Below are 115,343 nucleotides of genomic sequence, written 5' to 3'. Positions count from 1 at the left end.
GGATGAAAAAAGTTGAGAGGTTTCAATCGAAAGAGATCTACTAGGAGTTGAATTAATGCTCGTAAAAATGATAAGGAAACTGTTAAGCATTAAATAATTTCTAATCTATGAAGCTACTCAAGCAAATTTTCAAACTTTCCGGCGTGAGAAAAATGCTTGAAACAGTGGCGTTTCAAGCATTCGGGAGTTTTGAAACCTTAGGTTCAAAACTAAGTCATGGAACTTCGTAGAAGTTCGCTGACGTCCGTACTCACCTAAGGAAAGTTTTAAAACGTTTTTTTCTATGATCTATAAAGTATAAAAAGAAATATTAGAGATCAAATAATCAACTAATAATTGACACATATCATAAAAAAACTCTCTGATTGATCAGAGAGTTTTTGAATACAAATTATTTTGCGATTGGGTAAACAGAAACTTGTTTCTTATCGCGACCTTTGCGTTCGAAGCGTACTACGCCTTCAACTTTAGCGAACAAAGTATCGTCTCCACCACGTCCAACGTTCACACCTGGGTAGATGTGAGTACCGCGTTGACGGTAAAGGATAGATCCACCTGTTACAGTTTGTCCATCAGCTGCTTTAGCTCCAAGACGTTTTGCTTGTGAATCACGTCCGTTTGATGTAGAACCTCCACCTTTTTTGTGGGCGAAAAGTTGCAAGTTAGCAAGATTCAATTTCAACATAATTGTTTTCCTCCAGTTAGTTTTCTGTGATAACTCTTGTTTGGACGAACTCGGATGAGTTCTCCGATAAGTTTGCCATCCCTAAGAAAAATGATTCAAAGAATAGTTGGGTCATTTCTCTTTGGTGAGGTGGAATGTCTGTCGGGATTGTTACCCGCATGAAGCCACCCTCTTCTTCGTTTAATTCTAGTTCCGGTTCATAGCCTGCAAATTTCTCAACAGAGTTGACAAAGTTAATGGCAAGCGTAGAAACCGATGCACACACGACATCAAAGCCGTATTCGCCACTTCCAGCGTGCCCAGTGATTTCTGCACTCCTCAGCTCGCCATCTTCGGCTCGTTCAAAGACTGCTTGTATCATGTGTTCTCCTAAAAATTAAGCGTTGATTGCGTTGATGACAACTTTAGTGTAAGGTTGACGGTGACCTTGTTTACGGTGGCTACCTTTTTTAGGTTTGTACTTGTAAGTAACAACTTTCTTTTGTTTTCCTTGTTTTTCAACAGTTCCAACAACAGTAGCTCCTGAAACAAGTGGAGTTCCGACAACAGTGTTTTCACCACCAACAAGAACAACTTCGTTAAATGTAACTTCTTGACCAGCTTCAACGTTCAATTTTTCAACGTAGACTGCTTGACCAACTTCAACTTTAACTTGTTTTCCGCCAGTTTTAATGATTGCGTATGTGCTCATTATGCACCTCCTATGTATTTTTGGGTTTCCCCGTATTTTGTGAAGACTCGCCTAGCATCGTGGGACGAACCACTTAAGCTCAAAGGATGAGCGACGATGATCGAGCGGTTGCACAGGCATGTGCATAGTCAACTCTCTAAGTATATCACTTCTATCAGACAAAGACAAGCATTTTTGTCTCTTGAAAACGGATTTTCATCATTTAATGATAAAAATTGAGGAAAACAAGCGTTTTCCCCATTTTCATCGATTGGTCTCGCTGACTCTTCAAGCAATTTTACTAGATCTTACAACAAATCCTCAATCAGCTCATCGACTTCATCTGCTTCTGCTTGAGGCGTGATCTCTGTTACGATAATACCTGCGACAGCCCGCTCCACCAAGGCTTCCACGTCCATACGTTGCTCATACTGCTCTGCATTTTTGAGTTTTGGATTAGTCTTTGGACGATCCGGAGCAAAGATGGTACAGCAATCTTCGAAAGGCTGGATAGAGATTTCAAAGGTATCGATGGCCTGGGCGATGTCAATAATCTCCAACTTGTCCATGGTCACCACTGGACGGATGACGGGCGTATTGGTCACGGCATTGATAGCCTGCATGCTCTCTAGCGTTTGGCTGGCAACCTGACCAAGACTTTCCCCATTGATGATGACTAGGCCACCACGAATTTGACGGATGCGATCTGTGATCCGCATCATAAAGCGACGAGTCAAGGTCATGAGGTAGGCTTCTGGTGCCTTTGCCTTGATCTCTTCTTGAATCTCAGTAAATGGTACTTCGATAAACTGGATATTGCCCCCAAACTTGGTCAATTTTCGAGTTAAATCGTGGGCTTTTTTCAGCGCGCCAGGACTGGTATAAGGTGGGCTAGCAAAATGGACCGCTTCGATATCCACACCCCGCTTCAAGGCTAGGTAACCCGCTACCGGAGAGTCAATCCCACCAGATAGCATGAGCATGCCTTTACCAGATGTCCCAACTGGCAGACCACCTGCTCCCTTAATGGTTTCATAAGAAATATAGGCTGCTTCTTCCCGGATTTCGACTTGCAGGTTGATATCCGGTTTTTTCATTTGGGCCTTAATGGTTGGAATGGCTTCAAAGACAGCACCACCCAAGGTTTGGTTGAGTTCTCGGCTATCCAGTTCAAAAGAATGGTCACTCCGCTTGCTGGAAATCTTGAAGGTCATCCCTTCCTGGTAAATCTCCTGCATGATTTCTTGAACGGCTGAAACCAAGGCTGGGACTGATTTTTCAATCTTGTAGACTGGTGAAAAGTTTTGAATCCCGAAGACCTGTTTAAGAGATTCCGCCACTGGTTCGTAATCCGTTCCATTTAGATAAGCATGAGCACGGTCCCGATCGGCTGTCACTTTGACAGCTGGGTAAATGGACAAAACATCTGAGATATTATTGCGCAATTTATTGATGAAGCGCATCCGGTTCTTTCCTTTAGTAGAAAGCTCCCCGTAGCGGATCATAATTTCTGAATAAGTTAATGGCATAGTTACTTCCTTTTCTTTTCCTTAACGCACCTTTCGCGTCTTTTCATAGATCAGTTTGAACTTGGTCAAAAATTGCTCGACTTGACTCATATCATTTTCGAGATCTAGACTGAGACGGACAGCTGTTTGCGCCAGAGCCTTGTCTACTCCCATGGCGATCAAGGTTCCAGCTGGTTTGCCAGCCTTGGAAGAGCAGGCAGAGGTTGTCGATATATAAATCTCATACTCTTCAAAAGCATGGACGATGACTTCTCCTCGCACTCCCTTGATACCGAAGGTCAAGATATGAGGCGCAAAGCCCTCATCTCCAGAGAAGACCGTCACATCTGGATAGTGAGCCAATTCCTCACGAATGACTTCTTTTAACTGATGGCACTTGTGCTCAAAGTCCTCTTGACGCTCCATCGCCAAGCGCAAGGCCTTGGCAGTCGCAGCAATTCCAGCTAAGTTCTCCGTCGTCGAACGAAAGTCCTTTTCTTGTCCGCCGCCTGTTAAGAGGGGACTGATCTTTTTACCTTCTTTGAGGTAGAGAAAGCCAACCCCACGAAGTCCATGGAACTTGTGACTGGAGAAGGTCGCTAAATCCACCCGATCTGGTAAGTAGAGAGCAGTTGAAATCTTAGCAAGAGCCTGAACCCCATCGACGTGGAAGGTGATGGTCGGACGATCCGCCAATAGATCCGCAATGGCTTGAATAGGCTGGATAGAACCTACTTCGTTATTCACTGCCATGATCGAAACGAGGGTTGTATCCGGACGCAAGAGTTTTTCCAACTCTTCCACTTGGACGAAGCCACGCGCATCAACTGGCGCAATATCCACCTCAAATCCTTGACCTTGTAGCCAGAGGGCTGATTCCTTCACAGCCGGGTGCTCAATAGCTGAGACAATCATGTGCTTCCCGTAAGGAGCTTTTTCAAAAGCAACTCCCTTGATCGCCCAGTTGTCCCCTTCTGTCCCACCCGAGGTGAAAAAGATTTCTTCTGCTTTCTTGCCTAGGAGGGAAGCAATCTGCTTGCGAGATGCCTCCAAGATCCGAGTCGCTTGACTTCCCAAGTTGTGCAAGCTAGATGGATTTCCCCATATTTTGCTTGCGACTTCCGTGTAGGTAGCCAAGGCCTCTGGATAAGGTTTGGTTGTTGCTGAATTATCAAAGTAAATCATCTTCCACTCTCTCCTAGTCAATTTTCAATCATCTTATTGTAACATTTATAGGTTGGAGGGACAAGGATTTGGCAGGCTTCATTTTGTTCCTAGTTTCAGACAGAAAACTTGTAAATTTCTCAAAATAGCTTATGATGAAGATGGAGTGTTTTGTAAAACGCTTACAAAACCAAGTTCTGGCTTTTAAAACAGTTGTCCAACCACTGAACTGGTCTCGAAAGATGATAAAAGGAGACAAGCATGAAACGACCGATCTATTTTTCCATTGCCCTAGCTGGAAGTCTTGCTCTTGGAGGACTGCTCTCTGTCCTACCACCACTTCCATTTGCCCTCCCTTCTGCCCAACTAGCCTGTCACGGTAAAGGACAGTGTGACCTACAACAGCCCTTGGAGAAGCCACCTTACTTTAGGGAAGATGAAGGCAGTCTCCGCGAAATGAGCCTTATCCAACCAATCCCTGGTGAATCCGATAGCCACATCGAATTCAAATGCTTGGTCGAATACAATGGCTGGTTCCGTCGTATCATCCGTGTCAAAGATGTAAAAGTGATTTCAAAAACCAAGGAATTCAAGGGTAAGATTGACTACTCTATCCCGGATCCAAACAAGATAGAGATTCAGGCGAATGGCCAGTTTATCTCTCCTAATGACTCCTCTAGTTTTAGTAACCATGAAATCATCAGCCAGCCTAGTCAAACAAACCAACCAATTTCCGTCTCTGAAAAAGGACAGGCAAACTTTGAAACGTCCTCTGAGGCAAGCGAGACTCAAAGCGTCCAGTTTGGAAGCAATTTGAAATTTTAAAAACCTCTTTCATTTCTTCTTAGACATTTTCATAAAAATAACGTATAATGACTAAAGTGTTCACATAAAAGAACCAAATATGAAATGAAGAGGAAACAGATTATGTCACAATACTCACGAAAAGAAAAACACCAAGACAGCAACAAACCATCTAGAAGCGAAAAAGTGAAACAGAGCCTTTCTTTATTCCAGATGATTGTCGCAACGATTGCTAGTCTTCTCGGGATTATCGTTACTTCCTTTACCATTTACAGTATCATGAAACCAACGACTAAGACAGAGGAGAAAAAAGATAGCTCTACTAGCGTTGTTGTTGTCCATGAAAAGGATGGATCTGCTACTGATTCAAGTGCTACAGGGACGGATATCAGTGCTACCAGTAGCCAAGCATCCGATGCAAGCTCTGAACAAACTGATTCATCACAGGTAGAAACCAGTGCCAGTGAAGCTCCTGCAGAAACAACACCTTCTGCTACTGATACCGAATCATCTGCTAATTGAGAGTGGGACAGAAATCGGTCATTCGTTAGAATTCGATTTCGTCGTCCCACCTCCGCACGGTTGAGTAAGGCTATAAAAGCTGATGAAATCAGCGTAGTAGAGCCCACTCAACCACTGCGCCTTGCTCGACAATCCAAAGACAATTGAGAGGCTAGGACTTTTGTCCCAGCCTCGTTTCTATAATAGAAAAGCCTCAGTTAACCAGAAATCCTGATCAACAGAGGCTTATTTTTATTTGATGACTTCTTGTGTTTTTGCGTAGTTGGCTTCGACAGCTTCTTTTTCAGCCTTCCACCAGTCTTGGTTGTCTGTATACCACTTGATGGTTTCTTCCAAACCGGCTTCGAAGTTTGTGAATTGTGGTTCCCAACCCAATTCTTCACGCAATTTTGTTGAATCAATAGCATAGCGCAAATCGTGACCAGCACGGTCTGTCACACGGTCGTAAGCATCTTTTGGTTGACCCATTTTTTCAAGGATGAGCTCAAGTACTTCCTTGTTGTTCTTTTCACCGTCAGCACCGATCAAGTAAGTTTCACCGATACGGCCCTTGGTAAGAATAGCCCAAACACCTGTTGAGTGATCGTTGGTGTGGATCCAGTCACGGACGTTTTTCCCTTCACCATAAAGTTTTGGTTTGATTCCTGACAAGATATTGGTGATTTGACGTGGGATGAATTTCTCGATGTGTTGGTATGGCCCGTAGTTGTTTGAACAGTTGGAAATCGTTGCCTTGACACCAAAGGAACGTACCCAAGCCTTAACGATCAAGTCTGAAGCAGCCTTGGTTGATGAATAAGGGGATGATGGGTTGTATTTGGTTTCAGCAGTAAATTTTTCACCAGGACCTTCACCATGTCCAGGAAGATCTTCACGCAATGGAAGGTCCCCATACACTTCGTCTGTTGACACGTGGTGGAAACGAATATCGTACTTGCGAGCCGCTTCCAAAAGTGTGTATGTACCAATGAAGTTGGTGTGGATAAATGGTGATGGGTCATTCAATGAATTGTCATTGTGGCTTTCAGCTGCATAGTGAACAATGGCATCAGCCTTAGCAGCCAATTGGTCCACCAATGCTGCATCAGCAATATCCCCCACAACCAATTCAACACGATCCCCAAGGATTTCTTCGATGTTGGCACGGTTACCTGCGTAAGTGAGTTTGTCAAGGACAGTCACATGCACGTCTGGATGGTTGTTGTAGACATAGTGTACGAAGTTTGAACCGATGAAACCAGCGCCACCGGTTACAATGATGTTTTTGTATTCAGTCATTTTTTCTCCAAATAGTTTTTAGTTTTGATTGTTCCTTTCGCTAGTGAGGGACGCCAGCAACCCTTTGGTTTCATGGCTAAATCCGGAGCCGAAGTCTTCGGATTTCCCTACAAGATTCCCTACGGCAATCTTGTTTCCACTAGGGCAGGAACGATCCCACCAGGCTACTTGCAGTCGCGATACTGCTCTGCAAGGTTCATTTTTACAAATCTTCTGCTTTTAGGGGTTTGACGTCTTTGAGCAATGGGTGGTTCTTGTCTGCTTCTGAGACTTCTGCTTCTTCCAAGTTTTCCCATTGGATGTCTAGGCTTGGGTCTGCATAGTTGACAAAAGCATATTTTGGCTTGAGCTCCAATGCCCAGTAGTCATTGACCAAATAGCTGTAGGCTACTTTGTCAGACAAAACTTGGAAACCATTGGCTACGCCACGAGGAACAAAAATCCCTTTAGAGGCATCGATCACAGTTTGATAGGTGTTCCCAAATGTTTCACCTTCACGAAGGTCTACCCAAGTGCCAAGAACCTTTCCTTCATCTGCCACAGAAATGTACTTGTCCCAAGGTTCTGCATGCAGACCACGTAAAACATGCTTGCGTGAGAAAGAAACGTTGTTTTGCAACTTGCCTTCCGCAAAGAAGCTTTCAGGAAATCCAAGAGGAAGCATTTTTTCTTTTTGGAAGTTTTCCTTGAACCAGCCACGGTTGTCCCCATGGACTGGAATATCAAACTCCAACAAGCCTGGGATGGCTTCAATCTTGCGGGCTGCTAATTCTTTTCCGAAAAATTGTTCTGTCATTAAGCTTCTCCAATCAAACGGAGCAAGTATTGTCCGTATTCATTTTTCTTCAGCGGTTGCGCCAATTCATGAACTTGTTCTTTGGTGATATAACCCATGCGATAGGCGATTTCTTCAAGGTTGGCAACTTGGACGTTTTGCAAGCGTTGAACAGTCTCAATATATTGAGAAGCCTGCAAGAGACTTTCATGAGTTCCTGTATCCAACCAAGCAAAACCACGGCCCATGAGCTCAACAGAGAGATCTCCACGCTCCAAATAAGCCTTGTTGACATCTGTGATTTCAAGCTCGCCACGAGGACTTGGTTTGATGTTTTTAGCAATCTCTACGACATCATTGTCATAGAAGTAAAGTCCTGTCACCGCAAAGTTTGATTTTGGATGTTCTGGTTTTTCTTCGATAGAGATGGCATTCATATCATCATCAAACTCTACCACACCGAAGCGTTCTGGATCTTTAACTTGGTAACCAAAGACAGTTGCCCCTTTTTCTTTTGCTTCAGCCCTTTGCAACATCTTGGTTAAGCCATTTCCGTGGAAGATATTATCTCCAAGAACAAGGGCAACATGATCATCCCCGATAAAGTCTTCTCCAATGATAAAGGCTTGTGCCAAGCCATCTGGGCTTGGTTGCTCTGCATAAGAGAGGGAAATCCCAAGTTCAGAACCATCTCCAAGAAGCTCTTCAAAACGAGGAAGGTCTTGAGGAGTTGAGATAATCAAGATGTCTTTGATCCCTGCCAACATAAGGGTTGACAATGGGTAGTAAATCATTGGCTTGTCATAAATGGGCATCAACTGTTTGGAAGCGGCACGAGTCAAAGGATACAAACGAGTACCCGAACCACCGGCTAAAATAATACCTTTCATAATGTTAGGCCTTTCTACGTATTCATTACTCCTATTTTATCATGTTTATATAAAAAAGTCACCTTGCATTTGTGTTGCAAGGTGATGACAGGTTATCCCAAAGCGACGTCTAGGATCATCATAATGACAAAGCCAACCATGAGGCCGAGGGTCGCAACATCTGTATTGCCGTTGGTCTGCGAGTCTGGTATCAACTCTTCGACCACCACAAAGATCATAGCCCCTGCCGCAAAAGAAAGAGCATACGGCAAGATGGCCGTCATAGATAGGACCGCTACTGCCCCTAGCAGGGCTCCTACTGGTTCCACGATGGCGGACATGGAGCCCCAATAAAAGGCATTGAGACGGGATTTGCCATCCGTCCGGATCGGGATCGAAAGAGCAGCACCTTCAGGGATATTTTGTAAGCCAATCCCGATAGCCAAACCAACCGCCCCGATAAAGGCTTCTGGACTTGGATTGCTGGCGAGAGCCCCAAAGGCCACTCCGACCGCCAAGCCTTCTGGGAAATTGTGGATGGTAATAGCGAGAAAGAGTAGGGTTGTTTTAGACAACTTCTTTTCCCTCGGCGTATGGATGCTCTCAGCCTCCTCAATCTCCTTACTCATATGAAGGTGAGGGACGATGGCGTCGATCAAGCGGAGGAAAAAACCTCCAGCTAGAAAACCGATCGCAGCCGGAAACCAAGCCAAACTTCCATAGGAGTTTTCCGCATACTCAATAGACGGTTGCAAGAGGGACCAAAAAGAAGCCGCAATCATAACGCCCGCCGCGAAGCCCATCATGATGTCCAATAGTTTTCGACTAATATGCTTGAAGAAAAAGACGATGGCTGACCCTACGATGGTACAGCCCCATGTAAACAATCCTGCGAGAAAGGCCTGCAAGACCACGGATTGTGATTGAAACCAATTCATAACAACTCCCATTTTTTTGTTGATTCACTTGTTCTATTCTACTATTTTTATCCGAATGAAGGAAGGTCTTTCGAAAAAAAGAGAGTGGGACAGAAATCGGTCATTCGTTAGAATTCGATTTCGTCGTCCCACCTCCGCACAGTTGAGTAGGGCTGTAAAAGCTGATGAAATCAGCGTAGTAGAGCCCACTCAACCACTGCGTTTTGCTCGACAATGCAAAGAAAATTGAGAGGCTAGGACTTTTGTCCCAGCCTACTTCTTCACATATTGTTCAACTGGATAATCTGCTGGATCTAAGCGTAGGTTTCCTCCTGCCACTAGTTGGGCTAGATGCCAACCAATGAGGGGACCTGTTGTGAGGCCGGACGAACCTAGGCCACTGGCGACATAAATACCAGCTTGATTGGGAAGAGCCCCCCAAAATGGTGAAAAGTCACTGGTGTAGGCCCGTGTACCAACGCGCTCGCCGACAACTGTCGCTTGAGCTAGTTCTGGGTAGTAGGCCAAGGCTTCTGTTTCCATCTGATTGAGCAGAGCTTGATCCACCATCAGGTCAAAGCCCATCTCATTCTCATGAGTGGCTCCCATACTGATCTTGCCCTTTTGGAAGGGAATGATATCCAGCTCTCCTTCTGGCATGACCACAGGATAGTCATCAGTATCTCGGTCTAGCTGATAATCCCGCAACTGTCCTTTTTGGGGACGGACATCGACTTGGTAGCCAAGTGGTTCGAGCATTTGTCCCAGCCAGGCTCCTGTTGCTAGGATGACTTGGTCATAGTTTTCTCCTGCAATCTGATAGCCATGATCCGAGACTGAGAGAGCAACCTCTTCCTTAATCACTCTTGCCCCACTGGCTTTAAGGAGAGTTTCCGTGAGAAGCGCTCCTTCAACATGAGCTCCACCTGATGCATAAAGGAGCTGTTCAAAACCATTTAGACCTGGGAATTGCTGGGCCACCTCTTCTTTGGTTAAAATCGCCAAGTCTCCAATCAAGGGTGATTCTTCCCGGCGGCTCAGTGCCAACTGATAGAGTTCATCTAATTTCTCCTCTTTTTTCTTAAGGAGATAGACCCCGGTCTGCTGGTAAAAGTCTGTTTCAATTCCATCCTTGGCCAGGTCCTCTACCAACTCTTGGTAGAAGTCAGCTCCTAAGCGAGCGAGGCGATACCAGGCCTTGTTCCGTCGTTTAGAAAACCAAGGGCTAATGATACCGGCCGCAGCTTTAGTCGCTTGGCCCACACCATGGTCATAGACGGTTACATCCACTTGTGCTTCTTTGGATAAATAATAGGCTGCAGTGGATCCCACGATCCCTGCACCAATAATCGCAACTTTCATAATAACCTCTTAGATGTGGTAAAAAGGATTGGTGCTAGCTTGACTAACCAGCACTTCGATCCCCCAATCTTCTTCAGACTTCCACTGATTGAGTTTTTCTACTAGTTTCGAGACAAAGAGAACTTCGATATGGTGACCTGGATCCAAGGCTAGGAGCCCGTCACTTAGCATGTCCTGAGCCGTGTGGTAGTAGATATCTCCTGTGATATAGACCTCTGCTCCCTTAGCAAGAGCATCCTTGTAAAAGGACTGACCGCTTCCACCACAGATAGCGACGCGCTCAATGACCCGATCCAGATCCGCCTGGTCATAACCAACCAAGCGCAAAGCATCTAAGCCAAAGGTTTCTTTTACTTTTTCAGCCAACTGCCTAAAGGTTTGGGGGCGCACCTGACCGATACGGCCGATACCTAGACCTTCTCCTGTCAGGCTGAGGGGCTCTGTATTTTCAATTTCTAAAAGCTGGCAGAACCAATCGTTCAATCCATCTGGGACAATATCAATATTGGTATGGCTGACATAGACCGCAATATCGTGTTTGATCAAGTCAATATAGATCTGATTTTGAGCCCGATCGGCAACCAGATCCTTAATCGGACGGAAAATGGGCGCGTGCTTGACGATGATTAAGTCCACTCCATGGGCGATGGCTTCCGCCACCGTCTGCTCCCGGATATCCAAGGCTACCATGACCTTCTTGATGTCTTTTTGCAGGGTGCCGACCTGTAGCCCACGGACATCTCCCTCCATGGAAAGTTCTTGAGGACAGTAAGCTTCATAGCGTTTGATGACTTCACTTGCTTTCATTTAGGACCTCCTTGATTTGGGCGATACGGTCTTCTAACGATGCTCTGGCAGATTGATTCTCAACTGGGACCTGCTCCAAGGCAAAGGCTAATTTTTCCACTTCCTTGGACCACTTTTGGACAAAGGCTGGAGCTTGTTCCCGCATCAAATAGGGACCAAAACGCAGTTCCTTAGCTGACAACTCTTGAGAACCCTGTTCGACCACGAGGATCTCATAAAACTTCTCATTTTCTTCTAAGATAGCTTCATCAACTATGCGAAAATCATGGTCTACTAACCAAGTCCGCAATTCATCCTCCCGATTATTGGGTTGCAAGACCAAGCGGGAGACACCGGCTAATTTCTCAAGTCCAGCTGCTAAGATATCTGCAATCAAGCGCCCGCCCATTCCTGCAATAGTGATGCAGGAAATACTATCTGTTGGTTCAAATGCAGCCAAGCCATTAGCTAGGCGGACTTCAATCTTGTCCTCTAAACCATTATCGGCGACATTTTGCAGGGCAGACTGATAAGGTCCCTCAACCACTTCCCCTGCAATAGCAGCCTCAATCTTGCCTTCCTGTAAAAGAGCGATTGGGAGATAAGCGTGGTCACTTCCCACATCTAACAGACGCGCTCCTTCTGGGACGAAGCTAGCCACCAAGTCCAATCGATTTGATAATTTTGTAAATTCCATGTGCTACTTTCTAAACTTTTATTCCATCCTTAAGTATACCATGTTTGCACCATTAAAAAAAGGCGCAACGGCGCCTTAGCAAATTGCTTCTAAATTTTTCAAGCTAGATAGATAAGTTGAGAAATCTCTTATTTTTGGAGCCAATACAATTGAATTATCTATGCTTAGACTTTAGTCAATTTCCTTATATTCCACTTCCAAGCCACGTTGCACTGCTGGGCGATTAGCAATTTTTTCTGTCCAGGCTTGCAAATGCTTGTATTCCTTCACATCTAAGAATATTCCCGCTCGGTCCCAGACCTTGTCTTGGGCGAGACGGCCATACCAAGACCAGATGGCAATATCCGCAATGGTATAGTCATCTCCTGCGATATAAGGTTTGGTCTCCAATTCTTTATCCAGTAGGTCCAATTGGCGTTTGGCTTCCATGGCAAAGCGGTTGATGGCATACTCGATTTTTTCAGGAGCGTAGTGGAAGAAATGGCCAAAGCCCCCACCTAAAAATGGCGCAGCCCCTGTCTGCCAGAAGAGCCAATTAAGCACTTCGGTCCGTTTAGCAGGATCTGCTGGAATCAATTGACCAAATTTCTCTGCTAAATACAAGAGAATATTGGCTGATTCAAAGACCCGAATCGCTTCCTCTCCTGATTGATCCAACATAGCTGGAATTTTCGAGTTTGGATTGATAGCCACAAAGTCACTGCCGAATTGATCTCCCTCACCAATCTTGATCCGATAAGCGTCATAGCTTGCATCCACTCCCAGCTCTTTCAATTCCTCTAGCATAATGGTCACCTTGATTCCATTAGGGGTTGGAAGGGTATAGAGTTGGAAAGGCTGATCGCCTTTTGGAAGAGTCTGTTCAAAACGGGCACCTGCTGTTGGTTGGTTCAAGCTGCCCCAGGCTCCTCCCATTTGACTTGGTGCTTCCCATACTTCCGGTAATTGATAGTCTGACATCTCTGTTCTCCTTTTTCTAAGCTAGTACTAGCATATCAAATCCAGGCGTTACTTTCAAAAATCTGCTACGCTAGCTTTACTTGACTTTTCTTAGCAAAATGATAGTATAGAAAAAATACATTTTAAGGAGAAAAATATGTCCACAATTGACTTTCATAGTTTGGCAAAGACAGAACTCCACTGCCACTTAGACGGTTCCTTGTCTCTTCCGACTATTCGCCAATTGGCAGCCCTGGCCAATATTGACCTTCCTGCTAGCGATGAAGAGCTCAAACACCATGTCACTGCCCCTGCCCACTGTGAGAATCTCTTGGACTATTTGGAGGCCTTTGACTACATTCGCCCTCTCCTTCAAACCAAGGAAGCCCTGACCCTTGCTGCTTACGATGTCGCTAAGCAAGCGGCTCTGGAGAATGTCCTCTATATCGAGGTTCGTTTTGCCCCAGAATTGTCCATGGATCAAGGACTCACTGTCCCAGAAACTATCGATGCTGTCTGTGAAGGATTGCGCCAAGCCCAGGATGAATTTGGCATTACAGCCAAAGCCCTCGTTTGTGGCATGCGCCAGTCCGATCCAGAACTCACTTCTCGCATCCTGGTAGAAGCCAACCAAGTTAGGGATCAGGATTTTGTCGGCTTCGACTTCGCTGGGGATGAACATCACTACCCTCCACAAGCCATTGAGGCCCTCATCCAGCAGGTCAACAGTTACAACCGTCCCATGACCCTGCATGCAGGAGAATGCCACTGTCCAGCCAATGTCGCTCAATCCATGGCCTATGGCATCAAACGAAATGGCCATGTGACCTTATTAGCTTACGAACCAGAACTTCTAAAAGAGTTTGTGAAAAATGGGGTCACCGGTGAGCTCTGCTTGACCAGTAACCTTCAAACCAAGGCAGCGGCCACTGTGGCAGACTTCCCTTACCTCAAGATGAAAGAAGCTCAAGCCCATATCAGTATCAACACCGATAACCGGACCGTATCTGATACGGATTTAACCAAGGAATACGAGCTCTACCATCGCCACTTCCAAACGACGCCAGCTGACTTTTACCAGCACAATGTCGATGCCATCCAAGCTTCCTTTGCTAGCGACGAAGAAAAGCAAGAACTCTTGACCAAACTAGAAAAAGCTTACGCGGACTATTTATAAATGAAAAAACTAGCACTTTCTAAGTGCTAGTTTAAGATTAAAGGCAGGGACTTCTTAGAACTTTCCTTAGGTGAGTGCGGACATCAGCGAACTTCGTAGAAGTTCCAAGTCTTCTTTGTACGACTTTAACAGTCCTCAATCATTATTGCAGAATCTTTTAAATGATTAAATACAATAAATACTTCGTCAATATAAAAAGAGGCTGGGACAAAAGTCCTAGCCTCTCAATTATCTTTGGATTGTCGAGCAAGACGCAGTGGTTGAGTGGGCTCTACTACGCTGATTTCATCAGCTTTTACAGCCCTACTCAACTGTGCGGAGGTGGGACGACGAAATCGAATTCTAACGAATTACCGATTTCTGTCCCACTCTCTTTTAATCTTTCCATAAATCCATAGCCTGTAAGAAATCTTCTGAAACGGTGACATTTTCAGGCTGAAGGGCCTCCCGCTCTTGTTGCTTGATTTTTAATTGTGTCAAACTGGTAATGCCCTCCCGTCGCCAATTGCGCAGGATGGCCTGGATGTATTTCCAGTGAGGCTTGCCGTTAAAGACTGCTTCTCTCAAGGCAGCCTTCACAATATCAGGGTCTGTTTGGTCCTGTTTGACTGTCTGCGTCAAGTCTTCGATTTCAAAGGGAGTCAATAAACGGCCTAACTCCTGCTCAAAGGTTTTGACCAAATCAGCCAGTTCATTTTTTGCCTGCTTGTCTTGCCCACGCTGTGCTTCTTCCGTCTTACTTTGAAGCAAGTCATCCAGGCGTTCGAGCGCAACAGTCGCATCAAAAAGAACTTCAATCTCCCCATCTAGCTCAATGGTTCGATACTGGAGCAAACCTTGATTGGTCAGGCGAGACATGGACTGGTTGACTTCTGCGACCGACTTGCCAATCGCATCTGCAATTTGGTTCGGCGTGAGGCTGGATTGGTTGGTCGTATTCTGCAAATAAAAGAACTGCCAAACCAGAAAATCCTCTGCGTCTTTAAATAAGTGGTGATAATGGAAAAGTAAGGCACTTGGTAAGACCAAATTGCCTGACTTAAATGCTTGTGAATATGTCATACTACCCCTTTATAGGTAACCATAAAATGAAATATCTTTTTCTAACTCCTCCAAACGATAAGGAGTTTCTTGGTAAACTGCATAATTGATCCAATTACTAAAGAAGTTGGCTGCCGCTAAGTTCCACCGCATCCGAGGATCGCGACTGCTGTCATCCTGATCATAATAGTTCTTGGGAAGATCTGGATTCAAGCCCGCTTTCACATCCCGCTGGTATTCCTTGGCCAAGGTATCACGGTCATACTCCAGATGACCAAAACTATAGACCTCTCGAAGGTCTGGACTGGCCAGAATAGATAGCCCTACTTCACCGCCTTGAGCTAAGACTTGCAAGTTGCTCTTGTCTAGCACTTCTTTGAGGGGGACATCCGTATAACGTGAGTGAGGAGCCAAAAAAGCATCGTCAAAACCACGCATCAATCGGTTCTGTGGATTCATGACTGTTTGCTCATAGATCCCTGATAGCTTGTCACAGAGAGCCACTTTTTCAATCCCATAGCGGTAATAGAGACCAGCTTGCGCACCCCAACAAAGATGCAAGGTTGAAAAAACATGGCGCTTCGACCAAGCAAAGACCTTTGTTAACTCCTCCCAGTAATCCACTTCCTCAAAAGCCAATTTCTCTACTGGAGCTCCCGTAATGATCAGGCCATCATAATAATTCTCTTTAATATCCTCGAAGGATTTATAGAAGACTTCCATATGCTCTGCTGCTGTTGTCTTGGACTCATGGCTTGTCATATAGAGGAAATCCACATTGATCTGCAAGGGAGTATTGGCCAGGAGGCGTAACAGTTGAGTCTCAGTTGCTACCTTAGTCGGCATGAGATTCAAAATCAGAACATTCATCGGACGAATATCTTGGTGCGTTGCCCGAATATCATCCATGACAAAAATATTTTCTGAGCGAAGAATATCAACTGCTGGTAATTTCTTATCTAAGGTAATTGGCATAAAAAGCTCCCATCTTACAAGTTGTTACCTCTTATTATAAGACAGGAGCATATAGTTTTCAATTATGGTTTTTCTCTATCTAGATATAGCTCTAAACTATATTAGTAATGCATCAAGACTTTGTAATCGTAGTCTCCGATTGCTTCGCGACCTTTGAGATCATCGAGCTCGATCAAGAAGGCACAACCTGCAACCACTCCACCGAGTTTTTCAATCATTTCGATGGTTGCTTTAACGGTACCACCTGTTGCCAAGAGGTCATCGACGATGAGGACGCGTTGGCCTGGTTTGATAGCATCGGCGTGCATGGTCAAGGTATCCACACCATATTCTTTTTCGTAGTCCGCTGAGATGACTTCACGTGGCAACTTACCAGGTTTCCGAACAGGTGCAAAACCAATTCCCAATTCAAAAGCGACTGGACATCCTACGATGAAGCCACGCGCTTCAGGTCCGACGATCATATCGATCTTCTTATCCGTCGCGTATTGAACGATTTCACGAATCGCATAACTATAAGCATTGCCATCTGCCATCAAAGGGCTGATATCACGGAAGGTAATCCCTTCTTGTGGATAGTTTTCAATGCTTGCAATGTAATCTTTTAAGTTCATTTTTAACTTCTTTCAAAATTTTATGTTTACATTTCATTATACCATGAATATTCACGGGATGCACTAGAAAGTCTTAAAAAAGCAGACTTTAGTATGATTCATGAGCAATCGTTACTTTTCATCAGAAAGCAAATAATCATAGATTTCTTGCACAGACCCTAGGGCCATGAGTTCCTGGTCTTTGACCGTCTGCACCAAGTCCTGATAGATGGAACTAGAGGCAATTTCCTTCTTCTCCGCATCCTTGTTAACCGTCATGATGCCATTTTTAATCTGGACAAAGCCCAATTCTTGGAAAATCTGGATCATCTTGATCAACAAAACCTGTGGAATCTTGAGGTAGTCAGATAGTTGGCTGAGCTTATGGCGGACATCAAACTCTGGGAATTGATAAAGCGTTTTGTAGAGTTTAGCATACTGATCACGGCTACCGTAGCCGGTCAAATAATAGGCCTTGTCTAAGTGATTTTTAAAATAAACCGCTTGGAAGTTCTGTTCTTGGAAGAGGGCTTTCAAGTCAGCCAGGTCATCCGGTATGCGATCAATGACAATGGCTGGGGAATCAACCGCTCCTTCTAACTGACTAAAGAGTGGGATAGCTTGTGGGAGAGGAGCATTCTTTCCTCGGATATTGTAGAGCTGTACTCCTTCTACACGGGCATCCACCACCATCAGTTGCAGGGTTGTCTGTCCATTCCACTGATTGATGGACAAGGATACCACCAGCTCCAAGTTTTTCGCTTGGGAGTACTCCAATTCCAAATGGCCCTGACCAAAAGCCACCACATCAAAGCGGGCATTGCCTTTTTGAATCTTCAACTTCAGATGGCTATTACCAGCCCCCATGGTCCGACTAGACTCCACTTGGAAATCACGAATGTAAAAGACCGGCTTCTTATGGTCCATCCCAAAAGGTGCTAGACGATCAAAACTCTTCAAGGTATCCAAGGTCAGCTCTTCTAGGTCCAATTCCTCATCCACAAAGAGGGTAGATTTGGCCGTCAGGTCAATCCCTTTTTCACGAATATAATCGGAAAAAATATCAGTCAGATGAGGGAGTTTGTCCACTTCCAAAGTCATACCAGCTGCACCCGCATGACCTCCAAAGGCGATAAAGAGATCCCGATGGGGATCTAGGGCTTCAAAAATATGGACACTTTCGGGACTTCGCGCGCTTCCCTTGGCCTTGCCTTGGTCTATGGTGAGGACGATGATGGGCTGATGGAGCTCTTCTAGTAGACGCCCGGCCACGATTCCTAAGACACCAGGATTCCAGCCTTCTTTTGCCAAGATTTGAACAGGAAGACTTGGGTCGACCATGGCTTTGGCTTCATCATAGATGGCTTGGACGATCTCCTTGCGCTCTTCATTCTTGGCTTGAATCATCATCGCAATTTCTAGCGCTTCTTCGTCGTCAAAACCTGTCAAGAGTTCGACCGCTGGATTTGGGTCAGCCAAGCGACCCAGGGCATTGAGACGAGGAGCAATCTGAAAACCAACTGTTTCTTCATTTACATCTTGAGGGGCGATGGAGGCCAGCTTGAGCATTTCCTGGAGGCCGATCCGTTGGGTTTGCCGAAGGACAGCTAGGCCGTACTTGACCAGGATACGGTTTTCGTCTATCAGACTGACCATATCCGCAATAGTCCCAATCGCTACCAGATCAAGGAAATCTAGGGGCACCTCTTCTAGGAGGGCACAGGCCAATTTAAAAGCAACCCCACAGCCCGCTAGGTGCTTGAAAGGATAATCAGCATCTGGATGCTCGGGGTGAATGACAGCATAGGCATCGGGCAAGACTTCGGGCATGGCATGGTGGTCGGTCACAATGACATCTACCCCCATGCTTTGGGCCAAGTCAATGGCTTCGTGTCCAGCTACTCCATTGTCCACCGTGATGATGAGGGAAATCCCCTGCTGTTCGATAAAGTACTTGTAGACACTGGCATTGGGACCGTAGCCATCCGTAAAGCGGTTGGGGAGATAGACGGCTACTTCCGCCCCCATCTGCTCCAGGGTTTCCTTCATAATAGAAGCGGCTGTCATCCCGTCCGCATCATAGTCCCCATAAACTAGGATTTGTTCATAGTCTTCAATGGCTTGGCGAATGCGATCCACTGCCTTGTCCATATCGTGAAGCAGGTAGGGATCATGCAGATCTTCTAGCCGCGGTTCAAGAAAACGATCCAGCGCCTCTTCCGTCTGGATCCCTCGTTCTCCCAGTAACTTGGCTGCAGATGCTTCTAATCCTCTCTTCTTTGCTTGCGCCAAAAAAGTATCATCTGAAAAGGGCGCAGCAAACTGCCATTCATATTTTGACGTGATCATCTGTTTTTCTTTTCTCCCTGTCATCTAGTCTTCTTATTATAACATGAATTATTTTTTCAAATGCGAAAAAATGATTTTACAGAAGAAATGAAGAAAGGATTCCCTATCTGGAAATCCTCTCCGTCAATTACTATAAATCATCCCTGTACAGGCTTGCTCAGAAAGTTCGACAAAGCCCAGGGATTGGTAAAAGGCTAGATTTTTCTCGCTCCGTTCAGTGACAAGAAGCCGTTGATAGACATGGGGGAACCTTGCTAAAGCCTCTTCTAAGAGTTTCTTTCCGATGCCTTGGCGCTGGTGATCTGGTCGCACCAAGAGGTCTTGCACCAACAGGACAGAGTGCCCATCACCTACCAAGCGAATGTAGGCGACGAGCTCTTTCTCATCATAGACTGCTAACTGCCAGAGACTGGCTTTGACAGCTTCTTCTAGCATGGGTGGATTGTTGGTATAATTGGTCCAGCCGACTGAGCTGTAGAGTGCGACTAGGTCTGTCATCGCTGGAATCTCTTGTTTATACTCTAACATCTTAACTCCTTTTTAACCGAAAGTGCTGGAAGAAAGTGATATCCTTGTAAGGGGACTCTTGGCAGACTGCTAGCTCCATCTGAAGCATAGACTCTCCCCAGCCTTCTTGGCCTTTGTAGCGGTTGTCCTGCAAGGCATAGAAAACTCGAATTCCTTGGTAGTCCTGGACTTCAAGAGCTAGGTCTTCGACTGTTCTATCTAGATCATAGGCCTGGGCCAAGCCCATGGAGTGGGTTTCCAGATCTTGGCCTGCTAGCAAATCGAGGGCCTTCTGAGTATCATTTTCAAAGACCACCGTCTGCAGGACGCGGCCAACCTCATTGTGCTTGACGATAGAGAGCAGGCCTCCTGGTTTCAAGAGACGGGTAAATTCTTCAAGAACCAGCTTGCGATCCTCTACATACTCCAAGACATTGTGGCAAAGGATGACATCAAAGCTGGCATCTTCAAGGATTGCCAACTGGTCCAGACTTCCGACGAGTTGTTGATAGGGATAATCCTGGACCCGCAAGGCTACCATTTCCTCATTGGGTTCCACAGCAAGGACTTCATTGTCTTGCGCCAAGTGGTTGGCTACAAGGCCGAAGCCACTGCCGAAGTCAAGCACCCGCTTTCCTTTGATGTCTTTTAATTGCTCAAAAAGGATATCATAATAGATCTGTCCCCAGGGTTGCTTGAGGTTTTCTAAATAGGCTTGAATATTAGCTGCCATCTATCTCCTCCTATTTGTAATTGAACATCTTGCTAGCTAGCTTGTCCGAGATGCGTGGGAAAAGGGTATAGAGCTTATAGGTCAGGTTCAAGAGCCAAGGAAGATTGAGCTCGCGTTTTGGTTTTCCAAAATTCTTCACAATCTTCTTAGCCACAAAGCCTGGCTCCAAAATATAACGGTCCACAGCTTTGACATAGCTTCCGTCTGGATCTGCCTGGTCAAAGAAACTAGTCCGGATTGGACCTGGATTGACCGTCGTTACATAGACACTAAAGGGCATGAGCTCTAAACGCAGAGCATTAGAGAAGCCAATGGCCGCAAACTTGGTCGCCGAATAGAGGCTAGATTTAGCAGTTGCAACTAAGCCCGCCATGCTGACGATGTTGACAATGTGCCCCTTTCCTGCTTCCTTCATGTGCGCACCAATCAAGCGTGAAAGGTTCATCAATGCAAAGGTATTGACTTCAAACATGGCATGAATTTGCTCATTGGTGATCTGGTCAAACTCTTCAAAGATTCCATAGCCAGCATTGTTGACCAAGACATCGATCTTTCCATAGCGCTGAATCAGTTCTTCGACAAGCTTTTGGACAGCTGAAGAATCCGTGATATCAAGTCCAATGCATTCAGCCTGAGGATGGCCGGCATAGAGCTCTTCCAGTTTTTCTTGATTTCTCCCTAAAAGAATCAACCGGTCTTCAGGGAGGAGTTTGATCATTTCCTGAGCTAGGCCTCCACTCGCTCCTGTGATGATGATGGTTCGCATCTTAGATCTCCACTTCTTCTAGGTCCTTGACCACATGGACCTTGTCAAAAATAGTTGCGGCATCCTTGCGCAATTGGCTGACGTCCTTGGAAAGGAAGCGGGCGCTGATATGGTTGAGAAGAAGGCGTTTGGCCCCTGCTTCACGCGCCACTTCTGCCGCCTGCATGTTAGTCGAGTGTCCGTGCTTCCGAGCAATCTTCTCATCGCCCTTGCCATAGGTGGACTCGTGAACGAGGACATCGGCATTGACCGCGAGTCTGACACTGGCATTGGTCTTACGTGTGTCGCCTAGGATCGTGATGACCTTACCAGGTCGAGGAGCTGAAATGTAGTCCGCAGCAATGATCTGGGTGCCATCCTCTAATGTAACGTCCTGTCCATTTTTAACCTGGCCAAAGAGCGGTCCAAATGGAACCCCTGCCGCTTTGAGCTTATCTGCGTCGAGCGTTCCTTCCAGGTCTTTCTGCATGATGCGGTAGCCCACACAGAAGATGGTATGGTCCAAGGTCTCGGCATAGACTGTGAATTTGTCTGTCTCCATGATTTTCCCAAGTGAACCTTCATCAAACTCATGAAAATGGATCTGGTATGGGAGACGAGAGCCAGAAACCCGAAGACTAGTCAAGACAAAAGACTTGATCCCAACTGGGCCATAAATCTCTAGATCGGTCTGCTCTTCATTGGCCTGAAAAGCTCGGCTAGAGAGGAAACCTGGCAAGCCAAAAATATGATCCCCGTGAAGATGGGTAATAAAAATCTTGCTAACCTTTCGAGGACGGATGCTGGTTTCTAAGATTCGGTTCTGCGTCCCTTCCCCACAGTCAAAGAGCCAAACTTCATTGATTTCATCCAGGAGTTTGAGAGCTAGACTAGAGACATTACGAGATTTGGACGGTTGTCCCGCACCCGTTCCTAAAAATTGAATTTCCATTGTATACTTTCTAACTAATATAGATCATAGCGGTCCGATTCTTAGATCGAACAGCGATTTTTCCAGGGTAGGCAGTGGCTAATTGAACCAATTCGTCCTGGTTGTAGCCAGATAGACGGATGCTACCATCTGCCAGCTCTTCGAGATTCGACAAAGCTGACAATTCCTTGGTCTCGACTACCTCTTGTTCCCTAACAAGGCGCATAAAAATCAAGCCTTCCTCTTCATAGACGAGGTAGTGAGGAAAGATTTGCGCGATCTCAAACAAGAGGTCCATGCTGACGGCTTCTGCTTGCTGGGCAAATACTTGAGCCAGTCCCTTCTCTCGGTAGCAAAAACCATAGGCCTTACCTGAAAGATTGAGACGGACAAAGGGTTTCTCCTCCTCAAAGCTGGGATGTGTCTGATAGAGATCAAAGGCCTCAGTGACTTGTTCATAGTAGTCAGTTGCAGCTTCTGGGCTCTTTTTTTGGTAGAGCTCAGCGAAGTAGGCATTGATCACACTCGGTGGTGGTGTAATAAACTGGAGCTTCTGCTCCTCTGTCAATCCCGCCAAGATCCGATCTAAATAGACCTTGTCTAGACTGGTATAGCCTCCATAGCTGAGGGCGAGGTTAAGATAATCCATGATGATAAAACTCCTCTAGTCTCCATGCATTTTTAGGGGCGATGTAGCCTGTTAAGACCTCGCCAGTCTCCTCATAGGAACGCTCGGTCAAAATGGCCATAGTCTCCAACTCATGGATCCGATAGGCTTGCTCAAAAGGTACTTGAATCGTAAAAGGCTGGAAGAGCTCTTGCATCTTTTCAAGTAGAATGTCCTGAAGTTTAGTTCGACTATCGGGATCCTTGGCCGAAACCAGGCGGTAAGGTGTCTGTGTCGGGGTAAAGTCCTCGACCTTGTCTGCCTTGTTGTAGAGGGTCAAGCGTGGAATATCCAGCATCTCCAAATCTTTCATAATCTGAAGGACTGTCTTTTCATGCTCCTCATGGTTGGGATCAGAGGCATCAATAACATGGACCAAGAGATCCACATTTTTACTTTCTTCTAGGGTTGACTTAAAGCTGGTCACCAGCTCTGTCGGCAAGTCCTGAATAAAGCCAACCGTATCTGTCAGGGTTACTTGTAAATTGCCTGTTAGATGAATACTCTTGGTTGTGGCATCCAAGGTCGCAAAGAGTTCATCTGCTTCGTACTGGGTCTTACTGGTCAAAGCATTCATAATGGTTGACTTCCCTGCATTGGTGTAGCCAATCAAGCCAATCTTAAAAACAGAAGATTCTAGGCGTTTTTCTCGAACCACTTCTCGGTTCTTCTCGACTACCTTGAGTTGACGCTCAATATCGGTGATTTGATTGCGGACACTCCGGCGGTTTAACTCCAGCTGACTTTCCCCTGGACCACGTGAACCAATCCCTCCAGCCTGACGGCTGAGCATAATCCCTTGACCCACCAAACGAGGCAAAAGATACTTGAGTTGGGCTAGATGAACCTGGAGCTTGCCTTCGTGGCTCCGTGCCCGCATGGCAAAGATATCCAAGATGAGTTGCATCCGATCGATGACCTTTACACCCAAAATTTCTTCTAAATTCACATTTTGTCGTGGGGTCAAACGGTTGTTAACGACAACTGTCGAAACCTCATCAGCATCAACCATTTGAGCAATTTCTTCTAGCTTTCCAGAGCCAACGAAGGTCTTACTGTCGTACTTCTCTCTCTTCTGAGTGTAGACACCGACTACTTCAGCTCCGGCTGTCTTGGCTAGACTGGCCAACTCCTCCATGGACATGTCAAAGTTTTCCATGTCTTGGAGTTCGACCCCGACAATGAGGACCCGCTCCTGTTTTTTCTCAGTTTCTATCATCTAAAAATCTTTCTATATCTTGAAGAACCCGCTCCTTGAAGCCTTCTTCTCCTATCTGGTAAAAATGGACCGTCATCCGATTGCGAAACCAGGTCAACTGGCGCTTGGCAAAGCGGCGCGTGTTTTGCTTGAGCTGCTCTAGAGCCTCTTCTAAACTTTGCTCTCCCTTAAAATAAGGAAAGAGCTCCTTGTAGCCAATCCCCTTAGCCGCCTGAACCTCAGGATGGTTATCATAGAGCCATTTAGCTTCTTCTAATAAGCCCTGCTCAACCATGAGGTCCACCCGTCGGTTAATGCGGTCATACAAGGCTGGGCGATCATCGTCTAGACAGATAATATAAGGCTCATAGGCTGGAGCTTGATTTTCCAAGTCCTGACCGAAATGGGCGATTTCCAAAGCCCGCATGGCCCGTCTACGATTGATCTGCGGGATTTCAATCCCCTCTTTCGCTACTTGTTCAAACAGTTCTTCGTCCGTAAGAGGAGACAATGACTCCCGATAGGCTAGGATATCCTCATGGGCAACATTCCCTCCTAGATGATAACCTTCGAGCAGACTTTGGACATAGAGACCTGTCCCTCCAGCAACAATGGGAAGATGGCCCCGTTCTTGAATCTCTTCGATGGCTTGGCTAGCTTCTTTGACAAAATCATAAGCCGAGTAGGTCTCTGTCACCTCACGGACATCGATCAGATGGTGGGGAGCCATCGCCTGCTCTTCTGGACTAGCCTTGGCAGTTCCAATATCTAGTGTGCGGTAGACTTGCTGACTGTCCCCACTGATGACCTCGCCCTGAAAGCGCTGGGCCACCTCGATAGCGAGGGCTGTTTTTCCAACAGCGGTCGGTCCCACTATCACAATTATCTTGTTTTTCATCGTTTTTCCTTGCAAAAATCGCATTTTTTCGTTACCATATATTATAACATAAAAATTTAAAGTTCTAAAAAGGAGAAATTCTCATGGCTAAAGGATTTGGTAAAGGTTTTGTTACTGGTGTTGCTGGTACTGTCGCTGCAGTTGCAGGAGCAGTTTACACTTTCAAGAAGAAAGTCATCGAGCCAGAAGAACAAAAAGCAGCTTTCATCGAAGAAAATCGTAAAAAAGCAGCACGCCGTCGTGTATCACACTAATCATAAAAAAACTCGAAAGCCATCGCCTGCTCTTCTGGACTAGCCTTGGCAGTTCCAATATCTAGTGTGCGGTAGACTTGCTGACTGTCCCCACTGATGACCTCGCCCTGAAAGCGCTGGGCCACCTCGATAGCGAGGGCTGTTTTTCCAACAGCGGTCGGTCCCACTATCACAATTATCTTGTTTTTCATCGTTTTTCCTTGCAAAAATCGCATTTTTTCGTTACCATATATTATAACATAAAAATTTAAAGTTCTAAAAAGGAGAAATTCTCATGGCTAAAGGATTTGGTAAAGGTTTTGTTACTGGTGTTGCTGGTACTGTCGCTGCAGTTGCAGGAGCAGTTTACACTTTCAAGAAGAAAGTCATCGAGCCAGAAGAACAAAAAGCAGCTTTCATCGAAGAAAATCGTAAAAAAGCAGCACGCCGTCGTGTATCACACTAATCAATAAAAAAACTCCGGGAAACCGGAGTTTTTTTGTGTTCTTATCGTTCTTTTAACATCTTGGTCGCAAGGTCTAGCATCTCCACTGCCTTTTGGTAATGCTCGTCCAACAAATCGTAGACGGCATCTTCCGATAAGACGCCACAGTAGACCTCTTCAGGAAAGTCTGGCTGATTAGACAGTTCGACATCGTCCATATAGACCTGGCTAGTGTAGTAATCGCGAAGAGCGATATAGCTAGACTGGCCAGCTTCCACTCGTTGCAAACAGGCTTCAAGCTCTTCGATTAAACCTTGGTAGGCGTTGAGATGGCCTTCCATCTCTTGGATTCGTTCGATAGGAGTCATGATCAATCCTTTCTATCTGCTAGAGAAACGACTTGCAATTGCTCGCCTCCTAGTAAGATTAAATACGATTCGATGCAGTCTATACCATACGAGCGACGGAGGGCTTCTGCGTAGAGTTCCAGTTGGGCCTGGTAACGATCTAGCAAGTCCTGAGGGTTGCGGTAACGGTCTGTCTTGTAGTCAAAGAGAAGAATCCGATCTTCTAGAAGCAGGTAGCCGTCCAAGATCCCCCGGACTACAAAGTCCTGACCACTAGCTGGATCCGTCTTGAGCATGGCAAATGGGGCTTCACGATGGACTTTGCCTGACTCCTTGAGCAAGAGTTGGCCCAAGTCAGTCTGGAAGAAGGCTAAGACCTTCTTGAGGTCGATTCGCTTCTTGACAGCTGGGCTGGTATTGACCTCTTGGAGAATCATTACTAGGCTCTCTATCGTTGGCATCATCGTCAATGGAATACGTTGCATCAGTTCATGCAGGGCACTACCGACTGCTGCCCCTGTCACAACTTCTTCCTTGCCAAAGTTTGGAAACTCAAAGCTTGGTAAGGGAACGTCCGCTTTTTCCATGAGATCCACTCCTTCGAAATCTTGGATGGGTTCATAGAATTTTTTGATTTGACTTGGGGTCCTCACACTAGGCAGTTGGATAGCTGCTTGGTACTGGGTGTTGAGCCGGTCCACAGATTCTAAGACATCCAGGGCACGGCGAATCTCTTCTGATTGGCGGTTGTCCTTCAGGTCATCGACTGGGAGGGACGTCTTCAACTCCAAGTGACCGATTTGCTCCGGCGTCAAGTCTTGGTCGGTCACAAAGCGGGTCTGATAGGCTAAGTGTTGCTGGGCAAAGACTGCCTGAATGGCATAGAGCCAGTCTTGGAAACAATTGATCTCCTTGCGAAGAGCTGGGCTCAAGCGTCCATTGACACTGGCTCCCCATTTTCTCTCTTCCAGCTTATCCTGGCGGCCCTTACCAACAAGATAGAGCTTACGCTCTGCCCGAGTCATAGCGACATAGAGAAGGCGCATCTGCTCCGACAAGGCTGCCAGACGAATTTCCTCGACATTTCGCTGGTAAGGTAGGGTCTCAATGACCAATCGAACCGCCTCAGGAAATCCCTCTTGATCAGATTCGACAGGAAGATTCGCAATATACTTGATGCCCACCCCATTTTTCCGACTGATAACGGCATTGGTAGACAGTTCTTTTCCGACAAACTTTTTATCGGTGTTGAGGATAAAGACGTAGGGGAACTCAAGTCCCTTGCTCTTATGGATGGTCATGAGTTGGACAGCATCCTTAGGAACTGCCTGGGCAACATTGGCCAAGTCGTGCTGGTTTTCCAAGATCTTATCAATCATGGAGATAAAGCGAGGCAACCCCTTGAAGCTAGAGCTTTCGAAATCATTGGCCCGAAGGGTCAAGGCATAGAGATTGGCCTGCCGTTGGGCTCCATTCGGCAAGGCACCCACATAATCATAGTAGTGGCGATCCTGGTAAATCTTCCAAAGCAGGTCATAGAGAGAATGCGTCTGGGCATAGTCACGCCAGGCATCCAGTGTCTCCATAAAGCGAGTGAGTTTCTCTCTTAAGCTTGAATCGATCAACTGAGGAGCACTTCCAGTCTGGTATAAGGCATGTTGCAATTTCTCATAGAGATTTTCTGCTTTCTTGCCTTCAACTCCCTGTAAAGCTAAGCGAGCTAACTGGTCCTCGTCAAATTCAAACATGGCTGATTTCATGAGGGCCACCAAGGGATAGTCCTGTAAGGGATTGTTAATGGTCCGGAGGGTATCCAAGAGGACCATGACCTCAACAGACTGGAGGTAGTTTTCCTCTCCCCCGTCCGCAACGATAGGAATCTGATAGGCTTCAAAGGCTGAAAGCACCTTGTCGTTACGGGTCCGTGAAGCCGTCAAAAGCGTGATATCTTTGAAGTTTACTCCTTCTTCATTGTGGAGGCGGATGATCTCCTTGATGACCAAAAGGACTTCACCTGAGGATAGGTTATCCCCTTCTTGCTCCTCTTCTTCACCTGTTTCAGTTGCGTCCTGACTGCCATCATAGAGCAGGAACTCCGTCTCATAAGCTGGCGTCGGCTCTTTCTTCTCCGGATTGCCCGCAATTAAGCGGTGACTCTGGTCATAGAGGATCTCTCCAACTTCCTCATCCATGAGACGTTCAAAGACATGGTTGGTCGCTTCTAAGACCTCTACATGGCTCCGGAAATTCTCCTTGAGTAGGATCAATTTGCCATCTGCCCCTTCTTCTTGGTAGGCCTTAAACTTGTCATTAAAAATCTGAGGATCAGCCTGACGGAAGCGGTAGATAGACTGCTTGATATCTCCCACCATGAAGCGGTTGTGGCCATTAGACAGGAGCTCCAACATCCGCTCTTGAGTGTGGTTGGTATCCTGATACTCATCGACCATGACCTCGTGGTAGCGCTCCTGATAGAGACTGCGGATATGAGGAAATTCTTCAAGAATCTGGATGGCAAAATGGCTGATATCGCCAAATTCAAAGGCATTTTCCTGCTTCTTGCGCTCCAAATAGGCAATCGAGAAAGCTTGGACAAAATCCCTGAGCAAGACTAGCAAAGGCAAGGGTTCATCCTTGAAGCGAATCTGATAGGTTAGTTGGTAGTGCTGGGAAGCTGCTGCCCGCAAGGCTTCGATGCGTTCTTTGCGTTCGTCATTAAAGGCAGTCGCTAGCTCTTTCAGGTCTTCTTTTCGTGTCGTGATGGTCAGACTTCGTCCGCCGCTGGCACGGGAGATCAAGACCACCCGCTCCAAGACCTCAAAAATTGCTTCCTGGCTGGATTTCTCATTAAGACGAGCAATCCAGTCTTGAATAGCGGTGACATTTTCTTGGTACTTGGCCCCTGAAAATGCTTGTCCTTCATTAGCCAGATGGAAAGTAAAGAAAGATTCCAATTCAAAGAGTTGCTCTTTTACCTCTTGGGCTAACTGATCCAATGCTTCGTCATAGTCCAGATCCTGATAACCCTTGAGGAAGGACTCCTCCAACCAGGCGAGAGGATCCGCAGTAGATTGCAAGAAGTCTACTAGGGCGTAGACCTGATCCTTAAAACCTGCTAGCGACTTGCCCTTTCCTGTAAAGTTCTTAACCAAGCGACTAAAGAGGCGTTCTGGCCCTTGCTCCTCATAAAACTGCTCAAAGACTTGCTCGAAGCAGTCATTCTTGAGTAAGGACTGCTCACTTGCACTTTGGAGGATACGGAAGGTCGGCGAGAGGCCTAATAAATAGCCATATTTGGAGACCAGCCGCTGCGTGAAGGCATCCATGGTCCCGATATCACTAGTTGGTAATTCTGCAATTTGCTGGGCCAGGTGGCGCTTGAGCTCCTCATCCTTGGTAGCCTTGAGGCTTTTCTCCAATTCCTTTTCCAAGCGTTCCTTGAGCTCGGTCGCTGCCTTGACCGTAAAGGTTGAGATAAACAATTGCTGGATGGAAATCCCTCGGTGCAATTGATCCAGGATCCGTTGGACCATGACAAAAGTCTTCCCAGAACCGGCCGAAGCTGAGACTAGGATATTGGTTCCTGACGAATAGATAGCTTCTATCTGCTCAGGTGTCCGCTTTGGTTCCTTATCAGACTGGGCCTCCTGGACTTGGAGGTCTTGAATCTGACTGGGACTTAGAAATTCAATTGGTTTCATTGATTCAATTCCTCCTTCATTTTTTCTATCCAGGCCTGACGGAGCTTGTCACCGACTGGGCGTTTATCATAGTGACTTGGGTCCAATTTCTCCAAGAAGCGAGCTTGTCCTAGGTGGAGATTGGCTTCAAATCCCGTAATCGATTTATATTGTTCTACATACGGAGCAATGCTTCGACCGTTTTCAGTATAAGGGTTGATAGCAAAGTCACCCGACAAGATGCCCTCGGCTGCCTGTTGATAGAGATGGGCATTGTAGAGTAAGAGCAGGTCTAGCTCCTCTTGACTCAGCAACATGGCCTTGTTTTTCTCATAGCTCTCCCCTAGTTGGTTAGCTTGGTCTGCCAAGAAAAGCCCCTTGTATTGTTGGGATTTTAGAACAGCTTGGACAGCATCATCGACCGCCTTGGTATCCTTGAGAGGCACCAAAGGATCTGTCAACTGCAAGTACATGGCTCCAAAAATCCCCTTGTCAGGATCAAAAACCTTAAAGTCTTGGATAGCAGACAGATAGGTTGGCAACTGAGAGTTGAGTCCATTAAAGAACTTCTCAAAATTAAACTTAGTCTCGCTAGACTTGTAGTCTACCACTCCCAAGGCTCCTGTATTAGAGAGACGGTCAATCCGATCGACCTTGCCCTTGACCAAGAGCGGACGACCATCCTCAAGGGTTAAGAAGGGACGATCTTCTCGGCCAAAGAGAGCTTCTTCTCCAATGGTTTCGATGCTGTCATTGTGAGCTAGGACACGACCAGTCGCCCGAGCTGTATCCAGGAGCAATTCTTTTGAAAAAGCAGCCATGGCATTCTCCTGATATAGGAGGGCAAACTCTGTCTCCTGGCTGGTTTCGCGAATGGCCTTGTTCAAGCGCTCATCAAAATCCCCTTCTGAAGGATCTTTCAGCACACGTTCAAAAATTCGGTGCAAGAAATTCCCATGGCTTCTAGCATCTGGACGCAAGTGCCACTCCTCCTGTAAGCCTAGGACATAGTGAAGATAATAGCTGTATTGGTTTTGGTAGTAGGTGTTGAGAGCTGAAGCAGATAAAGACAGGGCCTGCCCTTTTGGATAAAGGACTTCCAGCGTCTCATCCTCTAAGACCTTGGTCGTCAAGCTTTGGCTAATTTGCGGAATGTGCAAGCCTTCTGACGCTAATTTTTTCCGAAGGACGCGAATAGCAACTGCCCAGAAAGTCGCTTCTTCCTTGCTCAACTCCTGGTCTATTTCTCCCTGGTGCAATTCAATCAGTCGAGCTAAGAGAGCCTGGTAAGACCCCATATCTTCACTAGAGGCCCTTGCCTTCTTCTGAATGACGGGTAGAGCAAGCGGTTCCTTGGTCAGCTCAAGCAAGTAAGGCGACATCTTGTCATCCACTTCATTGACTAAGATAGGACTGGACAAGACTAACTGTTTGGTGGCCGCATTGAAGAGAGACAGGGCGACGAAACGATTCTTCCGTAAGTTGTCCTGACTGGCAATTTGGAGATTAGCCTGTTCCCCAGAAGCTTGGTTCAAGACCTGACGCTCCTCATCTGTCAGTAAGGATTGGTCCTTGGCAATCTTAGGGAAGTGCTCCTGGGTCAAGCCAATGGCATAGACATAAGGAGCTGATAGAGGTTCAATCAAATCATAGGACTGAACAGTCACCACATCTACAGTCGCTGGGACCGTCCGATAGCTTGCCAACAAAAGCCCTGACAAGAGGATGCTAAGGAAATCATCCAAGGTCACCTTGAGTTGATCAAAGACCTGGGCAAATTGTTCTAGCACATGGCTAAAGGACTTCCAGACCTGGTCATAGCGTTCCATCTCCTGCTCAGAGCCACGACTGGCTAAGGTTTGCATGTTTTGCATCAACTGGGCATCTTGACAAAACTGGGCAAACTTCTTCAGTAGCCCCTGGCTGGTCTGGCTCTTGGTCTTGTAAAGGTCCTGCAGAGGACCGATAACTTGCTGGCGAATCTGATTAAGACGCTCTAGGTCAAATTTTTCCTGGTGGTTGGCTGTAAAGTCACGAGAAAAAGCAGCCAGACCCTTGATCTCTGCAAAGCGAACATATTGTTCGAAATGGTCAATATCCTCTCGTGTCAACATCCCATAAAGCCCTGTCTTCAAGAGGTTGACCACATCTTCGGCCAAAAACCGATAACGACGAAGGCGATCCAAGGATTCTACCCATTGGACCAAGGGATTCTGGGCCATGGATTCGCTTTTTCCAAGATAGAAAGGAATCTGGTACTGGTCAAAGATGGTCTTGAGCTGGAGCTGATAAGCTTCCACATCCCCCAAAAGGACGCGAATGTCTTTGTAACGCGCTCCCTCATACAGGCGTTGGCGAATGGAGCGGGCTACAGCCTCTAGTTCTTCCTTTTGATGGTTGCAGGTCCAAATCTCCACCGCTTCTCGGTCTTGGTCAGACAGCTTATCCTCTACCTCCGTAAAGTCATAGCGCGCTTCCAAGATCCGCGTCATACGGCTAAAGGCATCTTCTTTTCCTTGACCGACGTAGCTTGGCGTGACCTGGTAAGTCCTGGCCAAGTCTAGCAGGAAGTCCACACTGGCCTGGTAGAGGTTTCCCTCACGAAAGGTCGAGCGATAGGCTTTTTCACTGGCGTAAGCCCCAATAATGATCTCGACTCCCTTGTCATGTAGTAAATGAACCAGATAGTCCTCCTCGGCTGAGAAACGGGTAAAGCCGTCAATCACTAGAGCCACATCTTTTAACTCCTCATCCAAATCTCCTTTGATCAGGTGAGAGGCAAAACGAGCCAACTTAGACTCAGACTCAAAGGAACCTACCACTAACTGGTCTTGAACAGACTTCAAGATATGGACCAGATCTTCTCTCTTCTCCTGATCTGGCAAGGCATCCAAGTCTGACGGAGTCATCTGGGCCGTCTGCAACTCATGAAAGAGCTGGATCAATTGTTGGATAAACTGGGGATCCTTTTTGAGACGGGCATAGACCTTGAGCTCTTCATCTGGCATCTGAGAAAGCACCTTAAAAAAGAGCATACCGAGACCGATATCATCGAGTCCTTGTTTCTGATAGATTTCATTGAGTGTGAAATAGCGTGCCATCTGGGCAAAGCGCGTAATGGTGATGGCAAAAGAAGCCTTCTGGTCTAGGAGTTGTAAGACTTTGCGCTCCTTCTCAAAAGACAGTGAGTTAGGCGCGATATAAAAGACCCGCTTCCCTTCTTCAACTAAGCGATTTGCTTCGTCCACCAAGATCTGGGTTAAAGGCGTTCGAATATCTGTATAGACTAATTTCATAATGTACTGATTCCTGTAAAATGATAGTTCTATTATACCATCTTTGCGCCTTTTCTACAGGGATTTTCCCATCATTCAAGAGATTCAAAGCAGATAAAAAAACCGGACAAAATGTCCGATTTTTCAACTATTTTATTAACTTCCCCAGTTGATTAAAAGATAGAGTATGCTAGAGCCAAACATATCGGCCAAGGCATGTATGAGGAAGAATGGCAAGAGGTTTTTGATCACCTTCTTGTAGAGAACATAGTAGAAGAGTCCATAGATTACTCCGATAACCACTGCCCAAAGCAAACCTTGGTAGGTATGGAAGGAGATCCGAATCAAGGTCGAATAAGCCAGTGCCCACCACTTGTACTTCTGATTAACAGATGTCATGACTCCTAAGAAGAAGAACTCTTCATAGAAGCCATTGAGAAAGGCATAAGCAATTGCCATGGGACTAAGCGCTAAGAACTTGTGGATAATCTGCATGGGATCGATATAAGCGAGGAGATTGATATTGAAGTAATCATACTCTCCACTCACCGTTGTCACGATATCCCCAAACAGACCAACGATGGCAAAAATAAAGGGTACCCAAAAGAAGACGGACCATTTAAAACGGATAGGAAGCTGTTTAAAATCAAAATTACGTAGAAGCAAGTAGGTCAAAGCAAGGGCTAATAAGATGATTTGCAAGGTGAAGTTGCTAGAGTATGCTGCGCCATCCGTAGCTGTATTGGCTGTCGTTTCAGTAGCTGCAGTAACGGTTTGAGCAACTGGTTGAAGACTGGCAAGGAAGAGTTCTGTAGACCAGACAATAAACTGCCCAAACATGATCGCAGTTACAATGGCGATATCATACCACTTGAGCTCTTTTAAAGGCTTTTCTGGTCGTATAAACTTAAGAATGTTCATCATTCATCCTTCTATTCCCACTATGGAAGTATTTCTGATAGTTCTACTATATAAGAAATAGCTTAAAAAAACTTTAATTTTTAGATAGTAATAAAATGGTATCGATAAAGAGGCTGGGACAAAAGTCCTAGCCTCTCAATTATCTTTGGATTGTCGAGCAAGACGCAGTGGTTGAGTGGGCTCTACTAGGCTGATTTCATCAGCTTTTACAGCCCTACTCAACTGTGCGGAGGTGGGACGACGAAATCGAATTCTAACGAATGACCGATTTCTGTCCCACTCTCTCTTAGTTCGATTCCTCTAAGAGGTCTTGGATTCTGTCCAAATATTGGTTGTCTGTCACTGCCATCACGCGCACGCCTTCTGGCCAGATAAAATCGGGACTAATCTGAATCTGAAGTGGTTGGTCTTCCGCATTTCGATAACCAATAATATTGAGATGGTAATCCTCTCTGACTGCCAAGTCTTGAAGGCTTTTGCCTACCCAGCTAGCTGGGACTGTAAACTCAGCTACCACCACTTCTTCATCCAACTGGAAAACTTCAATCCCATGTTGGAAGAGAATCATCTTAGCTAGGGACATCCCTGCTTCTACCTCTGGTAGGATGACCAAATCAGCCCCAATTTTCTCAAGGACTTCCTTGGTCACTTCATTCTTGATCTTGGCAATGACGTGCTCGACGCCAAGGGCCTTACAGTGCATGACAGCCAGTACACTGGACTCTAGGTTTTCACCCGTCGCGATGACGACTGTGTCACAATTCCCAATATCTGCCGCATCCAGGAGGTCCAACTCCGTAATATCCCCGACAATTCCAGTTGTAATCATGGATTCATACTGGTTGATCACATCTGCGTGATCGTCAATGGCAATAATATCCACATCCTGGTCCTGCAGCGTTTTTAGGACACTCTGTCCAAAAATCCCTAATCCTAAAATTCCAATGGTTCGATTCGCCATAAGTTTCTCCTATCCGATAATGATGTCTGCCTTGGCATACTGCAAGGTATCTGCTTTCTTGGCTTGGTAATTGTTCAAGCTGACCATGAGGGTCAAGGGACCGATCCGTCCAATAAACATGAGGACCATGATAATGCCTAGTCCCGCTCCATTTAAGGTCGAGGTTACATTGGCGGTCACTCCCACTGTCGCTAGAGCGGATACCACCTCAAAGACCAAATAAATAAAGCGTTGGCCATCCGGCGTCACCAAACAGATTCCTAATAGTCCCACTAAGAAGGTCAACTGGAAAATCACCGCCGTCCCAAAGGAACGTTGAACAAGGTCCGGTGAAATTGTTCGTTTTCCTAAGTTAGTATGTGGTAGCCCCAACAGTTCCTTCCGAGCCAGGAGCAAGAGGACCAGGAAGGTGGTGATCTTCATGCCCCCTGCTGTCCCGCCTGGTGCCCCACCTAGAAACATCTGCAAGAGATAGATGAGGAGTGTCACTGGCCGGACTGCTGTATAATCTAAGGAGGCAAAACCAGCTGTCCGCATGCTGACAGTTTGGAAAAAGCTGACTAAAATTTTCTCTCCCAATGGGAGGGCCCCAATGGTTGCCGGATTATCAAACTCGGTCAAGAGACTGGTGACAGTCCCAAAGAGGAGGATCGCAGCTGTTAACCAGAGAACCACCTTGGTATGGAAGCGTAAGGTTCGCCGTCCTGATTGATTGCGAGCCTTGGTGGCCAGGTCAAACCAGACCATAAAGCCTAAGCCCCCCGTAATAATAAGGGCCGACAAGGTCAGGTTCACCAGCCAATCGGTCTGGAAACTCATCATACTATCGCCCCCAAAATTATCAAAGCCCGCATTACAAAAAGCCGAAACCGCGACAAAGATGGAGTTAAAGATCCCATGGCCCCAGCCAAAGCGAGGAATGAAGCGAATCATGAGGAGCAAGGCTCCCAGTCCTTCGATGGTGAAGGTGGTAATGAAAATAGAACGGACAAAACGAGCCAAGCTCTGGTTATTACTAAAGCCAAAGCTATCCCGAATGGTCTGCCGGTCCTTGTAGCTGAGCTTTTGACGGCTTTCCATAAAGAAGAGACCGATAAAGGTCAAGATCCCCAGGCCACCAATCTGAATCAATAGCATACAGATCAACTGCCCCCAGGCATTATAGGTCGAAGCCACTGACTGGGTAAAGAGCCCCGTTACACAGACCATAGAGACTGCTGTAAACAGGTGGTCGATATAACCTGCTTTTGAGCTTGCTTGCTGGACAAAAGGCAGACTCAATAAGAAAGAGCCGATCAAGATAACCAAGGCAAAGCTGAGAAAGATTCGCCTTGCCGGAGACAGGCTTTTAATCTTAGACTGCCATTGTTTAAAAAATAATTTGACTAACATAGCTTCATTGTATCATAAAAAGTGAATAGACCTACAAGTGATGAACCATTTCTAGGCATAATTCTAAGGCTTTCTCAAATGCTTCAGACCCCCAGTCACGCTGGTCATAATTTTCCAGGTCTGCAAGAGAATCTGCGGTAAATAGGAGCAAGCCCCAAACCGCATCACGAAGCTGGGCTACTGCTGCCAGTGAGGCGCACTCCATCTCCACCACACTACACCCTTCTTCAATGCGATAGGCTACCTTGTCGGGCGTTTCTCTATAAAAGCCGTCCGTCGACCAAGTCATGACCTCTTGATAGGGAATGGACGCTTGTTTTAGAACCGTTTCAATGGCAGTCAGTGCTCGACGATCCACTTCTATATACCGAGAAGGCGCCACATAATGGTAACTAGTTCCCTCATCTCGCAAGGCCTTGGTCGGAATCAAAAAGGCATTTTCTTCCATGTCCACCAAGACGCCACAGCTACCTGCTGAAATAATCTTCTTCACCCCATAGCCAATCAACCAATCCATGAATTGGGCAGCAGGGGCAGATCCAACTGGCGCTTGGGCCAAGCAGATTTCCTCTCCTTGGTGCTCCATGATATAAACCGGATAGGTCTTGGTAGCTGAGACAAAGCTAGCTACTTGTTTGGCTCCGACAACTTTCGCGAAGCGATCAATCTCATCCTCTAAAAAAGCATAAACGCATTTTTCAGGTAGGTGCAGGTCTAACCCCTCATGGGTCGGCATAATGACTGCTTGTGGGTTGTCGTCAAACTCTAAAATAGGAATTTCATGTTTATGGATCATCTGTTGCCTCCAAACTTGTTTGTAACATTATATAAGTCCATCTAGTCTGTGTCAAGAAGAGATAGCAAAAAGGACTATTTTTCTTCCATTGCAACTCCCTTTCTAATGAATACCTTCAACTATGATATAATGGGGACAGTACAAGGGAGGAAACCAATGTTACAAGAACTAGCTTTTACAGGTCAATGGAGACACTATCAAACACGCGTTCTCGATAAGAGTGAGGCTTTTATGGCGGATGGTCACCTGCATTTGGTAGCAGCTCCTGGCTCTGGAAAAACAACCTTGGGTATCGAATTTATCCGGCGCTTTGGCCAGCCAACTCTGATTCTGGCACCTACGGTCACGATTCGTCAACAATGGGTCGACCGGATTGTCCAAGCATTCTTAAAAGATGAAAGCCAAGCGGAGCAATTGATCTCTCAGGACCTCAAACATCCTAAGCTGATTACAGTGGCTACTTATCAGGCCCTCCACAGTGCCATGAATCAAGTCGTCGGCCAATCACAAATCGAGGATACCGATGACCAGGCAGAGATTGAAACATTTGATTTCAAAGGCTTTGACATCTTTTCTACTTTCAAAGAAATCTCACTGGGAACCCTCTGTTTAGATGAATGTCACCACCTACGCAATGAATGGTGGAAGAGCTTGGAAGCCTTTCGTCAAGCCTTCCCTGACTTAAAGATGATTTCCCTCACCGCTACCCCTCCTTATGAAGGGGACCCCGCCCTTTGGGAACGCTATATCCGCATGTGTGGTGAGATTGATGAGGAAATTACGGTTCCCGAATTGGTCAAGGAAGAGACCCTTTGTCCCCACCAAGACTATGTCTACTTTGCCTTTCCAACCAAGGAAGAGCAGGCTCAGTTGGATGCCTTTAGCCAACAAAAGAATGCCCTTTTGCAACAACTGACTTCAGACCTCCTCTTTTGCCAATACCTACAATCCTGTCAGGCCTTATCAGGTCAGATTAGTGATGATGAGTTGCTCAATGAACCCAAGTATCTCTCTGCTACCCTGATCTTTCTTCGGAGCAACGGAATCGACTTTCCCCAACGTTTCCAGGACCTTCTTGGAGCAAAAAAACTTCCTGCTTTCACCCTAGACTGGCTTGAAATTCTCCTGCAAGGTCTGCTCTTTCAGGTGCCTCACTGGTACAATCTACCAGAAGAATACGAAAAGCAACTCCTCCATGAATTAAAAGCAGCCAGCTTGATCGATCGAAAACAAGTCAAACTGGTCCGCAATAAAAAACAAGACCTCCTGCTGAACCAATCCCTGGGAAAACTCAATGCGGTTCGAGAGATTTTCAAGGCAGAATATCAGGCTCTTGGAAGCCAACTGCGCCAACTGGTCTTAACAGACTACATTCGTCAAGACTTTGAAGTTCATCTAGGGGACAAGGACGCCCAATTTACTCAATTGGGAGTTCTCTCGTATTTTGAATCCATTCGCAGGGAAAGCATAGAGCAAGCTAGTCCACCTGCTATCGCTGTCCTAACAGGTAGTATCGTCATCATCCCGACAGTTGCTAAGGCAAGACTAGAAGAGCTTCTAGGAGCGAACCGACTGACTTACCAAAGTGTCGGCCAATTATCCCCTGGTGATTTTCTCAAGGTTCGCTTGGTTGGCTCTCAGCATGACTTGGTGACAGCTGTAACCCAACTCTTCCAAGAGGGGCTCATCCAAGTCGTGATTGGAACCAAGTCTCTTCTAGGAGAAGGCTGGGATGCTCCTTGTGTCAACTCCCTGATTCTAGCTAGCTTTGTCGGGAGTTTTATGCTTAGTAACCAAATGCGAGGTCGTGCCATCCGAGTGTGGCCCGAAGAGCCAAATAAGACCAGTAATATCTGGCATTTAGTCTCTATCAACCTTTCCCTAAAGAAATGGTATGAAAAGTCAGATCTTGAAAAGGAAGAAATCGAAGCCATCACAGATCAGCTGAAACAATACAGTCCTGACCTGGAGCTTTTAGAGAGACGGATGAAACAATTTTTAGGTCTCCACTACAAGGAACCCTTCATCGAATCCGGCATCGAGCGTCTGGCCTTTGATCAGATTCGCTATACTAAAAAACACTTAGAAAAACTGAATGCAGAGACCTTAGAGCGCTCCACCCATCGTCAAGAACTCAGAGATGGCTGGCAAAAAGCCCTCCCTATTTTAGAGAATATGGAGATTGCAAACGAGGTCCAAGTGGACAAACACTTCCTACCTCTGGCTCTATTTTTCGATGCTAGAAAGCTGGCACGGTGGCTTACGGCCGGCGCTTTGACCGATGCTTTCGCCAACCTTATTTACTATTCACATAGAGGAGGAAGGAATTCAGCTTCTCTGATTCTTCTCTTCTTCTTAGCTGTTCTCTCACTCCTTGCTTGGCTTCGCTACTATCTCTATAAGAGTCCTTACAAACGCTTAGAAGTCTTTGGCCAAGCTATTCACAAAGTCCTGCTTCTTTCGGGACAGATTCAAACACAGGAAACCCGCATCCAAGTAGTACGAGACAGAAAGGATGCTATCAACACGCTGATTTATTTGAAGGGCGGAACCATGCGGGAGAAGGAACTCTTTTCGCAAACCATGATCGAATTTTTCGCACCAATTGAAAATCAACGTTACATCCTGAAAGCACAGGAAAAAGTGTCCGATCAGACAGAATATTTCGCTGTCCCAAGCCTCTTTGACAAACGGAAAGAGGATGCGCAAGCCTTTCTTGAGCAGATCCGAAAGAGCCTGGGTAAGTATGACCTCGTCTATACCCGGAGCGCTGAAGGCCGTGCTATTCTTTTAGATGCACGCATCAAGGCACTCGCCAACAAACAAGAGCGCACCTTCACCAAGAAGCAAGTGATGTCAGATTTGAAATAATCGTTTATGTAACTAAAAAGAGGCTGGGACAAAAGTCCTAGCCTCTCAATTGTCTTTGGATTGTCGAGCAAGACGCAGTGGTTGAGTGGGCTCTACTACGCTGATTTCATCAGCTTTTACAGCCCTACTCAACTGTGCGGAGGTGGGACGACGAAATCGAATTCTAACGAATTACCGATTTCTGTCCCACTCTCTTTTCGTTATTCAATCACAATCATAGCCTTAATTGTCTTGCGCTCATCCATATCTTTATAGGCTTGATCAATTTCGTCCAAGCTATAGCTATGGGTGAAGACGCGTCCTGGATTGATGTCGCCATCAAGGACAGCCTTGAGCAAGAACTGCTTGTCATAGGTAGTGACAGAGGCTGCTCCACCTGCCACGGAAATGTTTTGGGCAAAGGTCGAGCCAAGCGCACGATTATTGTAGTGAGGCACACCGACAAAACCTAAGCGTCCCCCATTGTGAAGGACCCCAAGGGCTTGGTCGACAGCTGCAGCAGTACCAACACATTCAAGAGCCGCATCTGCTCCTCCTCCAAGGATTTCACGGACCTTGGCAATCCCTTCCTCTCCCCGCTCAGCTACGACTGCTGTTGCACCAAATTGCAAAGCCATTTGTTGGCGGTCTTCGTGACGGCTCATGAGGACAATTTGCGATGCTCCTCGCATCTTAGCAGCAATCACAGCGCATTGCCCCACAGCTCCATCCCCGATGACCACGACTTTGTCACCCGGTTTCACATCTGCGACACGCGCCGCATGGTAACCCGTCGGCATAACATCTGCTAGCGTCAAGAAGGATTTGAGCATGGCTTCAGTATAATCAGACGGTTGCCCCGGGATTTTGACGAGAGCCCAGTTGGCATAGTCGAAGCGCATGTACTCCGCTTGCACCCCGTCAGACCAGTTGGTCCCAATATGGCGGTCACAAGTCCCGTCATAGCCCGCACGACAAGCATCACACTCCCCACAGCCATGGGTGAAAGGGGCGATCACAAAGTCACCCGGTTTGACCGTTGTAATGGCCTCACCAATTTCTTCGACGATTCCGATGGCTTCGTGACCACTATTTTGGTGGCCTGCTTCAATATCTGGATTGCGGTAGCTCCAGAGATCAGAGCCACAGACACAGGTACGCACAATACGGAGAATGACATCATCTGGTGCTTCGATCTGCGGACGCTCCACTTCTACTAGACCAACTTGTCCAGCTTTTGTATAGACTGTTTTCTTCATAGGCACAACCTACTTTCTATTGCTTACTTAACTGTAGTATACACTTTTTAACAAGAAATCGCTCACATCAAACACTCCCAATTACGGTCATATTTAGTTACTTAATCATATTTTTTTCCATACTTCTTTTCAAGCATTTTCTTAACTAGATATGGCATCTTGACATTCTCTCGACCTTTTTTAGCAATCAATTTTTTGACGAAATCAGGCATCTGAATATCTTCTGACTCTTCTAAAATCTTTCCTGTGGTTGAAGGGGCTTCCAACTCATCAAAAGTCTCTAGTTGAGGTTGATAGTAACGATAGTCACCGTCTATATGTGACTGAATGGTTGAAAGAAGGGCTTTAATCAATCGAGAATCACTATTTGGCATAGGAGGACGGTGATAGGTCACACCAAGCTCATGACAAAGCTCCTTACACTCCACATCATTATCAAAAAGAACCTCAATATGCTCACTAATAAAAGCTATCGGGACAAAAATATAGTGGTCAGGGTGTTCCTTCTCATCACGAAGGTATTCTAAGACATCCGGCTTAATCCAAGGAATACCAATATCACTTTCACTCTGCCATGTATTGGTATACTGGTCTTCTTCAAGGCCTAAAATTTCCACAATCAAGCGAGTATTGTCATAAATCTGATCGATATAAGGATCGCCAAAATCAAGTGCCAAAACTGGGACACTATGAGCTGAAAAAATCACCTTATATCTGTCATCTCTAATTTGATCTAAAATATTTCGAATCTCATCAGCCCAATAGTGGAGAAGTGAAGGTTCTTGGTACCACTCCTTGATAATTTGGAACCTAATCTGCTCACTTTCTAAAAATTTCTCATATCCCATGACAGAATAGTAAGAATAATGGGGCTCTAAAATCAAGCACAAACATTCTTCAATTCCGTCATTCTCCATCTCTTTGATTACATCAGTAATAAAAGGGCGGGAAAATTTATTAGCAAAGTATACGGATGCGTGTTCTCCAAGAGCAGAAGCAACCAAATCCACTTCTTCTCTAGTTATCCTTTGGAGTGGAGTTCCGCCAATTCGTACGTAATTGTCATATAAAGTCTGAATTTCATGTGGTTCAGGACGAACCCCACGGCGTATGTTTGTGAAAAATTCCGCTACTCCTTCATAGGTAATCTCTTCTGGTGAACCAAAGGTCATCATCAACACAGCTCTTTTACTCATAATTACTCCTTGTTCCACGTTTGTTCTATTTTAGCACGAAAAGGCATACTTTAGAGAGTTTAGTGTAAAAAAACTCCTAGAGAAGCCTCTAAGAGTTTAAAAACAAACCTTAATGCTGGTGATGATCATGTCCGCTCTGACTCTCTATGGCATGGATATCCCGTTTATGGCAGGCATGACTATCTTGATCGCTATCCACTTCAATGGTAATATTATGAAAGCCAATGTCCTTTAGATGATGACGGATAGCTGTTTTACTCTCTTCCATGTCTTCTATCTGCTTGAGACAAACATGAACAATGGCATTTTTTTCCAAACCATCCATGGTCCATAGATTAAGCTGATTGATACTAGCGACATTGTCCAACTGCTCTAAGTCATTCTTAACTTGCTTGATATCTACCCCTTCTGGCACAGCATCCAAGAAAATCTTAAGGGTGCTCCAAAAACGTGGAAGAGCTTTTGACAAGATAAAGAAGGAAATGACAAGCGACAAGAGAGGATCAAGGAAATACCAGTCCGTATAACGCAAAATAATGGCGACGACAATCACAGCTAGCCACCCTAGTGTATCCTCAAGGAAATGGAGACTCAGGATGGATTCATTCTTGGTCTGCCCCTTCCGGACAATGAGGCTAGCCATTAAATTGATAGCAATGGCGATGACGCCCAACCAGAGCATGCCCTCATGATCCACTACTTGGGGCTCAATGAATTTGCTGATATTTTCTAAAATAACGAGAGTGGAACCGGTAATGAGGATGACTGCCGTCAGGATGGCACCTAAGAGACTAAAACGCTTGTAGCCCAAGGTATAGCGACTGTCCTCCTCTCGGTTAGAGATACTTTCTAGAAAAGCAGAAATGCCAATAGCCAAGGCATCTCCCAAGTCATGGACGGCATCCGCTAAGATCGCACTGGAGGCAAAGAGACCACCAAAGATAAATTCGATAATGGCAAAGCTAAAATTTAAGAGAAAGGCTAGCCAAACGGCAAATTTTGAACTCAATTTTTGACCTCCTTTGGTATATGGTATAATGGGAATAGATGATTCTCTCACTAGTATTATCCCCCACTCTATTTAGAAAGGATAGAAGCAAACCGTTCTCTGTGTACGTTATTGAACAGTTTGTTCAAATTGTCTATATGAGCCAAACTGATCGACGAATTGCTAAAACAAAAAAAGCGATCTATACAGCCTTCTTACAACTGTTAAATAGCAAAGGCTACCAAGCGACGACTGTTCAAGATATTATTGATCTGGCAGATGTGGGACGCTCTACCTTCTACAGTCACTATGAGAGCAAGGAGCTCTTGCTAGACGAACTCTGCCACTACCTCTTCCATCATTTATTTGAACGAGAAGCTCATGTCTCGGCAGAAGATTACTTGGCTCACATCTTTCTTCATTTCCGAGAAAACCAAGATCACGTGACCAGCCTCCTTCTCTCCAAAAATGACTATTTTCTCCGTCAACTCCATAAGGAATTAGAAGCCCATGTCTTTCCGATGGTGGCGGATGATTTAAAAACAGCCCATCCTAGGATTCCCACTTCTTACCTCAAGCACTTTGTCGTTACTAACTTCATCGAAACTCTGACTTGGTGGTTGAAAAAAGGGAAATCTTATAACGAGCAAGAAGTTGTTAGCTTTTATTTAGACGTCATGGAAATGACAACTAAATAAAAATATATTATTATTCTAGTTAGAAAGGGAATCTTATGCTCCTCCCCATTCTTCTCGGCTTTTTTACAGCCTTCTTAGCCCTTGCTTTTGCTCTTCTTCACTTATTGGCTTCTCTTACTGAAGTTAAAAAAGGGAATCACACTCTAGGAAATACATTTCTCCTCATCGGAAGTGGCCTTGCGACCTTCTCTCTCATCCTCTACTTCCTTTTGCCAATTGTCGCACTATCTCTTTGGGTGATTGGTTGCGGGTTGATTTGCTACGGAGCCTATTGGAATGGCAAGCACAAAGAAAGCTTCCATCCCGTCCACCATGTTATTCGGATTGGAATCGCTCTGGTGATTACGATTTTGTTAACCTTTCTCTAACAAAAAAAGGATCAAATGATCCTTTTTTTATATACACCTAACCTAAGATAATCATTCTTTAAAAATTATTTCTTGATAATACCTTCCTGAATCAAAAATTCACGCGCTACTTGATTAGCTGACTTTCCTTCCACACCAACTTGGTAGTTGAGCTGGCTCATTTGGTCTGCTGAAATTTTTCCAGCTAGTTTATTAAGAACAGCTTCCAATTCTGGATGCTTTTCGAGTAATTCAGATTTCATGAGTGGGGCCCCTTGATATGGAGGGAAGAGTTGCTTGTCATCTTCGAGGACCACGAGGTCATAGCGAGCAAGCTCGGCATCCGTTGAGTAGGCATCTGTTATCTGGATATCACCGGACTGGATAGCCTGGTAGCGAAGGGCTGGCTCCATGGTGGAGACTTGTAGATTAAGACCATAGACCTTTTTCAAGCCCTTGTTCCCATCCTCTCGATCATTAAACTCTAGCGTAAATCCTGCCTTGAGTTGTCCTTCCACCTTTTTCAAATCGGAAATGGTCTTGAGGCCATACTCTTGGGCAATTTTCTTAGGCACTGCGACAGCATAGGTATTCTGATAAGCCATGGGTTTGAGCAAGACCAGATCGTCTTGTTTCTTGATCCCATCTCGGGCCGCTTGATAGACTGCTTCTGGATCATGACTGACTTGCGGCGCCTGCTTGAGGAGACTTTCGGTCACGGTCCCTGTAAACTCTGGATAGATCGCGATATCCCCTTTTTTCAGAGCTTCATATAGGAAGGTGGTCTTGCCAAAATTTGGCTTGACGGTCACTGTCATGTCCGTGTTTTCTTCGATCAAAATCTTGTACATATTGGCTAGAATTTCAGGTTCTGGACCTAATTTACCAGCTATGACCAGGTTTTCTTTTTTCGGTTTGGGAAGAAGACTTGGTGTATAAGAAGCTCCTAATCCAATAACTAGCACAGCAAAGGCCGCAAAGATGGTCCGCAATTTGGCATTTTCCATCCATTTGAGAAGCAGGTTAAAGGCGATGGCTAAGAAGGCAGAAGACAAGGCCCCAATCAAAATCAGACTGGCATTATTGCGGTCAATCCCCAGAAGGATAAAGGAACCAAGTCCCCCTGCTCCAATCAAGGCAGCAAGGGTAGCCGTCCCGATAATCATCACAGCTGCTGTCCGAATGCCAGACATGATGACAGGCATGGCCAAGGGAATCTCAAACTTCTTGAGTCGTTCCCACTTGGTCATTCCAAAGGCGACCCCTGCTTCTTCAAGGCTTGGGTCAATCCCTTGCAAACCGGTAATGGTATTTTGAAGGATGGGGAAAATGGCGTAGATGACCAGAGCTGTCAAGGCCGGAAGCGTCCCAATCCCCATGATGGGAATGAAGAGCCCTAAAAGGGCCATAGAAGGAATCGTCTGGAAGATTCCAGCTAACTGTAGGACCCAGTTGCTCGCTCTCTTGCGAGTACTTAAATAAATAGCCAGTGGAACAGCTAGAAAGATAGCAAGGAGCAAGGTCAGTAATGACAGTTGCAAATGTTGCCCCAGTGCAGTGACCCAGTCTCCAAAGCGTTCTTGGAAGGTTGCAAGTAGTTTAGACATGGTGAGCACCTCCAAATAAATCCGCAACAAAGTCGTTGACTGGCTGGGCTAGAATGGTCTCAGCATTCGCCACCTGTACAATCTCTCCTTCTTGTAGAACCGCAATCCGATCGCCTAATTTCAAGGCCTCGTCCGTATCATGAGTAACGAAAATAGTCGTCATACCAAATTCTTTGTGCAAGTCTTTAGTGAGAGACTGTAGCTGCTTACGAGAAATAGCATCCAAGGCTGAAAAAGGCTCGTCCATCAATAGAATCTTTGGCTCTGCAATGATGGCCCGCACAATGCCGATTCGCTGTTGCTCCCCACCCGATAACTCGCTTGGTAACCGATGAGCATAATCTGTAGCGGGCAGACCCACCTTGTCCAAGAGTCCTTCTGTTTTAGAGGCAATTTGTTCCTTGCTCCAGCCCTTCATCTCAGGAATGAGAGCAATATTCTCAGCGACAGTTAAATTTGGAAAGAGGGCAATGGCCTGCAAAACATAACCAGTAGAAAGACGCAACTCTCGTTCATCATAGTCCTTGATGCGTTTTTCATCCATATAGATATTGCCATCTGTCGGCTCCAAAAGACGATTTATCATTTTGAGCATGGTGGTTTTCCCAGATCCTGAAGGTCCCACCAAGACCATAAATTCTCCTTGCTCAATACGGAGATTGACATCTTTTAAAATGTCAGTATCCGTGTAGCGCAGGACTACATTTTTGTATTCAATCATGTTCTTCCTCACCATCTTCTTAAAAGCTAAGATTCTTATCCCACTTTTTATAAGAGTGTAATCATTATCATAACATTGTAATACTAGATATTACATCTGTCAACGATTTTGATTTGAAATTATATATAAGAAAAAGAGGCTGGGACAAAAGTCCCAGCCTCTCAATTGTCTTTGGATTGTCGAGCAAGACGCAGTTGTTGAGTGGGCTCTACTACGCTGATTTCATCAGCTTTTACAGCCCTACTCAACTGTGCGGAGGTGGGACGACGAAATCGAATTCTAACGAATGACCGATTTCTGTCCCACTCTCTTTTCTTACCTTCATTAGGCCAACTTGACACAGAAGGCATCCCAAGGGGCTAATTTTCCGGATTCAAGTACTTGCTCTACCTTGGTATTGGAAATGATGACCTTCTCAACTCCATTAACCAGCGGTAACTCTTGCTCTTGGCTTGAAAGATTGACCACAACCAAATAGGCTTGCTCTCCTTCTACCCGCTTATAGGCAAAGACCTTGTCTGCTGCGTCCACCAATTCATAATGAGCCGTTACAAGCCAAGGCTGCTCTTTTCGTAAGGCAATGAGAGCTTGGTAGGTATAGAATATAGAGTCTGGATCTGCCAGGGCAGCCTCTACATTGATCTCTTTATAGTTTGGGTTGACTGCAAGCCATGGACGGCCTGTCGTAAAGCCAGCTTCTGCTTCATCATTCCACTGCATCGGTGTCCGCGCATTGTCCCGACCAATATGGCGGATCTGATCCATGATCACTTCAAGTGGCACTCCTTTTTCTAAGGCTTCATGGGCATAGTTGATTGACTCGATATCTTCTACGTCCTCAAGGGTCTCAAATGGATAATTGGTCATTCCAATTTCTTCGCCTTGATAGATATAAGGAGTTCCCTTCATCAAGTGAAGCAGAATAGCCAAAGCCTTGGCGGATTTGACCCGATAGTCGCCATCATCCCCCCAAGTGGACACAATCCGTGGGAGATCATGGTTGTTCCAAAAGAGCGAATTCCAGCCTTCTTCTGTCCCCAATTCTGTCTGCCACTTAGTGAAAATTTCCTTTAATTTAGGCACATCCAATTCCTTGGCGTAGTGCCATTTTGGTTGCCCTGGTTGGTATTGAAGACCGATGTGTTCAAATTGGAAGACCATGGACAATTCTTGATTTTTTGGATTGGAATATTGCTTGGCAATCTCAGGTGTCGCCCCCCACGTTTCCCCTACCGTAAGCAAATCCTTGTCTCCAAAGGTAGCGCGATTCATCTCTTTCAAGTAAGGATGGAGCATGGGACCATTGCTGATGATTTCCTGATCTGGGATCTTGCCGATCATATCGATGACATCCATACGGAAGCCACCAATGCCCTTGTCAATCCAGAAATTCATCATGTCATAAATCTGATGACGAAGCTCCTCGTTTTCCCAGTTGAGGTCTGGTTGCTTCTTGCTAAAGTTATGCAGATAATATTGACCAGAGGCCTCATCAAATTCCCAAGCAGAGCCACTAAAAGCAGATATTATGCCATTGGGTTCATCGCGCCAAATATAGAAATCCCGCTTTGGACTATCTGGATTTTCACGTGCTTCGATAAACCAAGCATGCTCATCAGAGGTATGGTTGACCACCAAGTCCATAATGATTTTGATCTTGCGTTTATGGCCTTCTGCGATCAATTCTTCCATATCTTCCATCGTCCCAAAGATGGAGGCAATACCCTCATAATCTGAAATGTCATAGCCGTTATCATCCATGGGACTCTTGTAGACCGGCGAAAGCCAGATGGCTGTAATCCCTAATTTTTCTAAGTAGTCTAACTTGCTTGTGATCCCTTTGAGATCTCCGATCCCATCGCCATTACTATCCTTGAAACTTTTGGGATATACTTGGTAAATTACGGCATTATGCCACCATTTTTGTTCCATTTTTTCTTCTCCTTCATGCTTATGAAATCACTTTCATCTTATAAAAATAAGGTTGAAATTGCAAGAATTTACAAGTCTTCATTCTCTTCACTGGAATAAACAACTTCAAAGAGACGTTGACGCAAACCTTCCTCTAAAGGTGTGATGATCTTCATCAACTGTTTCAAGTTCTTGGCTGTTGAACAGGCCACAAACAATTCATTCTTCCTATCGTAGGCCAGATTGGCTGATTTCAAGAGCTCAAACATCCGATCTTCTTTGGCAATAGGATGTGATCGCAGCTCACTCATCGCAATTTCCTGACTGTGATTGTCCACTAAGATAGGGGCTGTCTCAAAGGTATGGAGGAAGAACTGGTGCTGTCTCTTTTCAGGAAGGAAGGCTATATCACCTGTTAAATCCAGCCTAATCTTTCTTTCATCCCAATTGACAGTTAGGCGGGTTTCAACCTTGCTAGCTCCTTCTCCTTCAACGAGTACGAAGGAACGATTGTCACCTGGGAAGAGATGCCAGTCCAGCATTTCTGGAAGCTCTACCCCTGTCTGCGGTTGTGCATCCATAGGGATGATGGCTCCTGCACGCGCAAAGACCGGAATATCCTGGCTAGCTCTAAAGACTGTGAGTTTGCCTTTTCCTTCGTACTTCCAATCATGGAAGAAATCATACCATACTCCGTCTGGGAACCAAACACTCACAGAAGCACTATGAAAGACAGGATCCAGAGCCTCTGTAATTGGGGCCACCATGAGTTCACTACCAAAGAAATATTGATTTTTAGCCTCATAAGCATCTTCTTGGTTTGGATAATGGTAATAAAGGGGTTGAACCAAAGGCAGTCCTTCTTCATGCGTCGCCACATTCATGGTGTAAAGATAAGGTAGTAAGCTGTGGCGCAGGCGCAAATACCGCTTCATCAAGCGACAGGTCTCAGGCGAGTAAAACCACGGTTCCTTGCTGTTAAAGGCATTAAAAGAACTATGGAGACGATTGATCGGGCTGAAGACCCCAAACTGCAACCAGCGAAGAGCCAAGTCTTCATCATAGTAACCCCGCATATGGCCACCAATATCGTGACTCCACCACGTGTAGCCGATATTTGAAGCTGTGCTGGTAAAATAGGGTTGAAAGGCTAGGGATTCCCAAGTCACAATGGTATCCCCTGAAAAACCGATTGGATACCGGTGGCTTCCAGGTCCCCCATAACGTGATAAGATGAGACCAGCTTGACCTGTTCGACAATTGTCTAGATAATGATAGTGATTTAACAACCAAAGTGGATCCATCTTGCCATGACTTCCCTGTTGCCAATCAATCCACCAAAAGTCCACTCCTTGATCTTCTAAGGGATGGTGGACATCTTCGAAATAGGCTTCACGAAAGGCTGGACTATAAAAGTCAAAGCTGGCTACTTCTTCCTTTTCAGTATCGAGTCCCAAGCGATTTGCGACCATGGGATAAGCATCCTCAAAGGCTCGAATTCCGTCTGCCGGATGAACATTCAAGGTCACCTTTAAACCACGCTTATGCAAACCATGTAAGAAGGCAGCTGGATCAGGAATCAAGTCCCGGTTCCAACTATAGCCCGTCCAACCACTTCCAAAGCGAGCAGGAATATCCGTCTTGTGCCAGTCCATATCGATCACGCTGACAGCTAGAGGTACCCCTTCAGCCTTGAAACAATCCATCAAATCTGTGTATTCCTGACTGGTATAAGGCCAATACCGGCTCCACCAGTTTCCCAGAGCATATCGTGGCAAGAGGGGTGGTTGTCCCGTCAGATGGTAAAAATCTTTCAAGGCCCCTAGATAATCGCGCCCATAACCGAAGAAATACAAATCCACTTCTGGACATGACCGTGCTCTAAATCCGCTTTCGACATCATACAAATAAGAAGCAGAATCGTCCAAAAGAGCATAGCCTGCTTTGCTTAAAATCCCATCTTCCAACTCCATAGCTCCATCGACCTCATCGAGCGTCCGACTGGTCCCCTTTAAGGTCTCAGGCCGATCCCCATAGTGCCATCGGCTACCATAGACTGCATACTGGCCCTTGAGTTCGATAAAAAGCCGATCCGGTGCAAAAGGTCCCTTTTCAAAATGAAGGTGGAGATGCTCCGTATGCAGATCGAGGACCTCTTCGGTCTCTGTGATCTCACAAGAAACTGGTCCAAAATCTCTATCTTGCACAACTTGCGTCTGTCCATCCTCAAAAACACCATTCTCTGAATATTCCAAGCGCACCAAAGATTCCGTTAACACGGAGATTCGGTAGTGCTCTCCAACTATCACTGGTCCTGCCATTTGTTTTTTCTCCTCTTTTTATAAGGCATCTAACTTGCCCCTCTTTTCATCTACTTCGTTCTACTGTGTAAGCGTTTACGATTTTACTATAGCACTCAAAAAAAGGCCTGTCAACACTTGACAAAGCCTTTCCTAAAATTTTATAAGATCAACTTCCCCAATTGATCAAGAGATTCTTGACGACCTTGAGGACGGACGTTAGGTGAAATTATCCAGTGGATGATTTCAGCAATCCAGGAAGTTCCATGACTAAATCAAGATACAAAGGGCGTCTGCGGATAAAGTCAAAATAGGGAGCTGGACAGAAGCACTGTTGTATAGGATTGCTTCGTTGTCCTGCCCCCACAAGGCTAATTAGGATTCTTCCGAGCTAAAAGGTGAGAGAAGAATTCAATCAGCTACTGTGTCTTGGATTTAGTACTAATGTATTTTGCGCTTTTGACACGGTCCGCAGCCCGTGTTCAATTAGTTTTAAGCCACTTCGCTTTTTAATTTATAGTCTTAAAACTCCCGAGTGTTTGAAACAATCATGTTTCAAACACTTTTCTCACAGCGGATTGTCGAGCAAGACGCAGTGGTTGAGTGGGCTCTACTACGCTGATTTCATCAGCTTTTACAGCCCTACTCAACTGTGCGGAGGTGGGACGACGAAATCGAATTCTAACGAATGACCGATTTCTGTCCCACTCTCTCTATTATGATTGACTATTCTTCTTCCACCAAACGTTTAAACTCCGTTTGAATTTCTGTATTTTCTGTTGGTTTTAAGTACATGACTCCACCATTAGTCGTCGGTGAATGAAAGACAATCGTTTCTCCTGTATTGGTTATCGCAAAGAAGTAACTATGAACATCCGGGTATTTATCCCAATTGCTATAACGCTCTACAATTCGGTACTGGGCATTACCGAGACCTGTATCCGTATACTCGGCATTCATTTTCTCACTTGGTCCATCATCCCTAAGTGTATAGAGATGGTCAGCCCCCACATCTCCTCCTGCGATCCCCTTTTGGTAATTGGGTTGACCAAGTCTTTCCCCCCAGTTCCATTAAATTTCTCCGATATCCTCCTGCTCTAACAAACAAAGAGACCTTCATAACAAAACACCCCAAAAGTTAGTTTTTCTGTCTAACTTTTTGGGGTGCAGAACCGCTTAGAATATTAAAACATTATTTTTCGACCATACCACTGTTAATGAGACTTTCTTTCGTCACAGAATAACTAACTGTACTGTCATTTAGAGGATTAAAGCCTGGAACGATTTCTTTTAGCTTTTGCAAATCGATTTTCGTGTAATCAATTGTATTGTAGATATAGAAGATACCGTCTTTGTATTCGGAAGTTAGTTCAAATCCATGCCCCATCAGATCTTTGAATTTTTCTTGGCTTATGGCAACGGCTTCTTTCATTTCTTCAAGAGGATTATCTCCATCCATTTTTGAAATATTATAATCATCAACCTTTTCTTGTACTAATAAAGTATCTCCCTTGTAATACAAGGTTACGGTTGACTTACCTGCTTCATCACTCGTTTCAAGGACTGTTTTTTGAGCACCTGCTCTTGAGTCCTCTTCTTTAACCTCATCAGTTGATGAATCTTTGGTCTTTGTTTTAGTTGATGAATCTTTGGTCTTTGCTTTAGTTGATGATTCAGTTGTCGCTTTCGTCGTCGCTTTAGTGGACGTTTGAGCGGTAGATTTTGGGTTCTCTTTTGGCGCACAAGCAACTAAGAGAAGACCAGCTGACAATAAGATGGCTACTGTTTTTACAGTTTTATTCATTTTGAATCCCTCACTATTTTATGATGTTTAAGGAAATGACTGACGTCTGAAACAAGTCATTTGGCAAGAACAACTCTAGATATAGATGTTATAAGAAAACCCTCAAAAATGATATTCGCAGTCCCCTCCTTATCGATCATTGTAACCATCTGGGTGGCTGGAATGCCATGCCCAGGCTGTTTGGATGATGGTTTCGATATTGTCAAATTTTGGTTGCCATCCGAGGATCGCACGCGCCTTCTCAGAAGATGCGATCAGGGTATCTGGATCTCCTGGTCTGCGGTCTGCAATCTCAAGTGGAATCGGATGTCCCGTCACCTTGCGGGCTACTTCAACGATTTGAAGATTAGAAAATCCTGTCGATGAGCCCAGATTAAAGGCGGTAGATGGATTGCCATTACGCAGATACTCCACAGCTAGTAGATGGGCATCAGCTAAATCAAATGGATGGACGTAGTCCCGAACATTGGTGCCATCTGGTGTATTGTAGTCATCTCCAAAAATGGCGATCTTTTCACGTTTGCCTTGGGCCACTTGTAAGACGATTGGCAGGAGATGGGTCTCTGGTCCATGGTCTTCGCCAATGGATCCATCTGGTTTGGCACCAGCCACATTAAAGTAACGAAGGGGGACATACTTGATACCATAGGCTTGATCGGCCCAGCGCATAATGGTTTCCATCATGAGCTTGCTTTCGCCATAGGGATTAATCGGTTTTTGCGGAGTGGTTTCAAGGATCGGAATTTCTTCTGGAATGCCGTAGGTGGCTGCGGTTGAAGAAAAGACGATGTAGTGAACCCCACATTCCTGCATGACTTCCAAGAGTTTGACCATGCCCGCCGTATTGTTGTCAAAATATTTCAATGGATCTGCCATGGATTCAGCGACTAGGGAATAGGCCGCAAAGTGGATGACGGCGTCAATATCTGCATGTTCCTTAAAAACAGTGCGCATGAAGTCTTGATCCGCCAGGTCTCCTTGGTAAAAGACGGCATCTGGATGCACCGCTGCGCGGTGGCCTGTGACCAGGCTATCCACCACCACGACTTTTTCCTGTCCTTCATTGACCAAGCGGTCTACCATGTGGGAACCGATATAGCCAGCTCCTCCGAGTACGAGTATTGCCATTTGTTTTCCTTTCGCTTCTTTGTCTTCTATCTTATTGTACCAAATTTCCCCGTCTTCTCCATACTTAAAGTGTCGCGACAAAGCGTCTAAAGGCTGCTTGCCCTTCTGCTGTCCGCTTGTAGACACCCGCATCTTCTAGCACCCGCGCAAAGATTTGGCCGACCGATTCACGGACAATGGCCTCAGCCTCTGCTTCTTCTGTAATGGGTGGGTGAGTGGCTTTCAAGTCAGCTGCCCAGTCCTGGTGGTAATTGACTACAGTGCTCTCTTGTTCAAGCAGATAGTCTTGGACCTGCTTGAGCTCTTTCTTAAGCCGAGGAGGCAAGATAGCCAAGCCCATGACTTCGATCAGACCGATATTTTCTTTTTTGATGTGTTGCACATCCGCATGTGGGTGGTAAATGCCATCTGGATGCTCTGGTGAGGTTTGGTTGTCACGGAGCACCAAGTCCAGTTCATAATGCCCATCACGGATTCGTGCAATGGGGGTAATGGTATGATGGGGTTGACCGTCGGATGTGGCTAAGACTTGAACGGCTGGATCCGAGTAACCTCTCCAGGTCTTTAGGATATGGTCCGCCAGGTCAATCAATTGCGCCTTATCATCTGATTGCAAACGAAGCACGGACATGGGCCAGTTGACAATCCCTACCGATACAGCCTCAAAGCCCTCAATGCTAAAGCTAGCCTCAACAGAAGCCAGCTCCATAGGGAAGGTATGTCGTCCCCCTTGGTAATGGTCATGAGTCAGGATGGATCCCCCTACAATGGGTAGATCTGCATTGGACCCTGCAAAATAGCCTGGAAAAGTCTCTACAATGGTCAAAAGTCGCTCAAAGGTTTTGCGGCTAATGGCCATAGGAACGTGTTGGCTATCGAGGAAAATGCAGTGTTCATTGAAGTAGGCATAAGGGGAATACTGGAAGCCCCAGTCATGACCGTCCATATCAAAACGAATGATCCGATGATTGGCACGGGCAGGATGATCTAGGCGACCTTGATAACCTTCATTTTCAAAACACAATTGGCAGGCTGGATAATGACTGGCTTTCGCAAGTTTAGCCGCTGCAATGTCTTTAGGATCTTTTTCAGGTTTTGACAGATTGATGGTGATTTCAAGAGAACCGTAGGGAGTTTCTGCCTCAAAGGCGATATTTTGCGCAATGGCCTTTACTTTGATGTAGTCGTTGCGCTTCGAAAGGGCATAGAAATCAGCAATCGCGTCCTCCTTGGAATGACGGTAAGTCTCCCAGAAATGATGGTTGACCTGACTAGGACTGGGGGTGATCCAATCCATCAACTCCGCACCCAAGCTGTCCTTTGCGGCCATGCTATCTTGGATCTTGCTATTGGCAACAGCGATCTCCACCAGCTGCTCTTTGAGTGCGATCACATCTGAGTTATGAACTGGTGCGTCTAGCCCTTCTTCTCCGATGCGACTCATGACACGATTTTTTAGATAGATCCGATCCATCTCTTGGTAGTCACTTACCGCAATAACAGCTGTGACAAATGCATCTAATACCTGTTCTGTCATCCTATCTCCTTTTTAATCGAGCACCCGTGTTCCTGCCGCAACCTCTGCAATATAGAAGCTTGGCGCATAGCCAACGACTTCCTCATAACGTTTGCCGACAGCTTCTTCAAAAGCTTCAACCTTGTCTTTGTTGACGAGGGCGATGGCGCAACCACCAAAGCCTGCTCCGGTCATACGAGCTCCTAAGACGCCGTCTTGTTCCCAGGCTGTATGCACCAAGGTATCCAATTCTAAACCAGTCACTTCGTAATCATGCTCCAAAGATACGTGAGAAGCATTCATAAGACGGCCAAAGCCTTCCAAATCACCTGCCTCAAGCGCCTTACGAGCTTGGAGGGTCCGTTGGTTTTCAAGTACTGCATGGCGAGCTCGTTTGATGCGATTGTCATCTTTGATCAGGTAGCTGTAAGCATCAAATGACCAGAGATCTAATTCCCCTAAGGTTTGGATATCTAATTTTTCTTGGAGTTCAGAGACGGCTGTTTCACATTCTGCACGGCGTTCATTATATTTTGAATCCGCTAATTCCCGGCGTTTGTTGGTATTCATGATGACCACGACATTGTCTTTGAGATCAAGTGGTACCAGATCATATTCTAGGCTATTGGTATCTAGATAAATAGCCCGTTGATCTGCTCCCATACCGATGGCAAATTGGTCCATGATCCCAGAGTTGACTCCGATGAAGTGATTTTCGGTTTGTTTCCCGATCTTGACCAGATCGAGACGATCTAACTGAAGATCAAATAGTTTCTCAGCGATGACGCCAATTAAGAGCTCAAGGGAAGCTGAAGAGGAAAGGCCTGATCCATTTGGAATATTTCCGTAAACATAGACATCCATTCCGCTATCAATGACATGACCAGCTTCTTGTAAGAAATGAAGCACGCCTTTTGGATAGTTGGTCCAGTTGTGCTCTTTTTCAAAATGAAGATTCTCCAGTGGGACTTCAATAATCCCCTTGTCTTCAAAATTGCCTGAGAAGAAACGCAAGACCTTGTCTTCGCGCTTTCTTGCAGCCCCGTAAGTACCAAGCGTAATGGCTGCCGGGAAGACATGTCCTCCATTATAGTCCGTATGTTCACCGATCAGATTGATCCGTCCTGGTGAAAAGAAGGTATGATCAGCCTTCTCGCCAAAGACAGCCTGAAACTTTTCTTGTAGAGATTGAGACGTGATTGATGTAGTCATGAGAAACTCCTTTAGTTCTTTGTAAACGTTTTTATACCTGTATTATATACGAATAGAAGTAAAAATTCAAGTATTTTTAGTAAAATTTTATTTAATTTTTATTTTGACTTTAAAAAGCATACAATAGAGGTTTTTGTCCTGTTTCAATTCCTATTTATTTCTCCCTATTTCAAGTTAATCTTAGTGAATTTTTACTAAAAAATCTCAATTGGGAGATCACCCAATTGAGATACTAAATCCCTTAATTTTTCTTTCTCGGATAGACAAAAGATCCAAGGAAGGTTAAAAGGCTGACACCCATGAGGGATAGAAGTTTTTCTGTTTGACCCGTCTTTGGCAATACCGATGATGCAGGGCTTGCTGAAATGGTGGCAGGAGCCTGATCCGTGTCATGTGACACAGAAATCGGAGTGACTTGTGGACCATCAAGAGGGCTTGTTTTTTCTTGCTTGCTAACAAGGACCTGTGTTCCCGTCTTTCCAACCTCTACTGGTTTTGTTTGATGAGCTGGATCTAGAGCTGGTGGAGTTGGATCTTGGGCTTCTGGTGTCGGTAATGGAGCAGGTGCTGGATAAAAGAGACCATGACCAATGCGGTAGGCGTACTCTGTTTCCGACAGTTTTCCATCTACAATTTTTGGAATATCAACTGGTAAGGTACCTACGTGTTCCTTGCCATTGAAGATGACTTCCACTCCTGCAGGAATATTTGGACCAAAGGCATTGTCTGGTCTGAGGGATTCCGTTGGATCCATTCCCTTATTTCCATAGACTGCTAAAATGGCTTTCGCCGCTGGATAGTTGGCTACATCATAAGGTTTGGAGATCGAAAGGATAGCTGCCTTCTTCTGCTTGGTATTGGCATATTGGATGATCTCTGTTGGGATCTTAGTCCGCCAGAAATCTTTATCCAGTTGCCCCTCATAACCGATCTCTGAAATAACCACGATATGGGTTGCTTTCTCTAGGTCTTCTTTTAGACTATCAAGGGTGGATGCTTTGGTGAAGTTCTTCGCCACAAAGGAGGTATCTTTTGGAAGCACCCCATCCGCTATTAAGCGACGCATGCCCAAATTTAGTCCAGGGACTTCATTTTCAAAAGCTCCTAAGAGTAAGACATGATCCCCTTTTTGGACCTTAAATGGCAAGGTATTGTCTTCATTTTTGACAACCGTCACCGCTGCTGCCGCAATCTTGCGTTCCAAATCACGATTCAGATTGGATCCGACTGTTTCTTCTGCTTTTTCAGGCGTCCGAGCACTTGGATCAAAATTTAGGACCCCACGTTTTTCTTTGAGGGTGAGGATCCGACGAACGGACTCATTTAAACGTTCTTCTGAGATGTCACCCGTTTGCACTGCACGAACTACTTCATCAACAATGGTATCAATTTTGGTCAAATCAGTTTTACTGCGAAGGGTTGTTGGCATCAAGACCAGGTCAACTCCTGCTTTGATCGCCATTTTCACAGCTTCAACCTCACCGAAGTTCTTAGCGATAGCGTCCATTCCCATAGCATCGGAGACAATCACACCCTTATAGCCGTATTTCTTCCGTACCAAGCCTGTTAAAATATCATCTGAAAGTGTCGCTGGAACATAGATTTTCTCACCGGTTTCCTTTGACACAACCTGATCCTTTTCAATTTGTGGGTATTGGATATGAGCCGTCATCAAGAGGTCTACACCTGCATCCATGGCTTTCTTAAATGGAAGGAGTTCTAATTTTTCAAGTTCGGCAAGAGATTTATCCACCAAGGGGAGTCCTGTATGCGAATCAACCGCTGTATCTCCATGACCTGGGAAATGCTTAGCAGCTACGGCCACATTGTAGTCCTGAATTCCCTTCATCATTGGAATTCCTAAGTAAGCAACACGGTTTGGATCAGAGGAGAAGGAACGAAGCCCAATGACAGGGTTTTGTGGATTATTATTCGTATCCAATACAGGTGCGAAATCAACATTCAAACCTAAGGCAGAAAGTTCTCGACCGATAATCTGACCAGCTTCTGTCGCTAACTTGGGATCATTGGTAGCTCCAATGGCCATATTTCCAGGGAGAGCTGTACCGCTACCCAATCGATAGACGATACCCCCTTCTTGGTCGATCGCTAACAATAGCGGAATCTTCCCATTATTGGCCTTGTTTTCAATGGCCGCCTTTTGCATATCTTGTGTCAGTGCAAGTGTTTGTTTGGTTTCTTTCACATTCTCAGCAAATAAAATGACGCCACCAAAGTCATACTTATCAATCGCCTCTGCCACTTCAGCATTGACCTTCGTGAGATCTTGTGGCGACTCCTGGCCTGCCTCCTGCCACTTACGGAAGTCTGGCATAATCATTTGAGTAACCTTTTGCTTGAGAGGCATGTCTTCCAACAGTTTTTCCACTTCAGGCGATGCTGTCTCCCTTGTTGTTTCTGTTGGCGAGGCAGCAGGGACTGCTTCACGGTCAGTCGCAGCCGGTGTCTCAGTTTCCCCTCCCTGATTTTCAGTGGAGGTTTCTGGAGTTGGAGAAGCCACAACCTCTTCTACTGTTGCTGCCGGTTCATTGACCTGATCCGGTGTTTGAGCTGTGTCTGCCTTTGCTGTTTGGACCGATAATAGAGCAAAAGCCGTTAATAGGGCCGCAGATGGATACATGATTTTTTTCATAAAGCGACCTCCTTTCCTCATGGATATTGTACCATGATTTTATAGTTGTGTAAACGGTTACATATTCTAAACTTAAAAAAGGATAAGCGTTTCTTCACTTATCCTTATCTAGTTTCTTATTTTTTAAAATACGATTTCTTGACCGTTTTCTGTCACTTGGTAAGTGCCATCAGCGAGATTGATTCGGGCTCTTGCTGTGACAGTCTGGTCTTTGTTTTGACGAGTGATGACAATGGTATGTTCATCAGGTGTTTCCACCTCGATCCTTCCTTCTAAGTCAAAAGCTGAGGAATGGTTCCGGAAGCTAAAGAGCTTGAGAAGAGATTGTACGACTGGACGCTCTACTTCTTGAGCAATTTCTTCATTGCTGTAGTAATGACGGTTGATATTGCGTCCTTCTTTTGTGTTTTCTAAGAGTTCCAAATCATTCTTTCCAGCTAAAAATCCAACATAATAAACTTGTGGAATGCCTGGCGCAAAGGCTTGAATCAAACGGGCTAGGAAATACTTGCGATCGTCATCTCCAAGGGCTGAATAATAAGTTGAGTTGATTTGGTAGATGTCCAAGTTATTGTATTCTGCTGTTGAATATTTGCGTTTAACATTCGCTCCTACCTTGTAGAGCTCATTTGAAGCATAGTCAATCTCTTCATCTGTCAAGATATCCTTGACATCGACCACCCCAATTCCGTCATGAGTGTCGAGTGTCGTGAATTGCTTCATCGGACTCATCTTCAACCACTTAGCAAGGCGTTCCACTTTTGAGCTATAGAGGGTATAGAGGGTCACCATTGGAAGGGCAAAGTCATAGACATAATAGCCGTGATCGGCAATCTTAAACTGGATGGAATAGTGCTCATGGATCTCTGGCAGGAGCTCAGCTCCATAACTGGCTGCCATATCGCGCACCTTGTCCAGCAAGTCCCAAATATCTGGCTCCACAAAGAAATCATTGGTGTCTAATTTCTTGACCGCATAGGCAAAAGCATCTAAACGAATGAGATCACAGCCATTGCTTGCCAGGTGTTCGATGGTCTTGCGGATAAAGTCCATGGTCACTTCCTTGGTCACGTCTAGGTCAATCTGCTCTTCACCGAAGGTATTCCAGAGATGCTCAGTCGTCCCATCCGCAAAGGTAATTTCTTGCTTAGGAGCTCGGTCTTTGCGCTTGTAAATCAAATCGACATCTGCTTGAGTTGGACGATTCTCCGGCCAGAACTTATCCCAGTTGAGAAAGAGATCTTTGTAATCACTTTGGTCGTGCTTTTCTTGGTAGTCCTTGTAGTATTTAGACTGACGGGAAATGTGATTGATCATAAAGTCAAACATGAGGTAATACTTGTCGCCCAGCCGTTTGACATCTTCCCAATCCCCAAAGGCTGGATCCACTTGATCGTAGTCCACAGGCGCAAAGCCTCGGTCTCCTGTAGATGGGAAAAATGGCAAGAGGTGAACCCCTCCTACTGCATCCCCAAAGTGTTTCTCCAGATTTTCATAGAGGTCCTTGAGGTTATTTCCCAAGCTGTCTGAGTACGTAATTAACATGGTCTTGTTTTGAATTGGCATAATGGTTTCCTTTTTCTTATTTGAAAACCAAGTCTAAGAAGACCTGGCTTTCCTGAGAATATCTATTTTAAGAATGACTTTTTAAGATACGAGGGATACGATTTAAATCAGCAAGCTGAATCGTCCCTTTGTATCCGGAATTGAACACGGGACTAATTTCTTAGGAAAAAAGATAAATCTTCTTGTGTGCAAGCACACTACGTCGATTTCCTATTTTTCTACAGAAATTTTCAGCAAGCTGAATCGTCCCTTTGTATCTTATTTCACTGCACCGTTGCTCATTCCTGCAATGATATGGCGTTGGAAGAAGAGATAGACAATGGTGATACTGATAATGCCGACCACGTAAGAGGCAAAGCTTGGTCCGTAGTCGTTGAAATATTGGCCTGCGTAGTTGTATTGGAACAAAGGCAAGGTCCACATTTTGGAATCCCGGTTCAAGACAAGGAGTGGCAACATGAAGTCATTCCAGAACCAAAGGGCATTGATGATCATGGTTGTCGCATGCATGGGTTTCATCATTGGGAAGATGATGCGGAAATAGGTTGTAAATTTATTCGCACCATCGATCTCTGCTGCTTCATCCAAACTTTCTGGAATAGAGATCTTGATATAGCCCACATAGAGAAAGAGAGTCTGTGGAATCGCATAGGTCAAGTAGAGCAAAATCAACCCAAAGGTGTTGGCCAAACCGAGCTTGCTCATCATGACGGTAATCGGGATCATGATTACTTGGAAGGGTACGAAGATACCAAGGATTAAGAGGGTATACATGATGGTAAAGGCTTTTCTCTTACTCATATTACGAGCAATGGAGTAGGCTGCCATAGGGATACAGATCATCACAGCAAGAAGGGACAAGACAGTGATGACAACTGAGTTCCAGTAATAGCCTCCGATACCATCAGCCAAGAGGCGACTAAAATTGTCCCATGTGAAGTTGGTTGGAAAAACAAAGAAATTATCTACAATATCCTTAGTTGGTTTGAAGGAACTAAAGAGGGTGGCAAGGAGCGGTACTAAAATCAGAACCGATCCTAGAATCAATAGAATGTATTTGCCAATCAAGGCTTTTCTTTCATCTTGTTTCATCGTGCTTCTCCTCTTAAATTTCAAATTTCTTAGATACTCTCAATTGGATGATCGAAATCACTACAATCAAGAAGAACAAGATTACGGCAATGGCATTGGCATAACCGAATTGGTTGTTTTTAAAGGCGTAATTATAAACCAAGAGCCCAAGTGAAGTTGTGGCATTGTTTGGACCACCACCGGTCATGGCAAAGACTTGGTCAAAGGCGGTCAACCCACCTTTTAGGGCTAGGATAAAGACCATAGAGACACTTGGTAGCAAGTAAGGCAATTCAATGTTCCAGAAGACTTGCTTACTAGTCGCGCCATCGATCCTTGCTGCTTCTGTAATCTCAGTTGGAATGGATTGCAAACCAGCTAGGAAGATGATGATGGGCATGGCCACCCCTTGCCAAAGAAGGACAAAGACAGCCGCAAAGATGGCTCCCCACTTAGTCCCGAGAAGACTGGTTTGGAGAAACTCAATGTGAAGGGCATTCCCAATCGCTGGAAGACCATAGTTGAAGACTTGCTTGAAGATTAAAGCTACTGTCAAACCAGACAAAACAGCTGGGAAGAAGAACCAAGCACGGAAGAAGGTTTGTCCTTTGATTTTAGAGTTCAAGACACGCGCAATGAAGATCCCAAGAGCAATCTCCCCAACCACCATGGCAATCGTGATGATCACCGTAAAGCCAATGGCATTCATGAATTTTGGATCCATGAAGAGGAGCTTAAAGTTGTTTACGCCGACAAATTTGTAGTTATAAGTCAATCCTGTCCAGTTGGTAAAACTGTAAAAGGCTCCTTGAAACATCGGCACATAGAAGAAAATTGCTTGTAACAAGAGGGGGATGGCCACAAAAGCCCATGCCCAATATTTTTGTAATACTTTTTTCATAGTCTCTCTACTCCTAATCCACATCCGCTTTCATCGGATTAAAGAAGGCATTCAAATCATTGACCATTCCTTGTTTATCACCGGTCAAGACATAGTTCATGGTCAAGGTATGGAAGTCTGCTTCACTGGTCCAGTATTGTTGCAACCAGACCAAGTGACGATCCGTAAAGGCATATTTGGTCATACCAGCAAGCGGTGAATCTTCTCCTGCTTGTTTGACCCCTTCAATCGCTGTTGGAGATCCGTCCACATCGTAGTATTTTTGCATGACTTCTGGACGGGTCATGTATTCCACAAAGGCATTGGCTTCTTTTGGATGTTTGGTAGTGGCTGAGATAGACCATGCCAAGTCTCCCGCACCAACGGTTAAGCTTTGTCCTTTTTCTTTCCCTGGAATCATGAAGGTCCCAACCTTAAATGTCGGTTTTTGTTCATTAATCGCTGTGATTGCCCAAGACCCATTTGGTGTCATGAGGACATCCCCACGTGCGAAGGCTCCGATAACGTCTGTATAGCCGGCACCTTCCCAGTTCTTTTGCTTAGAACCATTAATGCGAAGGATATCCATGACCTTGATGTCATCTTTCATAATCGGATCAGACAATTTAATGGCATTTGGTTGAGAATAACGAAGGTACTGATTGGCTTCTTTCCCTCCACCTGTTGCTGTTGCAAAGGCTAATTGATTGTAACCATTGAGTGTCCAAGCATCTGCACCTGCAATTCCAAATGGTGTTTGTCCTTTAGCAACGATATCTTTTACTAATTGTTCAAATTCATCCCAGGTTTCCGGAACCTTCAAGCCCAGTTCTTCGAATTTATCCTTATTGTAATAGATGCCATAAGCATTAGCTGTGAAAGGAACGTTGTAAACTTTACCGTTCACTGCATATTTTTCAGCATAGCCATTTTTCACGCGTTTTAGATAGTCCTTGTTGCTCAAATCTTCAAAGACACCTGCTTTTGCCCATTCTTGCAGTTCGATGGACTGTGGGTAAATATTGACCACATCCGGCACATCTCCTGCCAGGACACGTGTCTTCAATACTTCACCAGCATTCGGTACATTGACGACTTTGACCTTGATCTTAGGATTTTCCTTTTCAAAATCACGAGCGATTTCTTCCAAGGTTTTGGTCATTTCTTTTTTCTGGTTGAAATACTCGATGGTCACTGTGCCATCCGCAGATTTACCATCGTTGGAGCAAGCACCGAGCCCAAACAAGGCTATGCCTGTAGTAGCAAGAAGTCCGATTTTTTTATACCATTTCATTTGGCTGTCTCCTTTTATTTTTTGACAAAAACATATTGTTTAGAGAGAAAATCTCCCTGGGGAAGAACGACGGTTAAGCCCGCATACATGAGCTCGGCTCCTGAATAGACTTGGTTCGTCCCTTCTAAGCTATAGAGCGCCTCTTCTTCCAATCCTTTGAGTTTCAAGGTCGGCTCGATCTCTTCAACTGTTGATAAGACCCTTACATAGGTTACAACCGTGCGGTCTTGATAAGTAAACTGGACAGCTGCTTGATTGGCACCTTGACTAGGGTTCATTAAGCGGTAGTGTTGTCCGAATTGGACAACTGGTCGAATTGTTTTGTAGTGAGCGACTTGAGCACTGATGGTAGCCAACTCTTCTTGAGAAAGGCTGGTCAGATCCAATTCATAGCCAAGATTTCCCATCATGGCCACATGCCCACGCGTTTCAAGCGGTGTGATCCGCCCCATCTGATGATTTGGCACAGCTGATACGTGAGCCCCCATGGAAATGGTTGGATAGAGATAGCTAGATCCATACTGGATGGGAAGTCTGGCCATGGCATCCGTATTGTCACTCGCCCAGACCTGTGGGAAGTAACGCAACATACCAAGGTCATTACGACCACCACCACCGGAGCAAGACTCAAAGAGAACCTGGTCGTATTTCTCCGTCAAGTAGGAAACCACTTCATAGAGACCCAAGATATACGCATGAGATTGCGTCTTGGTTTCAAGGTAGGTTTTCCCATTTCCAAGCTTGGTGATATTGCGGTTCATGTCCCATTTGATATAGTCGATTTCATGGTTTCCAAGTAAGTCATCCAAGACCTGCTTGATATAGTCCACTACTTCTCTATTTGAGAAATCGAGTACCAGTTGATTCCGTGAATAGGTGTGTTCGTAGCCTGGGACTTGAATAGCCCAGTCCGGATGAGCCCGATAGAGGTCACTATCAACAGAAATCATTTCCGGCTCCACCCAAAGGCCAAATTGTAGTCCCTTGTCATGGATACCCTGGATCAATTCTGCTAGGCTTCCTCCTAATTTTTCTTCATTGACGGTCCAGTCACCGAGGGCCCGATTGTCATCATACCGATTGCCAAACCAGCCATCATCAAGAACGAAGAGTTCAATCCCCACTTTTTGAGCTTCATCTGCTAGCTCCAATAATTTGTCTTTTTTGAAATCAAAGTAGGTTGCTTCCCAGTTATTGATGAGGATCGGACGTTCTTTATAAGCAAACGGAGCTGGAATAATATGGTTTTGAACAAACGCTTGGCTCTCTTGGCTAAGACCGGTCAATCCCTGATGGGAGTATGTGATCATGGCCACTGGGGTATCAAAGCTCTGATCTGGTGCCAATTCCCAGGCGAAGTTTTCAGGATTGATCCCTAGTCCAACCCGAACTTCATTGAGTTGATTTTTCTGAACAAAAGCTTCAAAATTTCCACTGTAGAGTAGTTGGAAGGCAAGAGCAGAACCCGCATCTTCTGTCACTTCATGATCAGCAAGAATCAGAGCCGGGGTCTGGGCGTGTCCTGAAGCACCACGGTTAGAGCTGATGGAGAAGATTCCTTGCTCCACTTGCTGACGGCGGACTGTTTTTTCTCTCGCATAGGCTCCTTGTAGAGTGAGGATGTCGTAGTCACCGGCAGGCAGATCGGCCAACACACTAAGAGCCTTGTGAATCACAACCGTTTCGTCACTACAGTTTTCAATCTTTGCGAAACTTGTGATTGTTGCCCGATCCTCGTAAGCGGTGTAGTAGAGAGTCAACCGCAGGGCCGCTTGATCATCTTCAAAGACCAGGGCCAAGGTTTCAGCTTTGTCTACCGAGTGAGGGTTAGGAAGACCGCTCGCCTCGACACTGCCAGAATAGATGTTTGCTCCAACATAGAGGAAATCGGTTACCTCTGTAGTACCGTGCTGGATCTGAATCGACGGCTTTCGAAAATCTCCAAGTCCGTGCTGTCCCAAGATTTGTCGCTGGCTATCCAAGCTAAAGGTCCGATTGTCAGGTGTTGGATTTCCAGAGAAAGCATGGTCCTTCTCATACACGGTATTGGAAAAATGATAGGACGGAATTGGTCGTCCCAAATGCTTGAGCATCAGATAGCCATCACGATTTTCAAGGATGAGACTAAATCCCTTACTCTCTATATAGAACAAATTCTGCTCAATGCGAATTGCCATATCTTCCTCCCATTGGTTCCTGCAAAATATCACTATGTGTTTTTAAATGCAGTTCCAATATCTTTCTTTTTTCACATGTCTTTATTTTACGTGATGTAAACGCTTTCGAAAATAGAATTTTGTTGGGCATATATGGTAAAATGTTAGGTAGGAGGTTCAGCCATGTTAGTCTTTTCTGAATACCAAACCGACACTATTGACCTAGCCCTTGATTTTTATGGCTACGAAGATTGCCCAAAGAATTACGAATTCGGACCTAGCGTCCGCGACAATTTTGTTCTACATTTTATCACCAAGGGAAAAGGTGTCTTTCATATCAATAAAAAAGAAATCCACTTAGAAGCTGGAGATCTCTTCCTTCTCCCTAAAAATAAAGTGACCTACTACCAGGCAGACGCCGAAGATCCTTGGTCCTATTACTGGATTGGCATCAGTGGCACCAAAGTGAGTGATTTCATGCATTTTTCAACCCTGCATGAAAAAGGCTTTCTAAAGAAAACAGAGGTGGACACAGAGAGAATTGGCCAGTTTATGGAGCAGATTGTCCACAAGTCTGAGGCATCTAAGATGACCTCACACTACCAACTCCACCTTCTCTCTCAGATTTATGAATTGCTCTTTCTCATCAGTGAAGTGGCTCCTGATATCCATCGGAGCCATCCATCTCCAACTTATCAACTCTACCTGACCTGCAAGCATGTGATTGAGACGCATTACAATAAAGATCATTTGAGTATTCAAGAGATCGCTGATGACCTCAATGTCCATCGCTCCTACCTAACAACTGTTTTCAAGGAATTTCACCAGATCTCTCCCAAGGAATTCTTGCACTCGGTCCGCATGCAACGTGCCCAGCAGTTACTGACCAATACAGACGAAAGCATCAAGATTGTTGCCTACTCCGTTGGCTTTTCAGACCCCCTTTATTTTTCAAAGGCTTTTAAGTCCTATAGCCAACTAACCCCTAGCCAATATCGAAGTAAACATAAAATTTAGTAAAAATTTATTTCTTTTTACTAGTATTTAGAGTATACTGGAAGTAGAAATCAATAAAGGATGAACCATGGCAACGATTAAAGACATTGCAGAAAAAGCAGGCGTTTCTCAGGCAACGGTCTCTCGCGTCCTCAACCAAGATCAAAACCTTTCCGTTAGTGATGCAACTCGGAAACTGATCTTCGAAACGGCTGAGAAACTCCATTACCAAAAGAAACATCGAAAAAATAACCCTCTTCAAAGCAAACGCTACCGGATTGCTATTTTAGAATGGGTGACTGAAGAGGAAGAGTTAGAGGATCTTTATTACTACTCTATTCGAGTTGGGATTGAAAAACAAGCCCAAGAACTCGGGCATGATATCTTCCGTGTCTTTAACTTAGAAGATTGGGGACCTCTTGAAAAAGCTGATGGAATTATCGCTCTAGGTAAATTTAGCCCAGAAACTATCCGTCAACTTGAATCCTATCAGAAAAGACTCGTCTTTGTGGACTCTAATACTTTAGTATATGGCCATACCTGTGTCATGACAGATTTTGAAACATCCGTCTACCAAGCGTTAGCTTACTTGATAGAATCTGGTCACAACCAGATTGGTCTTCTTGTTGGACAAGAAACGACCGCTGATAATCGTCCTCTTCAAACAGATCCCCGTTACATGAGTTTTAAGCATTATCTAGAAGAGAAAGAACTCTATCAACCCGATTATATCCGAGTGGGGCACTTCTCAAGTGACTCTGGCTATGATATGATGAAAGAATTGATTGATGAATTGGGAAATCGACTTCCGTCAGCCTTTTTCATGGCCAGCGATGCCTTGGCTGTTGGGGCTCTCCGTGCCCTTCAAGAAGCCAGTATTCCTGTTCCAGATCGGGTCAGTCTCATCTCCTTTAATGATACCTCGATTGCTAAGCATGTCTATCCGCCACTTTCTACCGTCACTGTCTACACAGAAGAAATGGGGAAACAGGCTATTCACAGTCTCTTACAAGACCTTCAAAGAGGAGATTCAGGTATTCCAACTATGCATACTCTGGCCACTCGTCTTACCATCCGTGAAAGCACACGTTAAGAAGCTATGAAAACACACGAAATTTTATACCAAACCTTAGCCCAAGCTCAAGATTATGTCAATGGCGAGCAACTAGCCCAAGAAATGGGACTGTCTCGCACATCAATCTGGAAGGCCATTCAGCGTTTAGAAAAAGAAGGCATCGAAATTGAGTCCATCAAAAATCGAGGCTATAAGATCCTTTCTGGAGATCTCCTAATCCCCCAAGTTATCGAGGAGCATTGTCCTCTAACAGTCTCCTATAATCCCCAGTGCCAATCCACTCAGCTGGATGCCAAGAACGCCATGGAAGCTGGGGGACACTCCTCTACTCTGTATCTGGCTCCTTACCAAATGGCTGGAAAGGGACGTTTTGGGCGTGACTACTTCAGTCCTTCTCAAGGGGGTATCTACATGTCCCTCCACCTCAAGCCCAACCTCCCCTTTGATCAAGCTCCCGCCTATACCCTCATGGTCGCAGCTGCTATCTACAAGGCCCTGAAAAATCTGGCCTTATTGGATATCGATATCAAGTGGGTCAATGACATCTACTACAAGGGGAAAAAAGTTGGTGGCATTCTGACTGAAGCCATCAGCTCCATCGAAACAGGCCTCATCACAGATGTTATCATTGGTATCGGCCTTAATTTTGCCATCACCAATTTCCCTACGGAACTGAAGGACAAGGCTGGTTCCCTCTTTGACTCCCAGCCTCCCATTACTCGCAATGAACTGATTGCTGAGATTTGGAAAGAATTTTTCAATAGTCCAGAAGAGGAGCTGATCTACCTCTACAAGCAACGCTCACTAGTTCTAGGTAAAGAAGTCCGCTTCGAACAAAATCAGACTAGCTACCAAGGGCTAGCCAAGGATATTTCGGACAGTGGACAACTACTAGTCCAACTGACGGACGGCAAAGAACGCTGGCTCAACAGTGGCGAAATCTCCCTCAAGCAGTGGGATCTATAAAATAGACCAACAGCTCAAAAAAGAGTCTGGGAAACAACGCTTTCTCAGACTCTTTTGTGTGAAGACAGATCAAAACTTTTTAAACCAATTCTTGATATACTCTAAGCATATATCCAGTAAGAATTTGATAAATAATAATACAATTCCAATCTTCACAAACATGTAATATTTAAATGTGTCATCAAATGAATGCACACGGATCGGAAAGGTGAAGATATTAGACGGATTGATAAGAAAATATAGTGAGATACAAATAGATAAAACCAACGCCACTATAAAAATTTTTTTATGTAATTGCATTTTTTACGTTACCCTTTCTTGTTTTACAACATTAGATACCAATCAACAATTATATATAGCCTTATTAATTCTTTTAATCCCCTTTCTAACAGGCTATTTTAATAGTTTTTATACCTTAATCGTATACCAATTTCAAAAAAATTCAAGTCTGTTTTTCTAATCATTTTTATGATATAATAATAAAGTTGGAAGGGTAAACAAAAACTAATCAACTATGCTAGTAAACTGTATAAAATTAACTTTTTAGATAGCACCATGATATACTTAAGGTGCTTAAAAATTTAAGAATTGTATGCATAAAGAAAACACACCTGGTGTGTACTGAGCCAAAAAAGTTAGACCATTCATTTACACAAAGGATTTAGTTCTGTATTGCACAGGACTAAGTCCTTTTTTTAGAAAGCAGACAAATTCCTAATTACATAAAGTAGTCAGCTGACTCTTCAAAAAAATGACGGCTATTTTTTGAATTCGTTAAGTAAATCTAAAACTTTCCGCTGTGGGAAAAGTGCTTGAAACGCTTTTGTTTCAAGCACTCGGGAGTTTTGGGAGTAAAACAGTTCGGGGAACTGTTTTAGCCTAAGCCTAGAAATATAAAAGCGAAGGGGTCCAAAACTAAGTCATGGAACTTCTTCGAAGTTCGCTGACGTCCGTACTCACCTAAGGAAAGTTTTTAAGTAGACTTTATATTTTATTTAAAATAAAATAAGCACCAGTCGGTGCTTATTTTTTATACTTATCTCGTTTTTTCTGATTAAGCTGTTGATCGATACTTTCGACCAACTTTCCTAAGATATAGCTGACTTGTAAATTTCTCAATATCAAAAGAGCCCAAAAGATAGCTGCCAGGTAGCTTTCTCTCATCACAGCATCATTAAAAAAATAGGTTTCTAAGGCTGTAAAGATAGCCATAGTCCAAAATTGACGTTTATTCATATTGTTATTCTACCATGATTTTCTGGAAAAAGCACATCCTAGTCTTCCTGAACGGTAATTTTATCAGAGAGGAAATCGAAGCCCTCCGGAATGACTGACTCTTCTGCCACTTCTGCCTCTTCCTTGTGACCACGAGCTTTCTTAGAGAATTCCGCCCGAACCTGGGTCCATTCCTCCATTGAAATAGCCAGAATCTCCGGAGAGAAACCTGCCGCATTGCTTAAAATATTGCCAAACATGGTATTGAGGTTATCTCGCTTCATGGTCTGTTCGGCATTAAAGTCAGACTCAAAAGCTAAAATCGCATGGCGTTCATTGGCCGCAACCGGCTGTGAACCAACCAGTAAAGCCCTATCTGCCCCTGCTAGGCTTTCAATAATTTCCCCCCAAGCATTCTGTAGGCGAATGAGATTGTTACGGGCTAAATCTGGATTTTCAACTGCTTCTTGTAAGATAGCTTGAAGCTTATTGCGGTCCACTCGATAGCCCTTGCTAGACTTCTGAGGACGAGTAGGGCTTGATTTAGCTGCAGGAGCCCCACTCGCTACTTGAGCTAACTGATTCTTCAGAGACTCGACTTCTCTTTTGAGCTGATCTACTTGTGCTGAAAAATCTGCTGGAAGAGCCACTTGGCTAGCCGAAGGGCCCTCACCCTTGTATTCTGCCAAACGAATGGTCATCATCTCCGTATAGATTTTCGGCTGCAGGCTGTTTTTGATATCCGCTAAACTCCTTGTCGCAAGATCAATCCAAGCAAAGAGGGTTGCTTGCGGTATGGCTAGATTCTGATTAAATCGCTCACTGACATGGAGATTTTCCCCACCTGTCTGAACGATCAAGAGATTCCGTAAATACTGCAAGAGGTCCGTCACAAAGCGGGCCATGTTTTTCCCATTATCAAAGATCAGGTTCAACTGGTCCAAGGCAGCTGTTGCATCTTGTGCTGACAAGGCTGTAACATAGAGATCTAAAGCTTCTTGACTAATGGAGCCTGTAATTTCTTCTGCCATCTCAGTGGTCAATTGGGCACCAGCTGTCAGGCTGAGGGCCTGGTCCAAAATGGACAAAGCATCCCGCATCCCACCTTCTGCCCGACGGGCAATAATGGCTACAGCTTCTTCTTCGTAATCAATCCCTTCTTTCTCCAAAACAGCTTTTAGGTGGTCTTGAATGGCTGGCGTCTTGATGGATTTGAACTCAAAACGTTGAACCCGCGAAAGGATGGTTGCTGGAATCTTATGCAATTCCGTTGTCGCTAAAATAAAGACCACATTTTCTGTCGGTTCTTCCAAGGTCTTGAGAAGGGCGTTAAAGGCTCCCGTCGAGAGCATGTGGACCTCGTCAATGATATAGACCTTATGAGGGGCCAGGCTAGGCGCATAGGTGGATTTATCGCGGATATCACGGATCTCATCTACCCCATTATTAGAGGCGGCGTCAATCTCGATGACATCCTCTAAACTGCCATTGGTAATGGCTTCACAGATATAACATTCGTTACAAGGCTCTCCCCCTGTTTGATTGGGGCAGTTCATGGCCTTGGCAAAGATTTTTGCCACACTGGTCTTCCCTGTCCCACGAGGGCCAGAAAAGAGATAGGCATGGCTAATTTTTCCCTGTTCGACAGCTTGTCGTAGGGTCGTCGCAATAACCTCCTGCCCTACAAGCTGGCCAAAGGTCTGGCTTCGGTATTTACGATAGAGGGCTTGATACATTAGTTTACTACTCCAAACATCCTAAAATTCCAATTCATTTTTTCAAGCAAGATAGCTACAAAACGTTCCAAATAAAGGCGATCTAGATCGTCATAATCTCCCACCCGATCCGAATCTAAATCCAACACACCCAGTAACTGGTCATTCAAGACCATGGGAACCACAATCTCACTCATGGCCCGACTGTCACAAGAGATATAATTGGCATGCTGGGTCACATCCTCAATTACCAGCGTCTCTCTTTTCTCTGCTGCTTCTCCACAAACACCTTTTCCTAAGGCAATGTGGACACAGGAAACCTGACCTTGAAAGGGGCCTAAAATCAGCTCTTTTTGATCATAAAGATAAAAACCTGCAAAGACCGAATGTGGTAGGGCTTGATTGAGCAAAGCACTGGCATTGGATAAATTGGCCAAGGCATTGCTCTCTCCTTCTAAAAGAGCTTCTAACTGGGATAGTAAGAGTTTATAATTTGATTCTTTTTCTTGCGTATTCATAACCTTTATTATACCAAACTTTAGTTAGAAAATTAAGTATTTACAACGGAGCAACCTTCGATAACAACCCAGCTTGCCATCAGAACTATCAAGCAAATATTCCCAATTAAAAAGTCAGGGATTTTGCTCCCTGACTGATTGATCAAACTATTTGAATTTGACTAGATATCCCTTCGAACATATTGAATCGCCCGGTAAGAGAGAAAGAGGGTCAGAACAAGGGAAACAAACCAGATGGTCCGAAGGCCGTAATATTGGATGAGGAAGGTGGAAAGAATAGCTCCTCCCACAAAGCTCCCAATCAAAGAAGTCATAAAGAGAGACTCCCAGAAAAACTCCATCTTGCGATCCCGCACAAAATTCCCGTAAGCGACCATGGTCTTCTTGAGATTCCCTGTCATAAAGGAATGGTTATAAGCATAGCTATCGACTTCTCCAAAGGAAATGGCTACAATTCCTAGGCTCAGCCCAAAGAAAGGTACAATCAAAACATTGGGCACTTCTTTTGGCAGAAAGCCAGCCACCAAGGTCGTCAAAACCAAGGGAACCAAGGTACTGAGTCGCCAAACGGAATGGCTAAAGAAGCGTTGAAAGACGGTCATCAAGAAAATCCCGATCATAAAGGCCAACATGGTTGCTAGTTTGACCTCCACATCCGCGATTTCATGGCCAATTAACCCAACGGATAGAAAGACCACGTTCCCAGTTTGGCCCGCGGCCAAGGTCCCTCCTCTTTCGATAAAGGTGTAGGCATCTGAAAAGCCTGCACACATGGTCAATAGGCAGGCAAAGGCCTTACTTCTGGAGTGAAACTCCCTTCTTAACTTTTTCATATTTCTCCCTATTTGTCATGGAAAAGAGGCTGGGACACTACTTCCTAACCTCTCTCACTTGTTATCTTATCCTTCACGTGATTCGCTCAAGATCTTTTCAATCTTGGTCGTAATCAAATCAATGGCTACGGTATTGGTCACACCTTCTGGAATGATGACATCCGCATAGCGCTTGGTTGGCTCGATGAACTGGTGGTACATCGGTTTCACCACTCCTAAGTACTGATCGATGACACTGTCCAAACTCCGACCACGCTCTTCCATATCCCGCTTAATCCGGCGAATGATCCGCACATCATCATCGGTATCAACAAAAATCTTGATATCCATCAAGTCACGAAGACGCTTGTCCTCCAAGACCAAAATCCCCTCAACGATAAAAACATCCTGAGGCTCCTGGCGATAAGTCTTAGCGCTACGCGTATGCGCTGCGTAGTCGTAAGTTGGGATATCCACTGGACGGCCAGCCAACAACTCATTGATTTGCTCGATCATGAGATCGGTATCAAAGGCAAAGGGATGGTCGTAGTTGGTCTGAATCCGCTCTTCAAAGGTTAAATGGCTTTGATCCTTATAATAAGAGTCGTGTTCAATCATAGCAATCTTTTCATCTGGGAAGTGGGATAAAATTGCACGAGAAACACTGGTTTTCCCCCCACCAGAACCACCTGTTACACCGATAATAATTGGTCTGTTTCGCATCTTCTTCTCCATTTTCTATAATCCTATTTATTCTATCACAAAAGCAACCTCTTGACCACGACTTGAACCATTTTTCTATGGATTTCCATCCACAAGTCAAGTAAACATCCTTTCCTCCTGCTACCCCAGTTAGAAAGGCCCATTCCATCTTTTTAGGATGAAACATGATATAATGAAACCAGTAAACACTTGATTGAAAGGAGCTTCTATGCTAAAACTCGGTATCATCGGCACCAGTGCCATTTCCCATTCCTTTCTAGACGCAGCTAACAAAACTGACCAATATGAGTTAAGTGCGGTCTATTCACGAACCTTGGAGAAAGCTCGTAGCTTCTCTCAACCTTATGGACAAGTGGCTCTCTATGATGACCTGATTGCCTTTTTAGATAGTGACCTGGATGTTATCTACATTGCTAGTCCCAATTCGCTTCATTATCCTCAGGCTAAATTAGCCCTCTTGGCTAAGAAACATGTCATCCTTGAAAAACCGGCTGTCACCACTCCTAAGGAATGGAAAGAACTGGTCAAATTGGCTAACGAACACCAGGTCTATCTCTTTGAAGCTGCTCGCAACTATCATGAAAAAGCCTTTGCGACCATCCAAGACTTTCTCAAAGACAAGACCGTCTTGGGCGGCCATATGACCTATGCCAAATACTCTTCTAAGATGCCCGAGCTCTTGAAAGGGAATACTCCCAATATTTTCTCCGACCAGTTTGCGGGTGGAGCCCTCATGGATTTGGGAGTCTATCCTCTCTACTTTGCCATCGGCCTCTTTGGTCAACCTGAATCAGTAACCTATCAGGCACGGCAATTGCCTAATTCAATCGATTTGAACGGACATGGTAGCTTGGTTTATTCTGACTTTGTCATTGGCATTCAAGCCGGCAAAGATGTGACCAGTAATCTACCTGCTGAAATCTATACAACAGACGGCACCCTCTTCATTAGTGGGATCGAAGCCGTTAGCCAGGCTCTTTTTCAAGACCATTCTGGAAACAGCTACCAGCTCCCCATCACTCCTGCCTCTCATAACATGCTAGAAGAAGCCCAGGCCTTTGCTAGCATGATGGCAGAAGGCAATCCGACTCTTTACCAGACTTGGCTCCAAACTGGACAGATGGTTCACCAAACCCTCTACGCTATGCGCCAAGATGCTGGAATACACTTTAAGGACGAAAACTAATATGACACTAGCATTTCCACTGCTCTGGCAAGAGCAACTTCAAACCCTCGGATTTGAGCAACTTACTGAAATCCAAGAACGCCTCTTTGAACCTATTACCCAAGGGGAGAACGTGCTTGGAGTCAGCCCGACAGGAACCGGAAAGACTTTGGCCTATCTCTTCCCTAGTCTTCTCAAACTAAAACCTAAAAAAGCGCAACAATTGTTGATCCTCTCTCCCAACACAGAGTTGGCAGGACAAATCTTTGAGGTTGCCAAACAATGGGCGGAACCTCTAGGACTCAGTGCCCAACTTTTCCTCTCTGGCTCAAGTCAAAAACGGCAAATCGAACGCCTCAAAAAGGGGCCCGAAATTCTCATTGGAACTCCTGGCCGTATTTTTGAATTGATCAAGTTAAAGAAAATCAAGATGATGAATGTCGATACCATCATCCTAGATGAATTTGACCAACTCTTTAGCGACTCTCAGTACCACTTTGTCGATAAGATCTGCCACTACGCGCCCCGTGATCATCAATTTATCTATATGAGTGCAACGACCAAGTTTGATCCAGAACAAATCGAACCCAATACCCTAACCATTCAAGTGGAAGGACAAAACTTAGACAATATCCAGCACTTCTATATGGAAGTGGATAAGCGAGAAAAAGTCGAACTCCTCAGAAAACTCTCCAATGTCGAAGACTTTCGTGGGCTCGTTTTCTTCAACAGCTTGTCAGACCTGGGAAGCGCCGAAGAAAAACTCCAATACCGGGAAGTTAGTGCCGTCTCACTTGCTAGTGACGTTAATGTCAAGTTCCGTAAAGTCATTCTGGAACGCTTTAAGGACCACCAGTTGACACTCCTTCTGGCAACCGATTTGGTGGCACGAGGAATTGATATCGACTCCCTAGAATGTGTCGTCAACTATGAAGTCCCTCGAGATGCCGAAACCTACATCCACCGATCTGGGCGTACCGGACGCATGGGCAAAGAGGGCTATGTTATCACCTTAGTTAGCCATCCAGAAGAATTGAAAAGTTTGAAAAAATTAACCCCTGTACGTCCCTTGATTCTCAAAGGAGCGCAACTTTATATAGGGGAATAATAAGAAAATCGTTCGTTGCATTACGAACGATTTTTAATATAGACAAACTATTGTTTTACATAAAACAGCTGGATGATTTTCAAAAAATGACTTATATTTATAGTCGTTTAAGAAGATGAAAAAACTTTCCGCTGTGAGAAAAGTGCCTGAAACACAATAGTTTCAGGCACACGGAATTATTGAGACCTTAGGCTCAATAATTAGTCATGGAACTTCTACGAAGTTCGCTGACGTCCGTACTCACCTAAGGAAAGTTATTTTTAATTACTTTATCTTAAATCTGAATCGTTCGTAATACTACGAACGATCTTTTTAATTACGATTGTAATAGAGGCGATGACTTTCCACTTGGTGGTTTAAGAGTTCATCAACCGTCACGATGGTGTAGCCTTGCGATTGAAGGTATTCAATCACGGCTGGAAGGGCATTGATAGAGGTTTGGTGGATATCGTGCATCAGGATAATCGATCCTGGTTTGACTTGTTTTTTCACTTCTGCCAAGATAGCTTGTGTATTGTGGGTCTTCCAATCCAGAGTATCCACATCCCACATGATAAAGGCCTGATCTACCGCATATTGAATGGCACTGTTAATCGAACCATAAGGCGGACGAGTAATTTTCGTTTGCACGCCAGTGACCTTTTGAATGACTTCTTTAGTATCCATGATTTCTTTTTGGGCAGATTCTAAAGGCAACTTGGTTAAGACAGGGTGATTCCAGGTATGGATCCCGATTTCATGTCCTTCCTGACGTACCCGTTTGGCCACTTCAGGATAGGCCGAGACATTCTTCCCAAGCATAAAGAAAGTCGCTTTAACATGGTACTTGTTCAAGATATCTAGGGCTTGAGGGGTCGTCGTTGGATCTGGACCATCATCAAATGTTAAGGCAACCATCTTAGCATGACGTTGAGTTTGGTAGGCCTCATAAGATTGAAGATCTTCAGGATTCAGACGAGCAGAATCAATCACATCATAGAGTTTGGAAAGAGGAACATCAAAAGTTTCCATACCTTCAATATCTACTGGAAGCGTGATGGACAGCACACCTTTATTATAGGTGAACTGCCAGCTTGCCATATCACTTGCTGAGACGGTTTGCATCAGCTCTTCAATTCTATCTTCCCCTAACTGAAGGAAGACCAGCTGAGAGCGCAACTCTGTTAAGAGGGTTTCTTTGGCTAAATCAGCATCCGTAAACAATTGGGAGAATTGGAAGACCGTCCCCTCATCCGTTAGATAAAGGAGGGGAAGTTTGTCAATCCCATCTTTGATGAACTTACCGTTTTTCCACTTGTACTGGGTCTTCTTCACCTGATAAGGGTGAACCCCGACAAATGGGTCCTCTGAGCGTTCGGTATGATAGAACAATAGCTCTTTTGCTTGCTGATTCTTCTTCTCTTCTTGGGGAAGAGAGCCTACGTCAGCCAAAATTCTCTCTTTGACCACTGCGATAGGTTCTTCGTTATTTTTCGGGTAGTAGGCAGCAACATAAGATTGACCGACCATTCCTTTTTGAAGAATGGTATCTTTGTCTTTTTCAACTGCTTCTTCTTCCTGGATTGCTTTGGAAAACTGTTGATTATAATTTTTGATAGCGCGTGCTTCCTCAATCTTCTGATAAGCAAGATAAATCCCTCCGATAAAAAGGAGGTTGAGGAGGATGAGAATAAGTATTTTCAAGTAGGATTTCTTCATACTCTTATTATAGCAATTTTATCACCAAAAAACAGTAGAAAACTCTAGAATCTAGAAAATAAAACCTAAAATATGATAGGGAAATTAAAGTAGCTCAGTCCTATCTCCTGTCACTTTGAACCGGCAACTTTCAAGCAGAAAAAAAGAACAGATGTGGTCACATCTGCTCTTTGTCACAAGTTATATGATGCTGATTATAAGGACTTTTCACGAATCACTTCGACTTTGTAGCCATCTGGGTCCACAATAAAGTAATAGTTTGGAAGAGTTCCTGGCAAGCCTTTAGGATCTGTTACTTGGTAACCTTTTTCCTTATGCTCCGCATGAAGGGCTTCAAGGTCTGGCGTACTCAAGGCAACATGGGCAAAGCCATCTCCAATGACGTAAGGACCATGATCATAGTTGTAAGTTAATTCCAACTCATAGTCATCCCCTTCTAAACCAAGATAAACAATCGTAAATTTGTATTCAGGAAAATCTTTGCGACGCAATTCCTTAAAGCCAAACGCATCTGCATAAAAAGCAATTGATTTTTCTAAATTCTCCACTCGCAAACAAGTGTGTAACATTTTTGAAGCCATACGACACCTCTTTCTTTTTTTACTATTATACACTAGTCAGGCAAAAATAGCGATTATTTGAAATAGATGAAAAAGCTGAGGATTCCTCAGCCTAAATTATCGAAAAACTTATGTTATATAAAATAAGCCAAGTTATTCTAAAAAATAAGAACAACTCCTTATTATGAGCGCCATCCATGTAGGTTCTGAAACTTTCCGCCGTGAGAAAAGTGCTTGAAACAGTTATGTTTCAAGCACAAGGGAGTTTTGAAACCTTAGGTTCAAAACTAAGTCATGGAACTTCGTAGAAGTTCGCTGACGTCCCTTCTCACCTTTGGAAAGTTTTAGAAGTCTTTTGCTTCATCTAAGTTAAAGATTCCTCAGCTTTACTTGTTTTTCGTTGATTTAGAAGTTGATTTCTTTTTACTATCTGACTTGGTTGCTAGTTTGACCTCGAAAATAGCACCTTTCGGCTTGTTATCTCGAACAGTAATGGTGCCATTAAAGGCTTCTACGATTTGCTTGGCTAAGGACAGTCCTAAACCAAAACCACCCTTTTGACGCGTACGCGCCTTATCCACTCGGTAGAATCGATCAAATATCCGCTTTTTATCTTCGTCTGCAATCCCTGGTCCATTATCCTCTACCCGAAGATAGAGATAGCGATCCTTGAATTGGGCGACAAACCGTATCTTTCCTTCTTCCTCTGTGTATTTGAGGGCATTGTCATACAAAATGGTCATCAGCTGTTTCAGTAGGACCTTGTCAGACACCAGACTCCTTTCGACATGATTCTCATACTCGAAGATTTTATCATTTTCCTCGGCAATGATTTCATAATTGGCAAAGGTTTGGTCGAAAAAAGAAGGAGGGATTTCACAAAACTCAGGTTTAATCCCATCATCTCGACGGGCTAAGTTTAAGAGATTGGTCGTCAGTAAGCGCATATTGCGAACCTCATCCAAAGAGGAGGCGATATTCTCACTGGATTCCATAATTGTTGCCTCTGGCTTTCGGAACAGGGTTTCCAAACGATTTTGCAAAACGGCTAAAGGTGTCCGCAATTCATGAGAAGCATTTTCGACAAAAGCCTTCTGCCGGTTCATGCTCTCTAAGAGAGGTTTCACACTCATCTTAGCCAGGAAGATACTTGCAAAGAGGGAAATGCCCCAGAAGCAAATCATGACCAAGGCGATTTGGCTCTCGTGTTTTTCACTGGTCTGCTCCAACTGGCTGATATTGGTCATGATCACGGCATATTTCACCCCATCGATATAATCATCGGGGTCAATATCCACCAAATAAGCCCGGTAGCTTTCTTTTTGCTTATAATGGTTGGTGATTTGAATCTGCTTGATCTTGTTTAAATAGCTGCGACTAAAGGTCACTGTTTTTAAATCCAGAAAACCATTGTCCGTCGTCACATTTTCAAAATTATCATTCAAGAGGATGGCTGTACTATTGGAAGTGACCGATGGTCTAGGGCCATCCTCGGGATCAGGTTCATTATCTTCTGGTCGGTCATCATCTGGTTCGTCTCTTCCCATCCCATTTCCGGTACGATTGGCCAAGCTAATGATGGAATAACGATCTTTACTCAGTATCTTTAAATTTTCATCAACCGTTGTATACAGACTTGACCGCATTACTTGAATAATAATCAAGGTCATGGTTGAGAAAATCAAGGTAAAGAGTCCGAAATAGCGGATGAAATAAGAAAAGTCATCCGCATTGACAGTTTTTTTAATTTTATTGAGCATCTTTCAGAATGTACCCCACGCTACGCAATGTTTGGAGATTTTTTGCAAATTCTGTTCCTTTTAACTTCTTACGAATCTTAGAAACATACACTTCAACAACCGAGATAGTCGTATCGCTATCAAATCCCCAAAGTCGATCAAAGATTTGTGTCTTGGGCAGGATAACATTTTGATTTTGAAGGAAATAGACCAAAAGATCAAATTCTTTCCCTAATAGCTCCACTTCTTTCCCTTCAACAAGCGTAGAATTTGTCGAAAGATTAACGGTTACATTCCCATAAGAAAGGGTATTTTCATTGACCTTACCAGAGCGCTTCAACAATGCTTGGATCCGCATCTTGAGTTCTTCTAGGTAGAATGGCTTGGTCAGATAGTCATCTGCCCCTAACTCAAACCCATGGCCCTTATCGTCCAAACTCTCTTTGGCTGTCATAATCAATACTGGAGTGGAGACACCCTTATCTCTCAATTCTTTCAGAACTTGGAAACCATCTTTTTCAGGGAGCATGAGGTCTAGCAAAATGAGGTCATAGATGCCACTTTCAGCCTCATAAAGACCTTCGTCTCCATCAAAGACTTGCATGACATCTGCAAAGTCATCTAAAAAATCAAATACTGAATTAGACAAACCGAGGTCGTCTTCTACTAATAAAATCTTAATCATGTGTACTTTCTCCTTCTCATTCTTCCATACAGGGATGACGAGTATTTTCTACTCTATTATAACATGACCAGGCTTCATTCAGTAGCATTCAGATAGCGATTTCAACTTTTTTCTTAGCCTGCTGTCCCTGTCTCATCCTTTGATGAATTGTTTGTATTGCTAGACGATTTTTTCGAAGAGGATTTCTTGGAGGACTTTTTACTCGATTTACTATTTTGTTGCTTGTCTTGTTGACCTTGAGGGCCTCCATTTTGTGGTGGTTGGCCATTCATGTCTCCTTGTCCTGGTCCACCGTTTTGGCCATCTTGCGGTGGCATACCGCCTGGTCCTCCACCAAATCCATCTTGTCCTTGACCACCTTGCGAGCCCCCTCCTTGAGGTGGTTGACCGTTCATTTCTCCTTGCCCTGGACCACCATTTTGGCCATCAAAACCTTGTGAGTTAGAAGGTCCATTTTGATCGTTCCCATGGCTATTTTGTCCTTGATGGTTTTGGGCAGGCTGGTTACTATTTTGTGTAGCTACTGCTGCTTGTTGGCGTTGGGGAGTCGTATTGTCTGTCGCCAACATTCCCAAGCCAAATCCACCAGTCATTCCTACGACAAGTCCTCCTGTTGCTGCGGCAGTTGCCCACCACTTAGGACTTTTCTTAACGACAATCATTTTTTCAGTTCTTTCTTGCTTTTGTTCATTCGAAGCTTGCATTCTTTCCATTCCTTAAATTATTTAAACAAGGCCTTTGTTTAGATAGGGATAGTTTACCGATTCTTCCTTAATCGTGACTAAATTTTTTCTTAAACTTTCCTAAAATGAGGATGGAGACAATTGTCACAGCTGAATAGAGGACTTGACAGGCTTGCATTCTTTTTTGTAGAATAGTTACCATAAAAATAAAGCGAGGTTTACTGTTTTGAAAAAAATAGAATCAATGACATTAATTGCTCTTGGAGCAGCTCTGATTGCTGCCCTATCTCCTTTTACAATCCCACTTGGACCCATTCCTATCACGCTTCAGACTTTAGCGATTGGATTGATCGCCAGCATCTACCGTCCAAAAGAAGCCACCCTTTCTGTTCTCATTTACCTCCTCTTAGGTGCCATTGGCCTCCCCGTCTTTGCAGGTGGTCACGGAGGCATCAGCTCCTTCTACGGTCCCACTGCTGGATTCCTTTTCTTCTTTCCCCTTCGTGCTTTGGTTACCTCTAGCCTCGCTGGCCAAAAGGGACAGCCCATTCGTATCTTCCTAGCTAACGCCTTGGGGGAAGTCGTCCTCTTTATTGGGGGTGCCTTAGGTTTTATGCTCATTACCCACCAGAGTTTGGATCTCACCGTAAAACTGGTCGTCCTACCTTTTGTATTACCAGATTTGATTAAGATCACGTTGACAACGGTTTTCGCAGTTATTCTCTATCGCAATCTCAAACATCTCCCATATTTCAAAAAAGCAAAATAAAAACTCTTAGAGAGGCCTACAAACCTGTAGGTTCCTCTCTAGGAGCTTTTTTTTCTTTATTTAGTTGCTAGAAGGGCTGTTTCAACCGCTGCTTTCTCCCGCTCGATAAGATCGATACGAGCCGCGATCTCTTTAATTCCCATCTTGATATTACGGCTGATCGCCATATCATCCAATTGAGGCTCAAAGAAGGCCTTGTATTCATTCAACCGTTCACGGGTCTTGAAACAGTTAGCTGGGTAGATGACAAACTTATCAAAGCTCATATCACCACCGAGTGCTTTCTTGATCCAATCCCAGTTTTCACGCGCCCAAGTCCAGGTTCTTCCTTGGGTAAAGTCATGGTGCAAGAAATTGAAGTACCAGCTCATAGCCAAGTCCTGAGGTTTCACCACATCCTTGTTCTTCCACTCCTTCAATAGAGCTTCCAAAGTTTCCTCATCCTTGGTATAAGAAAGGGCAGCCGCCAACTGGCGTTTAAAGTTTCCATCAACTGTCTTCACATAGGTATCCAGATATTGTTGGCTAAGCGCCTTGGTTTCCTGGTGTTTGATTTGGTTGACCAAGATTTGCAAGCGAATGGCAGCTGGAAGTTTTTCTAGATCAGCTGCGTGCGCTTCAAAGATAGCGCTCGCTTGTGCTTGTGCAGCTTCATCATTGGCCTTAATCATGTTAGCAATCATGAGCTGACGAACTTTTTCGTCTTCTTCTGCTTCACCTGGCTTAGCTTCTAGTCCCAAGCGTTCAAAGTTGTAGCGGTTCATCCGTTTCAACAGCTCATGGAAGGCAACTTCTGTTTCCGTTCCTTCATCCACAAAGAGACTGATTCCAGTCAAGACGCTCGAAACAGCAGAAACTACCAAGAAGGAATTTTCTTCTGTCAAATGCTCGATCACTGGCAAGAGGCTTGCATAGGAAATTTGCCCACTTTCAGCTAAAAGACGACGTTCTTGAACCACTTGTAATTTTGAAGTGCTATCTAAGTTAGCAAGGTCCGCAAGGATGTCTTCCAACAATTCCCCACGGTAATCACTGATATAGTGGGCCGTATTTTCTGTATTGAAGCGAAGAGCCCCGCTATTAGTTGCTTTCAAGGCACTGTAGTTTGGAATTTCTAAGACTTCGGTTTCCAAAGTATCAGGAATACCTGACCAGTTGCTATTTAGCGGAACAACCCACTTGCGACCTTTTTCTTCTTTTTCTCCGATAAAGAACTGGTCTTGACGGATGATCAAGGTATCATTCTCTACAGAAGCTGAAACAACTGGATAGCCAGGTTGCTCCAACCAAGAATCCATAAAGGCTGCTACATCCCGACCAGAAGCTTGACCCAAGGCTTCCCAAAGATCTTGCCCAATGGTATTTCCATATTGGTGCTTTTCAAAGTAGATTTTCAAGCCCTTGCGGAAGGCATCATCGCCTAACCAGCGGCGAAGCATGTGCATGAGACGGCTACCTTTGGCGTAAACAATCGCTGGGTCAAAGAGGGTGTTGATCTCGTCTGGGTGTTTCACTTCCACATGGACGGATTGAACACCATCTGTCGCATCGCGTTTCAAGGCAGCAGGTACACCTGTCGTTTGGAAGTCTTCAAAGATATTCCAGCTTGGTTCAATGGCATCCAAGCAGACATATTCCATCATATTGGCGAAGCTTTCATTTAACCAGAGGTCATCCCACCACTTCATCGTTACGAGGTTTCCGAACCATTGGTGAGCCAATTCGTGAGCCACCACCAAGGCTACTGTTTGACGGCTTTGGGCTGTCGAATTCTCATCTACAAGGAGGTAAACTTCGCGGTAGGTTACCAAGCCCCAGTTTTCCATAGCTCCTGAAGAGAAGTCTGGAAGGGCAATATGAAGGGATTGAGGGATTGGGTAAGCCACTCCATAGTAGTCTTCGTAGAATTCAATGGCACGAACAGCAATATCTAAGGAGAAGTCCAAGTTTTCTAATGGGTGAGCTTTGGTAGAGTAGACACCGACTAGGGTTCCATTCTTGGTCTTAGCTGTCACACCCTGCAAATCTCCCGCCGCAAAGGCCAAGAGATAAGAAGACATACGAGGAGTTGTATCAAACTTCCAAATACCTGTTTCTTTCCGACTTTCGACATCGATTTCAGGCATGTTTGAAAGAACGATTTCTCCCTCTTCTTGGTCAAATTTCACGGCCAAATCAAAGGTCGCTTTGGCTTCTGGCTCATCCACACTTGGGAAGGCTTCACGCGCAAAGTGGCTCTCAAATTGAGTAGAGATCACTTCCTTTTTAAGGCCATCTACTGTGTAGTAAGACGGATAGATCCCTGTCATATTATCGGTAATGTTCCCTGTATAAGTGAGGGTAAGGTTTACTTTACCTGTAGCAGGAACTTCGACAAAGACCGCTTCTTCCTCATCATTGACTGTAAAGGCACAATCTTGCCCTTCTACTTGTGCAGATTCGATGGTCAAATCCTTTTGGTGAAGAGAGATGCGAGTCTTCTTTGCTTCTCCAGTAATGGTCACTTTCCCTGAGAAAGTTTTGTTTGAGCGGTTCAAATCTAAGAATAGATCATAGTGCTCAGGTACAAATGTATCAATAAAATGTGCAACTGCTTGCATGAGTAACTCCTTCTTCATTTATTCTCATCTTCTATTCTAACATAAATCCAAAGGTCTGTAAGGTAAGAGGAGGCAAAACAAGATCTATAAGAAAATAAAGTCTGAGATGATGACCTCAGACTTTATTTTCTTATAATTCCACAATTTTCCCTGTTTCGAAGTAGACAACCCACTCACAGATGTTTTTTGCATAATCTCCGATGCGTTCCAAGAAGTTGATCACTTGGAAATAATCCCGTCCGGTAACGATGGACTCTGGATTCTTCCGAATTTCTTCTGTTGCTAATTCTTGAATGCTATCGAAGTAATGGTTGATCACTTCGTCTCGGCTAGCTACTTCATAGGCCAAATCAACATCACCTTTGAGGTAAACATCCAGTGTGGATTCGACAAAGTCTTTGACCTCACGACCCATCTTGCTGATCTCCTCTTCAACAGATTGGATGCGGACTTCCCCCTTCATTCGAATAGTTGCTTTCGCGATTGAAACCGCATGGTCACCCATCCGCTCTAAGTCAGAGACTGCTTTTAAGACCGTCATGACCACGCGAAGGTCTTGCGAAACTGGCTGTTGAAGGGCGATAATCTCAAAAGATTTGCGCTCCAATTTCACTTCGTATTCATTGATATCCGCATCATCTTCGATAACCTGGCGGGACAATTCACGGTCATGTGTGACGAAAGCACGAACCGTACGATTGATTTGGGTCAACACTTCATTTCCCATTGCATAAAATTGGTTATGCAATTTTTCTAAATCTTCTTCAAATTGAACTCGTAACATTTTATTTTCTTCCTATCCAAATTTACCAGAGACATAGTCTTCTGTTTCTTTCTTAGCTGGGTTCAAGAACATTTCATTGGTATCATTGTACTCAATCAAATCGCCATCCAAGAAAAAGGCTGTTTTATCGGAAATCCGACTCGCTTGCTGCATGGATCGAGTCACCAAGAGCATGGTGTAACGGTCTTTTAGTCCATACAGGGTTTCTTCAATCTTACCAGCTGAAATCGGGTCCAGCGCTGAAGTTGGTTCATCCAAAAGAATAATCTTTGGACTGGTCGCAAGGACCCGCGCTACACAAACCCGCTGCTGCTGACCACCGGAAAGTCCGATAGCAGAATCATGCAGGCGATCCTTGACCTCATCCCAGATGGAAGCACGTTTCAGTGAGGTTTCAACCGCTTCATCCAAAACAGCCTTGTCCTTGACACCATTAATCATCAAGCCATAGGTCACATTATCATAAATGGACATTGGAAAGGGATTGGGCTGTTGGAAGACCATTCCGATTTCCTTGCGCAATTCGACCGTATCGGTCCGTGGTCCGTAGATATTATGTCCATTATAGAGGATGGTTCCTGTAGTTGTGACCTCATGGTTCAGGTCCCCCATGCGGTTAATGGCTTTTAAAAGGGTAGATTTCCCTGATCCAGAAGGACCAATCAAAGCTGTAATCTCCTTTGGAGCAAAATCCAAAGAAACACTATTTAAAGCCTTCTTTTTATTGTAATAAACCGACAAGTCCTTGACTTGCAAAATTGGTTCTGTCATTCTATTTTCCTTTTTGTTGTCATATTCCTTTATCCAAAGTGACCCGATACATAATCGTTGGTCGATTGCAATTTCGCATTTTGGAAAATATTCGAAGTCTTATCGTACTCGATGAGGTTTCCAAGGTAGAAGAAACCGGTATAATCACTAGCACGCGCTGCTTGTTGCATACTGTGTGTCACGATGACAATCGTGTAATCCTTCTTCAACTCCAGCATGGTTTCTTCTAATTGCGCTGTTGCGATCGGGTCTAAGGCTGAGGCTGGCTCATCCATGAGCAAAATCTCTGGTTTAACGGAGATGGCACGGGCAATACAAAGGCGTTGCTGTTGACCTCCTGAGAGCGTCAAAGCAGACTTGTGCAAGTCATCCTTGACCTGATCCCAGAGGGCTGCTTGCTTCAAGGATTTTTCTACGATTTCATCCAAGACCTTCTTGTCTTTGACTCCTGCCCGTTCGTGAGGGAAGGTAATATTGCGGTAGATAGACTTCGCAAATGGATTTGGTCGTTGGAAGACCATCCCGATATGCTTTCTCATTTCATAGACATTGATATCTGGTCGGTTGACATCAATCCCTTCGTACCAGATCTCACCAGTCACACGCGCAATATCAATGGTATCGTTCATTCGGTTCAAACTTCTAAGATAGGTGGACTTCCCTGATCCAGAAGGACCAATCAAGGCTGTAATCTTATTCTTTTCAAACTGCATGTCGACGCCTTTGATGGACTCGTTATTTCCATAATAGACATGCAAATCTTTGGTAGATAGGACCACCTTTTCTTCAGGAAAAGTAATGATGTGTCTCTCATCCCAATTGTATTTTGACATTTCTTCTCCTTTTATGCTGAGGTTAATTTCTTATGGAGGTAAGTACCGAGCTTACGTGCTCCAAAGTTGAATATCAAAATGAAGATCAACAAAACTGCTGCAGATCCAGCGGATACTTCAATAGCATCTGGAATGGTTCCTTCACTATTGACCTTCCAAATGTGGACCGCTAATGTTTCCGCTTGACGGAAAATGGAGATTGGACTGGTCACACTGAAGAGGTTCCAGTTACTCCAATCCAAAGCTGGAGCAGACTGGCCAGCTGTATAAATCAAGGCCGCTGCTTCCCCGAAAATCCGTCCAGAAGCCAGTACGACACCCGTAATAATACTTGGCAAGGCTTCTGGTACCACTACGTGAATCACGGTTTCCCAACGAGAGATTCCAAGAGCAAGCCCAGCTTCTCTTTGTGTATGGTGGACGTTTTGCAAACTATCTTCAATGTTCCGTGTCATCTGTGGCAAGTTAAAGACTGTCAAGGCCAAGGCACCAGAAATAATCGAGAAGCCATATTGGAACTGCACTACAAAGACCAAATAGCCAAAGAGACCAACTACAACTGATGGTAGGGAAGACAAGATTTCAATACAGGTCCGAACCAAATTGGTCAATGGGCCCTTCTTGGCATACTCTGACAAGTAGATCCCTGCCCCCAAAGAAAGTGGGAAGGAAATAATCAAGGTAATGACTAAGAGGAAGAAGGAATTATAAAGCTGAATCCCAATCCCTCCACCTGCTTGGTAAGAAGAGGATTTGCTGGTCAAGAAAGTCCAAGACACATGCGGCAACCCTCTAAGTAAGATATAGAGAATCAAAGAAGCAAGAATAGTGACAATAATTCCAGCAATAGCATAGAGAACCCCTGTCTCTATCTTATCTATTTTTTTAGCGTGCATAGTTCTTCTTACCTCTTTCTTTCGTGATCAATTTGATAACGCTGTTGAATGCCAAACTCATCAGCAAGAGCACCAAAGCAAGTGACCAGAGAACGTTGTTGTTAACTGTTCCCATAACCGTATTTCCAATACCCATGGTCAAAATGGAGGTCAAGGTGGAAGCTGGAGTTGTTAAAGATGTTGGAACAACTGCTGAGTTTCCGACTACCATCTGAATAGCCAAGGCTTCCCCGAAGGCACGCGCCATCCCAAAGACAACTGCCGTAAAAATACCCGAGCGAGCTGCCTTTAAGGTGACATGCCAGATGGTTTGCCAGCGAGTCGCTCCCATAGCCATACTCGCTTCCCGGTAGTGACGAGGGACTGCCCGTAAGCTGTCTGTTGTCATAAAGGTCACTGTTGGGAGAATCATGACAAAGAGGACAAAGACCCCTGACAAGATCCCAAATCCTGTCCCACCAAAGATGGAACGAACAAATGGAACCACTACTTGCAAACCAATAAATCCATATACAACGGAAGGAATCCCTACCAACAATTCAATGGCTGGTTGTAAGAGACGAGATCCCTTAGGAGATACTTCTGTCATAAAGACTGCTGCACCAATGGCAAAAGGTGTCGCCACCAAAGCAGACAAAAGGGTTACAATGAAGGAACCCAAGATCATTGGCAAAGCCCCAAATTCTTTCCCTGACGGATTCCAAGTGGATCCGAAAAGGAAACTAAAGACATTGACCTTGTTGACAAAGAAGGTCGATAATCCCTTTTGGGCTACAAAAATCAAAATCAAAGCTACAACAAAGACAATTAAACTCATACAACAGAAGGTAATGGTTTTACCAAATTTTTCCAAACGAGAATTATTGGACTTTGCGAGCATTTTTTTTGCTACTTCGTTCATTTTTTACCTAATTCTTCTTATTTCTTCGTAATGTTACCGTCAAGATCACGGCTGACTTTCATATCATTGATTGGGATATAGCCCATCTTACCAACGATTTCCTGCTGGACCTCATCTGTCATCATATAATCCAAGAATTTCTTGGCCAATTTACTTGGCTCTCCCTTGGTATACATGTGTTCGTAGGACCAAATTGGCCAGTTATTATTCACCACGTTTTCCTTAGTTGGTTCATAGCCATTTAACTTCATAGTTTTGACACTATCATCCACGTAGGTAAAAGCCAAATAAGAAATGGCACCTGGAGTCTGGGAAACAATGTTCTTCACCATTCCATTGGAATCCTGTTCCTGAGCCTGTTTAGGATCTTTCCCATTCATGATGATGTCATCGAATACGGCACGGCTACCGGATCCTACTGCCCGGTTCACAATGGTAATTTCGAGATCCTCACCCCCCAATTGCTTCCAGTTGGTATATTCACCAGTAAAAATCTTACGCAATTGTTCAGTTGTCAAATCGTCTACGGAAATAGTCTTATTGGCAATGATGGCTGTTCCTGCTACTGCCACTTGATGGTCTACCAAGCTAGAAGCATCGATTCCATCTTTTTCCTCCGCAAAGAGGTCACTATTTCCAATATCCACAGCTCCCGATTGGACCTGAGAAAGACCTGTACCAGATCCGCCTCCTTGGACATTAACAATCTTACCGGGATGTTCTTCCACATAACGATCTACCACCCCTTCAACGAGCGGTTGTAGGGCTGTCGATCCAACAGCTGTAATCGCTTCTCCACGGTCAATCCAAGATGCACAGGCAGATAGAGAAGCTGCAAGTGCTACTGTTGCTAGCCCAAGGACTAGCTTTTTGCATTTATTCAATGTAAGTCTCCTTGAATCAAAATCAAATATCGTTTAAATGTTATCTCTAAACACTTGGTCATCTTCTAGTATTCTAGCAAGAATCACTCTATTTCCACTATAACATAGAAAGACCGCATTTCCTAATAATTTATCTAAATCTCAAGCCTTTTGGAAAGAAATTTTTTAACGTTCGTCCCGTTACTTTTGCAAAGCCCAAACCATTGCCTCCAGCCAGGACCTGATACCATCCATTTGCGTAATCTTGCTCCAACTGAATGGTCTCTCCAGCCACGTACTTACTAAAGTCTGGATCCGACAAGCTGACTGATTTTTTCACTTGATCTGGTTTCAGAGCTAGGCCCAGAGCAAAGCTAGGTTCAAAGCGATTTTTCTTAAAGGTGCCAAGGTGCAAGCCATTGCGAGCAATCTTGACCTTTTTCAAATCAGGAAGTCCAGATGGTAAGAAATAAAGCTGATCTCCAAAACATTGGTAGAGACCCTCCAAGTCGATGGCTAAGCGGTCCTTGGTAAAAGCTTGCCACAACTTCTTCTGCTCAGCCGTTAGATTGGAACGTCCTTCCTTGAACTTCTTAACTTCAGGCTCTCCGTGATAAAGGAATTTAGCAACAAATTGCCCTTCACCCTTGAAATGATGAGGATACATACGGGCCGTTTCAGGATGTCCGATCCCTTCTACCATACCATTAATTTTTTCAATCGGTAGCAATTCTAGCTCATATTCTTCTAAAAGCCAAGAGACAATCTCTTCGTTCTCTTCCGGAGCCCAGGTACAAGTCGAATAAACTAGCTGCCCCCCTGGTGCCAGCATCTTGATAGCATCTGTTAAGATTTCTCTTTGAAGACTTGCGCATTGAGCTGGATAATCTGGATTCCAGTAGTCCATGGCATCTGGCTGCTTCCGGAACATTCCTTCACCAGAGCATGGTGCATCCAAAACAATCAGATCGAAAAAGGCTGGGAAAACCTTTGCCAAACGTTCGGCTGATTCATTGGTCACCACGACGTTACGAGCACCAAAGCGTTCAATATTCTCGACCAGAATCTTGGAGCGTCCCTTGTGAATTTCATTAGAAATAAGGAGGCCTTGATTGCCTAAATAAGAGAGCAAGTGAGTCGTCTTTCCACCAGGGGCTGCCGCAAGATCCAAGACCTTCATACCCGGACTGGGATGCGCTACTTGAGCCACCATTTGGGCAGCGGGTTCTTGCGAGTAGACCAAACCTGTGACATGGGCAATGGATTTCCCCGATACCTTACCATAGTAACTCCAAGGCATGCCTGGAATGGGCTCATCGCCTCTGATTTGCACTGCCTTTAATGGATTGGTTCGATAGGCAGAAACGGCTGGTTCATCAAAAGTTTGAAAGAAGGCTTCAGCCTCTTCTCCAAGTAATTGGGTATACTTTTCTTTAAATCCTTGAGGAAAGGTCATGCGTTTTTTCCTTTCGTCAAAAAAGGTTGAATTTCATCTAGTTTACAAGTCGGCACCATCATAATGGGCTCCAAGGTCTCATAGTTGGGTTCTTTCCCTTCCAAGGTCAGGACCGAGTAACCTAGACACTCGCCCATAATGGCAGCAGCAGCATAATCCCAAGGCCAGATATAGCTAAAGTAGCCTAAAATACCACCAGATAGAATCTTGGTAAAGCTGATACCAGCGCTCCCATAGACTCGAATCCCCAAGCACTCTGCTCCCAGATCCGCCATGCCCCAAGCGTTGGATTTGAGCATGCCGACATTGGAAGCCACTAATAAGTCCCCAAGAGGCCGATTTTGAAATGGTTTCAGTTCTTTGTCATTGCAAAAGACTCCAAAATCCTTTCCACCAAAAAAGAGATGGTCGCGCATGACATCATAGATCAAGCCAAACTGGCCAATCCCTTCTTCAAAATAGGCAACCATTACAGCAAAATCTTCTTTTTGGGTCACAAAATTATTGGTCCCATCAATGGGATCAATCACCCAGACCTTGCCGGAGTGAATAGGAGCACGAAGTTCATCTTCTTCAGCGAAAATTTGGTCTTCTGGATAAGCTTCTAATATCTTATGGACTAAGGTTGCTTGCACTTTCTGATCCATCTGAGTCACCAAATCCGTCGGATTTGTTTTGACAGTAATAGCTAGCTGGTCATGTAAGTGTTCTCTTAGATAGCTTCCTGCTTCTTTGACAATGGTCTTAGCAAATTCTAATTTATTGATCAATCGAAAACCATCCTTCCCCTTTTTCTTTCGCAACTTTGGTTGCGCGGTAAAGTGAGTAGCCACTGACCTCTTCAAATTCCTTGCCCAGACGCTTTTCTTCGCCAATACTTGGGACAACTTTCTTAAAGGCCTTATAGGCTTCTAGGTAGATGCGGGCATCTGCCTTTTGTTCATAGGCTTGTTCAACCTGATTAAAAAAAGAAAGCACCGAAGCAAGCTCTTCAGTGCTCCACGATAAATCGAGTGGGTAACTATAATTCTTATTCATATTAATGGATCTCCGCTCTTAATGTAGCAGATCTTAACTCTTCCTTACGATATCCACGAGGGAGAAATGCGCGGATTTCATCCTCATTGAAACCAATTTGCATCCGTTTCTTGTCTAGAATAATTGGGCGACGCAAAAGACTAGGATTTTCCTCAATGAGCTTAATCAAAGCAGAAATCGATAAATCCTCTACATCAACATTTAACTTCTGAAAAATTTTAGAACGAGTTGAAATAATATCGTCTGTACCGTTCTCAGTTAGAGCTAAAATATTACGCAACTCCTCAGTTGTTAGAGGACTCGTCATAATATTGTGTTCCTTAAAAGGAACCTCATGTTTTTCTAACCAAGCCCGGGCCTTCCGACAGGATGTACAACTCGGAGACAAAAATAATGTAATCATGTTCTTCTCTTCTTTTTTTGGACACACTTAGCTAACTCTATTATACAAAATTATTCGGTGCTTGCATAGTGATTTTTGAATTTAGACAAAGAAAATTCTCCCCTTAAGGGAGAATTTCTAACAAAAGTTATCTGGTCCGTTGACGAGCTATGATCTCATCCTGACGCAGTTGCTCCACAAGCGCTTCTACACTGTCAAATTTGACCATTTCTCGAATCTTGTCTAACCAAAAAATCCGAATCGTATGTCCATAAATATCTTTTGAAAAATCAAAGATATTGGCTTCAAAGCGAAGTTCCGTCCCATCAAAGGTCGAGTTTTTTCCTACAGAGGCCATCCCCCGGTGACGTTGCCCTAGCACTTCTACTTCGACGACATAAACACCATCTTGAGGAAGATGTGTCCGATCGATAGGTGCAAGATTGGCTGTTGGAAAACCAATGGTTCGGCCTCGTGCATCCCCATGAACGACGATACCACGACTGGATAAAGGATATCCCAAGAGATCGGCTGCTTCTTTGACCTGGCCTGATGAAATAGCCTGCCGAATACGGGTCGAGCTGATTTTTTCTCCCTGGTCTAGGACAGGGGGAACCACTATGACTTGGCCCTTAAAATAGGTTTCTAAATCACTAGCTACTTTCTTATCGCTACCAAAGCTATAATCAAATCCTGCCACTAAGACACGCGCTTGAAGACTTGTTAGGTAGGTTGCAACGAATTCTTCAGCCGTATGAGCCGCAAAATCACTGGTAAAATCAATGAGATAAAGATCATCGACTCCAAGTTCTTCCATTCGTTTAAAGCGTTCCTCTGGATTTTGAAGGTGGAGGAGTAATTCTGGTTGGTAACGGGCAAAGGCCAATTTTGGAGATTCTGGAAAGGTCAAGACAGCTACTCGAAGTCCTTGCTCATCCGCAATGGCACGAGCTGTCCGAAAGAGCTCCTGATGCCCTCTGTGAAGACCGTCAAAATAGCCCAAGACAAGAACTGTATCTGCTTGAGCTTTTATTTCTTTTTCACTAGTTACATAACAAATGTTCATGAATTTATTGTAACACACTTTCTGTCAGAAAAACCTTGCGAGGTTTGTAAAGTTCTTCTCTTTTTTCTAAAATGGCCACTAATTTTCCTTGGTAAAAAGCAGCCAATTCTTTGGAGTCACTCTCAACCGGAATAAAGCGTCCCACTTGGACTTCGCCGACCTCTTCGACTGTCAGCTCCACTTTTTCCAGATCTCCTGTTCCAATTTCAAGTGGATGAAGGAAGCTCAAATCTCCTTGAGCAACTTTTTCAGCAAGTTCTTCCAAGGTTAGGGCATTTTCTAAGGACAAGCCAGCAGCACTGGTACGTGTCAGATGAGACATATGGGCCGCATAGCCCAGTTTCTGCCCTAAATCCACAGACAAGGTTCGGATATAGGTCCCCTTGCTGCATTTAACCCGGAAGCGAAAGCGGGCTAGTCCTTCTTCATAACGAATTTCGCTTGTGCGCGTGAATTCATAAATGTTCACCTGCCGAACTGGACGTTCCACTTCTTCTCCTGCACGCGCATACTCATAGAGCTTACGCCCATTGACCTTGACCGCTGAATACATGGGTGGTACCTGTTCGATTTCTCCTACCATCTGGGCAATCATGCGGTCTACCTCTTCTGCATCCAAGGGGTCTTGCACAGGGGTCCGATCGACAACTTCTCCGCTGGCATCCTCCGTCGTGGTAGAAAACCCCAAAGTGATTTCTCCCTCATAGATTTTGCCTTCATCCTGCATAAATTCAACCATTCGGGTCGCCTTTCCTACGGCAATCGGAAGAACCCCCACCACATCCGGATCCAGAGTTCCCCCATGGCCGATTTTCTTGGTTCCTAAGATTTTTCGCAGTTTAAAGACCACATCATGTGAAGTCATTCCCGCTTCTTTTTTTACATTAATAATTCCGTCCATTTGAATTACTCTTTCTAACTCATGTGTGACCATGACGGTCACCGACCCTTTATTATACCATGAAAAGGATCTCCTTGTCCCTGATTCCCCATTCCCATGAGCTCCTAAAAATCCCGTAGCAGATTTCAGACTTTTTAAAATGGGTTTGATACAATAGAAAACGAAAGAAGGTGTAACATATGTTAACGTATGATGTTATTGTTATTGGATTTGGTAAAGCTGGTAAAACACTCGCAGCGAAATTATCAAGCCAAGGGAAAAAAGTCGCTCTAATTGAAAAGAGCAAGTCTATGTATGGTGGTACTTGTATCAATATCGCTTGTATCCCAACCAAGACCTTGATTGTCGCAGCGGAAAAAGGCTTGGATTTTGAACAAGCCATGAGCGAAAAGAATGCGGTCACCACTCGTCTCAACGGCAAGAACTACGCAACTATTGCTGGAACGGGTGTAGACATCATCGATGCGACAGCTCGTTTCGTTTCCAACAAGGTTATCGAAATTCAAGCTGGTGAGGAAAAGGAAGAATTGACAGCTGAAACCATTATTATTAATACTGGTGCGGTGCCAACTATCCTTCCAATCCCAGGACTTGCTGAAAGTAAATTTGCTGTGGATTCAACCGGTATTCAACGGCTGGAAAATCTACCTAAACGCCTTGGTGTCCTTGGTGGTGGACCTATCGGATTGGAATTTGCCCATCTCTACAATACCTTGGGTAGCCAAGTAACAGTATTGGACGCTTCTGAAGCATTCTTGCCACGGATTGAGCCAAGCATTGCAGCTCTTGCAAAAGGCTACCTTGAAGAAGATGGCATTCAATTCTTGCAAGGCGTTCATACCCAAGAAATCAAAGATGGTGAAGCTAGCTTAACCCTTGTCACCGATAAAGGAGACTTCGAGTTCGATATCCTCCTCTACGCAACAGGACGTAAGCCAAACACAGCTGGACTTGGTCTTGAAAATACAGATATCCAAGTCACTGATCGTGGAGCAATTCAAGTCAACCGTCATTTGGAAACCAACGTTCCTGGTGTCTTTGCAGTTGGGGATGTCAATGGTGGTCCTCAATTCACCTACATGTCCCTTGACGATTTCCGCATTGTCTTCAACTACCTCACAGGCGATGGTAGCTACAATCTCGAAACACGCGGAAACTATGCGACAACACTCTTCATTGCTCCTCCATTGGCCCAAGTCGGCTTGACCGAGCAAGAAGCACGTGACAAAGGACTTCCAGTTGCTGTCAAAGAATTGCCAGTTGCTGCCATGCCACGTGGCCATGTCAATGCAGACCTTCGAGGTGCTTTCAAAGCCGTGGTCAACCCAGAAACCAAAGAAATCCTTGGAGCAACTCTCTTCGGAGAAGCTGCAGGCGAACTCATCAACCTGATCACCATGGCCATGGACAACAAGATCCCTTATACTTACATCGCAAAACAAATCTTTACCCACCCAACCATGGCAGAAAACCTAAACGATCTCTTTGCGATTTAACTAACATAAAAAAGCTGGAAAATTCCAGCTTTTTTAGTTTAAAAATCCACAGACAGCCTCTTGAAATGCTTTATTTTCTTCATACAGAGCATGCCCAGAATGCTTAAGAATAAGGAGCTGACAACCCGAAATCGCTTTTGCCAGTTCTTTGGATCCGTTCACACCGATCACATCATCTTCAAGCGCACCAAGAACCAAGGTCGGACAGTGAATTCTTTTTATGACCTCAAGGCTATCGTGATCCAGGCAAGATTGAGACTGAATGGCAATTCGTTTCTTATCTTTGATTCGTCCCAGGCGACCCATGATATTATAAAGGAACCGCCACTTTTGATAGCTCTTTTGCGTGTAGGAGTGCTGTGCAATATCCAGCATGAGATGCTTAAAATTTCCAGATTGACTGAGTTTTTGCCAATGCTCAATTCGTTCTCTAGCAAGTTGACTCGGTTTAGCTGTTGTCACGGCTAGGATGAGCTTTTGAACATTTTCAGGAAAATCAACTGCCAACCATTGGGCAATCATTCCACCTTGTGAAATCCCCATAACATAGGCAGCATCTAGGTTTAGTGTCTCCATTGCTTCTGCTACATCTGCTGCCATATCCCGTGTCGTATAACCCTGCCTCAACTCGTTGATTCGAGAAAAAACATAAACTTTATATCTCTTAGCAAGTAAACGATAAGAGAGGGAAAAGAGCTGGGCCTTTCCTTTGACTGTCTGCAACCCATCCCCTAAGCCTGGTATGATCACTAGGGGCTGCTTTCCTTTTCCAAATGTTACATAGTCCATGCTCTTATCGTTAAAATATAAGTTTTTCCCTTTTGTTGAAGACATTACTTCGTTTCCCTTACTATTTTATCATGTTTATTCATGTTAACTTTTTAAATGCAGAACAAAGCCGGCAGTCACTTTTTCAAATCCAACCGCCTGATAAAACTGATGTGCAGCATTTCGTTCAGCAGTTAATCCACTATTTAGAGCCAGTGCATTAACTCCTTCTTTTACCGCTTGTTTTTTCAATTCATCGATTAGCCTACTAGCAATTCCTTGTCGTCTTGTTTCTTTTGCAACCGACAAAGCTAAAATACGATAGTAAGATCCATCTGCTTCAAAAAAGAAGAGCTTTGCATAACCTAAGAAACCTAAAATTTCTCCGTTTCTTTCAGCTAGAAGAAGGCCATAATGTGGCTGAGAGAGAATCATTTCTAAACGACGAGACAGCTTAGAAGCAGTCGTTGGATAGCCCAAGTCTTCGTATAGAGACAGTAAGGATTCAGCATCCTTCATGGTTGCTTTTCGTATCTGCATTGGAGCCTCCTAGTCTTCCTTCAAGGCATCAAACTTGGCTTTCATAGTCGGATTCTTCCGAGTCAATTTTTTAACGGAAACATCATCCAATTTGTTGTTAGCAAGGCGAAGTTGATTTTCAGATGTGGTGAGGAATTTTTTGACCTCTTCCATGCGTTTAATGGCCTTGTCGATTTCATCAATGGCCTTGCCGAAGTTGACAGAAGCCGAATTGTAGTTCTTGGCAAAGGCAACCTTGAAAGCATCCAAGTCTTCCTCAAAATGAGTGATGTCAATATTTTGCTCACGGATTAGTGCTAGTTCCTGCTTGTATTTTAGAGAGTTGAGGGCAGCATTGCGTAAGAGACCAATCAACTGGATAAAGAACTGAGGACGGACCACATACATCTTCTCATACTCGTGGCTGACATCGACAATCCCTGTGTTGAAATAGTCGTTATCTGCTTCAAGCATACTGACCAAAACAGCATATTCACAGTTCTTTTCTCGACGGTCCTTGTCCAATTCCTTATAAAAATCAGCATTCTTATGCTTCTTCTCTGTCCCGTCGGCTTCATTTTTCATCTCAAACATGATGGAAATGAATTCTAGCCCATTTTCATCAAAGTCACGGAAGATAAAGTCCCCTTTAGACCCACGTGCAGAAATCTTATTATCCTTTTCAAAGTAGGCATTTGGGAAGGCAAAACTGCGAACCTTATTGAACTCACTCTCCGCATACTGCTCCAGACTTTCTCCGATGGCCTTGGTTGATTGTTGGGCCTTGAAGTTCTTATAGAACTCAACCTGCTCATTAGCCGCCTTAAGCTGGGCCTCATAGTTTTGTTTAACTGAAGTCAGAGAAAGTTCGTTTTCCTTTTCTTGTAAAAGGAGCTGATTTTTGACCTGGTCACGTTCTTTTTCTAAGTCAGATAAAGTCTTTTGTAGTTGGTTTTCATGCTCCAAGCGCAAGGTGGCTAATTGATTCTCCAGTGCCTGAACCTCTTTTTCTTTCTCTAGCAGACTTTGGCTAGCAGTTTGCTCCACCTCTTTTTTAGCCAATTCTTTTTCAGTATCAAACTGTTGAATCTGGTTTTGTAACTGGGCAATTTCTTGGTCCTTTTTTGCTAACTTCTCTTGTTGCTCATTGAGGGCCTTTTGCTCTGCCAAAGCCAACTCCTGCCGAATCCGCTCATGAATTTCCTTGTCAAACTCCGCCGTCCTCACTTGGGACAAGAGCTCGCTGTATTGACTTTCATTGACTGTAAATACTTCCCCACAGTTGGGGCACTTGATTTCGTTCATAGCATGCCTCTTTCTCTATTCTTAGTATATTATATCATGCTAGTAGTAAAATCAAAACCAGCAAGCTAGGCCTGCTGGTTTTAACCGAGTATTCATTCCTCTATTGGAGACTTTTCTTAGGTGAGGACGGACGGTAGCGACTCCCTTTGGGATTCCATACCTTATATTTGAGCCTCACGTCTCAAATATACCGAGCACCAGAAACTTATGTGTTTCTGGCGCTTTCCTCACGGCGAAAAGTCTCAATCTATTCCGCACTATTTCCAAAATTTCTTTTCTTGCAACTTTTTCATGCAGTAAGCAATTAGATCCTTGAGGAGATATTGCTTGTTTATGTTCTGAAATAATACACTAGGCTTACTGGTTTCCGTTTATTTTTTCTCAATCGGAGCGACGCTGGCCAAGAGTTTCTTGAGACCCACTTCTGGGAAGTTAATCTTAAGCTCTTGGGTATTGCCACTACCTGAGACTTCAAGGACGGTTCCTTCTCCCCACTTCTTGTGAACAGCAATGTCGCCAATGGACCAAGCGACACTTTCTTTAGCACCAGCTTGGCTACTATTGCCAAAGGGGAGGCTTGAGGACGTGAGGGCACTTGGGGCTGCTTGTCTCTTGCGCTCTTGAAGGGCTTGTGACAGGCTCATTCCTTTTCCAAAGGTCGTTCCGCCACCATTACTATAAGAAGCCTTAAAGCTCGTGTTAGCCGGACGCGCTAAGCCTTGGTAGGTCAATAAATCTGAGCTAATCTCATTGATAAAGCGCGTTGGACGGTTGTAGCTGGTCCTTCCAAAGAGCAAACGAGAATTGGCATTGGTCAGGAAGAGAATCTTCTCTGCCCGCGTGATTCCTACATAAGCCAGACGACGTTCTTCTTCCAACTCATCTGGATCCTCTGCTGCTCGACTAAGTGGAAAGACGTTTTCTTCCATCCCGATCAAGAAGACCACTGGGAACTCCAATCCCTTAGCCGCATGAAGAGTCATCAAGGTCACTTCAGAAGTCTCTTGCGCCCCATCATCTGTATCTGCAATCAGGGCCAAGTCATTCAAGAAACGACTTAAGGTATCCACACCTGATTCGTCTTCAACAGACTCGCCATTTTCATCAAAATTCTTGGTAACAGACAGGAACTCTTGGATATTCTCGATGCGAGCCTGACTTTCCAAATTTCCCTGATTGGCTAGGGCAGTCATATAGCCTGTCTTGTCAAGGACTTCTTCGACCAATTCTGTAATGGTCAGCTGGTCCAATTTTTCTCTCAAATCAAGAATGAGATTTGCAAAGTCCCAGATAGCTTGGGCTGCTTTTCCTTTAATGCCAGAGAGCATGATATTGGCTGAAGCATCCAGGAGGGAGGAGCCTTGCATTTGAGCAAAATCACGAATCTTCTCCACCGTACCCGGTCCGATTCCCCGCTTAGGTTCATTGATAATCCGCTCAAAACTGATATTGTCACTGAGGTTGGCAATCAAGTTCAGATAAGCAATGACATCTCGAATTTCCTTCCGGCTGTAGAACTTGGTACCACCTACCATGGTATAGGGAATATTGGACTTGAGCAGTGCTTCTTCAATGGTCCGGGATTGGGCATTGGTCCGGTAGAGAACCGCAAAATCACGGTGCTTGTAGCCAGCTTTCCGACTGAGCTCTTCAATGGTTTTGGCAACAAAGACCGCTTCATCCTGCTCATCATTGGCCCGGTAATAGACAATTTCTTCGCCGTCAGCATTTTGGGTCCAGAGATTCTTGGGACGGCGGTTCCGATTATTTTTGATCACATCGTTGGCTGCTTGTAGGATGGTTTTAGTGGAGCGATAATTTTCCTCTAACAAAACGACCTTGGCATCAGGATAATCCTTTTCGAAATCCAGGATATTTTGCATGTCCGCTCCCCGCCAGCCATAAATAGACTGGTCAGCATCTCCAACCACACAGATATTTTTAAAACGGGAAGCCAAGAGTTTGACCAATTGGTATTGGGCATGGTTGGTATCTTGGTACTCATCCACATGAATGTATTGGAACTTCTGCTGGTAATAGGTCAGCACATCAGGATGCTGATCAAAAAGACGCAAGGTCAGCATGATCAAATCATCAAAGTCCACTGCTTCTGACTGACGCAATTCCTTTTGGTAAGCCTCATAGCACTTGGCGACGATCTGGGTGTACATGTCCCCCGCTTGGGCGGCATAGGCCACTTCATCAATCAGGTCATTCTTGGCATTGGAAATGGTCCCCAAAATGGTTCGTTCATTCCATTTCTTCGGATCCAAATTCAAAGACTTCAAGATCCGCTTCATCAAGGTCCGTTGCTCACCTGGATCGACAATGGTAAAGTTACGATTGTAGCCAATGTGATCCGCATCTCGACGAAGGATGCGGACACACATGGAGTGGAAGGTCGCGATCAAGCAATCTTGGGTCGCCGGATTCAACTGGTAAGCCCGCTCCTTCATCTCGCGAGCAGCCTTATTGGTAAAGGTAATGGCCAAAATATTCCAAGGATTAACCATTTTTTCATCGATCAAGTAAGCAATCCGATGGGTCAAGACACGTGTCTTACCAGAACCAGCCCCCGCCATGATCAAGAGGGGGCCTTCTGTCGTTTGGACCGCCTCTGCCTGGCGATCATTCATACCTTTCAATAAAGGATTCATCTCATTCTCCTCATTCTTTCAATCGTTCTATTATACCACAATTTCGCCCTTGCACCTTTGGAAAATGGTCGGCTTCATTTGAATTTTGCCCTCAAAAAGGCTATAATAAAGCCTTAAGAAGAACGAATTTTCCCTCTTCAACAACCGCTTATGAGGAAATCTACAGAAGTCTGGAGGAGTTATCAGTGAATCAATCACAAAGTAATTTAAAACTTGCCGAACGTGGAGCCCTGATCAGTATTGTAGCCTACCTGATCCTTTCCGCTGCCAAATTAGCAACAGGCCACCTCCTTCACTCCTCTAGTTTGGTTGCTGATGGTTTTAATAACTTATCAGATATAATCAGCAATGTCGCCCTTCTCATTGGCATTCGCATGGCCCGCCAGCCAGCTGACCGCGACCACCGATTCGGTCATTGGAAGATTGAAGATCTAGCTAGTCTGGTGACTTCCATCATCATGTTTTATGTGGGCTTTGATGTCTTACGAGATACGGTTCAAAAAATCCTCAGCAGGGAAACATCTGTCATTGATCCTTTAGGGGCCATTGTCGGAGTTGGGTCAGCCCTAGTCATGTTTGCAGTCTATCTGTATAACCGCACCTTAGCTAAGAAAGCCCAATCCAAGGCCCTTAATGCTGCTGCTAAAGACAACCTGTCTGACGTAGTCACTTCTTTAGGAACCTCTGTTGCGATTGGAGCTAGTGCTCTTAACTATCCGATTGTGGACCAATTAGTGGCCATCGTTATTACCTTCTTTATTCTAAAAACAGCCTACGATATTTTCATTGAATCCTCCTTCAGCCTCTCAGATGGATTTGATGAAAGTCTTCTTGATAAATACAAGGCTGCTATTCTAGAATTGCCAAAGGTCAGCCGGGTCAAATCCCAACGAGGACGGACCTACGGAAGCAATATCTACCTAGATGTCGTCATCGAAATGAATCCAGACCTTTCTGTTTATGAGAGCCATGCCATTACCGAAGAGGTCGAGCGCCTTCTCAAGGAAGAATTTGGAGTTTTTGACATTGATGTCCATGTGGAACCAAGTTCCATCCCAGAAGATGAGATTTTGGACAATGTCCTTCTCAAACTAAAAACCTACGAAGAGCGCTTGCAAGCTCAGCAAGAATATTCAACCCTCCTAGCAGACAACTTCACCCTCATCGATGAGTTTGGCCAAGAAAGCCACAAGGAGGACCTGGTCCGTTTGCAGGAAGAGCATCAGATTCCCTTTAAGAATTTCGAGATCGAATCCATCAGTCAAAAGACTAAGCTGATTCGCTATGAATTAAATAACCAGATCCATACCAGTCTCTGGCGTCGCCATGAACATTGGCAAAAGGTCTTTCATCAAATTACCAGTAAAAAGGAAAACTAGGGCCCTCTAACTGGGAGAAACAAAGATAAAAAGCTACTGCAGTTCACATATTCTGCAGTAGCTTTTTTGTAAGAAAAAATAGTCCTTCTGGACTATTCTTCGATTTTAATAAAGCCGAATTTATTTAAAGGATACAAGCGGAAATCAACTACCCCTTCAATCTGACTAGCTTTAATATAACCAAATTCACGGCTATCTTTTGTATTGTTGCGATCATCGTTTAGGACTAAATAACTATTACTTGGTACTTTCCCTGCCTTGGTTCCTTTAAGTTCTCTAGAGAAAAAATCATTTGTAAAATAATCGCCACTTGGGGCCGCCAAATGTTTGGTCTTCATTTTATCCAAATACGGCTCTGCTGTAGCTACACCATTCAAATAAAAGACATCATCCACATAGCTGACCTCATCGCTCTCTATCGCAATGACACGTCCAAGATATTGTTTCTCTTTTACATGGTAGAGGACCAAATCTGTCCGATCAATTTTTCCCTTCTTAGTCGCTAATACTAAATCATCTTTCTTAACGGAGGCATTGGCCATTTGATCAGATACCCACAATGGTTGAAAAACAAATAGGCGCAAAGTAATGAGTACCAAGCCCAATATTCCAATGATGATAATATTCCGAATCAAATCCCTTTTTGACATTCCTATCCCCCCTTTCAGTTCCTTCCATTATACCATTTTATTAGACAATAAAAAAGGCCCACATTCCTAAATCGTCAGAAACTTGGACGAAAAAAACCTTGTCTCCAAGATTTTACACTTAGAGAACAAGGTTGGTTAGTTAGATTAACGTACTGTACGGATACGCATAGTGTTTGTACGAACAGCTTCACCAAGTGGCACACCTGCAACGATAACGATATCGTCACCAGATTGTACAAGACCTGCTTCTACTGCTTTACGTTCTGCGATTTCGAACATATCGTCAGTTGATGATGGAGCATCTGTCAACATTGGGATAACTCCCCAGTTCAACATCAATCCACGTTCAGTCAATTCATCAAATGTCAATGCCAAGATATCAGCATTTGGACGGTATTTAGAAATCAAACGTGCAGTGTGACCAGTCTTAGTAAGAGTAACGACCAATTTGATATCCATTGAGTTTGTTGCATCTTTAACAGCTGATGCCATAACTTCTGTCTTAGAGTTACGTTCGAAAGTATCTGAGTTCAAACGTCCGTATTCGTTAAGAAGAGTTTGTGCATTCTTGTCAATTGTAGCCATTGTTGTTACTGACTCAAGTGGGTATTTACCGTTTGCAGACTCACCTGAAAGCATAGTCGCGTCAGTTCCGTCGATAACAGCGTTAAATACGTCTGATACTTCTGAACGAGTTGCACGTGGTTTTTCAGTCATTGTTTCAAGCATGTTTGTTGCAGTGATAACAACTTTACCAGCAGCGTTCACTTTTGTGATGATCATTTTTTGGTATACTGGAACCATTTCGAATGGTACTTCGATACCCATGTCACCACGAGCGATCATGATACCGTCAGCAGCTTCAATGATTTCATCCAAGTTATCGATACCTTGTTGGTTTTCGATTTTAGCGAACAATTGAACGTGACCGTTACCAGTTTCTTCACAGATTGCACGAACTTCGTTCACGTCTTTCGCAGTACGTACGAATGAGATCGCGATGAAGTTGATACCTTGTTCCAAACCGAAGCGGATATCGTCGTTATCGCGTTCAGCAAGAGCTGGGAAAGGAATCTTCGTATTAGGGATATTCACACCTTTCTGCTTAGCAATAATACCGTCATTTTCAACAACCACTTCAAATTCACGAGTATCATCGTCTTTAGCGAAAATACGAAGACCTAATTTACCATCGTCAACCAAGACTTGATGACCAACTTCAACATCATCGTAGATATCAAGACCACCAGCAACGTTCAAAGCAATCACTTCACGAGTTGATTTGATTCCTTGTTTAGTTGCAACACGGATTTTTTCACCAGTCTTGTATGAGTACTCTTTAGCATCGCCTTCGAACAACTCTGTACGGATTTCTGGACCTTTTGTATCAAGAAGGAAACCAACTTTTTTACCAGCGATTTCTTCTGCACGTTTAACGGTTGCCATACGGTCACCTTGTTCTTGGTGGTCACCGTGTGAGAAGTTGAAACGGAAAGTGTTAGCTCCTGCTTCAATCAATTGAGCAATGTTTTGTGCTGAAGCTTCAACATCAAGTTTTTCACCCCAATATCCATCATCACCAAATTTTTTACCACCACGGATTTCTACCGCAGGACCTAAGGTTGCAACGATTTTTACACGTTTGTTCATGATTTTTGTGACTCCTTTTAAAATACACTGTCTATTTAGACAAATTTTAACAAATAACTATTAGATAGAAGATAAGCTACGGTTCAACTCTGCAAGGTTCAAGTCAGCCTTGTGAGGGTTGTTCACCTTGATTTTGCCGTCTTCAGTCAAGCTGAAGAGAGCACCTTCTTCTGCACTACCAAGAATTGGGTTTTCCACCATTTGTTCATTGCGGATACCAACAGCTACACCACCGATACCAGCTTTCAACAACTTAACAGCATGTGCACCCAAACGTGAAGCAAGGACACGGTCACGCGCAGTAGGTGAACCACCACGTTGGATATGTCCAAGTTCTGTTACACGAAGATCGCTTGTATCTCCGGCATCTTTCAAGGCTTTACCGAATTCAGCAGCAGACATCACACCTTCAGCAAGGACGATGATATTGTGTGTACGACCTTTTTCGTAGCCCTTCTTGATACTCTCAACGACATCCTCGATAGCAAAGCCTTCTTCTGGAATGATAATTTCATCCGCACCAGAAGCAATACCAGACCAAAGGGCGATATCCCCGGCATGACGTCCCATTACCTCGATAACGAAAGTACGATGGTGACTAGATGATGTATCGCGGATCTTATCAATCGCGTCCATAACAGTTGTAACAGCTGTATCAAATCCGATTGTAAAATCTGTACCAACGATATCATTATCAATTGTCCCAGGAAGTCCTACAGCTGGGAAGCCATGTTCTGTCAAACGCATCGCACCGTGGTATGATCCATCACCACCGATAACGACGACACCTTCGATTCCATGTTTCTTCAACTGCTCGATCCCTTTTAATTGACCTTCGCGTTCAGCAAATTCTGGATAGCGAGCTGAATGAAGCATCGTTCCACCACGAGAAATAATATCCCCAACTGATGAAGCATCCAATTGATGGATATCGCCAGCAACCATACCAGCGTATCCATTATAGATACCAAATACTTCCATTCCTTCAGAAATTGCTTGGCGAACAACTGCACGGATAGCAGCATTCATTCCAGGGGCATCTCCTCCACTGGTTAAAACAGCAATACGTTTCATTTCGATATTTGCTCCTTTTTTTTCTTTTACATTCTAAATGATTATAACACAAAGAGGCTCAAATTTCTCCTATTTTCCGTAGATTTTATCGATAAATCGTTTTCATAGCAATACTTGCCAGCTCATTTTCTAACTTCTCGTTTTTCTGGACGGAAACTCCTTTTAATTGAATGGTCTTTTTCTCCTCTTCATAGCGAATAACGACAGGATAAGGACCTGGATAAGCTTTTAAAATATCTAAGACTGCCCGGTCCTCCTGGTGATCAAACAATTGAATCCAAAAACGCTGATTGGTGGCTTCTTCTGCTTCCATCAAAATCATTTGGAGTCGACCATCTCTAGACTGGATTTTCCCCTTGAGATAGTAATAGCCCTTCTCTCTTATTTTTGAACTATACTGGCGATAAGTTTCCGGAAAAAGAGTGACATCCATCTTCTTTTGGAGATCGGAAACTTGTAGAAAGGCCATATTTTCCCCATTTTTTGTTCGAATCGTCCGGATTGATTGGAGTTCGACTAGGATGGTGGCCTGTTCTCCTTCGCTTAAAGAAGCGATCGGCCGTACTGGTTGGCTACTTGCGGCTAGAATTTCCACCAGAGGATGAGGACTGAGACCGACCCCTATGACCCTTTGCTCCATTTCATACTTCTCAGCCTTGCTGTAGTCCTCGGCATCCATCCAGGAATAATTAGCTTCGCCAAATAAACTACCCAACTCATCTGCAAAAACAAATAGATTAGGAAGGTTCTGAAGGACTTTTCTTCGATTCTTTTCAAAGCAGTCAAACAAGCCCAATTCTACCAGTGGCGTTAAAAGAGGAAGTTTGTGGTACTGACTGGGCAAGCGCAAGATAAAATCTTCAATACTCTCAAACGGACGTTGGTCAATAATCCAAAAGGCTAGATCTTTTGGAAGACCTTTGATATTCTTCATTCCTAGATAAATCTTCTGATCTTGGAACTTATCTTTATAAGGAATGGTATTAATGGTCAAAGGAGCCACTTGGAAGTTGAATTGCAATGCATCGGTCAAGTAATCACTGCTAGAATAGTTGAGCATAATGTCAAAGAAGACATCTGGATAATGGACTTTAAAGTAGGCCAATTGGAAGGCCAGGGCTGAGTAAGCATAGGCATGGGAACGATTAAAGCCATAGCCAGCAAATTTTTCCATAATGGAAAACACTTGCTTGGCTTTTTCTGCACTATGTCCAAGAGCGATAGCCCCTTTGATAAAGTCATCTTCCATCCGATGCATTTCTGCAACGTTCTTTTTCCCCATGGCCCGTCTGAGGATATCGGCTTTTCCTAGACTAAAGCCAGCAAAGGTCTGGGCCACCTGCATGACTTGCTCCTGATAGAGCATGATGCCATAAGTTGGTGCTAGAATCTCTTCCAAACTAGGATCGATCATATCGACCTTTTCCTTGCCGTGCTTGCGTTTAACGAAATTATCAATATAGTCACTAGCTCCTGGCCGGTTCAAGGAAGTCGTCGCAACAATTTCTTCAAAACAGCTAGGTTGAACTCGTCTCAGCAAACGAATAGCTCCCGCTTGCTCAAACTGGAAGATACCCTTGGTATTGCCAGCAGCAAATAAAGCAATTGTTTCTGGATCTTCTAGAGGAATGTCCTCGATTTTAATATCCTTTTGATATTTTTCCTTCACTGCTTCCTGCATCCGTTGAGCAAAGGTCAAATTTCGTAGTCCTAAGAAGTCCATCTTGAGCAAGCCATTAGCTTCAACACCATGGGCATCATATTGGGTCAGATTCATCTCCTCACCCATCTTGATCGGAATTTGATTGGTGAGGTCCTCTCCACTCATGACAACGCCTGCCGCATGAATCGACGTCTGACGCGGTTGCCCTTCAATCCTCTTCGCAATTTCAAATCCTTTACGGTATTCTGGGCGACTTTGAATGGCTTGACGAAATGCTAAATTCTTTTCATAAGCAGAGGATAAGGTATCCCGCAAGCCGATCCGCTTGGTGAGGTTGGTTAACTCATATTCTGGGGTCCCAAATCTCTTAAAAACATCCCGAATGGCTTGCTTGGCCCCAAAAGTTGAGAAGGTCACAATTTGAGCCACGTGAGGACTGCGGTAGCGATTTTTAACATACTGGATAAATTTGGGACGATAGACATCTGGAATATCAATATCAATATCTGGCATTGTATAGCGCTCTAAGTTCAAAAAACGCTCAAAGAGAAGATTGTTCTTGACTGGATCAATCCCTGTAATATCCAAGGCATAGGCTACTAGACTACCAACTGCTGATCCACGTCCCATCCCCATATAGTAACCCTGACTTCGACCAAAGCGTAATAAATCCCAGACAATCAAGAAGTAGTCATCAAAGCCCATCTGATGGATGACAGCCAATTCATGACGCAAACGCTCTTGGTAAACCGCCTGGTTCAGCCCCTTGGCTCTCAAGCCTTCTTCAGCCAATTCACGTAATTCCTCGACTGCAGGCTTCTCTGGATTAAAGCGGGGAAGTTTTAATTGCGTATCAATCTCATAATGAACGGCCGCAAGAGTCTTCTCTAGATAAGGAATACTATCCGGAAAATTATGTGAAAATGCCCGCTCCAACTCTTCAGGTGACAGGAACATCATAGAGGTGTCAATAGCTCCTACTTCCTTCAGACTGCAATTATTACGAATGGCGTGAAGCATCTGAAGACTCTCCAAATCACTCGTAGAAAAATATCGGACCGTATGGAGTGGGAAAACAGGACGAGAAAAATGTTTCGCTGGAGTATCCGGAAAGACACCAATCGCAAAGTCTTGGCCTAAGTCTAAATACTCAATCCCTTCAAAATAGGGAACGATGATGGCTATATCATCCAATAAGTGTTGAAAGGCTGACCAATCTGTTGTCCCCATCATTTTCATGCTGGAAATTTTAATTAAGTGTTTGTAGCCTTTGGTTCCTAATGCAACCAAACGGATAGACAAAGGACCCACCGGTATCTCGACTTCCAAATCAAGACCTAGGACAGCCCCCATACCAGCTTTTTGACACTCTTCTAAAAACTCGTAAGCCCCATATAAATTATCGATGTCCATGAGACCAATTTGTTGGTAACCCATTTCTTTGGCACGATGAATATAGTCTCGAATAGAGACTAAACTGTCCATAAAGGTGTAGACTGATTTTGTGTCCAGCTGTGTAATCACCTTGTTCTCCTTTTCATCCGTTCTTTCCTTCTATTATACAGGAAATCCGGCAAAGAAGACACTCTTACCCATTGCCAATCCTGCCTAACAAAAAAAACAGACCGACTGATCTGCTTTTCTTTCTTATACGGAAGACATGGGATTCGAACCCACGCACGCTGTTACACGCCTACCGCGTTTCCAACACGGCCTCTTAAGCCTCTTGAGTAATCTTCCAAACTAGTATCCATTATACGGAAAAGCGCCCCTTCTGTCAACAAAAAATTTAGGAATCGCTCACAAGATATCATTGCTTGATGGATTTTAAAGAAATAAAAAGAGAGTGGGACAGAAATCGGTCATTCGTTAGAATTCGATTTCGTCGTCCCACCTCCTCACAGTTGAGTAGGGCTGTAAAAGCTGATGAATTCAGCGTAGTAGAACCCACTCAACCACTAAGTCTTGCTCGACAACCCAAAGACAGTTAAGAGGCTAGGACATTTGTCCCAGCCTCTTGCATATAAAAAATGGAGCCGGTGGGAGTCGAACCCACGTCCAAACATCTGCTAACATATTTGTCTACAACCATAGGTTATGTATTGGTTTAACAGCTCCTCGACACATAACTCAAGCCTAGGAACTGCGAGTCTATCAATCTCTTATCAAACTGCTAGACAAAGTTTGATCGTATCTCGCTAAAATCAAGACCTGTCATCAGACACGAGCAATCCGAATCGGGTCACGCCTGCTGGTTTTTAGGCAGCTAGAGCGTAAGAAGTGTTATTTTTTGCAGTTATATTTAACTGAGCGTTTACGTCGCCACACGAGTCGCAAAATATGCCTCATAATGCCTGTCGAATCCGTAACGACCCCAAAATGATATACTCAAGTGTATCATTTTTTGTATAAAATGGCAAAAGAAAAAGAGGGATCTCTTCCCTCTTTCACTTTTATTGCAAGTTTAGTTTGAATTTTGTTACATAATGTACCGTGAAATACATCGCTACAATTTTCACCACTTCATAGATATAGGCAGGAATAAAGTTAACAACTAAGATATCACTAAGAGTATCAGAAGACATAGTTGCAGTTCTTGAAAGTTCTGAAATAGATATAGAAGGGAACAATCTTCCAATGATACTTAGTACAACCCAAAGGATAAATCCAAAGACGAAGGCCATCACGATACGACTGTTAATGAAGAGCTGACCCAGTGAGATGGCACAGTAGAGCATTAAAATACCTGAAATAGTCGCTAACACTTGAAATAGCAAGCTTTGCCAAATAAGAGATGACCCAATCTTTTCGAACAATGGACCAAGTAAATCAAAAATATTCTGTTGTTGAGCGAGGCCAATCACTCCTAAGAAAATAAGCAAAGAAAGAATCAAGCTAATAAAACAGAAGATACTCCAAATCAAAGCAGATGTTACTTTTACAAGTAAAACAGTATGAGATCCAGTTGGCAAGGTCCAGGTCAAATAACCTTCACGACCAAAAATATTGTTGTAAAAACGACGAATAATAATGATATAGTTGGTCAAGGTCAAGCCAATGTAGCCCGCAAAAATGACCAAAACAACAATACTCCCAATAGTTAAGGCTGTGTTTTCTGTGAAAGTTGATGCCCCAGTTATAACACTAGAAGCTAATAAACCAGCAAAAATGGAGAGAATAGCAAGCACACCCGAAATAATGAGATACCACTTATAGGTTGCTTTTAATTCATATTTCATTAATTTCCCAAACATAAGAACCTCCTAATACATTCTAAATTGTTCACGGAAGATCTCATCAATCGATTTACCGTATTGGTTGCGAAGAACAGTTGTGTTTTCATGCAACAGAATACGACCTTGATTGATAAAGAGCGCTTCATCCAAGACTTGTTCAACGTCCGCAATCAAGTGGGTTGAAATCAATACAGATGAGTTTGGACGACGATTTTGAATGATGGTTCTAAGAATGTAATCACGCGCAGCAGGGTCTACTCCCCCAATTGGTTCATCCAGAATGTACAAATCCGCTTCACGGCTCATGACCAAAATTAATTGAACTTTTTCCTTATTCCCTTTAGAGAGTTGTTTCAATTTTTGCTCTGGGTGCAAATGTAAATCATTCAACAATTGATAAGCACGTTGAGCATTGAAATCCTTATAGAAGTCTTGGAAGAAACGGATTGTTTCTGAAATCTTCATATTTTCATCCAAATAAGTTGTATCTGGTAAATAAGAAACGACCTGTTTGGTTTTTGCAGACGGTACTTGGCCATGGATGTAGACATTACCAGAAGTTGGTTGCAAAAGCCCATTCACTAATTTAATAATGGTAGTTTTCCCACTTCCGTTTGGTCCTAACAAACCAATGATACGACCCGGTTGAATATTGACACTCACATCACCTAAGGCAATATGTTTACCATACACTTTTTGAACATGGTCTAAGTAGACCAAAGGGTACTGATTCATAATCTTCTCCTTAATTTAATAATGATTCTATTATAACCTTACTAAGAAGTGATTGCAAGATATAATCGGAAAAGAAGGTAGAATGTTCGTACTATTTGACATCCAAACCATCTTCATAAAAAAAGAGGAACATCTGTCCCTCCTTTAAATCAATTTTATTTAATTCCCAATGCAATCCGCGCATAGCGGCTCATCTTTTCAACCGTCCAAGCTGGATACCAGACCAATTTTACATCGACCTTGGTCACTTCTTCCATTCCTGTTAAGGCATCATAAATCTGATCCGTCAGCAAGTCTGCCAATGGACACCCCATAGTGGTTAGGGTCATATCGATTTCTGTTTCACCAGTTTCACCATCAAACCGAATTTCGTAGACTAAACCAAGGTTGACAATATCAATCCCTAATTCAGGATCGATGACCTGCTCTAGATTTTCAAGAATACGGTTTTTAATTTGTTCGATTTCTTCTGTCGTATAACTCATTCTTTACTCCTTCTTCGTTGGGTTCATCCCTATGAAGAATTTCTTTTTTTACGGAAACCCAAATATTAAGGAAACTCTATAAAAGACCGCCCGGACCTTCCTCGCTCCCGAATCTCTCGGCTCGGGTTAAAAAGGTCCCCCGGACCTGGGTCGCTTTTTTATTTCTAGGCGACCGTTAAAAAGGTCCCCCGGATCTTCCTCGCTTCCGAGTTTCTCGGCTCGGGTTAAAAAGGTCCCCCGGACCTGGGTCGCTTTTTTATTTCTAGGCGACCGTTAAAAAGGTCCCCCGGATCTTCCTCGCTTCCGAGTTTCTCGGCTCGGGTTAAAAAGGTCCCCCGGACCTTTTTAATCCTCTATAAAATCACGCAATGGTTTGCTTCTGCTTGGGTGGCGCAGTTTGCGGAGGGCTTTGGCTTCAATCTGACGGATCCGTTCACGGGTCACGTTAAAAACTTTCCCCACATCTTCCAAGGTTCGCATTTTACCGTCATCCAAACCAAAACGCAAACGAAGGACATTTTCTTCCCGGTCGGTAAGAGTATCAAGGACTTCATCCAATTGTTCGCGTAGTACCACACGAGTGGTGTAATCCACTGGATTTTCAATCACTTCGTCTTCGATAAAATCTCCCAAATGGCTATCGTCCTCTTCCCCGATTGGCGTTTCTAAAGAAACAGGCTCTTGAGCAATCTTCAAGATTTCGCGCACCTTATCAGGAGTCATATCCATGCGTTCAGCAATTTGTTCTGGTGTAGGATCTTGTCCCAATTCTTGCAAGAGGTTGCGTTGTTCACGAACCAACTTGTTAATAGTTTCTACCATGTGGACAGGAATACGAATGGTACGAGCCTGGTCTGCAATGGCACGGGTGATAGCCTGACGAATCCACCAAGTCGCATAAGTAGAAAACTTGAATCCTTTGGTATAGTCAAACTTATCAACGGCCTTCATCAAGCCCATGTTTCCTTCTTGGATCAAATCCAAGAATTGCATCCCACGACCAACATAGCGTTTCGCAATAGAAACAACCAAACGAAGGTTGGCTTCTGCCAAACGTTGCTTAGCTTCCAAGTCCCCTTGTTCCACCAAGATGGCCAATTCTTGTTCTTCTTCATTGGTCAAAAGAGGAACGACCCCAATTTCCTTCAAGTACATCCGTACTGGGTCATTGACCTTAGCAGAGTTGCTTCCAAGCAATTCCTCATCCGTCAACTCTGGTTCTTCTTCTTCGTTGTTCAGGACACGCGCACTTGGATTTCCTTCTTTATCCGTGATTGAAATCCCAGCATCTTGAATCCGTTGCAACAAATCATCAATTCCATCGGCATCCAAAGCAAAAGGAATGACCAATTGATCATTGATTTCATCATCTGTTGCAGTACCACTTTTCTTATGACTACGAATAAACTCTGCAATTTGGACATCTAAAGTTGTGATATCTTTTTGTTCTTTCGCCATTCCTACTCCATTCTTCTTTTTTGAGCGATTAGTCGCTCGAGTTCCAATAAAGCCTGATCCGCATCTCCACTGTGAGAGGCTTCTCGGACTTTTTTCCCTATTTGTTGACTTTCTTTACGGAGAAGCTCACGATTTCTCGTTTCTTCCACTTCTTCCAGCTCATTCTCCGCTATTTCATCCGGTAAATTTTCTTCTAACATCAGATACCAGGCTCGTTGGACTTCCTCTGTCTGCTCGGACAAATCCTGCGATGTCACTTCTCCATTTTGGCAAAGAAGTTGGTACAAGGTTTGCAAGGCAGGGGTATCAAATGAAAAATCTGTCCGAAGACGATATTCATTCAAAACATAAGGAAAAGCGTTCATCCGATGGAGAAGATGATTCTCAGCCCGAACCAGGCGAGGCAACTGCTTCTGTACAACAGTTGGACTAGCAACTGGAGCTTGTGTCTGGATTGGACCTTGATCTTGACGCTGACTACGCATCTGAAGACGACTAGCATTAACCGTTTGTTCCACCTGCAAATAATCAAAATCAACCAAGAGGTCGGCTAATTTATAAATGTAGGTATTTTGTGCCGTTACAGATGGCGTCTGAGCAATTAAAGGAGCCATTTTTTCAACAAATTCAATCTGCGCCTGCAAATTTTCAATATTGTCTGGCTTCCAATAATCCATAAGAAATTCTACGCGGCTAAGACGCGTTTTTTCCAATAAGTCTGCTAAAGCTTGCGGTGAATTCTTTTTGAGATACTCATCAGGGTCCATCTGATCAGGAATCTGGACAACCTCTACTTCCTGTTTTTCCAGAACCTCTAAAGCTTTTGCTGTCGCTAACCTTCCCGCTTTATCTCCATCATAGGCCAAGATAACCTTTTTGGTAAATTTGCTGAGATGGGCTACATGTTCACGGGTCAGAGCTGTCCCCATGGAAGCAACCGCATTCTCAATCCCAGCCCGGTAGGCTGCAATGACATCCATGAATCCTTCCATCAGGTAAAGTTCATGGTTCTTCTTAGCGACCTGCTTGGCCTTATCCAAATGGTACAACTCATAACTCTTGTTAAAAAGGAGCGTACTACGGCTGTTCTTATATTTCCCCTGAGGCTTGGTCCCTTCGGCTTGGTCACGCCAAAGTCGACCAGAAAAAGCAATAACTCGACCAGTATCGTCCGATAAGGGAAACATAATGCGATCTTGAAAAGCATCATACATAGTTCCCATATCACTAATATGAAAGAGACCCGACTCGGCCATAATGTTTTCTGAAAACTTTCCAGAAACACTCTGATACAGATAATTCCCTTCTGCTGGTGCTAGGCCTATTTGAAAATGCCGAAGCACCTCATCATCA

100 protein-coding genes, 1 tRNA gene, 1 other RNA gene, 2 pseudogenes and 1 other annotated feature (1 of these 105 running past the window's edge) are annotated in these 115,343 nt (G+C 44.3%); of the genes and pseudogenes, 16 read left to right on the top strand and 88 right to left on the bottom strand.

Translation table 11 applies throughout. The annotated features are described in order from the left end of the window. Positions 1 to 391 precede the first annotated feature (391 nt). The 5 genes from rpmA to N596_RS01710 form a co-directional block, all read right to left on the bottom strand. Positions 392 to 685 carry a 50S ribosomal protein L27 gene (gene rpmA / locus N596_RS01730; protein ID WP_003002805.1) on the bottom strand — a complete coding sequence of 98 codons (294 nt, stop codon included), beginning with the start codon at positions 683 to 685 and terminating at the stop codon, positions 392 to 394. 16 nt (positions 686 to 701) lie between these two features. Then, positions 702 to 1,046 (bottom strand): ribosomal-processing cysteine protease Prp, encoded by a 345-nt coding sequence (locus tag N596_RS01725; protein ID WP_023026722.1) that lies wholly within the window; start codon positions 1,044 to 1,046, stop codon positions 702 to 704. Positions 1,047 to 1,061: 15 nt separating this feature from the next. Beyond that, on the bottom strand, positions 1,062 to 1,376 hold the full coding sequence (rplU, locus tag N596_RS01720; RefSeq protein WP_003007734.1) for a 50S ribosomal protein L21: 315 nt from the start codon (positions 1,374 to 1,376) through the stop codon (positions 1,062 to 1,064). Between the two features lie 33 nt (positions 1,377 to 1,409). After that, positions 1,410 to 1,496, bottom strand: a sequence feature (ribosomal protein L21 leader region). Between the two features lie 167 nt (positions 1,497 to 1,663). Then, positions 1,664 to 2,884, bottom strand: coding sequence for a tRNA uracil 4-sulfurtransferase ThiI (gene thiI, locus N596_RS01715; RefSeq protein WP_023026721.1), 1,221 nt, complete (start codon positions 2,882 to 2,884; stop codon positions 1,664 to 1,666). Between the two features lie 21 nt (positions 2,885 to 2,905). Further along, a complete protein-coding gene (locus tag N596_RS01710; RefSeq protein WP_023026720.1) occupies positions 2,906 to 4,048 on the bottom strand; it encodes a cysteine desulfurase family protein in 1,143 nt (380 codons plus the stop codon). Positions 4,049 to 4,288: 240 nt separating this feature from the next. Between N596_RS01710 and N596_RS01705 the strand changes: the two genes are divergently transcribed. Then, positions 4,289 to 4,852, top strand: a complete 564-nt coding sequence (locus N596_RS01705) for a hypothetical protein (protein ID WP_023026719.1) — start codon at positions 4,289 to 4,291, stop codon at positions 4,850 to 4,852. A 102-nt stretch (positions 4,853 to 4,954) separates the two neighbouring features. Then, on the top strand, positions 4,955 to 5,353 hold the full coding sequence (locus tag N596_RS01700; protein ID WP_042361050.1) for a DUF6556 family protein: 399 nt from the start codon (positions 4,955 to 4,957) through the stop codon (positions 5,351 to 5,353). A 231-nt stretch (positions 5,354 to 5,584) separates the two neighbouring features. Here the strand turns inward: N596_RS01700 and rfbB are convergent, their stop codons facing one another. The 8 genes from rfbB to yghU form a co-directional block, all read right to left on the bottom strand. Next, positions 5,585 to 6,631 carry a dTDP-glucose 4,6-dehydratase gene (gene rfbB / locus N596_RS01695; RefSeq protein ID WP_023026717.1) on the bottom strand — a complete coding sequence of 349 codons (1,047 nt, stop codon included), beginning with the start codon at positions 6,629 to 6,631 and terminating at the stop codon, positions 5,585 to 5,587. A gap of 202 nt (positions 6,632 to 6,833) precedes the next feature. Next, positions 6,834 to 7,427, bottom strand: coding sequence for a dTDP-4-dehydrorhamnose 3,5-epimerase family protein (locus N596_RS01690; protein ID WP_006596503.1), 594 nt, complete (start codon positions 7,425 to 7,427; stop codon positions 6,834 to 6,836). Then, a complete protein-coding gene (rfbA, locus tag N596_RS01685; protein ID WP_023026716.1) occupies positions 7,427 to 8,296 on the bottom strand; it encodes a glucose-1-phosphate thymidylyltransferase RfbA in 870 nt (289 codons plus the stop codon). Before rfbA ends, N596_RS01690 begins: the two co-directional genes overlap by 1 nt. Before the next feature lie 92 nt (positions 8,297 to 8,388). Further along, on the bottom strand, positions 8,389 to 9,213 hold the full coding sequence (locus N596_RS01680) for a ZIP family metal transporter (protein ID WP_042361047.1): 825 nt from the start codon (positions 9,211 to 9,213) through the stop codon (positions 8,389 to 8,391). A gap of 252 nt (positions 9,214 to 9,465) precedes the next feature. Further along, on the bottom strand, positions 9,466 to 10,554 hold the full coding sequence (locus N596_RS01675; protein ID WP_023026714.1) for an NAD(P)/FAD-dependent oxidoreductase: 1,089 nt from the start codon (positions 10,552 to 10,554) through the stop codon (positions 9,466 to 9,468). Between the two features lie 9 nt (positions 10,555 to 10,563). Then, on the bottom strand, positions 10,564 to 11,361 hold the full coding sequence (locus N596_RS01670) for a Nif3-like dinuclear metal center hexameric protein (protein ID WP_023026713.1): 798 nt from the start codon (positions 11,359 to 11,361) through the stop codon (positions 10,564 to 10,566). Then, positions 11,348 to 12,037: a tRNA (adenine(22)-N(1))-methyltransferase gene (locus tag N596_RS01665; RefSeq protein ID WP_023026712.1), complete on the bottom strand. Its 690-nt coding sequence runs from the start codon at positions 12,035 to 12,037 to the stop codon at positions 11,348 to 11,350. Before N596_RS01665 ends, N596_RS01670 begins: the two co-directional genes overlap by 14 nt. A 171-nt stretch (positions 12,038 to 12,208) precedes the next feature. Continuing rightward, positions 12,209 to 12,997 carry a glutathione-dependent disulfide-bond oxidoreductase gene (yghU, locus tag N596_RS01660; protein ID WP_023026711.1) on the bottom strand — a complete coding sequence of 263 codons (789 nt, stop codon included), beginning with the start codon at positions 12,995 to 12,997 and terminating at the stop codon, positions 12,209 to 12,211. A 136-nt stretch (positions 12,998 to 13,133) separates the two neighbouring features. On the opposite strand from yghU, the gene add reads away from it, so the two are divergent. Continuing rightward, positions 13,134 to 14,153, top strand: a complete 1,020-nt coding sequence (add, locus tag N596_RS01655) for an adenosine deaminase (protein WP_023026710.1) — start codon at positions 13,134 to 13,136, stop codon at positions 14,151 to 14,153. 375 nt (positions 14,154 to 14,528) lie between these two features. Here add and N596_RS01650 read toward each other — a convergent pair whose 3' ends face one another. The 11 genes from N596_RS01650 to miaA all read right to left on the bottom strand — a co-directional run bounded on the left by N596_RS01650 (position 14,529) and on the right by miaA (position 24,790). Then, the gene (locus N596_RS01650) at positions 14,529 to 15,215 is read right to left on the bottom strand and encodes a DnaD domain-containing protein (RefSeq protein WP_023026709.1); all 687 of its coding nucleotides are present in this window, start codon (positions 15,213 to 15,215) and stop codon (positions 14,529 to 14,531) included. A 9-nt stretch (positions 15,216 to 15,224) separates the two neighbouring features. Continuing rightward, positions 15,225 to 16,169 (bottom strand): homoserine O-acetyltransferase MetA, encoded by a 945-nt coding sequence (gene metA / locus N596_RS01645; protein WP_006596512.1) that lies wholly within the window; start codon positions 16,167 to 16,169, stop codon positions 15,225 to 15,227. A 101-nt stretch (positions 16,170 to 16,270) separates the two neighbouring features. After that, complete coding sequence (locus tag N596_RS01640) at positions 16,271 to 16,783, bottom strand: adenine phosphoribosyltransferase (RefSeq protein WP_003002788.1); 513 nt, start codon at positions 16,781 to 16,783, stop codon at positions 16,271 to 16,273. Positions 16,784 to 16,894: 111 nt separating this feature from the next. Further along, positions 16,895 to 19,111, bottom strand: coding sequence for a single-stranded-DNA-specific exonuclease RecJ (recJ, locus tag N596_RS01635; RefSeq protein WP_156023433.1), 2,217 nt, complete (start codon positions 19,109 to 19,111; stop codon positions 16,895 to 16,897). A 123-nt stretch (positions 19,112 to 19,234) separates the two neighbouring features. Continuing rightward, positions 19,235 to 19,639: a GNAT family N-acetyltransferase gene (locus tag N596_RS01630; RefSeq protein WP_023026707.1), complete on the bottom strand. Its 405-nt coding sequence runs from the start codon at positions 19,637 to 19,639 to the stop codon at positions 19,235 to 19,237. Between the two features lies 1 nt (position 19,640). After that, positions 19,641 to 20,351 carry a class I SAM-dependent methyltransferase gene (locus N596_RS01625; RefSeq protein ID WP_023026706.1) on the bottom strand — a complete coding sequence of 237 codons (711 nt, stop codon included), beginning with the start codon at positions 20,349 to 20,351 and terminating at the stop codon, positions 19,641 to 19,643. A gap of 10 nt (positions 20,352 to 20,361) precedes the next feature. Then, positions 20,362 to 21,117, bottom strand: coding sequence for an SDR family NAD(P)-dependent oxidoreductase (locus N596_RS01620; RefSeq protein WP_023026705.1), 756 nt, complete (start codon positions 21,115 to 21,117; stop codon positions 20,362 to 20,364). A gap of 1 nt (position 21,118) precedes the next feature. Beyond that, complete coding sequence (gene rnz, locus N596_RS01615) at positions 21,119 to 22,048, bottom strand: ribonuclease Z (protein ID WP_023026704.1); 930 nt, start codon at positions 22,046 to 22,048, stop codon at positions 21,119 to 21,121. Positions 22,049 to 22,058: 10 nt separating this feature from the next. Next, a complete protein-coding gene (locus tag N596_RS01610; RefSeq protein WP_042361046.1) occupies positions 22,059 to 22,679 on the bottom strand; it encodes a cystathionine beta-lyase in 621 nt (206 codons plus the stop codon). Then, positions 22,663 to 23,913: a GTPase HflX gene (gene hflX, locus N596_RS01605; RefSeq protein WP_023022938.1), complete on the bottom strand. Its 1,251-nt coding sequence runs from the start codon at positions 23,911 to 23,913 to the stop codon at positions 22,663 to 22,665. Before hflX ends, N596_RS01610 begins: the two co-directional genes overlap by 17 nt. Continuing rightward, positions 23,900 to 24,790, bottom strand: coding sequence for a tRNA (adenosine(37)-N6)-dimethylallyltransferase MiaA (gene miaA / locus N596_RS01600; RefSeq protein ID WP_042361042.1), 891 nt, complete (start codon positions 24,788 to 24,790; stop codon positions 23,900 to 23,902). The genes hflX and miaA overlap by 14 nt, the downstream gene beginning before the upstream one ends. Positions 24,791 to 24,873: 83 nt before the next feature. Here miaA and N596_RS09555 point away from each other — a divergent pair, with 83 nt between their 5' ends. Then, on the top strand, positions 24,874 to 25,044 hold the full coding sequence (locus N596_RS09555; RefSeq protein ID WP_003002781.1) for a DUF3042 family protein: 171 nt from the start codon (positions 24,874 to 24,876) through the stop codon (positions 25,042 to 25,044). A 23-nt stretch (positions 25,045 to 25,067) separates the two neighbouring features. On the opposite strand, the pseudogene N596_RS01595 reads toward N596_RS09555, so the two are convergent. Further along, positions 25,068 to 25,235, bottom strand: a pseudogene (locus tag N596_RS01595) (isopentenyl transferase family protein); the annotation flags it as partial. 83 nt (positions 25,236 to 25,318) lie between these two features. Here N596_RS01595 and N596_RS09550 point away from each other — a divergent pair. Further along, on the top strand, positions 25,319 to 25,489 hold the full coding sequence (locus N596_RS09550; RefSeq protein ID WP_003002781.1) for a DUF3042 family protein: 171 nt from the start codon (positions 25,319 to 25,321) through the stop codon (positions 25,487 to 25,489). Positions 25,490 to 25,530: 41 nt separating this feature from the next. On the opposite strand, the gene N596_RS01590 is transcribed toward N596_RS09550, so the two are convergent. From N596_RS01590 to N596_RS01560, 7 genes are all read right to left on the bottom strand, one after another. Further along, complete coding sequence (locus N596_RS01590; protein WP_023026700.1) at positions 25,531 to 25,836, bottom strand: DUF4298 domain-containing protein; 306 nt, start codon at positions 25,834 to 25,836, stop codon at positions 25,531 to 25,533. Positions 25,837 to 25,838: 2 nt separating this feature from the next. Next, positions 25,839 to 29,516: a helicase-exonuclease AddAB subunit AddA gene (gene addA / locus N596_RS01585; RefSeq protein WP_023026699.1), complete on the bottom strand. Its 3,678-nt coding sequence runs from the start codon at positions 29,514 to 29,516 to the stop codon at positions 25,839 to 25,841. After that, entirely contained in the window at positions 29,513 to 32,791 is a 3,279-nt protein-coding gene (gene rexB, locus N596_RS01580; RefSeq protein WP_023026698.1) for an ATP-dependent nuclease subunit B, read from the bottom strand. Before rexB ends, addA begins: the two co-directional genes overlap by 4 nt. 135 nt (positions 32,792 to 32,926) lie before the next feature. Next, entirely contained in the window at positions 32,927 to 33,691 is a 765-nt protein-coding gene (locus tag N596_RS01575; protein ID WP_023026697.1) for a CPBP family intramembrane glutamic endopeptidase, read from the bottom strand. A gap of 286 nt (positions 33,692 to 33,977) precedes the next feature. Then, positions 33,978 to 34,652: a potassium channel family protein gene (locus N596_RS01570; protein ID WP_023026696.1), complete on the bottom strand. Its 675-nt coding sequence runs from the start codon at positions 34,650 to 34,652 to the stop codon at positions 33,978 to 33,980. Positions 34,653 to 34,661: 9 nt separating this feature from the next. Continuing rightward, the gene (locus N596_RS01565) at positions 34,662 to 36,044 is read right to left on the bottom strand and encodes a TrkH family potassium uptake protein (protein ID WP_023026695.1); all 1,383 of its coding nucleotides are present in this window, start codon (positions 36,042 to 36,044) and stop codon (positions 34,662 to 34,664) included. Between the two features lie 31 nt (positions 36,045 to 36,075). Beyond that, on the bottom strand, positions 36,076 to 36,840 hold the full coding sequence (locus N596_RS01560; protein ID WP_023026694.1) for a nucleoside phosphorylase: 765 nt from the start codon (positions 36,838 to 36,840) through the stop codon (positions 36,076 to 36,078). A gap of 156 nt (positions 36,841 to 36,996) precedes the next feature. On the opposite strand from N596_RS01560, the gene N596_RS01555 reads away from it, so the two are divergent. Beyond that, positions 36,997 to 39,711: a DEAD/DEAH box helicase family protein gene (locus N596_RS01555; protein WP_023026693.1), complete on the top strand. Its 2,715-nt coding sequence runs from the start codon at positions 36,997 to 36,999 to the stop codon at positions 39,709 to 39,711. A gap of 200 nt (positions 39,712 to 39,911) precedes the next feature. Here N596_RS01555 and N596_RS01550 read toward each other — a convergent pair whose 3' ends face one another. From N596_RS01550 to N596_RS01540, 3 genes are all read right to left on the bottom strand, one after another. Continuing rightward, on the bottom strand, positions 39,912 to 40,949 hold the full coding sequence (locus tag N596_RS01550; RefSeq protein WP_023026692.1) for a zinc-binding dehydrogenase: 1,038 nt from the start codon (positions 40,947 to 40,949) through the stop codon (positions 39,912 to 39,914). Between the two features lie 101 nt (positions 40,950 to 41,050). After that, a complete protein-coding gene (hemH, locus tag N596_RS01545) occupies positions 41,051 to 42,145 on the bottom strand; it encodes a ferrochelatase (RefSeq protein WP_023026691.1) in 1,095 nt (364 codons plus the stop codon). A 109-nt stretch (positions 42,146 to 42,254) separates the two neighbouring features. Then, positions 42,255 to 43,154, bottom strand: a complete 900-nt coding sequence (locus N596_RS01540) for a cation diffusion facilitator family transporter (protein ID WP_023026690.1) — start codon at positions 43,152 to 43,154, stop codon at positions 42,255 to 42,257. Between the two features lie 137 nt (positions 43,155 to 43,291). Here N596_RS01540 and N596_RS01535 point away from each other — a divergent pair, with 137 nt between their 5' ends. After that, complete coding sequence (locus tag N596_RS01535) at positions 43,292 to 43,831, top strand: TetR/AcrR family transcriptional regulator (RefSeq protein ID WP_042361396.1); 540 nt, start codon at positions 43,292 to 43,294, stop codon at positions 43,829 to 43,831. Positions 43,832 to 43,866: 35 nt separating this feature from the next. Continuing rightward, positions 43,867 to 44,199 (top strand): hypothetical protein, encoded by a 333-nt coding sequence (locus tag N596_RS01530; RefSeq protein ID WP_023026688.1) that lies wholly within the window; start codon positions 43,867 to 43,869, stop codon positions 44,197 to 44,199. Between the two features lie 65 nt (positions 44,200 to 44,264). Here N596_RS01530 and N596_RS01525 read toward each other — a convergent pair whose 3' ends face one another. From N596_RS01525 to N596_RS01455, 15 genes and pseudogenes are all read right to left on the bottom strand, one after another. Then, positions 44,265 to 45,785 (bottom strand): ABC transporter permease/substrate-binding protein, encoded by a 1,521-nt coding sequence (locus N596_RS01525; protein ID WP_023026687.1) that lies wholly within the window; start codon positions 45,783 to 45,785, stop codon positions 44,265 to 44,267. Continuing rightward, positions 45,778 to 46,506: an ATP-binding cassette domain-containing protein gene (locus N596_RS01520; RefSeq protein WP_042361040.1), complete on the bottom strand. Its 729-nt coding sequence runs from the start codon at positions 46,504 to 46,506 to the stop codon at positions 45,778 to 45,780. The genes N596_RS01525 and N596_RS01520 overlap by 8 nt, the downstream gene beginning before the upstream one ends. Before the next feature lie 324 nt (positions 46,507 to 46,830). Next, positions 46,831 to 48,438, bottom strand: a complete 1,608-nt coding sequence (locus N596_RS01515) for an alpha-glucosidase (RefSeq protein WP_023026685.1) — start codon at positions 48,436 to 48,438, stop codon at positions 46,831 to 46,833. Positions 48,439 to 48,506: 68 nt separating this feature from the next. Further along, positions 48,507 to 50,738, bottom strand: a complete 2,232-nt coding sequence (locus N596_RS01510; protein WP_023026684.1) for a glycoside hydrolase family 31 protein — start codon at positions 50,736 to 50,738, stop codon at positions 48,507 to 48,509. A gap of 705 nt (positions 50,739 to 51,443) precedes the next feature. After that, a pseudogene (locus N596_RS01505) lies at positions 51,444 to 51,782 on the bottom strand (DUF4767 domain-containing protein); the annotation flags it as partial. A gap of 127 nt (positions 51,783 to 51,909) precedes the next feature. Then, entirely contained in the window at positions 51,910 to 52,521 is a 612-nt protein-coding gene (locus N596_RS01500; RefSeq protein ID WP_023026682.1) for a DUF1307 domain-containing protein, read from the bottom strand. A gap of 129 nt (positions 52,522 to 52,650) precedes the next feature. Further along, entirely contained in the window at positions 52,651 to 53,649 is a 999-nt protein-coding gene (galE, locus tag N596_RS01495) for a UDP-glucose 4-epimerase GalE (RefSeq protein ID WP_023026681.1), read from the bottom strand. A gap of 64 nt (positions 53,650 to 53,713) precedes the next feature. Beyond that, complete coding sequence (gene galT, locus N596_RS01490) at positions 53,714 to 55,186, bottom strand: UDP-glucose--hexose-1-phosphate uridylyltransferase (RefSeq protein ID WP_023026680.1); 1,473 nt, start codon at positions 55,184 to 55,186, stop codon at positions 53,714 to 53,716. Between the two features lie 12 nt (positions 55,187 to 55,198). Continuing rightward, positions 55,199 to 56,377, bottom strand: a complete 1,179-nt coding sequence (locus tag N596_RS01485) for a galactokinase (protein ID WP_023022891.1) — start codon at positions 56,375 to 56,377, stop codon at positions 55,199 to 55,201. A gap of 241 nt (positions 56,378 to 56,618) precedes the next feature. Next, a complete protein-coding gene (locus N596_RS01480; protein WP_023026679.1) occupies positions 56,619 to 59,030 on the bottom strand; it encodes a glycoside hydrolase family 3 protein in 2,412 nt (803 codons plus the stop codon). A 123-nt stretch (positions 59,031 to 59,153) separates the two neighbouring features. Next, positions 59,154 to 60,596: a sucrose phosphorylase gene (gene gtfA, locus N596_RS01475; protein ID WP_023022887.1), complete on the bottom strand. Its 1,443-nt coding sequence runs from the start codon at positions 60,594 to 60,596 to the stop codon at positions 59,154 to 59,156. A 258-nt stretch (positions 60,597 to 60,854) separates the two neighbouring features. Next, complete coding sequence (locus tag N596_RS01470; RefSeq protein ID WP_023026678.1) at positions 60,855 to 61,688, bottom strand: carbohydrate ABC transporter permease; 834 nt, start codon at positions 61,686 to 61,688, stop codon at positions 60,855 to 60,857. Positions 61,689 to 61,701: 13 nt separating this feature from the next. Then, positions 61,702 to 62,568 (bottom strand): carbohydrate ABC transporter permease, encoded by an 867-nt coding sequence (locus N596_RS01465; protein ID WP_042361038.1) that lies wholly within the window; start codon positions 62,566 to 62,568, stop codon positions 61,702 to 61,704. 13 nt (positions 62,569 to 62,581) lie between these two features. Beyond that, the gene (locus tag N596_RS01460; protein ID WP_023026676.1) at positions 62,582 to 63,841 is read right to left on the bottom strand and encodes a sugar ABC transporter substrate-binding protein; all 1,260 of its coding nucleotides are present in this window, start codon (positions 63,839 to 63,841) and stop codon (positions 62,582 to 62,584) included. A gap of 14 nt (positions 63,842 to 63,855) precedes the next feature. Then, a complete protein-coding gene (locus tag N596_RS01455) occupies positions 63,856 to 66,018 on the bottom strand; it encodes an alpha-galactosidase (protein ID WP_023026675.1) in 2,163 nt (720 codons plus the stop codon). Positions 66,019 to 66,180: 162 nt separating this feature from the next. Here N596_RS01455 and N596_RS01450 point away from each other — a divergent pair, with 162 nt between their 5' ends. The 3 genes from N596_RS01450 (at position 66,181) to birA (ending at position 69,034) form a co-directional block, all read left to right on the top strand. Continuing rightward, on the top strand, positions 66,181 to 67,014 hold the full coding sequence (locus N596_RS01450; RefSeq protein ID WP_023026674.1) for an AraC family transcriptional regulator: 834 nt from the start codon (positions 66,181 to 66,183) through the stop codon (positions 67,012 to 67,014). A 67-nt stretch (positions 67,015 to 67,081) separates the two neighbouring features. Beyond that, positions 67,082 to 68,086, top strand: a complete 1,005-nt coding sequence (locus N596_RS01445) for a LacI family DNA-binding transcriptional regulator (protein WP_023026673.1) — start codon at positions 67,082 to 67,084, stop codon at positions 68,084 to 68,086. A 6-nt stretch (positions 68,087 to 68,092) separates the two neighbouring features. Next, the gene (gene birA / locus N596_RS01440) at positions 68,093 to 69,034 is read left to right on the top strand and encodes a bifunctional biotin--[acetyl-CoA-carboxylase] ligase/biotin operon repressor BirA (RefSeq protein WP_023026672.1); all 942 of its coding nucleotides are present in this window, start codon (positions 68,093 to 68,095) and stop codon (positions 69,032 to 69,034) included. 1,023 nt (positions 69,035 to 70,057) lie between these two features. Here the strand turns inward: birA and N596_RS01435 are convergent. The 5 genes from N596_RS01435 to udk all read right to left on the bottom strand — a co-directional run bounded on the left by N596_RS01435 (position 70,058) and on the right by udk (position 74,017). Next, complete coding sequence (locus tag N596_RS01435; protein WP_006596552.1) at positions 70,058 to 70,270, bottom strand: DUF3272 family protein; 213 nt, start codon at positions 70,268 to 70,270, stop codon at positions 70,058 to 70,060. A 38-nt stretch (positions 70,271 to 70,308) separates the two neighbouring features. After that, positions 70,309 to 71,985, bottom strand: a complete 1,677-nt coding sequence (gene dnaX, locus N596_RS01430; RefSeq protein WP_023026670.1) for a DNA polymerase III subunit gamma/tau — start codon at positions 71,983 to 71,985, stop codon at positions 70,309 to 70,311. Then, positions 71,985 to 72,482 carry a free L-methionine (R)-S-oxide reductase MsrC gene (msrC, locus tag N596_RS01425; protein WP_023026669.1) on the bottom strand — a complete coding sequence of 166 codons (498 nt, stop codon included), beginning with the start codon at positions 72,480 to 72,482 and terminating at the stop codon, positions 71,985 to 71,987. Before msrC ends, dnaX begins: the two co-directional genes overlap by 1 nt. Positions 72,483 to 72,643: 161 nt before the next feature. After that, positions 72,644 to 73,315 (bottom strand): YoaK family protein, encoded by a 672-nt coding sequence (locus N596_RS01420; protein ID WP_023026668.1) that lies wholly within the window; start codon positions 73,313 to 73,315, stop codon positions 72,644 to 72,646. A 66-nt stretch (positions 73,316 to 73,381) separates the two neighbouring features. Beyond that, on the bottom strand, positions 73,382 to 74,017 hold the full coding sequence (gene udk / locus N596_RS01415) for a uridine kinase (RefSeq protein ID WP_023026667.1): 636 nt from the start codon (positions 74,015 to 74,017) through the stop codon (positions 73,382 to 73,384). 208 nt (positions 74,018 to 74,225) lie between these two features. Between udk and N596_RS01410 the strand changes: the two genes are divergently transcribed. Both N596_RS01410 and N596_RS01405 read left to right on the top strand, forming a co-directional pair. Beyond that, a complete protein-coding gene (locus tag N596_RS01410; RefSeq protein ID WP_023026666.1) occupies positions 74,226 to 75,203 on the top strand; it encodes a Gfo/Idh/MocA family protein in 978 nt (325 codons plus the stop codon). 1 nt (position 75,204) lies between these two features. Next, complete coding sequence (locus N596_RS01405; RefSeq protein ID WP_023026665.1) at positions 75,205 to 76,290, top strand: DEAD/DEAH box helicase; 1,086 nt, start codon at positions 75,205 to 75,207, stop codon at positions 76,288 to 76,290. 312 nt (positions 76,291 to 76,602) lie between these two features. Here N596_RS01405 and N596_RS01400 read toward each other — a convergent pair whose 3' ends face one another. The 5 genes from N596_RS01400 to N596_RS01380 all read right to left on the bottom strand — a co-directional run bounded on the left by N596_RS01400 (position 76,603) and on the right by N596_RS01380 (position 81,676). Beyond that, positions 76,603 to 77,988 (bottom strand): polysaccharide deacetylase family protein, encoded by a 1,386-nt coding sequence (locus N596_RS01400; RefSeq protein WP_023026664.1) that lies wholly within the window; start codon positions 77,986 to 77,988, stop codon positions 76,603 to 76,605. 194 nt (positions 77,989 to 78,182) lie between these two features. Next, positions 78,183 to 78,569 carry a lactoylglutathione lyase gene (gloA, locus tag N596_RS01395; protein ID WP_023022851.1) on the bottom strand — a complete coding sequence of 129 codons (387 nt, stop codon included), beginning with the start codon at positions 78,567 to 78,569 and terminating at the stop codon, positions 78,183 to 78,185. Between the two features lie 365 nt (positions 78,570 to 78,934). After that, positions 78,935 to 80,308, bottom strand: a complete 1,374-nt coding sequence (locus N596_RS01390; protein WP_023022849.1) for a sensor histidine kinase — start codon at positions 80,306 to 80,308, stop codon at positions 78,935 to 78,937. Further along, the gene (locus tag N596_RS01385) at positions 80,298 to 80,972 is read right to left on the bottom strand and encodes a response regulator transcription factor (protein ID WP_023022847.1); all 675 of its coding nucleotides are present in this window, start codon (positions 80,970 to 80,972) and stop codon (positions 80,298 to 80,300) included. Before N596_RS01385 ends, N596_RS01390 begins: the two co-directional genes overlap by 11 nt. Before the next feature lie 113 nt (positions 80,973 to 81,085). Next, positions 81,086 to 81,676: a hypothetical protein gene (locus N596_RS01380; RefSeq protein WP_023026663.1), complete on the bottom strand. Its 591-nt coding sequence runs from the start codon at positions 81,674 to 81,676 to the stop codon at positions 81,086 to 81,088. 205 nt (positions 81,677 to 81,881) lie between these two features. Between N596_RS01380 and N596_RS01375 the strand changes: the two genes are divergently transcribed. Next, positions 81,882 to 82,424 (top strand): biotin transporter BioY, encoded by a 543-nt coding sequence (locus tag N596_RS01375; RefSeq protein ID WP_042361035.1) that lies wholly within the window; start codon positions 81,882 to 81,884, stop codon positions 82,422 to 82,424. Positions 82,425 to 82,480: 56 nt separating this feature from the next. Here the strand turns inward: N596_RS01375 and N596_RS01370 are convergent, their stop codons facing one another. From N596_RS01370 to truB, 13 genes are all read right to left on the bottom strand, one after another. After that, the gene (locus N596_RS01370) at positions 82,481 to 85,024 is read right to left on the bottom strand and encodes a M1 family metallopeptidase (protein ID WP_042361033.1); all 2,544 of its coding nucleotides are present in this window, start codon (positions 85,022 to 85,024) and stop codon (positions 82,481 to 82,483) included. 130 nt (positions 85,025 to 85,154) lie between these two features. After that, complete coding sequence (gene phoU / locus N596_RS01365) at positions 85,155 to 85,808, bottom strand: phosphate signaling complex protein PhoU (RefSeq protein ID WP_023026661.1); 654 nt, start codon at positions 85,806 to 85,808, stop codon at positions 85,155 to 85,157. Between the two features lie 12 nt (positions 85,809 to 85,820). Then, positions 85,821 to 86,579, bottom strand: a complete 759-nt coding sequence (gene pstB / locus N596_RS01360) for a phosphate ABC transporter ATP-binding protein PstB (protein ID WP_003003393.1) — start codon at positions 86,577 to 86,579, stop codon at positions 85,821 to 85,823. Between the two features lie 29 nt (positions 86,580 to 86,608). Further along, positions 86,609 to 87,412 (bottom strand): phosphate ABC transporter ATP-binding protein PstB, encoded by an 804-nt coding sequence (gene pstB / locus N596_RS01355; RefSeq protein WP_023026660.1) that lies wholly within the window; start codon positions 87,410 to 87,412, stop codon positions 86,609 to 86,611. 11 nt (positions 87,413 to 87,423) lie between these two features. Beyond that, complete coding sequence (pstA, locus tag N596_RS01350) at positions 87,424 to 88,308, bottom strand: phosphate ABC transporter permease PstA (RefSeq protein WP_023026659.1); 885 nt, start codon at positions 88,306 to 88,308, stop codon at positions 87,424 to 87,426. Then, a complete protein-coding gene (gene pstC / locus N596_RS01345; protein ID WP_023022834.1) occupies positions 88,298 to 89,209 on the bottom strand; it encodes a phosphate ABC transporter permease subunit PstC in 912 nt (303 codons plus the stop codon). The genes pstA and pstC overlap by 11 nt, the downstream gene beginning before the upstream one ends. Positions 89,210 to 89,226: 17 nt before the next feature. Then, positions 89,227 to 90,093 (bottom strand): phosphate ABC transporter substrate-binding protein PstS family protein, encoded by an 867-nt coding sequence (locus N596_RS01340; RefSeq protein WP_023022832.1) that lies wholly within the window; start codon positions 90,091 to 90,093, stop codon positions 89,227 to 89,229. 130 nt (positions 90,094 to 90,223) lie between these two features. Beyond that, positions 90,224 to 91,528 (bottom strand): RsmF rRNA methyltransferase first C-terminal domain-containing protein, encoded by a 1,305-nt coding sequence (locus N596_RS01335; RefSeq protein WP_023022830.1) that lies wholly within the window; start codon positions 91,526 to 91,528, stop codon positions 90,224 to 90,226. After that, positions 91,525 to 92,298 (bottom strand): inositol monophosphatase family protein, encoded by a 774-nt coding sequence (locus tag N596_RS01330; RefSeq protein WP_023022828.1) that lies wholly within the window; start codon positions 92,296 to 92,298, stop codon positions 91,525 to 91,527. The genes N596_RS01335 and N596_RS01330 overlap by 4 nt, the downstream gene beginning before the upstream one ends. Then, positions 92,288 to 92,566 (bottom strand): UPF0223 family protein, encoded by a 279-nt coding sequence (locus tag N596_RS01325; protein WP_023026658.1) that lies wholly within the window; start codon positions 92,564 to 92,566, stop codon positions 92,288 to 92,290. The genes N596_RS01330 and N596_RS01325 overlap by 11 nt, the downstream gene beginning before the upstream one ends. A 1-nt stretch (position 92,567) precedes the next feature. Beyond that, positions 92,568 to 92,969 (bottom strand): Spx/MgsR family RNA polymerase-binding regulatory protein, encoded by a 402-nt coding sequence (locus N596_RS01320; protein ID WP_040803090.1) that lies wholly within the window; start codon positions 92,967 to 92,969, stop codon positions 92,568 to 92,570. A gap of 127 nt (positions 92,970 to 93,096) precedes the next feature. After that, a complete protein-coding gene (locus N596_RS01315) occupies positions 93,097 to 94,014 on the bottom strand; it encodes a bifunctional riboflavin kinase/FAD synthetase (RefSeq protein ID WP_023026657.1) in 918 nt (305 codons plus the stop codon). Between the two features lie 4 nt (positions 94,015 to 94,018). After that, positions 94,019 to 94,915, bottom strand: coding sequence for a tRNA pseudouridine(55) synthase TruB (gene truB, locus N596_RS01310; protein WP_023022821.1), 897 nt, complete (start codon positions 94,913 to 94,915; stop codon positions 94,019 to 94,021). Positions 94,916 to 95,094: 179 nt separating this feature from the next. On the opposite strand from truB, the gene N596_RS01305 reads away from it, so the two are divergent. Beyond that, the gene (locus N596_RS01305) at positions 95,095 to 96,411 is read left to right on the top strand and encodes an FAD-containing oxidoreductase (protein WP_023026655.1); all 1,317 of its coding nucleotides are present in this window, start codon (positions 95,095 to 95,097) and stop codon (positions 96,409 to 96,411) included. 33 nt (positions 96,412 to 96,444) lie between these two features. Here the strand turns inward: N596_RS01305 and N596_RS01300 are convergent, their stop codons facing one another. The 4 genes from N596_RS01300 to pcrA form a co-directional block, all read right to left on the bottom strand. Next, positions 96,445 to 97,245 (bottom strand): alpha/beta fold hydrolase, encoded by an 801-nt coding sequence (locus tag N596_RS01300; RefSeq protein ID WP_023026654.1) that lies wholly within the window; start codon positions 97,243 to 97,245, stop codon positions 96,445 to 96,447. A gap of 39 nt (positions 97,246 to 97,284) precedes the next feature. After that, positions 97,285 to 97,719 carry a GNAT family N-acetyltransferase gene (locus N596_RS01295; RefSeq protein WP_023022814.1) on the bottom strand — a complete coding sequence of 145 codons (435 nt, stop codon included), beginning with the start codon at positions 97,717 to 97,719 and terminating at the stop codon, positions 97,285 to 97,287. Between the two features lie 9 nt (positions 97,720 to 97,728). Then, on the bottom strand, positions 97,729 to 99,003 hold the full coding sequence (locus N596_RS01290) for a DUF2130 domain-containing protein (RefSeq protein ID WP_023022812.1): 1,275 nt from the start codon (positions 99,001 to 99,003) through the stop codon (positions 97,729 to 97,731). Positions 99,004 to 99,374: 371 nt separating this feature from the next. Next, on the bottom strand, positions 99,375 to 101,660 hold the full coding sequence (gene pcrA / locus N596_RS01285) for a DNA helicase PcrA (RefSeq protein WP_023026653.1): 2,286 nt from the start codon (positions 101,658 to 101,660) through the stop codon (positions 99,375 to 99,377). 185 nt (positions 101,661 to 101,845) lie between these two features. Between pcrA and N596_RS01280 the strand changes: the two genes are divergently transcribed. Then, positions 101,846 to 103,039, top strand: coding sequence for a cation diffusion facilitator family transporter (locus tag N596_RS01280; RefSeq protein WP_023022808.1), 1,194 nt, complete (start codon positions 101,846 to 101,848; stop codon positions 103,037 to 103,039). Between the two features lie 92 nt (positions 103,040 to 103,131). Here the strand turns inward: N596_RS01280 and lepB are convergent, their stop codons facing one another. The 11 genes from lepB to dnaG all read right to left on the bottom strand — a co-directional run. After that, the gene (lepB, locus tag N596_RS01275; RefSeq protein WP_023026652.1) at positions 103,132 to 103,689 is read right to left on the bottom strand and encodes a signal peptidase I; all 558 of its coding nucleotides are present in this window, start codon (positions 103,687 to 103,689) and stop codon (positions 103,132 to 103,134) included. 144 nt (positions 103,690 to 103,833) lie between these two features. Then, positions 103,834 to 105,339, bottom strand: coding sequence for a pyruvate kinase (gene pyk / locus N596_RS01270; RefSeq protein WP_023022804.1), 1,506 nt, complete (start codon positions 105,337 to 105,339; stop codon positions 103,834 to 103,836). Between the two features lie 60 nt (positions 105,340 to 105,399). Then, complete coding sequence (pfkA, locus tag N596_RS01265; protein ID WP_023026651.1) at positions 105,400 to 106,413, bottom strand: 6-phosphofructokinase; 1,014 nt, start codon at positions 106,411 to 106,413, stop codon at positions 105,400 to 105,402. Positions 106,414 to 106,498: 85 nt separating this feature from the next. After that, positions 106,499 to 109,600: a DNA polymerase III subunit alpha gene (locus N596_RS01260; protein WP_023026650.1), complete on the bottom strand. Its 3,102-nt coding sequence runs from the start codon at positions 109,598 to 109,600 to the stop codon at positions 106,499 to 106,501. A 128-nt stretch (positions 109,601 to 109,728) separates the two neighbouring features. Then, a tRNA-Ser gene (locus N596_RS01255) sits at positions 109,729 to 109,816 on the bottom strand. Positions 109,817 to 110,104: 288 nt separating this feature from the next. Next, positions 110,105 to 110,452, bottom strand: a transfer-messenger RNA (tmRNA) gene (gene ssrA / locus N596_RS09535). A gap of 77 nt (positions 110,453 to 110,529) precedes the next feature. Then, the gene (locus N596_RS01250; protein WP_023022798.1) at positions 110,530 to 111,330 is read right to left on the bottom strand and encodes a hypothetical protein; all 801 of its coding nucleotides are present in this window, start codon (positions 111,328 to 111,330) and stop codon (positions 110,530 to 110,532) included. Between the two features lie 9 nt (positions 111,331 to 111,339). Beyond that, positions 111,340 to 112,047: an ABC transporter ATP-binding protein gene (locus N596_RS01245; RefSeq protein WP_023022796.1), complete on the bottom strand. Its 708-nt coding sequence runs from the start codon at positions 112,045 to 112,047 to the stop codon at positions 111,340 to 111,342. Between the two features lie 155 nt (positions 112,048 to 112,202). After that, positions 112,203 to 112,532: a metal-sulfur cluster assembly factor gene (locus tag N596_RS01240; RefSeq protein ID WP_006596590.1), complete on the bottom strand. Its 330-nt coding sequence runs from the start codon at positions 112,530 to 112,532 to the stop codon at positions 112,203 to 112,205. A gap of 345 nt (positions 112,533 to 112,877) precedes the next feature. After that, a complete protein-coding gene (rpoD, locus tag N596_RS01235; protein WP_023022794.1) occupies positions 112,878 to 113,990 on the bottom strand; it encodes an RNA polymerase sigma factor RpoD in 1,113 nt (370 codons plus the stop codon). A gap of 2 nt (positions 113,991 to 113,992) precedes the next feature. Then, a protein-coding gene (gene dnaG / locus N596_RS01230; protein WP_023026649.1) for a DNA primase crosses the window boundary here: on the bottom strand, positions 113,993 to 115,343 show its 3' portion. 437 nt of this gene lie beyond the right edge of the window; the window shows 1,351 of its 1,788 coding nt (coding positions 438-1,788); its start codon lies off the right edge, out of view; the stop codon is at positions 113,993 to 113,995.

This window comes from Streptococcus ilei (assembly GCF_000479335.1).
In the GTDB taxonomy this organism is placed as follows: Bacteria; Bacillota; Bacilli; order Lactobacillales; family Streptococcaceae; genus Streptococcus; species Streptococcus ilei.
This window is presented reverse-complemented; position numbering and strand designations above follow the sequence as displayed.

What these genes read in the sequence shown, in the direction of transcription:
- rpmA (WP_003002805.1), bottom strand. Translation starts at nt 685, where the DNA reads ATGTTGAAATTGAATCTTGCTAACTTGCAACTTTTCGCCCACAAAAAA.
- N596_RS01725 (WP_023026722.1), bottom strand. Translation starts at nt 1,046, where the DNA reads ATGATACAAGCAGTCTTTGAACGAGCCGAAGATGGCGAGCTGAGGAGT.
- rplU (WP_003007734.1), bottom strand. Translation starts at nt 1,376, where the DNA reads ATGAGCACATACGCAATCATTAAAACTGGCGGAAAACAAGTTAAAGTT.
- thiI (WP_023026721.1), bottom strand. Translation starts at nt 2,884, where the DNA reads ATGCCATTAACTTATTCAGAAATTATGATCCGCTACGGGGAGCTTTCT.
- N596_RS01710 (WP_023026720.1), bottom strand. Translation starts at nt 4,048, where the DNA reads ATGATTTACTTTGATAATTCAGCAACAACCAAACCTTATCCAGAGGCC.
- N596_RS01705 (WP_023026719.1), top strand. Translation starts at nt 4,289, where the DNA reads ATGAAACGACCGATCTATTTTTCCATTGCCCTAGCTGGAAGTCTTGCT.
- N596_RS01700 (WP_042361050.1), top strand. Translation starts at nt 4,955, where the DNA reads ATGTCACAATACTCACGAAAAGAAAAACACCAAGACAGCAACAAACCA.
- rfbB (WP_023026717.1), bottom strand. Translation starts at nt 6,631, where the DNA reads ATGACTGAATACAAAAACATCATTGTAACCGGTGGCGCTGGTTTCATC.
- N596_RS01690 (WP_006596503.1), bottom strand. Translation starts at nt 7,427, where the DNA reads ATGACAGAACAATTTTTCGGAAAAGAATTAGCAGCCCGCAAGATTGAA.
- rfbA (WP_023026716.1), bottom strand. Translation starts at nt 8,296, where the DNA reads ATGAAAGGTATTATTTTAGCCGGTGGTTCGGGTACTCGTTTGTATCCT.
- N596_RS01680 (WP_042361047.1), bottom strand. Translation starts at nt 9,213, where the DNA reads ATGAATTGGTTTCAATCACAATCCGTGGTCTTGCAGGCCTTTCTCGCA.
- N596_RS01675 (WP_023026714.1), bottom strand. Translation starts at nt 10,554, where the DNA reads ATGAAAGTTGCGATTATTGGTGCAGGGATCGTGGGATCCACTGCAGCC.
- N596_RS01670 (WP_023026713.1), bottom strand. Translation starts at nt 11,361, where the DNA reads ATGAAAGCAAGTGAAGTCATCAAACGCTATGAAGCTTACTGTCCTCAA.
- N596_RS01665 (WP_023026712.1), bottom strand. Translation starts at nt 12,037, where the DNA reads ATGGAATTTACAAAATTATCAAATCGATTGGACTTGGTGGCTAGCTTC.
- yghU (WP_023026711.1), bottom strand. Translation starts at nt 12,997, where the DNA reads ATGTCAGACTATCAATTACCGGAAGTATGGGAAGCACCAAGTCAAATG.
- add (WP_023026710.1), top strand. Translation starts at nt 13,134, where the DNA reads ATGTCCACAATTGACTTTCATAGTTTGGCAAAGACAGAACTCCACTGC.
- N596_RS01650 (WP_023026709.1), bottom strand. Translation starts at nt 15,215, where the DNA reads ATGACATATTCACAAGCATTTAAGTCAGGCAATTTGGTCTTACCAAGT.
- metA (WP_006596512.1), bottom strand. Translation starts at nt 16,169, where the DNA reads ATGCCAATTACCTTAGATAAGAAATTACCAGCAGTTGATATTCTTCGC.
- N596_RS01640 (WP_003002788.1), bottom strand. Translation starts at nt 16,783, where the DNA reads ATGAACTTAAAAGATTACATTGCAAGCATTGAAAACTATCCACAAGAA.
- recJ (WP_156023433.1), bottom strand. Translation starts at nt 19,111, where the DNA reads ATGATCACGTCAAAATATGAATGGCAGTTTGCTGCGCCCTTTTCAGAT.
- N596_RS01630 (WP_023026707.1), bottom strand. Translation starts at nt 19,639, where the DNA reads ATGTTAGAGTATAAACAAGAGATTCCAGCGATGACAGACCTAGTCGCA.
- N596_RS01625 (WP_023026706.1), bottom strand. Translation starts at nt 20,351, where the DNA reads ATGGCAGCTAATATTCAAGCCTATTTAGAAAACCTCAAGCAACCCTGG.
- N596_RS01620 (WP_023026705.1), bottom strand. Translation starts at nt 21,117, where the DNA reads ATGCGAACCATCATCATCACAGGAGCGAGTGGAGGCCTAGCTCAGGAA.
- rnz (WP_023026704.1), bottom strand. Translation starts at nt 22,048, where the DNA reads ATGGAAATTCAATTTTTAGGAACGGGTGCGGGACAACCGTCCAAATCT.
- hflX (WP_023022938.1), bottom strand. Translation starts at nt 23,913, where the DNA reads ATGATAGAAACTGAGAAAAAACAGGAGCGGGTCCTCATTGTCGGGGTC.
- miaA (WP_042361042.1), bottom strand. Translation starts at nt 24,790, where the DNA reads ATGAAAAACAAGATAATTGTGATAGTGGGACCGACCGCTGTTGGAAAA.
- N596_RS09555 (WP_003002781.1), top strand. Translation starts at nt 24,874, where the DNA reads ATGGCTAAAGGATTTGGTAAAGGTTTTGTTACTGGTGTTGCTGGTACT.
- N596_RS09550 (WP_003002781.1), top strand. Translation starts at nt 25,319, where the DNA reads ATGGCTAAAGGATTTGGTAAAGGTTTTGTTACTGGTGTTGCTGGTACT.
- N596_RS01590 (WP_023026700.1), bottom strand. Translation starts at nt 25,836, where the DNA reads ATGACTCCTATCGAACGAATCCAAGAGATGGAAGGCCATCTCAACGCC.
- addA (WP_023026699.1), bottom strand. Translation starts at nt 29,516, where the DNA reads ATGAAACCAATTGAATTTCTAAGTCCCAGTCAGATTCAAGACCTCCAA.
- rexB (WP_023026698.1), bottom strand. Translation starts at nt 32,791, where the DNA reads ATGAAATTAGTCTATACAGATATTCGAACGCCTTTAACCCAGATCTTG.
- N596_RS01575 (WP_023026697.1), bottom strand. Translation starts at nt 33,691, where the DNA reads ATGAACATTCTTAAGTTTATACGACCAGAAAAGCCTTTAAAAGAGCTC.
- N596_RS01570 (WP_023026696.1), bottom strand. Translation starts at nt 34,652, where the DNA reads ATGGCGAATCGAACCATTGGAATTTTAGGATTAGGGATTTTTGGACAG.
- N596_RS01565 (WP_023026695.1), bottom strand. Translation starts at nt 36,044, where the DNA reads ATGTTAGTCAAATTATTTTTTAAACAATGGCAGTCTAAGATTAAAAGC.
- N596_RS01560 (WP_023026694.1), bottom strand. Translation starts at nt 36,840, where the DNA reads ATGATCCATAAACATGAAATTCCTATTTTAGAGTTTGACGACAACCCA.
- N596_RS01555 (WP_023026693.1), top strand. Translation starts at nt 36,997, where the DNA reads ATGTTACAAGAACTAGCTTTTACAGGTCAATGGAGACACTATCAAACA.
- N596_RS01550 (WP_023026692.1), bottom strand. Translation starts at nt 40,949, where the DNA reads ATGAAGAAAACAGTCTATACAAAAGCTGGACAAGTTGGTCTAGTAGAA.
- hemH (WP_023026691.1), bottom strand. Translation starts at nt 42,145, where the DNA reads ATGAGTAAAAGAGCTGTGTTGATGATGACCTTTGGTTCACCAGAAGAG.
- N596_RS01535 (WP_042361396.1), top strand. Translation starts at nt 43,292, where the DNA reads ATGAGCCAAACTGATCGACGAATTGCTAAAACAAAAAAAGCGATCTAT.
- N596_RS01530 (WP_023026688.1), top strand. Translation starts at nt 43,867, where the DNA reads ATGCTCCTCCCCATTCTTCTCGGCTTTTTTACAGCCTTCTTAGCCCTT.
- N596_RS01525 (WP_023026687.1), bottom strand. Translation starts at nt 45,785, where the DNA reads ATGTCTAAACTACTTGCAACCTTCCAAGAACGCTTTGGAGACTGGGTC.
- N596_RS01520 (WP_042361040.1), bottom strand. Translation starts at nt 46,506, where the DNA reads ATGATTGAATACAAAAATGTAGTCCTGCGCTACACGGATACTGACATT.
- N596_RS01515 (WP_023026685.1), bottom strand. Translation starts at nt 48,438, where the DNA reads ATGGAACAAAAATGGTGGCATAATGCCGTAATTTACCAAGTATATCCC.
- N596_RS01510 (WP_023026684.1), bottom strand. Translation starts at nt 50,738, where the DNA reads ATGGCAGGACCAGTGATAGTTGGAGAGCACTACCGAATCTCCGTGTTA.
- N596_RS01500 (WP_023026682.1), bottom strand. Translation starts at nt 52,521, where the DNA reads ATGAATAAAACTGTAAAAACAGTAGCCATCTTATTGTCAGCTGGTCTT.
- galE (WP_023026681.1), bottom strand. Translation starts at nt 53,649, where the DNA reads ATGGCAATACTCGTACTCGGAGGAGCTGGCTATATCGGTTCCCACATG.
- galT (WP_023026680.1), bottom strand. Translation starts at nt 55,186, where the DNA reads ATGACAGAACAGGTATTAGATGCATTTGTCACAGCTGTTATTGCGGTA.
- N596_RS01485 (WP_023022891.1), bottom strand. Translation starts at nt 56,377, where the DNA reads ATGACTACATCAATCACGTCTCAATCTCTACAAGAAAAGTTTCAGGCT.
- N596_RS01480 (WP_023026679.1), bottom strand. Translation starts at nt 59,030, where the DNA reads ATGAAAAAAATCATGTATCCATCTGCGGCCCTATTAACGGCTTTTGCT.
- gtfA (WP_023022887.1), bottom strand. Translation starts at nt 60,596, where the DNA reads ATGCCAATTCAAAACAAGACCATGTTAATTACGTACTCAGACAGCTTG.
- N596_RS01470 (WP_023026678.1), bottom strand. Translation starts at nt 61,688, where the DNA reads ATGAAACAAGATGAAAGAAAAGCCTTGATTGGCAAATACATTCTATTG.
- N596_RS01465 (WP_042361038.1), bottom strand. Translation starts at nt 62,568, where the DNA reads ATGAAAAAAGTATTACAAAAATATTGGGCATGGGCTTTTGTGGCCATC.
- N596_RS01460 (WP_023026676.1), bottom strand. Translation starts at nt 63,841, where the DNA reads ATGAAATGGTATAAAAAAATCGGACTTCTTGCTACTACAGGCATAGCC.
- N596_RS01455 (WP_023026675.1), bottom strand. Translation starts at nt 66,018, where the DNA reads ATGGCAATTCGCATTGAGCAGAATTTGTTCTATATAGAGAGTAAGGGA.
- N596_RS01450 (WP_023026674.1), top strand. Translation starts at nt 66,181, where the DNA reads ATGTTAGTCTTTTCTGAATACCAAACCGACACTATTGACCTAGCCCTT.
- N596_RS01445 (WP_023026673.1), top strand. Translation starts at nt 67,082, where the DNA reads ATGGCAACGATTAAAGACATTGCAGAAAAAGCAGGCGTTTCTCAGGCA.
- birA (WP_023026672.1), top strand. Translation starts at nt 68,093, where the DNA reads ATGAAAACACACGAAATTTTATACCAAACCTTAGCCCAAGCTCAAGAT.
- N596_RS01435 (WP_006596552.1), bottom strand. Translation starts at nt 70,270, where the DNA reads ATGAATAAACGTCAATTTTGGACTATGGCTATCTTTACAGCCTTAGAA.
- dnaX (WP_023026670.1), bottom strand. Translation starts at nt 71,985, where the DNA reads ATGTATCAAGCCCTCTATCGTAAATACCGAAGCCAGACCTTTGGCCAG.
- msrC (WP_023026669.1), bottom strand. Translation starts at nt 72,482, where the DNA reads ATGAATACGCAAGAAAAAGAATCAAATTATAAACTCTTACTATCCCAG.
- N596_RS01420 (WP_023026668.1), bottom strand. Translation starts at nt 73,315, where the DNA reads ATGAAAAAGTTAAGAAGGGAGTTTCACTCCAGAAGTAAGGCCTTTGCC.
- udk (WP_023026667.1), bottom strand. Translation starts at nt 74,017, where the DNA reads ATGCGAAACAGACCAATTATTATCGGTGTAACAGGTGGTTCTGGTGGG.
- N596_RS01410 (WP_023026666.1), top strand. Translation starts at nt 74,226, where the DNA reads ATGCTAAAACTCGGTATCATCGGCACCAGTGCCATTTCCCATTCCTTT.
- N596_RS01405 (WP_023026665.1), top strand. Translation starts at nt 75,205, where the DNA reads ATGACACTAGCATTTCCACTGCTCTGGCAAGAGCAACTTCAAACCCTC.
- N596_RS01400 (WP_023026664.1), bottom strand. Translation starts at nt 77,988, where the DNA reads ATGAAGAAATCCTACTTGAAAATACTTATTCTCATCCTCCTCAACCTC.
- gloA (WP_023022851.1), bottom strand. Translation starts at nt 78,569, where the DNA reads ATGGCTTCAAAAATGTTACACACTTGTTTGCGAGTGGAGAATTTAGAA.
- N596_RS01390 (WP_023022849.1), bottom strand. Translation starts at nt 80,308, where the DNA reads ATGCTCAATAAAATTAAAAAAACTGTCAATGCGGATGACTTTTCTTAT.
- N596_RS01385 (WP_023022847.1), bottom strand. Translation starts at nt 80,972, where the DNA reads ATGATTAAGATTTTATTAGTAGAAGACGACCTCGGTTTGTCTAATTCA.
- N596_RS01380 (WP_023026663.1), bottom strand. Translation starts at nt 81,676, where the DNA reads ATGCAAGCTTCGAATGAACAAAAGCAAGAAAGAACTGAAAAAATGATT.
- N596_RS01370 (WP_042361033.1), bottom strand. Translation starts at nt 85,024, where the DNA reads ATGCAAGCAGTTGCACATTTTATTGATACATTTGTACCTGAGCACTAT.
- phoU (WP_023026661.1), bottom strand. Translation starts at nt 85,808, where the DNA reads ATGTTACGAGTTCAATTTGAAGAAGATTTAGAAAAATTGCATAACCAA.
- pstB (WP_003003393.1), bottom strand. Translation starts at nt 86,579, where the DNA reads ATGACAGAACCAATTTTGCAAGTCAAGGACTTGTCGGTTTATTACAAT.
- pstB (WP_023026660.1), bottom strand. Translation starts at nt 87,412, where the DNA reads ATGTCAAAATACAATTGGGATGAGAGACACATCATTACTTTTCCTGAA.
- pstA (WP_023026659.1), bottom strand. Translation starts at nt 88,308, where the DNA reads ATGCACGCTAAAAAAATAGATAAGATAGAGACAGGGGTTCTCTATGCT.
- pstC (WP_023022834.1), bottom strand. Translation starts at nt 89,209, where the DNA reads ATGAACGAAGTAGCAAAAAAAATGCTCGCAAAGTCCAATAATTCTCGT.
- N596_RS01335 (WP_023022830.1), bottom strand. Translation starts at nt 91,528, where the DNA reads ATGACCTTTCCTCAAGGATTTAAAGAAAAGTATACCCAATTACTTGGA.
- N596_RS01325 (WP_023026658.1), bottom strand. Translation starts at nt 92,566, where the DNA reads ATGAATAAGAATTATAGTTACCCACTCGATTTATCGTGGAGCACTGAA.
- N596_RS01320 (WP_040803090.1), bottom strand. Translation starts at nt 92,969, where the DNA reads ATGATTACATTATTTTTGTCTCCGAGTTGTACATCCTGTCGGAAGGCC.
- N596_RS01315 (WP_023026657.1), bottom strand. Translation starts at nt 94,014, where the DNA reads ATGAACATTTGTTATGTAACTAGTGAAAAAGAAATAAAAGCTCAAGCA.
- truB (WP_023022821.1), bottom strand. Translation starts at nt 94,915, where the DNA reads ATGGACGGAATTATTAATGTAAAAAAAGAAGCGGGAATGACTTCACAT.
- N596_RS01305 (WP_023026655.1), top strand. Translation starts at nt 95,095, where the DNA reads ATGTTAACGTATGATGTTATTGTTATTGGATTTGGTAAAGCTGGTAAA.
- N596_RS01300 (WP_023026654.1), bottom strand. Translation starts at nt 97,245, where the DNA reads ATGTCTTCAACAAAAGGGAAAAACTTATATTTTAACGATAAGAGCATG.
- N596_RS01295 (WP_023022814.1), bottom strand. Translation starts at nt 97,719, where the DNA reads ATGCAGATACGAAAAGCAACCATGAAGGATGCTGAATCCTTACTGTCT.
- N596_RS01290 (WP_023022812.1), bottom strand. Translation starts at nt 99,003, where the DNA reads ATGAACGAAATCAAGTGCCCCAACTGTGGGGAAGTATTTACAGTCAAT.
- pcrA (WP_023026653.1), bottom strand. Translation starts at nt 101,660, where the DNA reads ATGAATCCTTTATTGAAAGGTATGAATGATCGCCAGGCAGAGGCGGTC.
- lepB (WP_023026652.1), bottom strand. Translation starts at nt 103,689, where the DNA reads ATGTCAAAAAGGGATTTGATTCGGAATATTATCATCATTGGAATATTG.
- pyk (WP_023022804.1), bottom strand. Translation starts at nt 105,339, where the DNA reads ATGAACAAACGTGTAAAAATCGTTGCAACCTTAGGTCCTGCGGTAGAA.
- pfkA (WP_023026651.1), bottom strand. Translation starts at nt 106,413, where the DNA reads ATGAAACGTATTGCTGTTTTAACCAGTGGAGGAGATGCCCCTGGAATG.
- N596_RS01250 (WP_023022798.1), bottom strand. Translation starts at nt 111,330, where the DNA reads ATGTTTGGGAAATTAATGAAATATGAATTAAAAGCAACCTATAAGTGG.
- N596_RS01245 (WP_023022796.1), bottom strand. Translation starts at nt 112,047, where the DNA reads ATGAATCAGTACCCTTTGGTCTACTTAGACCATGTTCAAAAAGTGTAT.
- N596_RS01240 (WP_006596590.1), bottom strand. Translation starts at nt 112,532, where the DNA reads ATGAGTTATACGACAGAAGAAATCGAACAAATTAAAAACCGTATTCTT.
- rpoD (WP_023022794.1), bottom strand. Translation starts at nt 113,990, where the DNA reads ATGGCGAAAGAACAAAAAGATATCACAACTTTAGATGTCCAAATTGCA.